The 115,343-nt window shown below is 40.4% G+C and carries 106 protein-coding genes, 1 tRNA gene and 5 pseudogenes (2 of these 112 only partly in view); 72 read left to right on the top strand and 40 right to left on the bottom strand.

The window, feature by feature from the left end; translation table 11 throughout:
• The 7 genes from KSMBR1_RS09490 to arfB form a co-directional block, all read left to right on the top strand.
• Window positions 1-98, top strand: partial view of a response regulator gene (locus KSMBR1_RS09490; RefSeq protein WP_099325112.1) — the 3' portion only. The gene continues 274 nt to the left of window position 1, outside the view; only the last 98 of its 372 coding nucleotides appear in the window; its start codon lies beyond the left edge, outside the window; it ends in the stop codon at window positions 96-98.
• 96 nt (window positions 99-194) lie between these two features.
• Complete coding sequence (locus KSMBR1_RS09495; protein ID WP_099325113.1) at window positions 195-911, top strand: response regulator; 717 nt, start codon at window positions 195-197, stop codon at window positions 909-911.
• A gap of 20 nt (window positions 912-931) precedes the next feature.
• On the top strand, window positions 932-2,416 hold the full coding sequence (locus KSMBR1_RS09500) for a PAS domain S-box protein (RefSeq protein ID WP_099325114.1): 1,485 nt from the start codon (window positions 932-934) through the stop codon (window positions 2,414-2,416).
• Window positions 2,417-2,770: 354 nt separating this feature from the next.
• A complete protein-coding gene (locus KSMBR1_RS09505; protein ID WP_099325115.1) occupies window positions 2,771-3,217 on the top strand; it encodes a response regulator in 447 nt (148 codons plus the stop codon).
• Window positions 3,218-3,233: 16 nt separating this feature from the next.
• Window positions 3,234-5,807: an EAL domain-containing protein gene (locus tag KSMBR1_RS09510; protein WP_099325116.1), complete on the top strand. Its 2,574-nt coding sequence runs from the start codon at window positions 3,234-3,236 to the stop codon at window positions 5,805-5,807.
• Between the two features lie 697 nt (window positions 5,808-6,504).
• On the top strand, window positions 6,505-7,545 hold the full coding sequence (locus tag KSMBR1_RS09515; RefSeq protein ID WP_099325117.1) for a zinc-dependent alcohol dehydrogenase family protein: 1,041 nt from the start codon (window positions 6,505-6,507) through the stop codon (window positions 7,543-7,545).
• 18 nt (window positions 7,546-7,563) lie between these two features.
• Complete coding sequence (gene arfB, locus KSMBR1_RS09520) at window positions 7,564-7,977, top strand: alternative ribosome rescue aminoacyl-tRNA hydrolase ArfB (RefSeq protein ID WP_099325118.1); 414 nt, start codon at window positions 7,564-7,566, stop codon at window positions 7,975-7,977.
• Between the two features lie 45 nt (window positions 7,978-8,022).
• Here arfB and KSMBR1_RS09525 read toward each other — a convergent pair whose 3' ends face one another.
• Entirely contained in the window at window positions 8,023-8,721 is a 699-nt protein-coding gene (locus KSMBR1_RS09525; protein WP_099325119.1) for a hypothetical protein, read from the bottom strand.
• Between the two features lie 303 nt (window positions 8,722-9,024).
• Here KSMBR1_RS09525 and KSMBR1_RS09530 point away from each other — a divergent pair, with 303 nt between their 5' ends.
• Entirely contained in the window at window positions 9,025-10,251 is a 1,227-nt protein-coding gene (locus tag KSMBR1_RS09530) for a tetratricopeptide repeat protein (protein WP_099325120.1), read from the top strand.
• A gap of 80 nt (window positions 10,252-10,331) precedes the next feature.
• Complete coding sequence (locus KSMBR1_RS09535; protein ID WP_157820505.1) at window positions 10,332-10,811, top strand: response regulator; 480 nt, start codon at window positions 10,332-10,334, stop codon at window positions 10,809-10,811.
• Window positions 10,812-11,067: 256 nt separating this feature from the next.
• Here KSMBR1_RS09535 and KSMBR1_RS09545 read toward each other — a convergent pair whose 3' ends face one another.
• The 7 genes from KSMBR1_RS09545 to lon all read right to left on the bottom strand — a co-directional run bounded on the left by KSMBR1_RS09545 (window position 11,068) and on the right by lon (window position 18,798).
• Complete coding sequence (locus KSMBR1_RS09545; RefSeq protein WP_099325123.1) at window positions 11,068-11,550, bottom strand: gluconokinase; 483 nt, start codon at window positions 11,548-11,550, stop codon at window positions 11,068-11,070.
• A 103-nt stretch (window positions 11,551-11,653) separates the two neighbouring features.
• Window positions 11,654-13,048, bottom strand: a complete 1,395-nt coding sequence (locus tag KSMBR1_RS09550) for an aspartate ammonia-lyase (protein WP_099325124.1) — start codon at window positions 13,046-13,048, stop codon at window positions 11,654-11,656.
• Window positions 13,049-13,137: 89 nt separating this feature from the next.
• Window positions 13,138-13,842: a dTMP kinase gene (gene tmk / locus KSMBR1_RS09555; RefSeq protein ID WP_099325125.1), complete on the bottom strand. Its 705-nt coding sequence runs from the start codon at window positions 13,840-13,842 to the stop codon at window positions 13,138-13,140.
• Between the two features lie 54 nt (window positions 13,843-13,896).
• Window positions 13,897-15,348 carry an RtcB family protein gene (locus KSMBR1_RS09560; RefSeq protein WP_099325126.1) on the bottom strand — a complete coding sequence of 484 codons (1,452 nt, stop codon included), beginning with the start codon at window positions 15,346-15,348 and terminating at the stop codon, window positions 13,897-13,899.
• A 70-nt stretch (window positions 15,349-15,418) separates the two neighbouring features.
• Window positions 15,419-15,835 (bottom strand): archease, encoded by a 417-nt coding sequence (locus tag KSMBR1_RS09565; protein ID WP_099325127.1) that lies wholly within the window; start codon window positions 15,833-15,835, stop codon window positions 15,419-15,421.
• A gap of 83 nt (window positions 15,836-15,918) precedes the next feature.
• Window positions 15,919-16,392, bottom strand: a complete 474-nt coding sequence (locus KSMBR1_RS09570; RefSeq protein WP_099325128.1) for a universal stress protein — start codon at window positions 16,390-16,392, stop codon at window positions 15,919-15,921.
• A 15-nt stretch (window positions 16,393-16,407) separates the two neighbouring features.
• Complete coding sequence (lon, locus tag KSMBR1_RS09575; protein WP_230408062.1) at window positions 16,408-18,798, bottom strand: endopeptidase La; 2,391 nt, start codon at window positions 18,796-18,798, stop codon at window positions 16,408-16,410.
• 264 nt (window positions 18,799-19,062) lie between these two features.
• Here lon and nadC point away from each other — a divergent pair, with 264 nt between their 5' ends.
• The gene (gene nadC / locus KSMBR1_RS09585; protein ID WP_099325130.1) at window positions 19,063-19,965 is read left to right on the top strand and encodes a carboxylating nicotinate-nucleotide diphosphorylase; all 903 of its coding nucleotides are present in this window, start codon (window positions 19,063-19,065) and stop codon (window positions 19,963-19,965) included.
• Window positions 19,966-19,986: 21 nt separating this feature from the next.
• Here the strand turns inward: nadC and purD are convergent, their stop codons facing one another.
• A complete protein-coding gene (purD, locus tag KSMBR1_RS09590) occupies window positions 19,987-21,252 on the bottom strand; it encodes a phosphoribosylamine--glycine ligase (protein ID WP_099325131.1) in 1,266 nt (421 codons plus the stop codon).
• Between the two features lie 216 nt (window positions 21,253-21,468).
• On the opposite strand from purD, the gene KSMBR1_RS09595 reads away from it, so the two are divergent.
• The 4 genes from KSMBR1_RS09595 (at window position 21,469) to trpC (ending at window position 23,299) form a co-directional block, all read left to right on the top strand.
• Window positions 21,469-21,545: transfer RNA gene (locus KSMBR1_RS09595), tRNA-Met, on the top strand.
• A 268-nt stretch (window positions 21,546-21,813) separates the two neighbouring features.
• Window positions 21,814-22,086 carry a TMEM165/GDT1 family protein gene (locus KSMBR1_RS09600; RefSeq protein ID WP_099325132.1) on the top strand — a complete coding sequence of 91 codons (273 nt, stop codon included), beginning with the start codon at window positions 21,814-21,816 and terminating at the stop codon, window positions 22,084-22,086.
• The gene (locus KSMBR1_RS09605; RefSeq protein ID WP_099325133.1) at window positions 22,087-22,536 is read left to right on the top strand and encodes a hypothetical protein; all 450 of its coding nucleotides are present in this window, start codon (window positions 22,087-22,089) and stop codon (window positions 22,534-22,536) included. It begins immediately after the preceding gene.
• A complete protein-coding gene (trpC, locus tag KSMBR1_RS09610) occupies window positions 22,520-23,299 on the top strand; it encodes an indole-3-glycerol phosphate synthase TrpC (RefSeq protein WP_099325134.1) in 780 nt (259 codons plus the stop codon). The genes KSMBR1_RS09605 and trpC overlap by 17 nt, the downstream gene beginning before the upstream one ends.
• A 5-nt stretch (window positions 23,300-23,304) precedes the next feature.
• Here trpC and trxA read toward each other — a convergent pair whose 3' ends face one another.
• The 7 genes from trxA to KSMBR1_RS09645 all read right to left on the bottom strand — a co-directional run bounded on the left by trxA (window position 23,305) and on the right by KSMBR1_RS09645 (window position 29,837).
• Window positions 23,305-23,631: a thioredoxin gene (trxA, locus tag KSMBR1_RS09615; protein WP_099325135.1), complete on the bottom strand. Its 327-nt coding sequence runs from the start codon at window positions 23,629-23,631 to the stop codon at window positions 23,305-23,307.
• 38 nt (window positions 23,632-23,669) lie between these two features.
• Window positions 23,670-23,960 (bottom strand): ferredoxin-thioredoxin reductase catalytic domain-containing protein, encoded by a 291-nt coding sequence (locus KSMBR1_RS09620; RefSeq protein ID WP_197705391.1) that lies wholly within the window; start codon window positions 23,958-23,960, stop codon window positions 23,670-23,672.
• Window positions 23,961-24,045: 85 nt separating this feature from the next.
• Window positions 24,046-24,339 (bottom strand): TIGR04076 family protein, encoded by a 294-nt coding sequence (locus tag KSMBR1_RS09625; RefSeq protein ID WP_157820506.1) that lies wholly within the window; start codon window positions 24,337-24,339, stop codon window positions 24,046-24,048.
• A gap of 163 nt (window positions 24,340-24,502) precedes the next feature.
• Entirely contained in the window at window positions 24,503-25,273 is a 771-nt protein-coding gene (locus KSMBR1_RS09630) for a transglutaminase-like domain-containing protein (protein ID WP_099325137.1), read from the bottom strand.
• A gap of 120 nt (window positions 25,274-25,393) precedes the next feature.
• Window positions 25,394-25,759, bottom strand: coding sequence for a response regulator (locus tag KSMBR1_RS09635; RefSeq protein ID WP_099325138.1), 366 nt, complete (start codon window positions 25,757-25,759; stop codon window positions 25,394-25,396).
• 33 nt (window positions 25,760-25,792) lie between these two features.
• A complete protein-coding gene (locus tag KSMBR1_RS09640) occupies window positions 25,793-27,868 on the bottom strand; it encodes an ATP-binding protein (protein WP_099325139.1) in 2,076 nt (691 codons plus the stop codon).
• 79 nt (window positions 27,869-27,947) lie between these two features.
• Window positions 27,948-29,837, bottom strand: coding sequence for a radical SAM/SPASM domain-containing protein (locus KSMBR1_RS09645; protein WP_099325140.1), 1,890 nt, complete (start codon window positions 29,835-29,837; stop codon window positions 27,948-27,950).
• 410 nt (window positions 29,838-30,247) lie between these two features.
• Here KSMBR1_RS09645 and KSMBR1_RS09650 point away from each other — a divergent pair, with 410 nt between their 5' ends.
• Complete coding sequence (locus tag KSMBR1_RS09650; RefSeq protein ID WP_099325141.1) at window positions 30,248-30,982, top strand: tetratricopeptide repeat protein; 735 nt, start codon at window positions 30,248-30,250, stop codon at window positions 30,980-30,982.
• Between the two features lie 178 nt (window positions 30,983-31,160).
• On the opposite strand, the gene KSMBR1_RS09655 is transcribed toward KSMBR1_RS09650, so the two are convergent.
• From KSMBR1_RS09655 to KSMBR1_RS09665, 3 genes are all read right to left on the bottom strand, one after another.
• The gene (locus tag KSMBR1_RS09655; protein WP_099325142.1) at window positions 31,161-31,364 is read right to left on the bottom strand and encodes a hypothetical protein; all 204 of its coding nucleotides are present in this window, start codon (window positions 31,362-31,364) and stop codon (window positions 31,161-31,163) included.
• Window positions 31,365-31,430: 66 nt separating this feature from the next.
• Window positions 31,431-32,117, bottom strand: coding sequence for a tetratricopeptide repeat protein (locus tag KSMBR1_RS09660; RefSeq protein ID WP_099325143.1), 687 nt, complete (start codon window positions 32,115-32,117; stop codon window positions 31,431-31,433).
• A 203-nt stretch (window positions 32,118-32,320) separates the two neighbouring features.
• Window positions 32,321-33,535, bottom strand: a complete 1,215-nt coding sequence (locus KSMBR1_RS09665) for an ISAzo13 family transposase (protein WP_099325144.1) — start codon at window positions 33,533-33,535, stop codon at window positions 32,321-32,323.
• A 504-nt stretch (window positions 33,536-34,039) separates the two neighbouring features.
• Here KSMBR1_RS09665 and KSMBR1_RS09670 point away from each other — a divergent pair.
• The gene (locus KSMBR1_RS09670; protein WP_099325145.1) at window positions 34,040-34,813 is read left to right on the top strand and encodes a ParA family protein; all 774 of its coding nucleotides are present in this window, start codon (window positions 34,040-34,042) and stop codon (window positions 34,811-34,813) included.
• 183 nt (window positions 34,814-34,996) lie between these two features.
• Window positions 34,997-35,602, top strand: a complete 606-nt coding sequence (locus KSMBR1_RS09675; protein ID WP_099325146.1) for a hypothetical protein — start codon at window positions 34,997-34,999, stop codon at window positions 35,600-35,602.
• Between the two features lie 94 nt (window positions 35,603-35,696).
• Here the strand turns inward: KSMBR1_RS09675 and KSMBR1_RS09680 are convergent, their stop codons facing one another.
• Entirely contained in the window at window positions 35,697-36,503 is an 807-nt protein-coding gene (locus KSMBR1_RS09680) for a biotin--[acetyl-CoA-carboxylase] ligase (protein ID WP_099325147.1), read from the bottom strand.
• Window positions 36,504-36,972: 469 nt separating this feature from the next.
• Here KSMBR1_RS09680 and groL (KSMBR1_RS09685) point away from each other — a divergent pair, with 469 nt between their 5' ends.
• From groL (KSMBR1_RS09685) to KSMBR1_RS09745, 13 genes are all read left to right on the top strand, one after another.
• Window positions 36,973-38,643 carry a chaperonin GroEL gene (gene groL, locus KSMBR1_RS09685; protein WP_099325148.1) on the top strand — a complete coding sequence of 557 codons (1,671 nt, stop codon included), beginning with the start codon at window positions 36,973-36,975 and terminating at the stop codon, window positions 38,641-38,643.
• Between the two features lie 89 nt (window positions 38,644-38,732).
• Window positions 38,733-39,023, top strand: coding sequence for a co-chaperone GroES (groES, locus tag KSMBR1_RS09690; protein ID WP_099325149.1), 291 nt, complete (start codon window positions 38,733-38,735; stop codon window positions 39,021-39,023).
• A 49-nt stretch (window positions 39,024-39,072) separates the two neighbouring features.
• Window positions 39,073-40,692 carry a chaperonin GroEL gene (gene groL, locus KSMBR1_RS09695; RefSeq protein WP_099325150.1) on the top strand — a complete coding sequence of 540 codons (1,620 nt, stop codon included), beginning with the start codon at window positions 39,073-39,075 and terminating at the stop codon, window positions 40,690-40,692.
• Window positions 40,693-41,210: 518 nt separating this feature from the next.
• Window positions 41,211-42,329: a molecular chaperone DnaJ gene (dnaJ, locus tag KSMBR1_RS09700; protein ID WP_099325151.1), complete on the top strand. Its 1,119-nt coding sequence runs from the start codon at window positions 41,211-41,213 to the stop codon at window positions 42,327-42,329.
• 76 nt (window positions 42,330-42,405) lie between these two features.
• A complete protein-coding gene (locus KSMBR1_RS09705; protein ID WP_099325152.1) occupies window positions 42,406-42,693 on the top strand; it encodes an FmdB family zinc ribbon protein in 288 nt (95 codons plus the stop codon).
• Entirely contained in the window at window positions 42,680-42,883 is a 204-nt protein-coding gene (locus tag KSMBR1_RS09710; RefSeq protein ID WP_099325153.1) for a DNA gyrase inhibitor YacG, read from the top strand. The genes KSMBR1_RS09705 and KSMBR1_RS09710 overlap by 14 nt, the downstream gene beginning before the upstream one ends.
• Complete coding sequence (locus KSMBR1_RS09715) at window positions 42,876-44,081, top strand: hypothetical protein (protein ID WP_099325154.1); 1,206 nt, start codon at window positions 42,876-42,878, stop codon at window positions 44,079-44,081. Before KSMBR1_RS09710 ends, KSMBR1_RS09715 begins: the two co-directional genes overlap by 8 nt.
• A gap of 144 nt (window positions 44,082-44,225) precedes the next feature.
• Window positions 44,226-45,566 (top strand): ribosome biogenesis GTPase Der, encoded by a 1,341-nt coding sequence (der, locus tag KSMBR1_RS09720; RefSeq protein WP_099325155.1) that lies wholly within the window; start codon window positions 44,226-44,228, stop codon window positions 45,564-45,566.
• A 223-nt stretch (window positions 45,567-45,789) separates the two neighbouring features.
• Complete coding sequence (locus KSMBR1_RS09725) at window positions 45,790-46,344, top strand: class I SAM-dependent methyltransferase (protein WP_230408063.1); 555 nt, start codon at window positions 45,790-45,792, stop codon at window positions 46,342-46,344.
• Window positions 46,341-48,530: an ATP-dependent helicase gene (locus tag KSMBR1_RS09730; protein WP_099325156.1), complete on the top strand. Its 2,190-nt coding sequence runs from the start codon at window positions 46,341-46,343 to the stop codon at window positions 48,528-48,530. The genes KSMBR1_RS09725 and KSMBR1_RS09730 overlap by 4 nt, the downstream gene beginning before the upstream one ends.
• A 21-nt stretch (window positions 48,531-48,551) precedes the next feature.
• Window positions 48,552-49,715 carry a cysteine desulfurase family protein gene (locus KSMBR1_RS09735; protein ID WP_099325157.1) on the top strand — a complete coding sequence of 388 codons (1,164 nt, stop codon included), beginning with the start codon at window positions 48,552-48,554 and terminating at the stop codon, window positions 49,713-49,715.
• Between the two features lie 28 nt (window positions 49,716-49,743).
• The gene (gene nifU / locus KSMBR1_RS09740; RefSeq protein WP_099325158.1) at window positions 49,744-50,190 is read left to right on the top strand and encodes a Fe-S cluster assembly scaffold protein NifU; all 447 of its coding nucleotides are present in this window, start codon (window positions 49,744-49,746) and stop codon (window positions 50,188-50,190) included.
• 42 nt (window positions 50,191-50,232) lie between these two features.
• Complete coding sequence (locus KSMBR1_RS09745; protein ID WP_099325159.1) at window positions 50,233-50,463, top strand: sulfurtransferase TusA family protein; 231 nt, start codon at window positions 50,233-50,235, stop codon at window positions 50,461-50,463.
• Window positions 50,464-50,797: 334 nt separating this feature from the next.
• On the opposite strand, the gene KSMBR1_RS09750 is transcribed toward KSMBR1_RS09745, so the two are convergent.
• Window positions 50,798-52,453 carry an IS1634 family transposase gene (locus tag KSMBR1_RS09750; RefSeq protein WP_420886563.1) on the bottom strand — a complete coding sequence of 552 codons (1,656 nt, stop codon included), beginning with the start codon at window positions 52,451-52,453 and terminating at the stop codon, window positions 50,798-50,800.
• A gap of 1,972 nt (window positions 52,454-54,425) precedes the next feature.
• Between KSMBR1_RS09750 and KSMBR1_RS09760 the strand changes: the two are divergent.
• Window positions 54,426-54,587: pseudogene (locus KSMBR1_RS09760) on the top strand (DegT/DnrJ/EryC1/StrS family aminotransferase); the annotation flags it as partial.
• A gap of 141 nt (window positions 54,588-54,728) precedes the next feature.
• Window positions 54,729-55,718 (top strand): Rpn family recombination-promoting nuclease/putative transposase, encoded by a 990-nt coding sequence (locus KSMBR1_RS09765; protein ID WP_099325163.1) that lies wholly within the window; start codon window positions 54,729-54,731, stop codon window positions 55,716-55,718.
• Between the two features lies 1 nt (window position 55,719).
• Here KSMBR1_RS09765 and KSMBR1_RS09770 read toward each other — a convergent pair whose 3' ends face one another.
• Window positions 55,720-56,658, bottom strand: coding sequence for an ISAzo13 family transposase (locus tag KSMBR1_RS09770; protein ID WP_099325164.1), 939 nt, complete (start codon window positions 56,656-56,658; stop codon window positions 55,720-55,722).
• Window positions 56,652-57,413: a hypothetical protein gene (locus KSMBR1_RS09775; RefSeq protein WP_099325165.1), complete on the bottom strand. Its 762-nt coding sequence runs from the start codon at window positions 57,411-57,413 to the stop codon at window positions 56,652-56,654. Before KSMBR1_RS09775 ends, KSMBR1_RS09770 begins: the two co-directional genes overlap by 7 nt.
• Before the next feature lie 205 nt (window positions 57,414-57,618).
• Here KSMBR1_RS09775 and KSMBR1_RS20955 point away from each other — a divergent pair, with 205 nt between their 5' ends.
• The 7 genes and pseudogenes from KSMBR1_RS20955 to KSMBR1_RS09810 form a co-directional block, all read left to right on the top strand.
• Window positions 57,619-57,756, top strand: a complete 138-nt coding sequence (locus KSMBR1_RS20955) for a hypothetical protein (RefSeq protein ID WP_157820507.1) — start codon at window positions 57,619-57,621, stop codon at window positions 57,754-57,756.
• A 1,061-nt stretch (window positions 57,757-58,817) separates the two neighbouring features.
• A complete protein-coding gene (locus tag KSMBR1_RS09780) occupies window positions 58,818-59,423 on the top strand; it encodes a hypothetical protein (protein ID WP_099325166.1) in 606 nt (201 codons plus the stop codon).
• A 66-nt stretch (window positions 59,424-59,489) separates the two neighbouring features.
• Window positions 59,490-60,104, top strand: coding sequence for a hypothetical protein (locus tag KSMBR1_RS09785; protein ID WP_099325167.1), 615 nt, complete (start codon window positions 59,490-59,492; stop codon window positions 60,102-60,104).
• 157 nt (window positions 60,105-60,261) lie between these two features.
• Complete coding sequence (locus KSMBR1_RS09790; RefSeq protein ID WP_099325168.1) at window positions 60,262-61,605, top strand: hypothetical protein; 1,344 nt, start codon at window positions 60,262-60,264, stop codon at window positions 61,603-61,605.
• A gap of 190 nt (window positions 61,606-61,795) precedes the next feature.
• Entirely contained in the window at window positions 61,796-62,014 is a 219-nt protein-coding gene (locus KSMBR1_RS09800; protein ID WP_099325170.1) for a hypothetical protein, read from the top strand.
• Window positions 62,007-62,507 (top strand): restriction endonuclease, encoded by a 501-nt coding sequence (locus KSMBR1_RS09805; RefSeq protein WP_099325171.1) that lies wholly within the window; start codon window positions 62,007-62,009, stop codon window positions 62,505-62,507. The genes KSMBR1_RS09800 and KSMBR1_RS09805 overlap by 8 nt, the downstream gene beginning before the upstream one ends.
• A gap of 245 nt (window positions 62,508-62,752) precedes the next feature.
• Window positions 62,753-63,088 (top strand): annotated as a pseudogene (locus KSMBR1_RS09810) (SDR family NAD(P)-dependent oxidoreductase); the annotation flags it as partial.
• A gap of 70 nt (window positions 63,089-63,158) precedes the next feature.
• Here the strand turns inward: KSMBR1_RS09810 and KSMBR1_RS09815 are convergent.
• Window positions 63,159-64,895 carry an IS1634 family transposase gene (locus KSMBR1_RS09815; protein WP_099323573.1) on the bottom strand — a complete coding sequence of 579 codons (1,737 nt, stop codon included), beginning with the start codon at window positions 64,893-64,895 and terminating at the stop codon, window positions 63,159-63,161.
• A gap of 198 nt (window positions 64,896-65,093) precedes the next feature.
• Between KSMBR1_RS09815 and KSMBR1_RS09820 the strand changes: the two are divergent.
• The 26 genes and pseudogenes from KSMBR1_RS09820 to KSMBR1_RS09940 form a co-directional block, all read left to right on the top strand.
• Window positions 65,094-65,747 (top strand): annotated as a pseudogene (locus KSMBR1_RS09820) (GDP-mannose 4,6-dehydratase); the annotation flags it as partial.
• Window positions 65,740-66,462: a sugar phosphate nucleotidyltransferase gene (locus KSMBR1_RS09825; RefSeq protein WP_099325174.1), complete on the top strand. Its 723-nt coding sequence runs from the start codon at window positions 65,740-65,742 to the stop codon at window positions 66,460-66,462. The pseudogene KSMBR1_RS09820 and the gene KSMBR1_RS09825, both read left to right, overlap by 8 nt.
• Entirely contained in the window at window positions 66,462-67,607 is a 1,146-nt protein-coding gene (locus KSMBR1_RS09830) for a DegT/DnrJ/EryC1/StrS family aminotransferase (RefSeq protein WP_197705392.1), read from the top strand. Before KSMBR1_RS09825 ends, KSMBR1_RS09830 begins: the two co-directional genes overlap by 1 nt.
• A complete protein-coding gene (locus KSMBR1_RS09835; protein WP_099325176.1) occupies window positions 67,607-68,233 on the top strand; it encodes a PIG-L deacetylase family protein in 627 nt (208 codons plus the stop codon). The genes KSMBR1_RS09830 and KSMBR1_RS09835 overlap by 1 nt, the downstream gene beginning before the upstream one ends.
• A 5-nt stretch (window positions 68,234-68,238) precedes the next feature.
• On the top strand, window positions 68,239-68,907 hold the full coding sequence (locus tag KSMBR1_RS09840; protein ID WP_099325177.1) for a WbqC family protein: 669 nt from the start codon (window positions 68,239-68,241) through the stop codon (window positions 68,905-68,907).
• Window positions 68,900-69,568 carry a formyltransferase family protein gene (locus KSMBR1_RS09845; RefSeq protein ID WP_099325178.1) on the top strand — a complete coding sequence of 223 codons (669 nt, stop codon included), beginning with the start codon at window positions 68,900-68,902 and terminating at the stop codon, window positions 69,566-69,568. The genes KSMBR1_RS09840 and KSMBR1_RS09845 overlap by 8 nt, the downstream gene beginning before the upstream one ends.
• An 18-nt stretch (window positions 69,569-69,586) precedes the next feature.
• Window positions 69,587-70,618 (top strand): N-acetylneuraminate synthase family protein, encoded by a 1,032-nt coding sequence (locus tag KSMBR1_RS09850; protein ID WP_099325179.1) that lies wholly within the window; start codon window positions 69,587-69,589, stop codon window positions 70,616-70,618.
• A complete protein-coding gene (locus KSMBR1_RS09855; RefSeq protein WP_230408076.1) occupies window positions 70,608-71,333 on the top strand; it encodes a glycosyltransferase family protein in 726 nt (241 codons plus the stop codon). Before KSMBR1_RS09850 ends, KSMBR1_RS09855 begins: the two co-directional genes overlap by 11 nt.
• Complete coding sequence (locus tag KSMBR1_RS09860; protein ID WP_099325181.1) at window positions 71,309-72,352, top strand: PseG/SpsG family protein; 1,044 nt, start codon at window positions 71,309-71,311, stop codon at window positions 72,350-72,352. The genes KSMBR1_RS09855 and KSMBR1_RS09860 overlap by 25 nt, the downstream gene beginning before the upstream one ends.
• Before the next feature lie 133 nt (window positions 72,353-72,485).
• Window positions 72,486-73,412 (top strand): radical SAM/SPASM domain-containing protein, encoded by a 927-nt coding sequence (locus KSMBR1_RS09865; RefSeq protein ID WP_169703040.1) that lies wholly within the window; start codon window positions 72,486-72,488, stop codon window positions 73,410-73,412.
• A gap of 2 nt (window positions 73,413-73,414) precedes the next feature.
• Window positions 73,415-74,299, top strand: a complete 885-nt coding sequence (locus KSMBR1_RS09870) for a hypothetical protein (RefSeq protein ID WP_099325183.1) — start codon at window positions 73,415-73,417, stop codon at window positions 74,297-74,299.
• 1 nt (window position 74,300) lies between these two features.
• Window positions 74,301-75,359 carry a sulfotransferase domain-containing protein gene (locus KSMBR1_RS09875; RefSeq protein ID WP_099325184.1) on the top strand — a complete coding sequence of 353 codons (1,059 nt, stop codon included), beginning with the start codon at window positions 74,301-74,303 and terminating at the stop codon, window positions 75,357-75,359.
• 549 nt (window positions 75,360-75,908) lie between these two features.
• The gene (locus KSMBR1_RS09885) at window positions 75,909-76,406 is read left to right on the top strand and encodes a DUF4365 domain-containing protein (protein WP_261341097.1); all 498 of its coding nucleotides are present in this window, start codon (window positions 75,909-75,911) and stop codon (window positions 76,404-76,406) included.
• Between the two features lie 244 nt (window positions 76,407-76,650).
• Entirely contained in the window at window positions 76,651-78,516 is a 1,866-nt protein-coding gene (locus KSMBR1_RS09890; protein WP_099325187.1) for a class I SAM-dependent methyltransferase, read from the top strand.
• Window positions 78,513-78,854 (top strand): sulfotransferase domain-containing protein, encoded by a 342-nt coding sequence (locus KSMBR1_RS09895; protein WP_099325188.1) that lies wholly within the window; start codon window positions 78,513-78,515, stop codon window positions 78,852-78,854. Before KSMBR1_RS09890 ends, KSMBR1_RS09895 begins: the two co-directional genes overlap by 4 nt.
• 27 nt (window positions 78,855-78,881) lie before the next feature.
• Complete coding sequence (locus KSMBR1_RS09900; protein WP_099325189.1) at window positions 78,882-79,130, top strand: glycosyltransferase family 2 protein; 249 nt, start codon at window positions 78,882-78,884, stop codon at window positions 79,128-79,130.
• A 405-nt stretch (window positions 79,131-79,535) separates the two neighbouring features.
• Window positions 79,536-79,769, top strand: a complete 234-nt coding sequence (locus KSMBR1_RS09905; protein WP_099327027.1) for a hypothetical protein — start codon at window positions 79,536-79,538, stop codon at window positions 79,767-79,769.
• A complete protein-coding gene (locus tag KSMBR1_RS20960; RefSeq protein WP_157820509.1) occupies window positions 79,760-79,906 on the top strand; it encodes a hypothetical protein in 147 nt (48 codons plus the stop codon). The genes KSMBR1_RS09905 and KSMBR1_RS20960 overlap by 10 nt, the downstream gene beginning before the upstream one ends.
• 69 nt (window positions 79,907-79,975) lie before the next feature.
• Window positions 79,976-81,004, top strand: a complete 1,029-nt coding sequence (locus KSMBR1_RS09910) for an Rpn family recombination-promoting nuclease/putative transposase (protein ID WP_099325190.1) — start codon at window positions 79,976-79,978, stop codon at window positions 81,002-81,004.
• A 558-nt stretch (window positions 81,005-81,562) separates the two neighbouring features.
• Window positions 81,563-81,880 (top strand): hypothetical protein, encoded by a 318-nt coding sequence (locus tag KSMBR1_RS09915; protein WP_099325191.1) that lies wholly within the window; start codon window positions 81,563-81,565, stop codon window positions 81,878-81,880.
• Window positions 81,877-82,221 (top strand): toxin-antitoxin system TumE family protein, encoded by a 345-nt coding sequence (locus KSMBR1_RS09920; protein ID WP_197705393.1) that lies wholly within the window; start codon window positions 81,877-81,879, stop codon window positions 82,219-82,221. Before KSMBR1_RS09915 ends, KSMBR1_RS09920 begins: the two co-directional genes overlap by 4 nt.
• Window positions 82,208-82,372, top strand: a complete 165-nt coding sequence (locus KSMBR1_RS20965; protein ID WP_157820510.1) for a hypothetical protein — start codon at window positions 82,208-82,210, stop codon at window positions 82,370-82,372. The genes KSMBR1_RS09920 and KSMBR1_RS20965 overlap by 14 nt, the downstream gene beginning before the upstream one ends.
• A 125-nt stretch (window positions 82,373-82,497) precedes the next feature.
• A complete protein-coding gene (locus KSMBR1_RS09925; protein ID WP_099325192.1) occupies window positions 82,498-83,892 on the top strand; it encodes a glycosyltransferase family 2 protein in 1,395 nt (464 codons plus the stop codon).
• Between the two features lie 100 nt (window positions 83,893-83,992).
• Window positions 83,993-84,349 carry a hypothetical protein gene (locus KSMBR1_RS09930; RefSeq protein WP_099325193.1) on the top strand — a complete coding sequence of 119 codons (357 nt, stop codon included), beginning with the start codon at window positions 83,993-83,995 and terminating at the stop codon, window positions 84,347-84,349.
• Window positions 84,336-84,605, top strand: coding sequence for a hypothetical protein (locus tag KSMBR1_RS09935; protein WP_099325194.1), 270 nt, complete (start codon window positions 84,336-84,338; stop codon window positions 84,603-84,605). Before KSMBR1_RS09930 ends, KSMBR1_RS09935 begins: the two co-directional genes overlap by 14 nt.
• A gap of 447 nt (window positions 84,606-85,052) precedes the next feature.
• Entirely contained in the window at window positions 85,053-85,937 is an 885-nt protein-coding gene (locus tag KSMBR1_RS09940) for a hypothetical protein (protein ID WP_099325195.1), read from the top strand.
• 182 nt (window positions 85,938-86,119) lie between these two features.
• Here KSMBR1_RS09940 and KSMBR1_RS09945 read toward each other — a convergent pair whose 3' ends face one another.
• Window positions 86,120-87,223: an IS4-like element ISCku3 family transposase gene (locus tag KSMBR1_RS09945; protein ID WP_099323638.1), complete on the bottom strand. Its 1,104-nt coding sequence runs from the start codon at window positions 87,221-87,223 to the stop codon at window positions 86,120-86,122.
• Window positions 87,224-87,386: 163 nt separating this feature from the next.
• On the opposite strand from KSMBR1_RS09945, the gene KSMBR1_RS09950 reads away from it, so the two are divergent.
• The 6 genes and pseudogenes from KSMBR1_RS09950 to KSMBR1_RS09980 all read left to right on the top strand — a co-directional run bounded on the left by KSMBR1_RS09950 (window position 87,387) and on the right by KSMBR1_RS09980 (window position 96,145).
• Window positions 87,387-88,004 carry a hypothetical protein gene (locus tag KSMBR1_RS09950; RefSeq protein ID WP_157820511.1) on the top strand — a complete coding sequence of 206 codons (618 nt, stop codon included), beginning with the start codon at window positions 87,387-87,389 and terminating at the stop codon, window positions 88,002-88,004.
• Window positions 88,005-88,227: 223 nt separating this feature from the next.
• The gene (locus KSMBR1_RS09955) at window positions 88,228-88,629 is read left to right on the top strand and encodes a cupin domain-containing protein (protein ID WP_099325197.1); all 402 of its coding nucleotides are present in this window, start codon (window positions 88,228-88,230) and stop codon (window positions 88,627-88,629) included.
• Between the two features lie 277 nt (window positions 88,630-88,906).
• Window positions 88,907-89,203: pseudogene (locus KSMBR1_RS23385) on the top strand (four helix bundle protein); the annotation flags it as partial.
• The gene (locus KSMBR1_RS09970; protein ID WP_099325199.1) at window positions 89,200-90,333 is read left to right on the top strand and encodes a DegT/DnrJ/EryC1/StrS family aminotransferase; all 1,134 of its coding nucleotides are present in this window, start codon (window positions 89,200-89,202) and stop codon (window positions 90,331-90,333) included. The pseudogene KSMBR1_RS23385 and the gene KSMBR1_RS09970, both read left to right, overlap by 4 nt.
• A complete protein-coding gene (locus KSMBR1_RS09975; RefSeq protein WP_099325200.1) occupies window positions 90,330-91,112 on the top strand; it encodes a class I SAM-dependent DNA methyltransferase in 783 nt (260 codons plus the stop codon). The genes KSMBR1_RS09970 and KSMBR1_RS09975 overlap by 4 nt, the downstream gene beginning before the upstream one ends.
• The gene (locus tag KSMBR1_RS09980; protein WP_099325201.1) at window positions 91,109-96,145 is read left to right on the top strand and encodes a glycosyltransferase; all 5,037 of its coding nucleotides are present in this window, start codon (window positions 91,109-91,111) and stop codon (window positions 96,143-96,145) included. The genes KSMBR1_RS09975 and KSMBR1_RS09980 overlap by 4 nt, the downstream gene beginning before the upstream one ends.
• A 1,027-nt stretch (window positions 96,146-97,172) precedes the next feature.
• Here the strand turns inward: KSMBR1_RS09980 and rho are convergent.
• The 15 genes and pseudogenes from rho to ribH form a co-directional block, all read right to left on the bottom strand.
• Window positions 97,173-98,534: a transcription termination factor Rho gene (gene rho, locus KSMBR1_RS09985; RefSeq protein WP_320409739.1), complete on the bottom strand. Its 1,362-nt coding sequence runs from the start codon at window positions 98,532-98,534 to the stop codon at window positions 97,173-97,175.
• 2 nt (window positions 98,535-98,536) lie between these two features.
• Complete coding sequence (gene coaE / locus KSMBR1_RS09990) at window positions 98,537-99,148, bottom strand: dephospho-CoA kinase (RefSeq protein WP_157820512.1); 612 nt, start codon at window positions 99,146-99,148, stop codon at window positions 98,537-98,539.
• On the bottom strand, window positions 99,148-101,811 hold the full coding sequence (polA, locus tag KSMBR1_RS09995) for a DNA polymerase I (protein ID WP_099325203.1): 2,664 nt from the start codon (window positions 101,809-101,811) through the stop codon (window positions 99,148-99,150). Before polA ends, coaE begins: the two co-directional genes overlap by 1 nt.
• A gap of 799 nt (window positions 101,812-102,610) precedes the next feature.
• Complete coding sequence (locus tag KSMBR1_RS10010; protein WP_157820513.1) at window positions 102,611-103,129, bottom strand: lipocalin-like domain-containing protein; 519 nt, start codon at window positions 103,127-103,129, stop codon at window positions 102,611-102,613.
• Between the two features lie 1,034 nt (window positions 103,130-104,163).
• Window positions 104,164-104,583: a CBS domain-containing protein gene (locus KSMBR1_RS10015; protein ID WP_099325207.1), complete on the bottom strand. Its 420-nt coding sequence runs from the start codon at window positions 104,581-104,583 to the stop codon at window positions 104,164-104,166.
• Between the two features lie 303 nt (window positions 104,584-104,886).
• A complete protein-coding gene (locus KSMBR1_RS10020) occupies window positions 104,887-105,171 on the bottom strand; it encodes a GTP-binding protein (RefSeq protein WP_099325208.1) in 285 nt (94 codons plus the stop codon).
• A 149-nt stretch (window positions 105,172-105,320) separates the two neighbouring features.
• Window positions 105,321-106,697, bottom strand: coding sequence for a [FeFe] hydrogenase H-cluster radical SAM maturase HydG (hydG, locus tag KSMBR1_RS10025; protein WP_099325209.1), 1,377 nt, complete (start codon window positions 106,695-106,697; stop codon window positions 105,321-105,323).
• Between the two features lie 285 nt (window positions 106,698-106,982).
• The gene (locus KSMBR1_RS10030; RefSeq protein ID WP_099325210.1) at window positions 106,983-107,402 is read right to left on the bottom strand and encodes a restriction endonuclease subunit S domain-containing protein; all 420 of its coding nucleotides are present in this window, start codon (window positions 107,400-107,402) and stop codon (window positions 106,983-106,985) included.
• Between the two features lie 75 nt (window positions 107,403-107,477).
• Window positions 107,478-107,579, bottom strand: a pseudogene (locus KSMBR1_RS23885) (type I restriction-modification system subunit M N-terminal domain-containing protein); the annotation flags it as partial.
• A gap of 180 nt (window positions 107,580-107,759) precedes the next feature.
• On the bottom strand, window positions 107,760-109,043 hold the full coding sequence (hydE, locus tag KSMBR1_RS10035) for a [FeFe] hydrogenase H-cluster radical SAM maturase HydE (RefSeq protein WP_164994332.1): 1,284 nt from the start codon (window positions 109,041-109,043) through the stop codon (window positions 107,760-107,762).
• A 190-nt stretch (window positions 109,044-109,233) separates the two neighbouring features.
• Window positions 109,234-109,857, bottom strand: coding sequence for an LOG family protein (locus tag KSMBR1_RS10040; RefSeq protein WP_230405716.1), 624 nt, complete (start codon window positions 109,855-109,857; stop codon window positions 109,234-109,236).
• Window positions 109,858-109,938: 81 nt separating this feature from the next.
• Window positions 109,939-110,661, bottom strand: a complete 723-nt coding sequence (locus KSMBR1_RS10045) for a succinate dehydrogenase/fumarate reductase iron-sulfur subunit (protein ID WP_099325213.1) — start codon at window positions 110,659-110,661, stop codon at window positions 109,939-109,941.
• Entirely contained in the window at window positions 110,658-111,929 is a 1,272-nt protein-coding gene (ftsY, locus tag KSMBR1_RS10050) for a signal recognition particle-docking protein FtsY (protein ID WP_157820514.1), read from the bottom strand. Before ftsY ends, KSMBR1_RS10045 begins: the two co-directional genes overlap by 4 nt.
• A gap of 51 nt (window positions 111,930-111,980) precedes the next feature.
• On the bottom strand, window positions 111,981-113,249 hold the full coding sequence (gene nusB, locus KSMBR1_RS10055) for a transcription antitermination factor NusB (RefSeq protein ID WP_099325214.1): 1,269 nt from the start codon (window positions 113,247-113,249) through the stop codon (window positions 111,981-111,983).
• A 338-nt stretch (window positions 113,250-113,587) separates the two neighbouring features.
• Window positions 113,588-114,052 (bottom strand): 6,7-dimethyl-8-ribityllumazine synthase, encoded by a 465-nt coding sequence (ribH, locus tag KSMBR1_RS10060; protein ID WP_099325215.1) that lies wholly within the window; start codon window positions 114,050-114,052, stop codon window positions 113,588-113,590.
• Window positions 114,053-114,307: 255 nt separating this feature from the next.
• Here ribH and tatC point away from each other — a divergent pair, with 255 nt between their 5' ends.
• Window positions 114,308-115,343, top strand: partial view of a twin-arginine translocase subunit TatC gene (gene tatC, locus KSMBR1_RS10065; protein WP_099325216.1) — the 5' portion only. Its footprint extends 305 nt past the window's final position; the window shows 1,036 of its 1,341 coding nt (coding positions 1-1,036); the start codon lies at window positions 114,308-114,310; its stop codon lies off the right edge, out of view.

A 115,343-nucleotide genomic window follows, 5' to 3' on the forward strand; every position in this document is an offset into this window, starting at 1 on the left:
AACAAAAGATACTGGATACGGGTTGTGACGCATATATGAGCAAACCTATTGATACAAGAGAATTGCCTCTTACTATAGAAAAATATTTAAAAAAATAAATAGTCTGTTCAGAACACAGAAAAAAGGACTTTGTAGTTGCTATTCCTGTATTTTGACAGGCATTACTTTTATCAGAAAGAGAACACGGGTATTCTATGGCAAAAATACTGGTAGCCGATGATATAACACAAAATGTCAAACTGCTGAGGGTTATTTTAACAGCATTCAAATATGAAGTAATCGAAGCATATGACGGAGAAGAGGCTTTAAACAAGGCAAGAACGGAAAACCCCGATTTAATTTTGCTTGACATAATGATGCCTAAGATTACCGGATACGAAGTTTGTAAAAAATTACGCGCGGATGAGGCCACAAAAAACATCCCGATAATAATGATTACCGCTTTGCATGAAATGGACGACCGCATTAAGGGGATTGAGGCAGGTGCGGATGATTTTATCAGCAAGCCCTTCAACAAAACAGAACTCCTTGCAAGGGTAAAATCATTGCTTCGTCCGAGAACTGTGGCAGGCAGGGAGGATGAATCTGAAGTACTCAACATAATACTGGCAAATATAGATGAAGGCGTTGTTGTGGTCAACGGTCAGTGGGAAATTAAAAATATTAATCAAACCGCACAGCAACTATTGCAAATCCCAGGAACGGAGCAAAAGGACATGCTTGCCTGCCTCTCTCAAATGGAGCTGACAACGCCCGTTGATACGCTTGCCAACGCACAGGAAAAAGACACAAATTTTCAGATATCCATTTCCAAAGGACAAACGCCGGTAAAAATAAACGCCCGATTAATAAAGATTTTCGATGCAGATAAAAAGTTGTCAACCGGTGTACTGATTATGAAGAATCCATAGAGAAAAAGAAGATAACTAAAATGACTACATTATTTGAAGATGGCTTGCACGGTCTTAACAAGCAACATCTTTCCATGCTCATACATAGCATAGAACATGGCTCAAGATCCGTTATCGTTACCGACGTAAAGGGCTGTATCCAATATGTCAATCCTGCCTTTGTTAAAATAACCGGATATGCCAAAGAAGAGGCCATTGGAAAAAATCCACGCATATTAAAATCCGGAGAAACCCCTCAGGGACAGTACAAACAGCTCTGGGAAACCATTGTCTCCGGAAACGAATGGGAGGGGGAATTCCACAACCGGAAAAAGACCGGAGAATATTATTGGGTCTTTGCAACCATTTCCCCAATGAAGAACGAAGAAGGGGCCATTACCCATTTCGTTGCAATTCAAAGAGAAATCACTGAACGCAAGCGTAAAGAAGTACGCTTCAATGCGTTTGTCAAAAACACGGCGGACGCCCTTATTGCCATCGATGAACAGGGCGTTGTTGAACTATTTAATCCTGCCGCAGAAAAGATGTTTGGTTATAAAAAAGAAGAGGTTGTTGGCGAAAACGTTATTATGCTAATGCCGGAATCATACCGCAAAAAACATGAAGATGGGTTAAAAAGATATTTGAACACGGGAAAGGCCAGAATACTTGGCACAGGGCCTATCGAACTGGAAGCACTGCGAAAAGACGGAACGGCTTTCCCTATAGAATTAACGATAGGAGATGCCCGCCTGGATGAATATTTTACCTTTATTGGCATTATCCGCGATATTACCGAGCGCAAATGGGCGGAACAGAAATTGATACACTCTATGGAAGAATTGTCCCGTTCCAACGCAGAACTTCAGCAATTTGCCTATGTCGCATCGCATGACCTGCAGGAACCGCTGCGTATGATTACCAGTTATACCAAACTACTGGAGCGCCGTTATAAAGACAAACTTGATTCCAATGCCAACGAATACATTGCCTTTGCAGTGGACGGCGCAATGAGGATGCAACAGCTCATTAATGACCTGCTGGCATATTCGCGTGTGACTTCCCGATGCAGGAATTTTGAACCTGTTAATTGCACGGAGGTGTTTAACCGTGTTGCCAAAAACCTTAAAATAGCCATTGAGGAAAGTGGGGCTGCAATAACCCAGGATCACTTGCCGGTTGTAATGGCCGATCCATCTCAGCTCACACAATTATTTCAGAATCTTATTGGCAACGCCCTTAAATTCCGCGGCGAAGCGCCTCCGCGTGTACATATTTCTGCAGAGAAAAAAGAGAGTGAATGGATATTCTCTGTCAGCGACAATGGTATCGGAATAGACCCGCAGTATTACGATCGCATATTCATTGTTTTCCAGAGATTGCATGGCAAAGAAGACTATCCAGGATCCGGGATAGGGCTTTCCATTTGCAAAAAGATCGTTGAACGCCATTCCGGACGGATATGGTTAAAATCAGAGCCGGGGAAAGGCGCTACATTTTATTTCTCACTGCCCGTAAGAAATTAATTCAAAGGATAGTACCTTACTGGTAATTTCTTTGCACACTTCCATTCGCCAGTGCGTGCTTTTTGGCAAAATATTTAATGGTAAAATCCGAAATTCTAAATTTCAATTTTCAAATATTTAAAAACCCGGTTTTTTAAAAAACTAAAGTGTTACGGTTTTGTTCATTGGGATTTTGTATTTTGGAATTTGTTTCGTGCTTCGTATTTTTTATCTCGTGATTGTTTGGTTCTGGCGATGACAGCGTAGGAATTTCAATGTTAATGTAGAGACGCATTGCATGCATCTCTACATTGACATCAATAACAGAATAAAGTCGCTGCTAAAGGCAGCCTAATTTATGGAGATGATTCATATATGCATACTTTATCAAATATCAGGCCTGTTGAAATTCTGCTGGTGGAAGATAATCCGGGCGATGTTCGCCTTACGCAGGAAGCCCTCGAAGAAAGCAAGTTGTACAATAATCTCACGGTAGTTACCGACGGTGTTGAGGCGATGAGATGCCTCCGCAAGGAAGGTAAATACGCTGATGCAACAAGGCCCGATATCATCCTGCTGGATTTGAATTTGCCAAAAAAGGATGGCCGCGAGGTGCTTGCAGAAATTAAAACTGATGAAAAACTGAAATTAATTCCTATTGTAATCCTGACCACATCAAGCAACGAGGAAGATATACTTAAGTCGTATGGCCTCCATGCGAACTGTTACGTAACCAAACCTGTTGATTTTGATGAATTCATAAAGATTGTGCAGGCTGTCCATAATTTTTGGTTTAGTATTGTGAAACTCCCCGCAGAATAAAAGAGATGCTATTGTTATGAAAAATGAAATAAAGGTGCTTTTGGTAGAAGACAACCCTGGCGACGTATACCTGGTTAGGGAAATGCTGGATGATATACAAAGCGTATCCTTCAGCCTTGAGTGCGCCTACCGCCTTTCTTCCGCATTGCAGAAACTGGAAAATGATTTTATAGACGTTATTCTCCTGGACCTTTCACTGCCTGACAGCCAGGGATTAAAAACATTCTGTTCAATACAAGCACATGCTTCAAGAACGCCAATTGTTGTGTTAAGCGGACTTGGCGATGAAGAGGTCGCAGTTGAAGCATTGAAGAAGGGTGCGCAGGACTACCTGATTAAAGGGAAAATAGACGGAGATTCACTTGCCCGCACCATGCGCTATTCCATGGAACGTAAGCAGATCGAACTGGAACTGCAGGACGGAAAACAGCGCTATAAACGACTTGTGGAAATACTGCCCGATATTATCTATAGAATTGACGCAAACGGCTATTTTACCTTCATAAATGAAGCCGTGCAGGTCTTTGGCTATGAGCCTGACGAACTCATCGGCAAACATTTTAGTGAACTGATACACCCTGATGACTTGAAAAAAGTAAGTCGCTCCGAAGTGCTGTCAGAATATTCAGGAAAGACAAGCGACTACAAAACCACGCCTAAATTGTTTGACGAACGAAGAACCGGACAAAGAAAAACCACAGGTTTGCAGATACGGGTAAAATCAAAGAAATCCCCGGAGTACATGGAATACACCATTCAGATTATAAAATGGCCCAAAAAGCATGAAAAGATCATTGAGGTTGCCGCTACAGGACATTACGACTCCGATATTATGAAGAACGATAAGCGATTCGTCGGAACCGTCGGCGTAATAAGAGATATTACCGGGAGTAAACACGCGGAGGAAATGATCTGTACGTTGTCCCTTGCCGTTGAACAAAGCCCGGCAATGATTGCCGTCACCGATACGGATGGCCGCATTGACTATATTAACCCGAAGTTCTGCAAAGTGACCGGCTTTGAACCGGAAGAAGTTCTGGGAAAAAATCTGATAGACATCATACAGCCCGGCGGTGAATCTTTATCCATGGCGGATAAAACGTTGTGGAAAGCAATCACCTCGAAAGGAGAATGGAAGGAAGCATTTTCCAGCAGGAAAAAACACGGAGAACTCTTTTGGACATCACTGTCTCTTTCCGCTATCAAAAGCAATGAAGGATTTATTTCCCATTATCTCGCAATTATGGAAGATATCACAGAGCATAAACAGGCGGAAGAAAGAATCCATTATCTGGCGTACTACGATTCACTGACTGCTTTGCCAAACAGGGAATTATTTCACGACCGTCTTAATATGGCAATAATACACGCTCATCGCAAACAACAAATGCTGGCAGTGGCATTCATTGATATCGACAGATTCAAAAAAGTCAACGATACACTGGGGCATAGCACAGGAGACCGCCTCCTGAAGATAATCGCAGACAGATTAAAAAGCTGCATACGCGAAGAAGATACGGTCAGCCGTCAGGGAGGAGACGAATTTGTGCTATTATTGACGGAAATTTCCAGGATGGAAGATGCAAATGACGTCACACAGAGAATTTTAAAGAAATTAAAAGAGCCGGTAATCATAGACGACCATGATCTCTGCATTAGCGCCAGTATTGGAATCGCCCTGTATCCGGGTGACGGCACAACAGCGGAAGCATTGCTGAAAAATGCCGATTCCGCCATGTACATTTCAAAGGAAAGCGGCAGGGACAACTATCATTTTTACTCCTCAACTGTGCAGGAAAAAGCCTACGAGCAGCTCCTCGAAGAAATGTACCTGCGCCGTGCCCTGGAGAACAGGGAGCTGGTTTTATACTATCAGCCGCAGGTGAATATTGCTACAGGGCGATTGGTTGGCATGGAAGCCCTTTTGCGTTGGAAACATCCTAAAAAAGGATTGATTTCCCCCGCAGAATTTATACCATTGGCGGAAGACACCGGGCAAATCGTGCCTATCGATTTCTGGGTGTTGCACACGGCCTGCAAACAGAACATGGCATGGCAAAGAGCCGGCCTCCCTTCCGTACCCATAGCGGTAAACATTTCAGGACATACTTTTGGACGCGAAAACCTGATAGATTTTGTGAATAACGTCTTACATGATACCCGTATGTCTCCCGATGCCCTTGATCTTGAGATCACGGAAGGTATTGCCATCCAAAACCTGCAAACCACCATTTACAAACTGAATAAATTGAAAAGCCTCGGGATTCAGATCACTATTGATGATTTTGGTACGGGCTTTTCCTCTTTAAGCTATCTCAGTAAATTCCCTATACAAAAACTCAAAATTGGCATGACATTTATTCATAACCTACATAAAGACCCGACTAATTCAGCGATTGTAAAAGCAGTTATCGCCATGGCAAAAAGTCTTCAACTTACGGTAATTGCTGAGGGCGTAGAGACAGATGAACAATTTGAATTTCTCCAGGGGCTGCAATGCGATGAATTCCAGGGCTATCTTTGCAGTAAAGCAGTGACGTCAGAAGAAATGGGAAGGTTTCTGGCAAAAAATGCCGGGAAGTTACTTTAAATTTATGTTTAGGAATTTCAATATTTTTATAGAGACGCATTGCAAGCGTCTCCCCGTTTACTATACCGGCCGCATTCCCGATTTTTTGTGCAACTATTAAGCGTAAACATTACACGACTCCAGGCGGGTTCAGGTTACAAATCTGAACCCGCGAATGTAGTTTCCATTGCCATTACGTTCCCAAACAGATACTTCACTATGTTCAGGACAAGATTTGAGAACGAGTTGTGCTTCGGTAGTTTAATAGATTACGCTGAATAGTTCTTTTTTGTAACCGTTCAGAGGGGTCAGGACGACACAACCCTGACAGGGTTCAGAACCATGTCAGGGTTAACACTACGGCAACGTTTCATTAAAACATGGCAAAAGTTACAAAAAATCAGGAATACCCCCCATTTTTCTTGGTATTGTGTTTGCCATGTTCTACTTTGGAACCCTGTAAGGGTTGTTTCGTACGGAGCCGATTTTGCGCCAGAGTTTCTATATCAACAGTTATGCCTTAACTACGCGCTTAAGCCGACGCCAAAAACTTAAAGCGGCTCTGGTAAGCGGAAAAACAATAGCGTAAAATGTAACTTCTCAATAAGTTGAGGTTTTTATAATAATTTCTACAGTCTACAGTAGGCAATCCACAATTTGCCGACTGTACGTATTCCCAAAAAATTGATACCGTGTTATTATAAAATAAGGGCATCTTATGAGAGTGGCAGTATATGAAAAATTTGCTCAACCATTGACTATTCAAGAGGTGCCTGATCCAGCGCCTGAGAAAACCGGCGTGGTGATTCGCGTGGGAGCTACCGGAATGTGCCGGAGTGACTGGCATGGATGGATGGGACACGATCCCTGCATTCGTTTGCCACATGTTCCCGGACACGAAATTGCAGGTGTTGTTGAAGAAACCGGGAAGGAAGTGTCACTGTGGAAGAAGGGAGACAGGGTGACCCTTCCGTTTGTGTGCGGATGCGGTGCATGCCCGCAATGCGCTTCTGGGAATCATCAGGTTTGTGACCGTCAGTCTCAGCCGGGATTCACCCATTGGGGTTCTTTTGCGCAGTACGTGGCAATCGATTATGCAGATGTTAATTTAGTACAGTTACCGGAAGATATTGATTTCGTAACCGCGGCGAGCCTCGGATGCCGCTTCAGCACTTCGTTTCGCGCAATTGTTGCACAGGGGAAGGTTTCAGCCGGGCAGTGGGTTGCTGTGCATGGATGCGGAGGCGTTGGTTTGTCGGCAATTATGATTGCAAGCGCCCTGGGGGCGAATGTTGTGGCGGTTGATATACAAAAAGAGAAACTTGATTTTGCCGGATCGGTTGGAGCTGTTGCGTTGGTGAATGCCGGGGAGGTGGAGGATGTGGCAGGAGCTATATTGGACATAACAAAAGGCGGGGTGCATGTTTCTGTCGATGCGCTTGGAAGTTCAAATACATGCTTTAATTCAATAGCTACTTTAAGAAAACGGGGGAAACATCTCCAGGTCGGACTGATGCTGGCGGAACACCGGCATCCCCCTATACCCATGGACAAGGTGATCGCAAATGAACTCGAAATACTGGGATGTCATGGAATGCAGGCGCATGAATACGGCGCTATGTTGGAGATGGTTTGCGAAGGGAAATTACGTCCGGAAAAATTGATTGGAAAAACAATCGGCCTTGAGGATGCGGCGCGTGAACTTCCAGACATGAACCGCTTCGGGTCTGTTGGTGTGATAGTAATAAATGAGTTTTAAAGGTAAGTGTAATACTATATGGTAAAAATATCCAATAAGGTAACCATTCCGATAGACGAAATATCGATGCACCCAATTCGTGCGCAGGGTGCGGGAGGGCAGCATGTCAACAAGGTTGCCACTGCTGTTCAGTTGCGCTTCGATATCAATGCGTCGTCGTTGCCTGATTTTTATAAAGAAAGGCTTTTATCGCTGAGTGACCGCCGTATTTCAGGAGAAGGGGTGATCGTTATCAAGGCGCAGAAATATCGCAGCCAGGACAAAAATAAAGAGGATGCGCTCAACCGGCTGCGGGATTTTATAAAAAGTGCGGTTATTGTGCAAAAAAAACGGAAGCCCACGAAACCTAAAAAAGCTGCAAAGGAAAAGCGTTTGGAAAGTAAGACGAATCGTGGACGATTGAAGATATCGAGAAAACCAGTGGAGTATTAAAATGCATTTGCCTGTGGGGCTGATTTTTTGCAGTTTGCGTTTTTATCAGTACTGAACGAAGTAGGCATCTTTAAAGGTACTCCCTTTATAGTTGATGCCTCTGATCTTTTCCCTAAGTTTTTTTGCCTCATCCGTAGAAACATCGGCAAAATCACCAACGTCCACCGACAATAGCTTGCCGTATTGATATATCCTTGCTTTATGGATGCCATTGCTTTGCAGATATGCTATCAGTTCTTCCGCGCCTTTTTTATTCTTTTCTATGTTCTGCAGGGTAACTATCCGGAGACTCCACATGTTATTTTGGGGTGCGGCGTCTGTTAGAATGGAAGTCTCTTCTGTTTGGGGTGACTGGCTATCCTGCGCTTGTTGTAGTTGCGCTGAAGACATGTTTGCTTCTTCAGATACCGGCTTCATTTTGCGGAATTCTTCCGATAAGGTGTTGATAGTTTGCAATATGCCTTGATTTATACTGCCCATTTTGCCGACTGATTTGGCGAGTTCCGCAATGTCTTTGTTGTGTTTTTGGGTTGCATGGTCAACCATGTCTTCCATCACGCTTATTTTGGCGTCATAACCGGCAAAGCGACGGCTATTGTCTCTGCTGGTTTTGCCCGTGAAAAAAAGCATAAATAAAAAAGCAACTATTGCCTGAGATGCGAGTATGGCCGCCACTTTTATTGCAATTCGTTTAAGGCGGTTTCCCTCTTCGTTGATTCCTCGTATTTTGTTAATAAAATGCATATCGGATACCGGGGTTATTTTATGGTTTCTGTTGATAAACGGTAATAGTTTTGTATTTTGAAAATTCTAAGTAAAGTGAAACGTAACCCGGCAGGCCATGTTGTTTTCCCCTGACGGACACCTGATAACCGGACGATACACGTCACTATCCAATTCATTATTGGGAAGTATGGTACTACATGAGAATACGCAAGTCAATGCGTTTTATGTATTTGGACAGTGCAACGCAAAAAACTTCTAAAAATCGTATCTGATTGCTAAGGAAACACACAATATTTTGCCAAAACAGGAAGGGGTAAGTGTATGAATAGATGCTTTCAAAACGTTATACTTGGTGCAATTTTCGTATCTGTGGCGGGAGGTTCTGTCTGTGTAATGGCGCGGGATGCGGCTACTTACCTGACGAATAAAATCAAACCCGCGGTTGTTTCTCTCACGTCTTTCGATAAAGACGGGAATGAGTTTAATCAGGGGGGTGGGTTCATTATAAATGAGCGAGGCGATATTATTACCCATAGTAAAGTATTCATGGATGCGCATAGTATTCGGGTTAAAAACTTTCAGGGCAATAGCTATTCCGTAACAAAAATTCTTGCGGAGGATAAAGAAGGCGGCCTTGTGCAATTGGCAATCGACAATTTTGAAAGCAGGGCGTCTCCTTTGCCGTTGACCATGATCCTGCCCGGTGTAAATGAACAAATCATGGTGATAAATAATTCATTCGATTCAGGACATTTTGCGGTGACTGGAGTTGTCTCCGGGGTTTCTGAAATTCCGTTGTTCGGAACTATAATAAGGATAAAGGCGTCGTTTCCGCTTAGTTGCATTGGAAGTCCTGTGGTAAATATGAATGGTGAAGCCGTGGGTATTATGGCCTTCATTTCTACCGGTGGGGAAGGTTACGCTCTTGCCTGCGAAAGGCTTAAAAGCCTTGTTCCGGTAAAGGAGCAATCATTTTCTGAAAGGAGAGGTTTGGGGGAGATTTCCGAAGAGGCATTTTATGGGGAAGGAATTTTCCTTATCGGAAATGAAGAATATGAAAAGGCAATTTCCTTATTGGAAAAGGCAATAACTAAAGACAGGAACTATGCCCATGCATACTTTCAGATTGGTTACTGTAAAAATAAGCTTGGCAATTATCCCGATGCAATAAAAAACCTGAAACAGGCGGTTCGTTTGAAACCGGAATTTCCGGAAGGGCACTTCCAGCTTGGCATGGCATATTTTATGCAAAAACAATATAAGGGGGCGGTTGAATCTCTCCTTGATGCGGTGCGCAGCAATGCGCAATTTTTTGAGGCATATTTCATGCTTGGTTTAGCCTACACGGCTCTTGAGCGGCATCGTGACGCCATTGAGGCATACTGGCAAGCCATTGGTATTAACAAGGATGTTCCGGAAGTACATTTTCATCTGGGTATGGCATATTTGCAAACAAAAAATAAGCTAATGGCATATGAGGAATATAAAGTACTTAAAAATATGAACAAGCATCTTGCATCAAAGCTTTTTAAGATGATTTATCAATGAGGCCGGGCTTCACTTCATACCTTCATACCTGAGGATGCGTTATTTACCCGGATTTAAATGAAAGAAAGCCTGCCATGCGAATGCGTAAAATACTCATTGTTCACGAAACCAGGATATTGCGAACATTACTCAAAACATACCTTATCTCCGCGCTTAATGATGTTGTTATCATCGAGGCGCCTTCCGCAGCAGAAGCTTTGGAAAAATTTAAAGAACAAAAATTCGAGGTAATTATTTGCGGTATGCAATTTAAACAAGCAAACGGCATTGCTCTTTTCAAAGAGTTAAAAAATGAGGAAATAAACAAAGATACGCCCTTTATTATTGTGACTTCCACAGGTTCGAAAGAAAATGATATTCAGCATTATTTTTTATCTCCCTTTACACCTATAGAATTAAGGGAAAAAATCAATACGGTTTGCGACCCACGTCAATGGTGTGCGCACGACAGTATAAGTATGCCGGATGCCAAGGCCATAATCCACGTTAATAATGACCCCATTGATGCAGGCATAATCAATGCGATAACACCTGCACAAAATCTTACAACGACTTGCTGAACAGCACCCATCTCACCGTTATATTCCCTCCCCGGTTTGATAACATACAAATAAAAATCTTATGGTGTAAGCTCCTCCGGGTAAATGTCTTTCGCTGGGATGAAGTATACTTTCCGAAGTGTACTCCGGAGCATATGAGGGTTGTTTGGCAGATAATAAAAATATCTGATGAAGATAAAGAAAAATTTGAAGAAATCTGCAGAAAAATCCAAAAAGAGCATAAGAGTATAGATGAGATCAAAAAACACTAAAAGAATTACAAAAACTCTTTTTTTATGCTGGTAACAATTGCTTCCGGGGATTGAATAATGTCGACAACGAAGGCGTCTTCCGGTTCTTCCAACGTTTCAAACTGGCTTAAAAGAAGGTTTTCGTTCAAAAAATGCCCCTTCCGCCTATTTAACCTTTGACATATGAGTTCCCGTTCCCCTTTTAAATATACAAACCGGACAGATTCATGCTTATCTGCCAAAAACCTGCGATATGATTGCTTGAGGGCAGAACAGGCAATAACGGCATGCTCTTTCTTTGCTATTGTTTTTTCAATGATTTTTTGCAAGACCTCTAACCATGGCATTCTTTCTGCATCTGTTAAGGCAATTCCCTTTTTAAGATTTTCAATATTTGAAGGAGGATGATAATCATCGCCGTCGTAAAATGTCCATCCAAGATCATCGGCAAGAATACGCCCGATTGTTGTCTTGCCGGAACCCGATACACCCATTAAAATAATAATCATGTACCTGTTTCGTCTGTAGTAAAAAACAATAGTGACCGGATATCAAAGGGTGTTTTTTTCGTCATAATATTACTCCTCATTTTTTAATACTTCCGCCGCAAGGTTAGGTCATAGACTTGGGAGATAATAATGTATCCACCTGCGCTTTCGTAAGTATCTTTTTCTCGAGGATAATTTCCTTTACAGACCGCCCGGTTTTCATAGACTCCTTCACTACTTCCGCAGCATTTGCATAACCAATAATTGGGTTTAATATCGTAACAATCCCCAAACTTTTCACTGCATAATCCTCACACTTCTCCTTATTTACGGTAATCCCCCGCACACATTTTTCATCAAACACTTTCACGGCGTTTGTAAGGATTAAAATAGAATCCAGTATTTTATGCTGAATCAACGGCATCATGACGTTTAATTCAAATTGACCCGCCTGTGCTGCAAGCATGATTGATGTGTCGTTGCCAATAACTGAAAAACACACCATCGTTAACATTTCCGGAATAACGGGATTGACCTTGCCTGGCATAATAGAAGATCCGGGTTGTACCGCAGGCAGGTTAATTTCCGCCAGTCCCGTATTTGGCCCGGAATTCATCAGCCGCAAATCATTAGCGATGCGTATCAGCTCCACGGACAAAGCGCGAAGCGCCCCGGAAAATTCCACAAACGGCCTGTTGCTTTGCATGGCTTCAAAACGGTTTTTTGATGCGACAATATCAAGTCCGGTAATCTCTCTCAGATATTCAATCATCTTCGGTATATACCCTGGAGGTGTATTGATGCCGGTACCCGCAGCGCTTCCCCCTATGCCTGATTCCTTCAATGATTCACCTGCCTTTTCAATACCCATGTTTGCTTTCCGCAAAGATTCTTTATACCCGGAAAATTCCTGCCCCAGACGAATGGGAACAGCGTCCTGCAGGTGTGTGCGGCCTGATTTCACAATAGTGTCAAATGCCTTTGCTTTAAGGTCAAATGAATCCGTTAAATCAGATACATTTGCAATCAGTTTTCTTGATGAAAGCAACGCGGCTATGCGCATGGCGGTGGGATATACATCATTTGTGGATTGTCCGCAGTTTACGTGGTCATTTGGATGAACAAGAGAGTAGTCGCCTTTTTCCCCGCCCAGCATTTCAATCGCAATATTGGCAATTACTTCATTCACATTCATATGGTGTGATGTCCCTGCCCCTGCCTGATAAACATCAACACAAAACTGTTCCTGAAACTCGCCTTTCAATATGCGGTCGCATGCTTCAGTAATCGCCTCGCCAATTTTTCTGTCAAGGCGCCCTGTTTCGCTATTTACCATGGCAGCGGCCTTTTTGACGTAAACAATTGCAGTGGTAAAAATTGGCTGGGACGTACTGTCACTAATTGGAAAGTTTTCGATAGCCCTTGCTGTTTGTACGCCATAATAGGCATTCGCAGGTATTTTCATCTCGCCCAGATAATCTTTTTCTTTTCGAAACGATATTGTTTGTTTATCGCTCATTTTGAAATTATAAGGATTTCTCAAAAAACTAAAGTGTTACCAACTATTACCCATACGGTGAAATGCAATGATTTCCCTCTTGCCGTCATTTAAGGAAGAATCTTCGCAACTGCCTGCCAAATCGTATCTGCAATGACATGCTCCGGCAATAAGGTGTTGTTTTTTGTGCAATCAACGGTTTTCCAATTAGGTTTCCCCTTTGCAATTTCTATAAAAGTTTCCTGTGCGGATTTCATATGATGCATATCTTCTTCGTGGATGTCTTTTTTTGCACCGGCAAGATATTCGCGTTGCCCTTTCTTTTCTACAAGGAAATAGGCAATTTCTGCAGGTACATAAAGCAGTATACTGAGATGCGGACGTGGGATTCCAAAAACTGTATGTTCCAGTTGGTCCAACCATTGGAAGAATTGTGCCCTTTCTTCCGAATTCTTTATTTTTCCACCCTGATGAGCCATATTATCACACACATACCGGTTCGATATAATTATTTTCCCTGCATCAATCCATGTCTGTATCTGATCTTTTTTTTCAAAGCGATCCCCTGCGTAAAGGATAGAGGCAAGGTACGGGCTTACAGCATCCGCTGCGCCGAAGCTACCCCTTAAATATTTTGCAACCATTTCGGCAAAGAAGGTCTTGCCGTATTGGGGGAAATCGATAGTCGCCACGGGATATCCCTCTTTAAGCAATCTTTCGTAAAGAAGTTTTGTTTGAACCGTTTTGCCGCTTCCGTCAATACCGGTAATAACGATAAGTTTTCCCTGCATAATACATTCTCCGTATTGTGCCATTTTTATAATGGTCTTCTATCGTTTTGTGGAAAATATTTTGCTACTCCGGAATAATCATCCTTTGATAACACACAACGGTTTCAACTGCGCAACTTTCTTGCTGATGCCTGCGTGTTGCACGACATCCACTACCTTCGTCACATCCTTGTATGCATCAGATAGTTCCTCCTCCAGAGTAGCGCGGCTGTCTGCGCGGACGAGTATCCCTTTTTCTTTCAGTTCCTGTGCGATACTCCGGCCCTTGGCCACCTTTGTAGCCTGATTTCTGCTCATGACCCGCCCCGCCCCGTGACACGTACTGCCGAAGGTATCGGAATATGCCTTCTCCGTGCCGACAAGCACATAGGAACAACGTCCCATGTCGCCCGGTATGAATACCGGCTGGCCTACTGCTTTGTATGCGGCAGGAGTGTCGGGGTGGTTTGGAGGAAATGCGCGGGTAGCGCCTTTCCGGTGAACACACAGCCGCTTTTTCTGCCCATTCACGAGATGGTCTTCAAATTTGGCGATATTGTGACAGGCATCATACACCAGCGATATCCTGGATTCCTTAGGACTTACGTGCAATGCCCTCTCAAAGGATTCCCTAACCCAGTGGGTAATCATCTGCCGGTTGGCAAAGGCATAATTGGCTGCACAGGCCATTGCTGCAAAGTAATCCCGCCCTTCCGGAGAATTAATCGGAGCGCAGCATAGCTGCCGGTCAGGCAGTTCAATATTATATTTTCCGGATGCTCTAATCATTACTTTAATAAAGTCATCACACACCTGATAACCCAATCCCCTGGACCCCGTGTGTATCATAATAGTAATACCGTCCTTTTCGAGCCCTAACGTGCGGGCAATTTTTTCGTCGAAAATCTCCGATACGTAGCCAACTTCGACAAAGTGGTTGCCGGAACCGAGGGTGCCTAACTGTGCCAGCCCCCGCTCAATTGCCCTGGTGGAAACCAGTTCCGGATCTGCTCCAAAGATGCATCCCTTTTCTTCGATATGTTCTAAATCTTCTTTTGATCCATAGCCGTGAGAAACCGCCCATTGTGCGCCGTTTTTGAGTACATTTTTTACTTCATGTTGTGATAGTTTCAAATCCTTGCGATGCGACCCCACGCCGGAGGGAATGTTGACAAACAGGCTATCAACAATGGACTCCAGTTTGCCGGAAATCTCCACTCGACACAATCCCGTTTTGAGCAATCTTACCCCGCAGTTAATGTCGTAGCCTACTCCTCCAGGGGATACCACGCCATCCTCCATATCAAACGCAGCCACACCACCGATGGGGAAGCCGTATCCCCAATGAATATCGGGCATTCCAAGTGAATGACCAACTATTCCAGGTAGACATGCGACATTTATTACCTGTTGCAGACTTTCGTCTTTTTGTATTTCCTTCATCATCGATTCGTCGGCATATACGATGCCATCCACGTGCATCTTTCCTTCTCTGAGAATACGCCAACGGTAATCATCTATCTTTTGTATTTTGTAGTTGCGTTCATTCATAATATCTCCGGTTTTTCTTTTAATGATAATAATTGAAGCTTACTCTGGTTTTAAGAGCAGATTTATCTGGCTATAAATCGAAAATAACACGTGCTCTCCAGCGGCTGTTTTCTTGTTTTATTACCAGATTATGATGGGTTACTGCCTTTATCGCTGTTTTAATAACGTGCCTCTTTTCATCCAATAGTTCGCCATGTATTGTTGCCTTTAACTGAAGGTCATTCATATCGTTAATGTAAAATTCTTTAAACAGCATATTTTTTATTTCATGCAAATATAATAATTCGCTCAGCCAGTTTACGAGCAATTGTTCTTTGTCAATTCCATCCACAGCAATGATACGTGTATCTTTTTTTTCGACAGTGGAGAGATCGGCGATTATATCAAACATGGCGAATGCGGCATTTGAGAATAATTGCGGCATTGTATCTCCGAAGATATCAATACCGATGTCTGCAGTATGATCTATTAATTTGTATTTAAGCATGATAGTAAGATTGATTTTACATTGTTGTTGTGTAAAAATTTTTGGTTGCAGCGCAGCCGTGTTGTGCCAGATAAAAAGAATTTTTACGGCGATACAAAATCGTGTTCCGGATGCCGTATGGTAAGTACCGGGCAGGACGCTTTCCGCACCACTTTTTCCGCAACACTGCCCATAAAGACATGCGCCAAACCTGTTCTGCCATGAGTGCCGAGCACAATGAGATCCGTATTGTACTCCTTTGCCGTCCTGATAATTTCTGCAAACGGAACACCCTGGACAACGACCGCTTCTACGGATATCTTGCCTTGTGTTTCTTCGTTTACCGATTTAAGCAGCCTGGATTTCAGCATATCAATCGTTTCTTCGTTTATAATATTTGTAGTAACAGGGATGTAGGGCAATTCAGGGTTATTTACGTCAAGAAATCGTGTATCCAATACATGCAGCAGGTAAAGTTTTGCCTGAAATTTTGTTGCAAGTTCTATTGCATAGGCCAGCGCTTTTTCCGAATAGATGGAATAATCCACCGGGCAAAGGATGTTGTTTATAGTAATCATGATTTAGGCCTTTCATTAAGGTTTTTGGGAAAGGACTACATCTATTGCCTCGTCTATTTTTTCAATATAGACGCATTGAATCTTTTCCCGGATTTCCTTGTCGATTTCTTCGAAATCGTCTTTGTTTTTCAATGGCAATACAATTGTTTTTACTCCCGCCCTTATAGCGGCGAGGATCTTTTCCTTTACCCCTCCTATAGGCAGCACGTTACCCGTTAAAGTAATCTCACCTGTGAGTGCAACCTCCCTTTTTGCAGGCCTGCAGGTAAGCAGCGAGATAAGTGCGATGCACATGGTAATGCCTGCTGACGGGCCATCCTTTGGTATTGCCCCAGAAGGTACATGGATATGTATTTCCGATGTGTCATAGAAGGTTTCGTCGATGCCCAGTCGTTTCGCATTACTACGAATATAGCTGAGCGAGGCGATGGCGGACTCCTGCATGATATCACCCAGTAAACCGGTGAGGGTGAGTTGTTTTTCGCCCCGCATCCTGGATACCTCTATGAAAATAATGTCGCCGCCTGTTTCAGTCCACGCAAGGCCTGTGACCACTCCAATTTTATCTTCTTCCTCGGTTACCTGGTAAAAGAATTTTCGTGGGCCAAGAAATTTTTCAACCGTTTCCGGGAGTATAATTTTTGTGACCTGAGCTTCTCCCACGATTTCTTTTGCGATTTTTCTGCAGATCGAAGCAATTTCCCTTTCTAAATTTCTTAAACCAGCCTCCCGTGTATATTCCAGAACAATTTTGGTTATTGCAGCATCCTGAAAGTCTACAGGATATTTTTCCAGGCCGTTTTCTTTTATTTGCTTCGGAATGAGAAACTGGTGTGCAATTTTCAGTTTTTCATCCTCGCTGTATCCTGAAAGATATATCACCTCCATACGGTCTCTTAATGCGACATGGACGGTATCAAGGATGTTTGCCGTAGTAATAAATAATACATCGGAAAGGTCAAAAGCCACGTCAAGATAATGATCAACGAAGCTGAAATTTTGCTCCGGGTCCAGCACTTCCAACAAGGCAGACGCCGGATCTCCTCTGAAATCTTCGCCAATTTTATCTATTTCATCGAGCATGAATATCGGATTGCATGCTCCCGCACGGCAGATTTCCTGCATGATACGACCAGGAAGGGCGCCGACGTAGGTGCGCCTGTGTCCCCTGATTTCTGCTTCATCTCTTATTCCTCCCAGAGAGATGCGGATAAACTTTCTGCCAAGCGCACGTGCGATGGATTTGCCCAGCGAAGTTTTGCCTGTTCCAGTAGGGCCGCAAAAGCAAAGGATCGGTCCCTTTAATTTTTCTTTCAATTTGTGCACAGCGAGAAATTCGAGTATGCGTTCTTTCACTTTTTTCAGGTCATAGTGGTCTTCATCTAGAATTTTTGACGCCTGGTTAATATCGAGATTATCTACCGTTTTCTTATTCCAGGGGATATTGATAAGGTAGTCGAGGTATGTGCGTGAGACGGTATACTCCGGTGATGCGGGATTTATATCCCTTAACCGCTCCAATTCTTTGGTGGCAACAAGTTCTACCTCCTTTGGCATTTCCGCCTTTTTGATATTTTCTTCCAGTTTGATGAATTCCGCCATATGGGGTTCGTCTTTACCCAGCTCTTTTTGAATTGCCTTCATCTGCTCTTTTAAAAAAAATTCACGTTGCGCCTTTAACATTTCCTTGGCGACTTCGTCGTTTATTTTACCTTTTAGTTCCCGTACCTGAATGTCTTTGTTGAGATAATGAAATACTATCCGCAACCGCTTCTGAGGATCAACCATTTCCAGAAGTTTTTGTTTTTCGTCAATGTGCAAGTCCAGATATACGGTGACAAGGTCGGCCATGATGGATGGATTGTTTATGGTATCAATCATCGGGATAATGTCCTTGGGAAGTGCTTTTCCCAGCATTGCGCTCAATTTGAAAAGCGTTTTGACGCTTTGTATTAATACGTCTATCGTTTCAGATTTTTCCGAGAACTCCCGGAGTTCTTCGATTTTTGCCGTGCAATACGGTTCAGTTTGCGTATATTCCGTTACTTTTATTCTCATAAGGCCTTCAACAAGGCATTTTATAGTATCGGAAGTGGATTCGAATATCCTGACAACCTTTGACGCCGTGCCAATATCATAAAAGTCTTCATGTCTCGGAGAGGCGACATGGTATTTTAATACGACGATACCGATACATTCATTTTTTGCATGGGCTTCATTTATAGCCGTTATGAGTCCTTTTCCATATAATTCTATTACACGGACAAGCCGGGGAAATACTATGTCCTCTTTTACCGGAATAATGCTAATTATTTCGGGCAAAGGGATGCTATCGCCATTCTTGTGTAAAGTAAAAGTCGTTTTTTCCATAGAGGGGTTAAGTGAGTTGTTAAATGTAACCTGCATTTTGCAAACCCTGTTGCATAATCAGGTTAGAAAAGGTAGAATTCCCATGGTATTAGAGAAGAAAAAAACATTTTAAAAAAATATGAGCCTGTTCGTTGTTGAATATAACACAAAAATACGGTCAAAAACAGCCAAAAAACAATACAGAAATGAGCGGAAAGGGATTTCCAATCTCGTTCCCAGGCCGGAACTCCGGAACGAGCATTTTTATTTTTTCGAAAACGAAAAGGATACTTTTGTCGTAATTCAGGATAAATCATACGAATGAATTTTGTACCGGAAAAGATAGATATACTTATTCAACTTGCGATTCGGGAAGATATTGGATCGGGTGATATCACAACGGAAAGTATTTTCCCCCCGGATTTAACGGGTGAAGGGGAATTCCTCGCAAAGGAAGATGGGGTCATCGCAGGGTTACCTGTCGTTGAGCGCTTGTTTTCAAAAATTGACAAAAATATTCTTTTAAAAAAGGGTATTTCGGAGGGGATGTTTGTCAAAAAAGGCGATGTTATAGCTTCCGTCAATGGCAATGTTCGTCCGATACTTTCCGGAGAAAGGATTGCTTTAAACTTCCTTCAGCGGCTTTCAGGTATTGCGACCCTTACTGCGCAATTTGTTGAAGAGGTGAAACCCCTGAAGGTGGCGGTTATGGATACAAGAAAAACAGCTCCCGGCTGGCGTTATTTGGAAAAATATGCCGTTGCTATCGGAGGGGGAGTTAATCATAGAATGGGTCTTTATGATCAGGTGCTGGTAAAAGATAACCACCTTGATTTTATGAAAAAAGAGTTGTTGGCGGAGGAAATTGCCGGTATCAGTGTCATCGAAAAAACGGTCTCAATGCTAAGGAGGAAAATAGGGAATCACGTTTTAATTGAAATGGAGACGCGAACGTTATCTGAGGTGGAAGATGCGATCAAAGCGGATGTTGACGTCATATTGCTTGACAACATGGACGCCGAAAAGATAAGGTCGGCTGTTTCGCTGGTCAAAAACGGGAAGTATTGTAAGGGAGCGCATCGTCCCCTTACGGAGGCCTCCGGGAATATTACATTAGACAATGTGAAATCAATAGCACAGACAGGCGTTGACCGGATTTCTATCGGGGCACTTACCCACTCGGCAAAGGCGCTGGATATTTCGTTAAAAATCTCCCTGCAGTGAGTGGTATTCTGTTATGGATGGTTAAATAGCGTCAACGCCAATATCTTTTCTGTAATAAACCCCCTCAAAAGACAAACGATCAATTGCGTCGTAAACAAACGTCCTTGCCTCCTTCAAATCCTTTCCCGTGGCGGTTATCCCCAATACACGCCCCCCGTTCGTTACAATATTGCCGTGAACGTTAGCGGTGCCGGCGTGAAATACCTGTATGTTTTTTAATGCTTTCACCGCTTGTAAGCCTGAAATAGGCAGCCCTTTCCTGTATTTGCCAGGATATCCTTTTGACGCCAATACCACGCAGACGGAATGGCTGTCGTACCATTCCAGTTCCGCTTTGTCCAATGTGTTGTTGCTTGCCGCCAGGAGAAGCGATGCCAGATCGCTCTTCATTCGTACCAGAAGCGCCTGTGTTTCCGGGTCTCCAAACCTTGCGTTAAACTCAAGCACTTTTGGCCCCGCATTGGTTAGCATTAGCCCCGCATAAATGATGCCACTGTAAGGGCGGTTTTCTCTCTTCATGGCATGGATGATTGGCACCAATATGTTTTCCTCGACATAACGCTGCATCTCATTTGTAATGAGATGCGAGGGGGAATAGGCGCCCATACCCCCTGTGTTTGGGCCTTTATTTCCCTCGTAAATTGCTTTATGATCTCTTGCGGAAGAAAGCGGGATAATTGTTTGTCCGTCGGTAATAGCAAGGATTGACACTTCTTCTCCATGTAAACATTCCTCAATCACCACCCTATCTCCTGCGTTGCCAAATATCCTTTCCACCATTATCTCTTGTAAGTGTTCCTTCGCTTCTTCAAGCGTTTTGCATACAAAAACACCCTTTCCTTTGGCCAGGCCATCCGCCTTGATAACAATGGGAGCGAAACATTTCTCCAGATATTTTTCAGCCATTTTTATGTCTTCGAATACGCGAAAGTCGGCGGTGGGAATACTGTGTTTTTTCATAATGGTTTTTGCAAAGACCTTGCTTCCTTCGATAAGAGATGCCCTTTTGCTCGGTCCGAAAATATCCAGATTGCCATCCTTGAATGTATCGACAATGCCGGAAAGCAGCGGGTCTTCGGGGCCTACAACGGTCAGATCGATTTTTTGCCTGATAGCGAAATTGAACAGGCCTTCGATATTATTGACGTCAATATCAACGCATTCGGCAACTTCCGCAATCCCGGGATTTCCCGGGGCGCAAAATATTTTCTTTACTTTCGGCGATTGCGCTATCTTCCAGGCAATAGCATGTTCTCTTCCGCCGCTTCCAATAATCAATATTTTCATGTGTGTTGTTTCCTTCATTGTAGTTGGATGGTATTCATACATTTAGTGATATTTAAGGTGCAAGGTTAACGCAGGTCGAAACATTCTATCAGAATAAAAGGAAGAATGGGAAAGTTTTTTTGCCCTTGACAGTTTTGCATTGACTGATATACTGAGTAACATGATTGCACACGAAAGATGTGCGGTTTGTTTTAAATAGGTCATTTATTTTGGCAACGCGGGGTAGAGCAGTCTGGTAGCTCGTCGGGCTCATAACCCGGAGGTCGCAGGTTCGAATCCTGTCCCCGCTACCAATAAACGAAAGGGATTGCGGTTTTTGCCGTAATCCCTTTTTTATTTATTGCGCTATTTTTTCTCCTGAGTGCTTGCAAATAGTGGTTGGTATATCCAAAACCAAAATTGTGAAATCCTAAATACGAAGCAAATACTAAATTTTAATTTTCAAATGTTCAAAACCCGGTTTTTTTCATTGGGATTCTGTATTTTGGAATTTGTTTCGTATTTTTTGTTTCGTGCTTGTTTGGTTCTGGCTGTGCAAGTTTAGGAGGGAGGGATAATTATATGCACTGGAAGATTATTATTACCACATTTATTACTATTTTTTTGGCGGAGCTTGGAGATAAAACACAAATTGCTTCTATACTTATGTCAAGCAAAACGGACAAGCCGTTGCTGGTATTTATCGGTACAATGCTTGCATTTGCATTAGTGACAATACTTGGTGTTACCGTAGGAACGGTAATGGCCAGGATGTTGCCTCTGAATTACATCAAAACGGGGGCGGCCATTACCTTTATTATGGTAGGGATTCTTATTTTATTTGGGAAAATATGAATGGGAGAAAAATACGGCTTTTCTCAGGCGCAGCAAGTAGGTAAGACGGCGAATCTTGTTATTTTCCTTGGAATCTTAGGCGTAGTTTTGAGTGTTGCGGCCTTAACCATGAGTGATAGCCTTGCCAGGAGAGGGTACGGAACTTTCTATGCTTTCACCGGACTGCTTATGGTCGGGCTTGGTTATGGGGTCCGATACCGTTATAAATATTGCTTAAATGCGGCGCTGATATTATTTGTAGCACTTTCCTGTCACTTTCTTTACAGGTTTGTTGTTTATCACACTGCATATATTTTATTACGATTATTGTTAAGTATGTGGGTTTCTTACCGCCTTTTTCAGGCACTTTCGCCAATGAAAATACTTATTGAAACGAATACATTTCCTGACAAAACCAATCGATTTATTGGATTTTTATCGAGACAAAAAAAGCATGACCATTCTGGATGAGATTTATCAATATAAATTATCGGAAGTAGCGGAGAACAAGAAGCTTGTTTCTGTGGAACAATTAAAAAAAAACATTCTGCAAAGAGCCCCTGCCCAATCTTTTGGTCGTGCATTAAAAACAAGCGGAAAAATAAACATTATTGCTGAGGTGAAAAAGGCCTCGCCCTCCCTGGGGATCATCAGGGAAGATTTTCAGCCGGTAGCAATTGCCAAAATCTATGAATCAAACGGAGCGGCCGCGATATCGGTATTGACTGACGTTAAATATTTCCAGGGGTCTCTGAAATATTTAACGGACATTAAAAATACCGTGCGTTTGCCCATTCTGAGAAAGGATTTTATTATTGATTCGTATCAAATATATGAAGCACGTTCCGCAGGAGCTGACGCAATACTTCTGATTGCGGCGCTCCTTTCGGAAGATGAAATACAATCCTTTTTAAATACGGCGGAAAAACTGGGAATGGATTGTCTTGTTGAAGTCCATTCTGCGGATGAATTAGAGAAGGTTTTACGGACAAAAGCAACTATTATAGGCATTAATAATCGCGACCTTAAAACCTTTCGCACCGACCTGGAAATTACCTTTCAACTAAAAGCCATGATTCCCGAAGACAAAATTGTCGTGAGTGAGAGTGGTATTAAATCACGGCCAGACATACTAAAATTGCAGGAACACGGCATCCATGCAGTTCTTATCGGAGAAACGCTGATGAAAAGCGACAATATCCAGTCAAAATTATGCGAATTATCAGGTACGTAGCAAGATTATAACTGAGCGTCCAGCGCTGTTTTTAAATCATTTTTAGACTTTACACCCACTATTCTATTTACCGCCTTTCCATTCTTGAAGAGTATAATTGTGGGGATTGACGTAATGCCAAATTTTGCAGGGGTACTGTTGTTTTCCTCTGTATTAAGTTTTCCAATCTTCGCCTTTCCGCTATATTCTTTTGCCAGTTCCTCAATAACTGGAGCGAGTTGTCTGCAAGGGCCGCACCAGGATGCCCAAAAATCAACCAGCACCGGAATCTTTGCATTTGTTACTTCCGCATCAAAATTTGCGTCTGTTATTTCAACCAAACCTTCTGCCATAATCCATTTTCCTTTCAATTGATATATATTAAGTTATTTTAATTACCACGCACAAAAAGATTACAGTGGCATTCACCGTCACGTTCAATTTCTTCTTTGTGGTAAACGCAAGGGCATATGGCCTTTTTGTCTTTTTCAATATCACCGCTAACGATGCGGCAAGGACAATAGGCATGCCCGTATTTTGATTTACGCATAACGAGCCCTTTGACGACTCTATCGACAATTTTTTTATCCGGATTTAACTTGTAAGGGCTATTGGTGACATAGGTATTGAGCATTTTGCGAATGTCCGCTTCTTCGTCTACCATTGAATCTTTGTTATCCATAGTTTAACCGTTTAAAAAAAGAAAAAACTGAATATACCGCTTTCAAAAACACTGTGAATCCTCACGCGAAAGAAAAATATATGTTTTAGTGAGCAGGTTCTGTATCATTTTTTTCACGCGGGGTTCGTTTCAGTTCCCATACGGCTCCCGTTGGGTCAGGGCAGTGGGCCAATAATGTATCTTCGCTTGTCTGCCATGGCAACCTTGCTCCATATCGCAGTGATTGGGCATCCCTTGAAAGAACAGCATATGCGCAATCACAAAGCCCTTTTGGGGTAAATCCCGTTAAGGGAAATGAATCACCTTTCTTATAATAATTACAACTTCCTTTTTCTGCTACCGTTGCTACCACTTTGAAACTGGAACTTTTACACTTCACAATAGGGACTCCAATAAATGTTAATGTGCCTCTTTTATTTTATAATAGTTCATTATATTTTATGAAATAAACGTATTGCAAGAACAAAAAACAAACTTGACACAGAGCAACACTTTGGTTTTTTTAAAAACCTCAGCAAGATCAAACATTAGGCGAATCCGGGTTAATAGACTATTTGCTGAGTGTTTTTTTTATCGCATAAACTTTTTAAAAGGAGGTGTGTTTTATTGAAAAATTTTCTTTCGGCAGGATATTGCTCAAGATATTTGTCCAGATGGAGAAAGGCAAGTTCATACTCCTTTTTTGCAACGTAGTTATCGATAAGCAGGATCATCGGACGATTATCATCTGGAATACACATCATTGCCTGTTCGCAAAATCTGATTGATGCGTCAAAATCCCCGTTAATATTGTGATTCCGGGCATTGTACAAGAAAATCTCTCCCACAAGTCCGATATCCTTCATGATCTTCTTTTTGGGATGATACCTGTCCTTCTTTTTAACAATCCCATCGCTGTGCGTGTGTTCAAATAAATATTCATGAGTATTATCAGAAACCATATTATAAATATGGCCGGGAACAAAAATATTTTTTACGTCAATGTCAAAATGCCGGCATAGAATGGTAAATCGTATTGCATAGGAAAGACAATTCCCGACCTTTATATTGAGAGTATCCTTGAAATCGTAGCAATCCCTGTATATTCCTTCGCACGCATACTCTTTTAGCCAGGCAAAGATTATTTTGGCTTTTTCAATAGGATTATCAATGTTATTGACGTCAGTTTCTTTTGTAATTCGCGAAATAAGAAGGTCGATTTTTTTCTGATACGCCTGAATCTTTTTATCACTATGTACGCCCGAAGCGATAAGGCATGCGCGGTCAAACGGCATATCAAGACAGTTGTCTTTAATATCCCTGAGAAGAGACATTTCGCTCTCATTGTATGCATATTGACTTGTCGGATACGTTTGCCGGGCTGGTTGGCAACCAGGGAAAAAGAAGAAGTGTATGAGACAAAAAAGGAGCGGCAAGAAAGTTTTTTTCATGTGTTATTCTATTTTTCTTTTAATAACCTCCATTAATCGTTCCTGAGTGAAGGGTTTTTCCAGATATGATACATCAGGGTCGATCTCAAATATTGTTTTATTCGAGTGGGGAGAAAAACTGCTGGCAACAATAACAGGGATATCTTTGTATGGTGGACTGGATTTTAGTTGTTTGAGGAATTCATCGCCGGGCAATTTATCAAGCAATAAGTCGAGAATGATGAGATCCGGTTTCTCTGTTTCTATCATTTCCAATGCCTGTTTCCCGTCAAGGGCGTGAACGATGGTGTAATCAGTATCTTCAAGCATCATTTCGTAAAAAAAGAAAAACTCCTGCTCGTCTTCAACAATAAGTATTTTTTTACTCAAGTATCGCTCCTTTTTAATGAAATAGTGCCTTGTTTAGGAATTTTCGGACGGCGCCACCGGTAGTGTAAATTTGAAAGAAGCTCCTTTTCCAATGCCTTCGCAATCAACCCAAATCCTTCCTTTGTGTGCCTCGACAATATTTTTGCATAGTGCAAGCCCCACCCCGGAACCATACATAGTGGGATGTTCCTGGAAAAATCTTTCAAACAGTTTAGAATATTCTTCTTTGGGAAGCCCAATACCCATCCCGGTGTCTTCAACGGATATTTCCAGATAAGAACCTTTGCATTTCCCATAAATATTAATACTGCCACTCTCCGTATATTTTATTGCATTATCGATCAGATTAATAAGTACACGTGAAATCTCGTTTTTGTCGCCAATGGTCACAGGTAAATTTCCTGAAGAATGATATGTTAATGTCAACCCCTTTTTTTTCGCCAGAAGCTTCATGCCCATAACAGTTTGATGAATAATTTCTTCCATTTGTATGGGTTCTTTTTTAAAGACGAAGCGGCCTGATTCAAGGACGGATAAATCGAGTATACTTTCAATCGTTTTCCTTAACCGTTGCAAACTGCTGTGGATAATTTGTTCGAATCTTTCTTCTTTTGAACGGTCGAGACTATCTTTTTTAATCTCATTCGTCCATAAATCTATGGCCATTTGTACTTGTGCAACAGGAGACTTTAATTCATGAGACACGTCCCGAATCATTTTGTCTTTCATTTGATCGAGGGTGAGTAATTCTTTGTATGCTTTTTCCAGATCATGGCTTTGTTTTTCAAGTTCTTTGTTTATTTGTGTCAGGTCCTTTGTGCGCTCTTCTATAATTTTCTCCAGATTGGAAGTGTATTCTTCCAGTGCGTGTGTTTTTTCTTCGACAAAGTCCGCCATTTTGTTGAAGAATTTTGATAATTCACCTATCTCGTCTTTTGCGGAGATGTTAACGCGTTTGCTGAAGTCGCCTTCAGAGATGCTTTTTGTCACATCGGTAAGATATACAATAGGCTCTGAGATTTTTTTCCCGAAGACGAATGCAAAAGATACAACGGCCAACGTGAGTAAAAACAAAATCGAGAAGGTTATTCTATGTAATTTTTTGACAGACACATACCATTCATCTTTGTCGATTTCTGCAATAATTCCCCATTCCAGTTCTGGCAACCATTGCCAGAACCCCAGAACGGTTTTTCCCCGGTAATCAATATAGCCATTTGCATCATATCCGGAACCGCCTTTTAAACATTCCGCAACGCCTTTTGTAAAATTGCCGGTAAAGGGGGCGATTAATTTTAATTCAAGGGTTGTTCTTTGTTTTACCAGTCCGAAATCTTTGAGAGAACTTAAAAACTTTGATTCAGAGATCATATACCCTTCTTTGTTAATGAGATATGTCTCTCCTGTTTTTCCAAGACGAACACTTCTCATGAGTTTATTGATTTCCATGACATCGATTCGCAGACACACGACGCCGATAATCTTACGTTCATATATTACCGGGGTAGTAATAAACAGCGTTGGCATGCCTTGCTCCAAACTACTATATTCGTTTATGATGGGAATTACAGAGGGAACTATTGGTGATACATATGTCGTACCTATTATTGCCTGTTTAAAGAATTCAAAGCCGGACACATTGGTAATAACTTTCCCGGTTGAAGTGGTAATCTTTAAATCTCCGTTTCTGTCACAAATAAAGATTTCTTTATAACGGTAAGTGTCTCTCGTGTATTTTAGATGGTGTAGCAGCCTGTAAAAATTTTCGCTGCCTTCAGATTTATAGATTACGCCGGGGACGTTAGGATTTTCGGCAATCAACCAGATGTCCGCCTTTCGTTCTTCAATCCATTTTTCGATAAGTTCCGCCTGTTTATGGCCGATACTGTCGAGGTTTTGGATTAAAGCATCACGCAAAGCATGTTCTTCCTTTGGATAAATATATACTATCGTAATAAAGATGGGAAAGGTGGAAAGAAGGATTGAAGAGAAAATAATTTTTTGCTTTATGGAAGTAAAAGAAAAAAAATGAAAATTATGAGCTATTGCGGAGCAGTAGTTTTTCAGGTGCGAATAATGTTTCAATAACTGTTGCAGTAAGTTCTCCATACGCCACGCGCTAAAATAATGCTAAAATGTCATGTTTGTAAAACGTAATTTGAGGCCGAAATTATTTAGAAGTTGTTTTCTATTGGGATTTTTTTCTTATAAAAGAAGGAATGTTTTTCAAGTGTTGGTCAATTATTTCATTGGTAATTTCTTTTACCCCTATTTTTAGAGCAAAATCTTCAATTGATTTCTTTGCCTTGCTGCGAATGAACACCGGAATTCTTTTCAGGCGGATTTCGGCGTCTTCTGTCCATACAGGTGCTGTTTGCAATGTCTTTTTATTAATGGCAGAGTTGTTTAAATATGCCTGAAATTTTTTAATAATGCCGTCATTTTTGATAGTGCGTTCATTAAGAAATGCCTTGATTTTATCAACAACTTCTTTTTTATGGGAACCGGTAAATTTTTGCTTTGCTTTGTCCCACGCTTCCATACGAAGTTCATCAAAACCGATGTTTTTAATGCGTTGCGATGCAAGCATCATTGATTCGTCCCGTATCGCAGAAAGGAATTGAGAGCTGATTTCGTGGTAACCGTGCTGCATCGCTTTTTTTTGCATAAGTTTGTAAATTCCCGGACGTACAAAATCCGGCGCGTTTAAAACGCGTTTCTTTGCTTCTTCAGACCATGGTATTTCATTATTTTCAGGATTTTCCGGTACAATATCTTCGGGATGTTCAGATACGGGTTTTGTTGTGGCAGCGTCCGGGAATGCTGTTTTATTGTTCGACATCATTTCTTCCCGCGCTGCCCTCATAACCCAGAGCGTTATTTCCTGATAATTATTTTGCGCTGCAAAACGTTCCACATTTTTTATAATCATTCCTCTTCCGAAAGAAGGTATTTGTTTCAGGATGGCGTGTGCTTCATGGCTCCAGTCCATGGTAAAACATTCTTCCGTGCCAAAGGTTTCAGAAGGTTTCAGTTTTATTACTTTGCTGCCCGACTTTCCAGGAATATAATTACACCAGGGATCTTCATCCATTTGGTTGTCTGTTGCGGTAAGGGCGCGGGCCCGGCATCCTTTGCAAATTTCTTTAAATTCACATATTCCGCATCTCCCGTTTAAATCAGCATGCCGTAAAGTTTGAAATCCGGCATTGTTGTTCCATATATCAACAAAACTTTTTTCTCTGACGTTTCCGCTAATGTCGGGTATGTATGGGCAAGGGGTGACGTTTCCTTCAGGGGTTATTCTGCAGTAATGTGTTCCCGCAGGACATCCACCGGCATATGTTCTTATCAGCGGCGAATTATTGTCATGTTCATATACAATTCTTCGGTAGTGCGGGGCGCATTTTGCACCAACCATCATCTTTCCCTTATATTTTTCATGAAGGGTGTACAGTTGCCGCAATGTTTGATCGTACTGTTCCGGTGTGATATCGGTTAAATCCTGCCCTTTGCCGGTGCATACCAAAAAAAACAAGTTGAACACCTTAGCGCCGAGTTTATAGGAAAAGTCGATAATATCGGAAATCTCCGTAATGTTATCCCGTGTAACAGTAGTTTGTATTTGAAATCCTATTCCCTGACGGCGGCACGCTTCTATTCCATTGAGAGTATCATCCCATGCGCCGGTTATTCCCCGAAAGGTATCGTGTTTTTCCGGGTGAATAGAATCGAGGCTGATGCCTACCCCTGAGACCCCGCATAGCTTTAACCTTTTTGCTTTATCATCGTCGATTACGTTTCCATTTGTTCCCAATACTACCATCATGCCTTTTTTAGATGCGTAATGCGATAAATCATAAATGTCATTTCTTAAAAGCGGTTCCCCTCCTGTCAAAATGAGTAAAAGATTGGGGTTGAGCTCCGCCATTTGATCGATAAGTTTGAATCCCTCTTTTGTATCAAGTTCATAGGGAGATTTTTTGGTTAATGCATTGGCGTCGAGATAACAATGGTCGCATTGTAAATTACAACGATAGGTTGTGTTCCATGAAATGGCGTATGGTTTGTATTGCATCAATAATTTCTATGGAATAAATTGAATTTCAGTGTATTCATTTTAAAATAAAAGACCGGTTTGTTTTGAGTATTGTACAAACGGGTTTCTTTATCTGCATCCCTTGCACATCATATACATACAGTAAAGTTTCTAGTCAAAATATATAAAATAAAAGAAAAAAAAACAATCATATAATCAAAAGAAGAAGGGACGGGGGCTTCGGTTTTAAGCATTTTTTGGCAAAATATTTAATGGTGAGATACGAAATACGCAACAAATTCTAAATTCATTCAGTTGTATAAAATTCAATTGTAAAAAAAATGCGTATGAAGTAAATTGCCTTGAATCCATTGGGATTGCTGATAGAATGAAAAAAGACACCTTTTTACAGTCAGTTCGTTCATTTTAATGTGGAGATAATAAAATTAATGAAAGTGATTATAAATAATTTGAATAAAGTAGTTCCCTGTGTCCTGATGCTCTTTGTTTTCTACGGATGCGGCAAGCCTCAATCCCCGGATAATATTGAGGCAAAGGATGCGGGTAATGTTGTTGAAGGTTATGCTGCATCGCAGGAAGAAAAAAAGATAGTCAAAATTCCTGAAAATATGACCGCGGAACAATATTATAATTATGGATTGGACAATATTAAAAAAGGGCAATTTGACGTATCAATTGCGGCATGGGAAAAAGCGATAGAGTTAGACCCGGCAATGGTGGCGGCATACGAAAAACTGGGAAAGGCGTATTATACGCAGGGTGAGTTTGATAAAGCCGGCCGCATTTATAGAAAAGCTATTGAGTTTGATCCCTACAATACAATGTTATATTTTAGTTTGGGGGTTGTGTACCGGATGAATTTGCAATATGAGGATGCAATTGATGCGCAACTGAAGGCATTATCACTGGACCCGAATCTCGCTATAGTCTATAATGAAATGGGCTTGATTTATTGTAAACAAAAGAGATTGGATGAAGCCGTTGCCGCTCATAAAAAGGCTCTTGAGCTCAATCCAAACCTGGGGAATGCGCACAATTATCTTGGTGTTGTTTATTTGTTGAAGGGTATGAGTAAAGAAGCAGAAATGGAATTTGCTGAATACAAAAAATATGAAGCTGGCGGCAATATGCCTTCAGGTCATGGTGCACCTTCTGCTCACTAAGGGAATTGGAAAGGCGTGTCAATTTTGCGGAAAAATTCTTTAATTGAGATTTGGTATTGCAATGTGTGGATGCTACGTTGTTATATGAATTTACACTCAGGTGTTGGTCGCTTAATGTCCGGCGCCATGATGAACAATGGTCGTGCCTTGCAATTGTTTCCCTTATGAATAAGCGCAACTAGTCGGAATGATCCTGCTTTTCCATGTATTTTAAGAGTGCCATTTGTGTGATGGCAAATTCTTCTATTTTTCTGGACTTATGTAAAACGTGAAGCCAGTCTTCCGTTGTGCCGTAAGGGCCTCCTTCATTTTTTAATGTTTTCTCTAAATTCTTTAAATCTAATTCCAATAACTCGAGTCTGTTCTTTATTTCTTTCATCATTAGTAGCTCCTGCTGTATTGACTAATTTGCCGGTTTCGCACAGACTCACGGGAAATAGTAAATTCATCACTTTCCTTTTTTGTCCAGCCCTTTAGCACGGTATGCGAGAACTAGTTTTTTTTGGAGCGCCTTATCTTCCGGTTTAAACCCTAATGCTTTTTTGTATTCATCAATGGCTTCATCAATTGCACCTGATGAAAAATAAACATCGCCAAGATTATAATGAATATTTGCCCTTTGCAGGGTTTTATTTGCCGGAATAAGGTGCAACGATTGTTTATATTCATTTGTCGCATCACTGTACAGTCCTTTGCTTTGATAAGCATACCCCAGGTTGTAATGTGTTTCCGGCGAGCCTGGATTCTGGGCAAGGTCTGTTTGAAAGGCGCATATTGCCTCGTCCTGCAACCCCATGTCACGATATAACAAGCCAAGGTAATAATAAATCCTGGGATAGCGGGTATCGTTTTCCAGTATTTCGTTATATGCGGCAAGCGCTTCTGAGTAGTTTCCCTGATTTCCACATGCAAGGGCGAATTGAAAAATCTCGTCTTTGCTCATTTGTTTTAATTTTGCACCGATGTTTTGCCGGGTGGGATTTGCTTTGTTTGTGTCGGTCTGAGCATTTTTAACGGCGTAATTTGCCGGAGCATAAAGCGTCCCTATGTTTGCGTATTTGGGATCTTCTTTGCCGCATCCAAGAACCGAACAAAAACAAAATAAACTACATAATATAGGGTAAGCAACTTTCATATTTCATTTGGCAGTAAAAAAAATTTTGGAGATCTAATCTCAATAGGGTAAATGAAACATGCGTGATTTTCAAGGAAAATAAGTGGCATTATCAATGTAAATTAACTGTTTGAAAAAGGATATGGAATTTATTAGCAGTGAGAGCAACAAAGGTTTGCGGGCGTTTTATAAACGTATTTAGGCTCTGTAAATAAATAAAGGTATCAACTTTTCACTATTGCTTTTGGTCTTATGACGTAGTTCCAGTCGCCGTGAAATTTATTGCGCTCCACATTGATGTTTTCCATTTCTTCATCACTAACCTTTCGTCCTGTCGGATATTTCCGGCGATCCAGCCTACAGGTTACTTTCAGTCCCTTTGCAGTGGTCGTTTTGGCGATAAGATTGACGATCGTTTCGTAATCCCGCAACGGTTCACCCCGCCAATTTGACGTAATAAAGGAAAAGAGTCGGTGCTCGATCTTGTTCCATTTGCTGGTTCCAAGAGGAAAATGACAAACTGAAATACACAGACCGGTTTGATCAGCAAACTTCTGCAATTCCAACTTCCATAGTCTCAAGCGCGACCCATTACTCCCCCCGCCATCGGCTGTGATCAGAATCATGTTCGCATCCGGATAAAGCCGCCGTCCTTCAAAACGCCACCATCCGCGAATCGACGCTACCGCAAATGCGCCGGTATCATGGTCGGTTCCAACATTGACAAAACCGGAATTGCGCCCGAGGTCGTAGATACCGTAAGGATAGGCGCGTGGGACTTCTGGGTTGGGAAAGTCGTGGCCTTGAACCTTCCTCGGTTGTTTTGTAGGAAGCCACTGTTGACCGGCATTGTCGTAGTTGCCGATGAGTTCTTTCTTCTTTGTGTCCACTGAAATCACAGGAACGCCTTGCTTCAGACACTTCTTTACCGCGGCATTGATATGCCGGAATTGCTCATCGCGATCCGGATGGTCTGCTCCCTCTTCCGTCTTCCGGTTGCTCTGCAGACTATAGTTCAGATCGTTGAGTATCTGCGCCACCTTCGCGTGACTGACCGGATACTTCTTCCTGGCGAGTTGCGCGGCAATCGTCCGCGTACTCTTGCAAATCCATCGCAGGGGAGATTCCGGATCGCCGCGTGTTTGGCTATCGATCATTGCTTCCAGCGCCTCCAACAAACGCGGGTTCGATTCTGTGAGGGATTTGCGACCAGCGCCAGGGCGACGAATGCGACCAGCCGGAGGCACTATCCCTTTTTGAATCTCGTCAATTCCCTTGGCAATGGCTTTGCGCGACAAACCACATGCGCGGTGGACCTCAGAGATTCCACCAAAACCCAAACTTAAGGCTTCATTTGCTGCCATGACACGGCGCGTACGCTCATCCAATAACGGCCATACCGCATGCAACTTCTGTTTCAATCCAAGTGGAGTATACATGGACTGAAAGTATAGCATTACCCTGCGCCAATTGCTACCTTTATTTATTTACAGAGCCTTAATACGTGCAAAATATGACATGAAGATTCATTATTTTGAAATAGTTCGATACTGTTGTCAGTAAATAATTGAAAAAGCGGAAGACCTGGATGGAAAAGTTTAGTTGCAAATATAAAACGATTTTTGTATAGTTAACTTATTCTCAAATCAGGGGTTGCTGTTATATGTACGAGAAACAAAGGTATTGTCATGATCTAAGTCACTGGTATCGGCATTTTGATATAACTATTTGTTGTATTACAGGTTATATTAGCTGCTTACTAAAATACAAATTTATCGGTACATTACTCATAAACAATCAGAAACCTTTACGAAAAATAAGGAGAGTTTTGTTTTTTAAGTGAAATACAAATAATACACCTTTTTTGTTCCACGGAAAAATATTTAAACAGTAGTAGTAATTAATAAATTACACAACCAACCTGTAAAAGGAGGGTATACAAAATGAGAAGTATTGCATTGCTCAATCAGAAGGGGGGGGTAGGGAAAACTACTACAACTGCGAACCTGAGCGCATGTCTTGCGGCATTAGGGAGGAAGGTGCTGGCTATCGACATGGATCCTCAGGCTAATTTAAGCGTGCATCTTGGGGTGGACATTCATAATTTACAAAATTCGGTGTATAGTTTAATCATGGGGAATTGCAGTCCTTCGGAGGTGATTTTGCACACGGCAAATATTGGCCTTGATATTATACCCTCTACGATAGACCTCTCTGGGGCGGAGATTGAATTGGTAGGTATTGTTGGAAGAGAAACCGTTCTGAAAGAATATTTGGGGGACTCAATAAATGCGTATGATTATGTGCTTATTGATTGCCCCCCCTCGCTTGGGTTATTGACAATCAATGTTATGACGTTTGTGAATGAATTGTTCATTCCCGTACAAACTGAATTTTTTGCGTTGCAGGGAGTAAGAAAATTACTTGATACGTATGAGATTGTGAAAAAACGATTAAATCACAATCTGGAGATTACCGGCGTCATTCTTTGTATGTATTCAAGTCGCGCACGGCTTTGTAACGAGGTGGTGGAAAAAATTAGAGAATATTTTGACGAGAAAGTTTTTGACACGATTGTAAGAAAAAATATTAAACTTTCGGAATCTCCCAGCCATGGAAAGCCGGTTATTACCTATGCACCCGATTCACATGGATCCGAAGATTATATGTCTCTTGCAAAAGAGGTGATAAAAAGGGAAAACAATCATAGACGCTAAGAAATAGTATTATCCGTGTGTTTAAACCTCTCGATAGTTTGTTTTAGAGCTGATTTTCAATAGTGCAGATTTATTTTTGCAGAAGAAGATTTGTTCATTTTCCGGTAAAAGCGATCCTTCCTTTATAGCATTATATTGTGCATGAGGGTTGCGGTTATTACACCGAAAATTTCGAGGTAAAAGATGAAAAAGAAAAATGTACTCGGACATGATCCCCTGGCATGGATGAATTTGGAACGGGAAAGGAAGTCGCCGTTGCCTGAAGGTGTCAAAGAGGGAGATAAAAACGTGGTAGAAAACAAACAACAAAAAGTGCAGAATGCTGCAAAACAACAATCTTTCCCATTGCTGAAGGGGGATGAAGATAATAGTATTTCAAAGGGTAATCAGGCAGAAAGGGTTTTTAATGTTATCACCGGCAGTAATGAGCCTCCCCCGAAGCCAAAGGTCGTAATCGACCGTTTGTATGAAGAAATATCTAAAAAAGCTGCAACTACCATTTCACCGAGTAACGAGGCGATTGCAACGCCTGGCGCAGCAAATAGGTTTCAAAAAACAGAACCACCTTCCTCAGGCTATGGTGCAGCAAAGACAGGCATGGGCATGCCGTCAAGGGTAAATAAATTACCGGCTACTGGTTCTGGAGTACAGTTTTCTACGTATCTTATCGTTGCATACACGGTGTTGTTGCTTATTCTGGGATATTTTGTGTATACGGACTTCTCGAAGCGCACAAATAGACTGGAGGCAAAAATATATGCAATAGAGAGGGCATTGCGTTTAAGATAATAGTGGGAAAATGCGGACAGTTTTTTTGTAAAGGGCAAAAGGATATGATATTTTGTTTCTGAAAAATATATGCTTAATACCTTGCATGCTGTTTTCAGCTTTTTATTGTAGCGTGCTCACCCCGGAATATTTTCGTACCTCCATTCTGTAATTTTAACATTAACCCGCCGTTGTAGGATATTCCGATTACTTTGCCGGAATATTCCTTTCCATTGTCAGTGATTATCAGATCTTTCCCCACAGTTACACAATATTCTTTCCACTTTTCAGTAATATATTTAAAGTGTTCATCCCGAAGAATTAAATACCACTTATCGATATATTGGAGCAGTGTTCTGGCGAAAGATATACGGTTAACGTATTCTTTTTTTTCTATTGCAATTGATGTTGGAAGTATACTCGTTTTTTTCGGCAATTCGGTTTCTGTTGTGTTGATATTTATGCCGATCCCTATTAAAAATATGGGTTGTTTTTTGTGATTCTTTTCCATAGTTACCAGTACCCCCCCCCATTTCTTTCCTCCGATTAACAGGTCGTTTGGCCATTTGATTTCCGCTTGTAATAGGAAGGATTCACGAACCATTTCCGTTATTGCCACCGCTATAGTGCCTATTAACAGGCATAAATTGTCAGGTTTCATAGTATATTTGAGCAGAATGGTAAGGAGCAAGCCCTTGTATTTTGGGCAAAACCAAATATGGTTTGAACGGCCCCTGCCGTTCGTCTGTTCTTCGGCAAAAATGGTAGTGCCGTTTTTAAAATCTGTTTGTATAAGTTCCCTTGCTGCATCCATTGTGGAAGTGATTTTTTCATGATAAATAATTTCACTTCCGACAATTTTTGTCTTTAAGCCATCCATGATTTCTTCTGGTCTTAAAAGGTATGAGGCTTTTGTTTTCATTTAAGAGGGTGCTTTACAGTGTTTTTATACAAAATTATTATAGAAGAGTATTAATGAAACGCGGTCAATATCTGATATGCTTTCACTATATGTCAAAATTTATTTTGAAAGTCAATAGTATAAATAGAAAAAACAATTGTATCTTGTTTTTAGAGCAAATTTCCTTAATTTTATTTGGTTAAGCCTCTCGTCTTTGTCATAAGGATTTTTTGAGGAAATGAAAACTCTGCCATACTGACAGTTGCGATAGATGGCGGTTTTTTAATTCTGTCACTATGGCATATTCAATGGCTATAACTATATTGTTCCGCAAGGTGTAAAACTTAATATTTGTGCTGGTTAAGGCATATTATTAACAACAATTTGGCTGAGGCATGTGTTTTGCTCGTTACTGTTGGGTTAGTAAGTTTTATGATACTATCATGAGCGTAGTATAATCTCTATCCGGAATTTTGAAAGGAGGTACTTGATGGCGAAGCAATTGGCCTTTAGTGATGAGGCAAGAGCCGCGATTGCCAGAGGGGTGACAAAACTCGCAAGGGCAGTTAAGGTGACTTTGGGGCCAAGGGGCAGAAATGCTGTGTTGGATAAGGGGTACGGGAGCCCAACCGTAACTAAAGATGGAGTAACGGTAGCAGATGAGACGGAGCTGATAGACCCTTATGAAAATACAGGCGCCCGGTTGGTGAGGGAGGCTGCTTCAAAGACAAGTGATGTGGCCGGGGATGGCACCACAACTGCCACGGTTCTGGCTGAGGCAATATTTTTGGAAGGACTAAAGTGCGTGACGTCCGGCGCAGACCCAATGGCGCTCAACAGGGGGATGCGCAAGGCCCAGGAAAAGGTGGTAAGCAAATTAAAAGAAATGAGCAAAAAGGTTCAGAACCAAAATGATATTGCTAATATCGGCTCCATTGCGGCAAATAACGATAAAGAAGTTGGTAAAATGATTGCCGATGCAATGGATAAGGTTGGGAAAGATGGTGTGATCACCGTCGAAGAAGGAAAAGGTCTTGATACACGCGTGGAAGTAGTGGAAGGCATGCAGTTTGACCGTGGCTACCTTTCCCCGCATTTTGTAACAAATCAGGATACTATGGAGGTGGAATTAAAGGATCCCTATATTCTGGTATTCGAGGATAAGGTATCGACGATTAAGGGGCTTGTGCCACTGCTGGAAAAATTGGCGAAAACGGGAGTTCCTCTTTTAATTATAGCGGAAGATGTGGAAGGGGAGGCATTGGCAACCCTTGTTGTTAATAAACTTCGTGGCACTATAAGTTGTGCAGCAGTAAAAGCGCCGGGTTACGGAGACCGCAGGAAGGCTATGTTGGATGATATTGCAACCCTTACCGGCGGGAAGGCCATATTTAAAGATCTTGGAATTCAGTTGGAAAATATTGATATTCGCGATTTGGGGCGCGCTAAAAAAGTCACTATCGACAGTGATAACACTACGATTGTGCAGGGCGCCGGCAGCTCTGACGCCATATCCGGCAGGATCAATCAGATAAGAAACGAGATAGAAACAACAACCTCGGATTATGACAGGGAAAAGCTGCAGGAACGTTTGGCGAAGCTTGCGGGCGGCATTGCTCAGATTTTGGTGGGAGCCGCCACGGAAAGTGAGATGAAAGAAAAGAAGGCACGGGTTGAAGACGCGTTGCATGCTACGCGGGCTGCTGTTGAAGAAGGTATTTTGCCAGGCGGCGGTGTTGCTCTCCTCAATACCATTGAAGTTTTAGAAAAGCTTAAACTGGATGGTGATGAGGCAATGGGCGTTGATATTGTAAAAAAGGCTCTTTCCTCTCCGGCAAAACAAATATTTAAAAATGCCGGGCTTGAAGGGTCTGTAATTGTAAAGAAAATACTAGACGCCCGTGATTCTATGTATGGCTATGATGCAGACAAGGGAGATTACTGCAATATGATAGAGGCCGGCGTAATCGACCCTACGAAGGTGACGAGAAGCGCTCTCCAGAATGCCATAAGCATTGCCGGAATATTATTGACCACCGAATGCATTATTACCGATATCCCTAAGAAAGAAGGCGAAGGCATGCCATCTGGTATGGGTGGCATGGGCGGTATGGGTGGTATGGGTGGTATGGGTGGTATGGGCGGCATGGGAATGATGTAGCCGTCAGGTTCGTTAAAAAGAGTATATAAAAGTTTTAGGGAAAAAGATTTTTTCAATCAATTTATTGCTAAGGAGGTAAATAAAAGAGTATGGCAAACATTAAACCGTTAGATGACAGGGTAGTTGTTCAGCCTATGGAAGCTGAGGAAAAAACAAAGGGTGGTATCGTTTTACCTGAGACAGCAAAAGAAAAACCAATAAAAGGAAAAATAATAGCAGTTGGCGAAGGAAAATTATTGGAAAATGGTAAAAGAGCAGATTTATTGGTAAAGGTGGGCGATGTGGTTTTATACGGAAAATACGCAGGAACAGAGGTTACGGTTGACGGCAAAGAATATTTGATTATGAGAGAAAGCGACATTTTGGCGAAAGTTAACTAAGCTTGAGCAATGGCAAATAATTAAATTGTAATTTCTTGGAGGTTATAACATGGCAGCAAAGCAGTTGATTTATGATGAAATTGCCAGGGGGTCGCTTCGAAAGGGGATAAGACAATTAGCAGACGTCGTTCGGGTAACTATGGGGCCTACCGGAAGGAATGTGATACTGGAAAAGGGTTTTGGCGCCCCCTCTGTTACAAAGGATGGTGTAACTGTCGCAAAAGAGGTTGAATTAAAAAATCCCTTTGAAAATATGGGCGCTAAAATGGTATGTGAAGTGGCGTCAAAAACCAGTGATATTGCAGGCGATGGTACGACTACTGCGACCATTCTGGCAGAGGCAATTTTCAATGAGGGGATGAAGTATGTCACCGCAGGCGCTAACCCTATGGCGCTCAAAAGGGGTATTGACAAGGCGGTGGACGTTGTGGTCGCAGAACTGAAACAGTTAAGCATCCCCATAAAAGGACGCGCAGAGATTGCGCAAGTGGGTACAATTTCTGCAAACAATGATGCTTCTATTGGAAATCTTCTTGCAGACGCGATGGATAAGGTAGGGAAAGACGGCGTGATTACGGTTGAAGAGGCGAAGGGGATAGAGACTACTTTAGAAATTGTTGAAGGTATGCAGTTTGATAAGGGGTATCTCTCTCCTTACTTCATAACAGATGCTCAAAATATGGAAGTGGTGCTGGAAAATGCATATATATTAATTCACGAGAAGAAGATATCCAGCATGAGAGATCTCCTGCCCTTGTTGGAAAAGATTGCAGGTAGCGGAAAACCATTTTTGATAATTTCCGAGGATGTTGAAGGTGAAGCGCTGGCAACTCTCGTTGTGAATAAGCTGCGCGGTGTATTAAGCTGTGCGGCGGTTAAGGCTCCAGGGTTTGGCGACCGCAGAAAGGCTATGCTGGAAGATATCGCAATATTGACGAACGGAAAGGCAATTACCGAAGATTTGGGATTAAAGCTGGAGAATATCGGGATAGAAGATCTTGGAGTGGCAAAGAGGATTACCATAAATAAAGATAACACGACAATAATCGAAGGTGCGGCTACGAAAGAAAACATTCAGGCCAGGATCCGGCAAATCAAAAATCAGATTGAACAGACAACGTCAAACTATGATAAAGAAAAACTCAGCGAGAGGCTTGCGAAGCTGGCTGGCGGGGTTGCGGTAATACACGTTGGGGCGGCAACCGAAGTCGAGATGAATGAGAAAAAGGCACGCGTGGAAGATGCTTTACATGCAACCAGGGCTGCTGTTGAGGAAGGTATTGTGCCAGGGGGAGGCATCGCTTACATACGTACGATACCTGCACTGAAAGAGGCAAGTAAAAATGCTAACGGCGATGAGAAGATCGGTATGGATTTAATTGCAAAAGTGCTGGAAGCTCCCTTACGGCAAATTGCGAATAATACCGGGGCAGACGGTTCGGTGGTTTTTGAGGAAGTGAAGGGGCTTTCCGCAAATATGGGCTATAATGCCAATACTGGCGAGTATGTTGATATGTTCGTGGCGGGTATTGTTGATCCTGCGAAAGTATCGAGAGTGGCATTGCAAAATTCGGCAAGTGTCGCCGGTTTATTGCTGACAACTGAGACTATGGTGACGGAATATAAAGAGGATGAGGATGAAAAAATTATAAATGGCAGCATTCATTAAAATAATTTCAGAACTACTACTCATTATTAAAGTGAAAAGGCTGCTACATGTAGCCTTTTTGCTTTTGTACACACCACCACACTGTCATAAAAATCAGATACCCCTTCGCAGGTGATTTAAAATGACCATGTCAAAGCAGGAAAAACTATTAGGAACACGAGGAAATAGTGGTGACGTTCTGTAGCGGCAATTAATGAATTGCCGCTACAGGGCTTAATACCCGTAACTATTCAGCGTAAACGATACACGGCTCGTTCCCAAACCTTATACTGAACATAGTGAAGTATCTGTTTGGGAACGAGTTGTGCTCTGATCTCCGGTAGTTTAATAAATACGCTGAATAGTTACTAATACCCTGTGATTGCAAAGACCTTTCAAAAGGTGGACAATGTTTTAAGGCCGTACTGACGGCAGAATGGGTGTTTTAAAACTTCCTTGATTTTATTCTGTTCTATGCACTATAATTTTTTTGGTACTTTTTAAATAATTAGAGATAAAATTCGAAAAATAAAATACTTATGGGACGAGATTACTATCAAATATTGGGAGTAAGCAGGAACGCGGGCAGCGATGAAATAAAAAAAGCGTATCGACAACTGGCGATGAAATATCACCCCGATAGAAATCCCGGTAATAAAGAATCTGAACAAATGTTTAAAGAAGCGGCGGAAGCATATGGAGTATTGAGTGACGCCGAAAAGAAGAAATTATATGATCAATACGGAGAAGAAGGCCTGAAGGCCACAGGCACTCGTGGTTACAGCTCCTATGAGGATATCTTTGATGCGTTTGGAGATATATTTGGTGGCGGAAGTATTTTCGATGAATTTTTTGGCAAGGGAAGAGGCGGTGGAGAAGCCGGTAAAAGAGGGGCAAGTTTAAAATGTGATATCGAGATGGGGTTTAAAGAAGTTGCTACCGGCGTAGAGAAAAAGATCGAACTTATGCGAAGGGAAATATGCGATGCTTGCCGTGGTACTGGCGCTAAGGAAGGTACTTCTCCGGTTACGTGTCCTTACTGCGGAGGGAAGGGACAGGTGCAACAATCGCAAGGGTTCTTCACATTGCGCACTACATGTCCTAAATGCCGTGGCACTGGCAAAATTATCGAATCGCCATGCAGAAAATGCGGCGGAACAAAACGATATCCAAGAAGGGCGACAATATCGGTAAAGATCCCGGCAGGGGTAGAAGATGGCACAAGACTGAGACTGGTGGGACAGGGCGAACCAGGAGAGAATGGAGCACCTTCCGGTGATTTGTATTGTGATGTCCACGTCACGCCCCATCCAATCTTTCAGAGGCATGGAAACGATGTATTGTGTGAAGTCCCCATTAGTTTTGCACAGGCGGCATTAGGCTGCAAACTTGATGTCCCGACATTGTCTGGCAATATCATTCAGGTGAAAGTGCCTAAGGGCATACAAAATAACGAGATTATCCCTATTAAAGGTGAAGGGTTTCCTAATATACACAGGCATGGCAAAGGTAATTTGCTGGTTCAGGTGGTAGTTGAAACACCAACGAAGATTTCTTCGCGTCAGGAAGAATTGTTAAAAGAATTCGCCGAGCTGGAAAAAAATAATATTTCTTCCAGACAAAAGAAGTTTATTGAAAAAATGAAACAGGTATCATAATATTTTTTATTGAAAGGAGGTACAACTTAATTGTATTGCGGCTCTTTTGTGCTGCTGTAAAAATTAAGTATGATATATGCCAACATACGAATACAGATGTAATGAATGTAGTCATAAATTTGAAATGTTTCAATCTATAAAATCAGATCCGGTGAAGGAATGTCCTTCCTGTGGTCGTTTTTCTGTGGAAAGAATTATTGGGACGGGTGGGGCAATAATTTTTAAAGGTTCAGGATTTTACCAGACGGATTACCGGAGCGAAGAATATAAATCCAGTGCAAAAAAAGAATCAGAAATAGCAAAGCCGGAAACAAAGGATAAAAAACAAGAGAAAAAGACAGAAAAAACGCATGCAGAAAATTAATTGTCCGAATTGCAGAAAAATACTCTTTTACCAGGTGATTAAGGATTTGCCCTATTTCCCTTTTTGCAGCAACAGGTGCAAATTGGTTGATTTTGGTGCCTGGTTGGATGAGAGTTACTGTATAGGGGAGCCGATGGGGAGTGACGGGTCAACATGTATATATGAAAAGGGAGAGGAAATGGATGGTTAAAACAAAGACACACGTACATAGCTGGCGCGATATTTTTGTTGCTTTTAAAATGGCATTTGATCCTAAGATGATGTTTCTCGGGTATGCAGGCCTTCTTATCAGTTTAGCCTGGTGTATGACGGCGGCATCTTTTTTTTCTGCACTAAAAATAATAAATTTATCACCGTTCTTTTTTACGAAAATTATTTTATCCCCGATGCGGGATAATTGCCCCATACATGGAGCAAATTTTTCATCTGCCGCAGCGATGTTCAGTGTGGGCGGATTTATATTCTTTATAACAATTGCTCTGGGACTCCTGGCAATATGGTCATTTTTTGGCGGTGCAATTACCAGAATAGCTGCACTGGATTATGCGAGGGATGAAAATGTTAGGTTAATAGATGCTGTTATATTTGCCAGAAAAAAATTCTGGTCATTTTTTTGGTCGCCAATGATTCCTTTTATAGGGGTGTTTTTTTTCGGAATATGCAATGTAATTGGCGGTTTAATAGGAAGGATACCGGTATTGGGGGAATGTGTGGTTGCTTTAGGGTTTCCCTTTGCCTTTGTTGCCGGCTTATTGATGGTGTTAGTCGGGATAATAGGTGTATTGGGTATGTGTTTTATGTACCCTACCATTAGCGCTGAAGGGTCGGATGCATTTGACGCGGTAAGCCGTGCATACAGTTATGTAATTTCAAGACCAAAACGGTTTTTGGGGTATTGTGGAATATATATAGTATATGGCATTATTTGCGTTTCAATAGTTGCTTTTTTTGCATGGCTGGTGATTCATCTGTCTTTCTGTACGGTAGGATTTGGGATGGGAGAAAAATTTTATACCGTTAAAGCATATATACTGCAACGATATAATATTGCATGTTTAGGCTTTTGCATGAAGCCTGCTGACGAATCAAAGGCAGTGGCATCTGTTCTTGCCGGGTGGTCTCTGAAATTCCTTGCGGGCATGTTGATTGTTTATATCTTTTGTATTAAATTGGCCGTATGGAATTTTTTTATTAACTATGTATTTTCCGCGAAAACAGTTATTTATTTTTTATTGAGAAAAGAAATAGATAGTACCAATGTTACCGATGTGTATTTGGAAAATAACAGCCGGAATGAACTGACGACTGATATTAAAAATGATGATATAAAGAAACTTTCCGAAAATACACACAATGATGATGTCCGGAGTGACCAATTTAAGGAATAATCGTATTGCCTTGCCAATTCAATTCATGCAGAGCATCAAATGCATTTCCTTCCACACTGTTTGATGGAGCCGTGACACAATAAATAATTGTGACAGGTCTTTTAAAACCAAACCTAATTTAATAGCAATCAATTTGGGGTAAAAATGCAAATACCGGTAGCAGTAATTGTCGGAAGGCCAAACGTGGGAAAATCTGCGTTGTTTAATTGTTTTTCCCGACGGAGAATATCTATTGTTGAACCTACCTCCGGTGTAACCAGAGACCGGGTATCAACCGAAATACGCCATAAGGATTGTGTGTTTGAGTTGGTTGATACTGGCGGCATGGGGATAACAGATTCAGACGGCCTTACAGAAGATATTGAGATGCAGATAGAAGTAGCGCTTGCGGCGGCGGATGTTGTTCTTTTTGTTGTTGATGTACGCGAAGGCGTCACGCCTTTAGATAGAATTGTCGCAGAAAGATTACGGCATGTAAAAAAGGAAGTAATCCTTATCGCAAATAAGGTCGATACACCGAAATTTGAGCATTCAATGGGCGAATTTAACGAACTGGGTTTTGGAGAACCACACCCGGTTTCTGCAATAGAAGGATATGGCAGGTCGGACTTGCTTGACAAAATCATTTCTCTTTTTCCTCTCCAGGAACCTTACGACAATACAGATTCCGTACCTATTATGAAAATGGCAATAGTAGGGAAGCGAAATGCGGGAAAATCCACTTTAATTAATACCCTTGCCAGAAAGCAACGTGTCATTGTAAGCGAGGTGCCTGGAACGACAAGGGATTCAATTGACGTGAAATTTGAAATGGATAATAAACAGTTTTTAGCAATAGATACCGCCGGTGTACGCAAAAAAAGCCAGGTAAAAGATTCTATCGAATTTTACAGCATGGCTCGTGCGGAAAGGTCTATCCGGCGGGCAGATGTGGTATTGTTCCTGATTGATGCAACCCTCAAAATCTCAGATGTAGATAAGAAGTTAGGGGCGTACATCGACCTGGAAAGAAAACCATGTGTGATCGTTATTAACAAATGGGATTTGGTTAAGGGCATTGAAACAGAAGAATATCATGAGTATATAAATAAAAGCCTGCCGGGTCTTTCATTTGTCCCTATTTCATTTATTAGCGCCAAAAACAACGATCACGTTGCCGAGATGATTCACCTTGCGATGGATCTTTATGAGCAGGCCAATACAAGGGTTTCAACGTCGGAGTTAAATAAGGTGGTAGAAGATGCCCTGAAGTTGCAACGTCCCGGGCAAAGAAAGTCAAAAACACCGAGGATATATTACTGTACTCAAATAAGTGTCGCCCCCCCTACATTTGTAATATTTGTAAATGACCCCACACTTTTTGATAATAATTATGAACGATACCTTGGTAATCAGCTTCGCCGCAAACTGGCATTCCCGGAAATTCCTCTTAAATTTTATTTCCGTCAAAGATCACAGACAAAACAGAAAACGGAACATTCATAGTTCATATTTAAATCAGTTGTGGATTCAAAAGACAAAAACCCAACAAATTTTCCCTGTAAGTATTTTCTACAGATAAACCGCAAATAAATTTCTTAAAACCCATCCCCGAATGCATCCAAAAATGCTGAAGATCATAAAATATAATAGTTTTTATCTTGGTTTTTTGTTTATAATGTTTTTTTTAATATGTGTAACTGTATTATTTGCAGGTGACCAGGATAAATTGTTTTGGGATAGCAGATATAAGACGGAGGAATATATTTTTGGCAGGGAGCCTACCGCATTTTTAAAGGAACATATTAGTCTTTTACCCAAAGGAAAAGCATTGGATGTTGCAACGGGCGAAGGCCGCAATGCCGTTTTTTTGGCAAAAAACGGGTTCGAGGTGGACTGCTGCGATGTTTCTGCCGTCGCCATTGAAAAGGCAAAAAATCTGGCAAAAGAAAACAATGTCCGCATTAATGCATTTGTAGCGGATTTGAAAGACTATAAATTGCCCAAAAATTCCTATGATGCAATAACCTGTTTTTACTACTTACAAAGGGATCTCATTCCTCAAATAAAGGACTCTCTCAAGGTCGGGGGAATGATCATGTACGAGACCTTTACTGTTGAGAATGCTGAACGCGGTTTTGACGGGCCTAAGAACAAAGAATATTTATTAAAACCGAATGAGCTGCTGTATTTTTTCATGGATTTTAAGATTATTTATTACCGGGAACTCGTTTTAGACGATAAAAAGGCGATAGCAAGTTTAATTGCGGAAAAATACAAATGAAATTTTTAGAAGATGTTACGGACAAACAGCGTGAAGCGATTACCCATATTGACGGTCCTCTTTTGATTGTTGCGGGCGCGGGTAGCGGAAAAACACGGGTAATCACACGGCGTATCGGCTATTTAATGTCGGAAGGTATTTCCCCATACAATATATTGGCCATAACATTTACCAATAAGGCGGCAAATGAAATGGCTGAAAGGGTGAAAAAATTTTCCTCTCATAAAGGAATGTGGGTCTCCACATTCCACAAGATGTGCTCAAGAATTTTAAGAAAAGATATAGAATTGCTTGGTTATTCAAAAGATTTTACCATTTACGATACGGTGGATCAATTGAACAGGATTAAATCCATCATGGCCGATTTAGAGATTGATACCGCCCACTGGAAGCCGAGGAGTATTATAAGTTCCATCAGCAATGCCAAGAACAAACTTATCGACCATGAACGATTCGCTGCAACAGCGTCAGATATTTATCACCAAATGGTTGCAAAAATTTATAAAAAATATGATACCATGCTAAAATCCGGCAATGCTCTGGACTTTGATGACCTTCTCATAAAGACGGTTGAACTTTTAAAAATACGCCCGGATGTATTGTCTTCATATCAGGAACGGTTTAAATATATCCTCATCGATGAATATCAGGATACTAATTTTGTTCAATATGCTATTTCACGGCTGCTAGCACAGAAATACAAAAATATTTGTGTGACGGGAGACCCTGACCAGTCGATTTACGGCTGGCGCGGTGCGGATTTAAGAAACATAATGGATTTTGAAAAAGACTATCCCGACGCCAGGGTCGTGCTACTGGAGCAAAATTATCGTTCGACAAAGAACATCCTGCTGGCGGCATCGAGTGTTATTCAAAAAAATAAATACAGGAAGCAGAAAGAAATCTGGACGGAAAATGAACATGGGGAAAAGATAAAGACAATACATTGCGAGAATGAACATAGCGAGGCGGAAGAAATCGCAAAAACAATCAGGGCGCTGCGCGGAAATGGAATAAAATATACGGAGATAGCCCTGTTTTATCGTACCAATGCCCAATCCAGGACGCTGGAAATAGCACTCAGAAATGCCGGGATTCCCTATGTAATAGTTGGCGGCGTCGAATTTTACCGGCGAAAGGAGATAAAAGATATACTGGCGTATATTAGATTATGCGTAAATCCATGCGATGACTCGGCGTTAGAACGTGCGATTAATACGCCGGCCCGCGGTATTGGAACTACTACAGTTAAGAAAATAAAAGAATGGGCTGAGAGCCGGGAGTCAACACTATTCAACGCCATTGGGATTGTGGATGCAATTCATGAAGTCACCGGCAAATCTGCCGCGGCAATAAAAAGGTTTTATGAACTAATTATGGTCTTGCGCCATATGCCGGAGACGTCAGTGGAAAAAACACTTAAAAGCATAATTGACAAAACAGGGTATATCCATTTTCTCAGAAAATCTGAAGAAAAAGAGTCTGAGGACCGCATAGCGAATGTGGAAGAATTGGTGAATGCTGCCCATGAATATGATGCAAACCATACTGACGGTTCTTTGCAGGGTTTTTTAGAGGAAGTGGCGCTTATTTCCGATTTGGATACGGTTGAAGACATGGCGGAAGCGGTGACGCTTATGACATTGCATACGGCGAAGGGGCTGGAATTTCCTGTCGTGTTTATTTCCGGTATGGAAGAGGGTTTATTGCCTCATTCAGAATCGCGGATTTCAGAGGAAGAAATTGAAGAAGAACGGCGGTTGTGCTATGTGGGCATAACCCGGGCGATGAAAAGGCTTTTTCTTACGTACACAAAAAGGAGGATGAGATACGGTCAATTGATACCATGTGTAGCATCCCGGTTTTTAGATGAAATACATGCTGACTGCATGGATAGGCTGGATAAGACGGAAAACCATTTTTCTTACGAATATCAGGGGAAGAGTAATTCATGGGAAAACGACGCAGTGGAAGCCTGCGATGTGTTATCAGAAAGTGACGTATTTCCCTCCGGAAATGTCCGGACTTTTTTAAACGGCGAGGTGGTACGGCATCCTGTGTTTGGCATCGGAAGGGTCCTGGAAATGCAGGGAAGCAATGAGAAGGCAAGTGTTAAAGTGAGTTTTAATGTCGGCGGAACAAAGAATCTCATGCTGGCATATGCGAAATTGGAAAAAGTAACTTAGGATGAAAAGAAGGAAGGTATAATGGAAAAACTTTACATGGATAATGCCGCGGGAACGCCAATGCATCCACAGGTGATAGATGCAATTATCCCATTTTTAAAAGAAGGGTATGGCAACCCTTCCAATATACATCAGTTTGGAAGATTTACAAGCGATGCAATACGAAGTGCGCGTGAGAGTGTGGCAAATCTTATTAACGCAAAAGCAAACGAAATTATTTTTACCTCAAGCGGAACGGAGGCAAATAATTTTGCAATAAAAGGCATCTCTGCCGCAAACAAAAAGAAAGGTAATCATATTATTACCTCTGCAATAGAACATTTTTCCGTACTTAATCCCCTGAAATCCCTGGAGAAATCAGGATATGAAATTACCTGTTTGCCGGTTGATAAGTATGGATTGGTAAATCCTGACGATGTAAAAAATGCGATTAAACCGACAACGATATTGGTCTCGATACTGTTTGCCAATGGCGAAATCGGGACAATCGAACCGATCAGAGAAATTTCGGCGGTTGTTAAGGCAAAGGACATTATTTTCCATACAGATGCCGTTGCCGCAGCAGGAAATATTCCTATAGATGTTGCAGATGTGGCGGTTGACGTGTTAAGCATGTCTGCAAACCAATTTTATGGCCCGTCAGGAACTGGTGCGCTTTATGTGAGAGAAGGGGTAAGGCTTCTTCCCTTGATAGAAGGCGGGGTGCAGGAAGGTGGCAGAAGGGCTGGAACGGAAAATGTTATCGGCATTGTTGGTATGGGAAAAGCGGCTGAATTGGCAAAGAGCGAAATGCCGCAACGAACAAAACAGATACAGAAATTAAGAGACATGCTGCACGACGGGTTGTTGGGAAAAATCAGCCATATCCATATAAACGGGCATTTGACAAACAAGCTTCCGGGAAATCTGAGCGTGTGCATAGAATTTATTGAAGGTGAATCGGTGCTGTTGTTTCTGGATATGCAGGGCATTGCAATTTCAAGCGGTTCCGCATGCACTTCACGCTCTTTGAAGGCGTCACATGTAATAATGGCGACAGGCGTAGACCCTGCGCTGGCTCAGGGTACGGTACTTTTTAGTATCGGGAGGGAGAATACGGAAGAAGACGTTGAATGTGTCCTTGAAAAAATGCCTCCCATTGTGGAACGTCTTCGACAGATGTCCCCATTGTACCAGCAGAAATAACAGAAAATAATAATAAGGAGGTATATATATGCAATATAGCGCAAAGGTAATGGATCATTTTGCAAATCCGCGTAATGTAGGAGAAGTTGCTGAGGCAGATGGCGTTGGCGAGGTGGGAAACCCTGCATGCGGCGATATCATGAAGATGTCCATTAAGGTGAAGGATAATGTAATAGTTGACGCAAAGTTTAAAACATTCGGCTGCGGGGCGGCTATTGCAACTAGCAGTATTTCTACAGAAATGATTATAGGAAAAACGCTTGACGAAGCGTTGCGGCTTACCAATAAAGCAGTTGCAGAAGCATTGGATGGCTTGCCGCCGGCAAAAATGCATTGTTCTGTATTGGCAGAAGAAGCAATTGAAGCCGCTATCGATGACTACCTTAAGAAAACAACTGGAAAAGGCCTGGAGAAAAAGAAGGGGCATTCACACGAAGAGCATCACCACCATGAACCCGATTTCCGGCCAAATTAACGCATTGCGTTTTATGCAATAATAAAGAGAGGATTCATAGCAATGAAAGCGGATGAAACACTCGATTGTTACGGACTTATGTGTCCGATGCCCATTTTTAAAACCGCAGGCAAGATGAACGAAATAGCGCCGGGCAAAATACTTGAGATAATCGCTACAGATGAAGGAATTAAAAAAGACATTGTTTCGTGGTGCAATAGCACGGGAAATGAGCTTTTAGAGATAAACGAAGAAGAAGGAGAGATTCACCTGTTTGTGAGAAAATCGAGTTAAGATTTAGTAGTAGGTTTGACCCCAAACACTCTGGCTTTGCTCGTTGAGTCTGTCCAAATTCCCCTAATTCTATACTTGATCTCAACGATTCCAATAGGGTGCATTCCCGATTTTTTGTAAATTTCAGCAGCAATTTTTCATAGCCATAAACTAACTCATTACCCATTCCTTACCCCTTCCAAGAGGAGAATACTTGGAGTCCCCTCTTGGGAAGGGTAAGGGGTGGGTTCAAGTTATAATGAATAATTTTGAATGCTCGCTCCATGAATTTACACACATTCAAGCGGATGTTCACCCCAAGTCAAAAAACAAAAGTGCCGTAAAAGCCTTATATTTATTGGCTTTTACGCCGAACAGCAAGCTTTTTTCTAGTGACTACCCGTATGTTCCGGCTTGGCAATACTTCTGGCAACTTTATCTGTAATGCCTCTAATAATTCATGTGATTGTTGCCGCGGACGCGGGATCTTCTGGCAACTAGCTTTTTGGCCTTTGATTGTTACTTCCATCGAACAAATGGTCGTCAATTGTGCGAGACCTTCCTCTACCGTCAAGTCAAAATTCTTCCACGCTCTGCGCAGCCTTCGAATTATCATGTACGCAAGCATTACCACAAACACATGTCCCCGTGTACTATCCTCCTTTCTTACATACACCGGACGAACCTCCAAATTCACCGTCTTACAGTCCCGAAACGCCTTCTCCACTTCCGTTAAATCCTTGTATCGTTCATGTACCAGATTGGTATCCGCCTCGTTCTCCTCAAGATCAGTCTTGATTGCGTAACAACCATCAAGGTATGATGCCTCCTTTAATGCTTCCTCAGCTCTCTCTATCTTTAGCGTCCTATCCTCTTCTTTTATCTGCACCCACCCATCAAGTTTCAATCTCGTTAGCCTTTCCCTTGTTGTTTCCAGGGCCTTCGATACTGACGACTTAGGATGTTCCTTCAGATAACTGTTCTTCTTCACGATGTATTTCTCTATACTCTGTAATTTTGATACACGGGTCTTTGACATCTCTTCCGCCCTTACCGGATTGCGCCTCAGAATATATCTAACCTCATCATCCTTTATCTCGCAGAGCTTTTCTTCGAACAATCCTAATTGCAGTATCCCTTTATTTATCAACGACTCTATCTGCGGCTTGGTTATCGCCGTTATGTAATGAAACCCTTCCGGTAAACTTTCGATTTGCACCGTCTTGATCATCCCACGATCTCCTACAATCGTTACATCTTTGCATCCAAACCGCTCTAATACCTTCTTTACCTGAGATTCAAAGGTCTTCGGATCCTGGGTGTTGCCCCTAAATACTTCTGTTGATACCGGCTCCCCGAATTCATCACAAAGCATACCGATCACTATCTGTTTTTTCCTCTTTTTGCCGTCACGATTATACCCGTACTCACCAAAATGATTCGACTTCCCCTCTAAATAACTGCTCGTCACGTCATACAAAAACAACTTCGGCTTATTGCCTCCTCGTCTTAACTCAAACAGCTTTCGCTCTATCTTTGCCTGATTCTCTGACAACCATGACAAATTATCGTACAGATTGTTCTCGTCAAACCCACGCTTCATATCCAGGACGTCACCCGCAGCATGTATCTGCGCCAGCCTTACTGCAGACAGTCTTGACCCCCGGCCTATTACCCTTGCCATTACTTGCCAAAGCGCCAGCTTTCCTTCAAAGTCCTTTCCCAATGCCTCTTCTATCCCTAATTCCTTTGCCACTTGGTACACGCTCCACGCTGCTCCCACAGACAAACCCTCATGGAGTTTCACCGATTCTGACAATGCGCCCAATGCACAGAGATCGTCTTTATGTGCGAGTGCAAGTCTTATCGCTTCAATCTCCAGGGGAGTGCAATTCGACAGATTCGCAATGGTGCGTTTCTTGACCTTCCCATCCTCACGGTACGATTCCCGCAGAAGGGTAGATCGATAGATTTTTTTACCGGATTTTGACTTGTTCTCTACAATATGCATGTCCACCATTGTACAGATAACAACCATTATCAGTCAAGTATATTGTCGGATAATAACAATATATTAGTGACTACATATTTATTAAAAATACAGCCTTAACAAACTATATATTAAGCACTTATGCGTTTTGGCAGGGGTGAACATCCGTTCAAGTAAAATATCAGTCAACGGCTTTCTTTTTTACAAAAAATCTGGAATATACCCAATTCCATATAGAGCACCTGCTTGTAGAGGAAAACAAGGGCATTTAACGCCTGATTCCTGGTGTTTGCTGCAACATTTTGCGGTGGCCAGAAATGAAATATATTGTGCAACTTCCTTTTCTCCCAGTCACATATCAAACAAATCAAATTCGTGAAGGCTTAATTTTCGTAACACTTTAGTTTTTTGAAAAATGTATTACCTATAAGCTCCGTAGGAGTGGCCTGTTTGTAGCAAAATAGAATATTATAACAGATATTAGCTCCGTTAGGAGCGACCTGTCTCTTGTAAATCCATATTAAACAGGTCTGCCTGAATACGGACAGGCCGCTCCTACGGAGCTATTTACCTTATTGAATTTTATTGCGCTACAAACAGACCGCCCCTGACGGGGCTACATGGTATTTTTTCTATCACGGGAATTTTTCAAAAAACTAAAGTGTTACTAATTTTCTCATATCACAAAACGCATGTTTGAATCCGTAAGATTCTGCAAACATCGGAAACAAATTTTTTCCCAGATACCGTGGGACGCAAAAGTATATCCCGCATGCAGTCACAAAAAAAATATTGCTGCAATAATAACCTTGTATTTCAGTGATTCTTTTACCCGGATAAGATAATTTATTTCATAATTACAGAAAAGAATATAGTATTGGGGAAAAAGTGGAAAAGTTGTCATAACAAAGTTGCCCGGGTTTAAGGATTTTTGGTATGTATCATATCCTCGGTTGAGGGTTATTTCTGTCATGAAACGAATGAACAAATCAGCTTCATATATTTATGAAACAAAATAGTTAACCGCACGGAGTATCTCTGTTCACATATTTCCAATATAGGTAAAATTTGAATATGTGCCTTGCAATTCTTTATTTTTATAAGTGCTTTTTGTTCTGATGTAAAATATTTAACGTGCCTTCAAATAGAGAAAAGCCATCAAGGATCAGCTTTCAGGCGTTCATAATTTTTATATACGTATTCTTGCTGGCAATTTGTTGTACAAACAAGCAGTCATCATGTTTCATTTGCAACACCCAGAAACGATGAAAATGGTTTTATAACCATATCATATTGCGGTACCTGTGCTTGAGCTATTTTTTGTAGTTTTACTTTCGAGTCGAAAACATCTGGCATTTCTGTTTCTGTACCGGTTCAAATGTATAGGGCCATCCAAAAGGTATCAGCTTGTAATTTACAAGGTCTCTGCTTGTCATTGCAGGGGGGGGGCTCCGCTTGTCATTGCGAGGGTCTTTTCCGAAGCAATCAATATACTACGAGATATTTTGTGACATAAGAGACGCCATATCGCGGGAGAAAGAAGCAAATTAAGGGTGGCTCAAGGGCTAAAAAATAGAATTAATTAATGGAATGAATGCAGGATGGAAGGATCTCTATTACGGTTTATGAGGTTGCTTCGGAAAAGACCCTCGCAATGACAAAGCGGATACCCGCGTAATGACAAAATGAGTCATCAGTCATCATGTTTCATTTGCAACACCCAGAAACGATGAAAAATGGTTTTATAACCATATCGTGTTGTAGTATCTGTACTTAAACTATTTTTTGTAGTCTTATTTTCGAGCCAGATCGGTCATGTTAGTCTTTTTTCAAGCGTAATTTTTTAATCTGAAAGAGTCAAAGCAGGTTGAAATGCAAGAATTTACTGGAATATCGTTTAAGAGTAAGATATTTTCACCAGGCAGATATAAGTATGATTGACCACAAGCTAAACAAATTATATGAATCTACTAATCGCCTAATCAAAACAATACTAGTTCGTGCAGGTGCAATACCAGTTTTGGTAGATTCTGGCCCCATTACCTGGAATATGGATGTGGGGAAACTCAAGATTAAGCTTGAGGATGAGATTGATAGAAAAGGGAATAAGAAAATAAAGGTGATTATGGTAGTTCATATCTACGGTCTTCCGGTTATATTGGCCGGATTTAGATGTTGATCTGGAAATTGACAACCTTGAAAATCCGTAAAAATATCCTTTAAAATCAAAAGTAGATAAAGGATAAACCTTCTTTGAGGTAAAGATTTTTATAGAAAAAACGGAGGACTTGCATTTATGGAGGTGTTCAATCCACACGACAAATTTTTCAAAGAGACATTTTCCATACGGGAGAATGCAATCGATTTTCTTCGCGGGACGTTTCCCCCGGAAATTTTAAAAAAGCTGGATTTATCCACTTTAACACAGGATAATAACTCATATATCGACGAGGAACTCAAAGAACATTTTTCAGACATTGTATACACCTGTTTCTGTAAAGACAAAGAACTCCGGATAACCCTTTTATTCGAGCATAAGAGTTATGCCGTAGCATGTCCATATCTACAGTTGATGAAATACCTTTTAAAGATATGGGAATCGAACAGCAAACAGGCGCAAAGGCTCATACCGGTAATTCCGGTGATATTGTATCATGGCAAAGAGACGTGGAACGTCAGGCGATTCAGAGACTATTTTGAAGGGATAGACGAGGTATTCTTTAGATTTATACCGGAGTTTGAATATCTGCTGACTGATCTGAGTTTCTACAGTAACGAGGAAATAAAGGACAAGGTATTTAGAAGGGCATCCCTTCAAATAACCATGTTATTAATGAGGAACATATATAATGACAAAATTCTGGGAGATAAGCTAAAGGTATTCTTTGAAATAGGGAAGCAGTATTTTGAAGAGGGTGAAGGATTAAAGTTTCTGGAAAGTGTAATCAGGTATTTGTACTATGCGTCGGATATATCGGAAGAACGGGTAATAGATACCCTGAAAGAGGTATCAGAGGAAGGAGGTAAATTGAGTATGACAATAGCGGCTCGATTAATAGAGAAAGGCAAGTTGGCTGGTATAGAGGAAGGCAGAAAGGAAGGCAAAGAGGAAGGCAGGATAGAAGGCAGAGCGGAAGGTGCGATAGAGGGCGAGAGGAAGGGAAGGTTAAAAGGTAGGATAGAGGGCATAATGGAGGGCTGGAAAGATGGCGAGTGGAAGGGTGAAAGGAAAGGTCGGATAAAAGGTCTAAGGCACTGTCCAAAAATAATTTGGTATTTTTATTAATTTAGTTAAGTGAAATTGTATAATTCCAATCTGGCAAGACACTGTGTTTGTTTATGTTTATTTCTTTCATTTGGTCATCAGTGATTTTGATTCCTTTTTGGTATTCTTTCTCGTTAAGAATGGCTTGTACGAGAAGACCCGCTCTTGTTGTAGTGCCAGCAATTAAACTTAGCATAACATCATAAGACCTCAAAGGATTCCCTTCCCAATTTTTACTGATAAAACTAAACAGACGATGTTCTACCGGATTCCATTTTGATGCTCCTGAGGGATAGTGGCAAATCCTGATGGAGAGTCCGTAAACTTTACAAATATTTTGATAAAGCGCATATTTCCACAACCGGGGACGAAATCCGTTGCTCCCTCCTGCGTCACAAAGAATAAGGAGTTCTTTTGCGCATGGATACCTCTTCCAACCAAATTCATCCAGCCAAATCTTAATTGACTCGACTGCAAATTCCGGTGTGTCATAGGACGTACCAACAATAACTGTCCCTAGATTAGTCAGCAATTCATAGATACCAAACGGACATCCAACACCAATTGCCTGTGAACGAAAATCATGGGCCAAAACTTCATTTACTATTTTTGTCCACGCCTTGCCCTCATTTCTGAAATTACCTATCAATTCCTTTTTCTTACTGTCAACACTGATTATTGGCTGACCAGAATCTTCAAAATACTTTTTTGTCTCATTAATAATTTCAAACTGTCTATTACGGTTCGGATGGCGTGTCTCTGCTATCGTTTTGCGATTTACTCTCAGAGAATAATCCATGTCCTTAAGAAGCTTACTAACTGTTGTTGCACATACGCTTACACCTCTATCACCGCATTCTTTTTTTAGAGTACGTGTGCTTCTTCTCGTCCATATTTTTCCTTTACCCATTGGGTCTCCTGCAGTATCGCCCTCCATCAATTCTTCAAGAAGTTTTACCACATCAGTTTTTTTTTAATCGAAGAACGACCTGCACCAACCTTACGTATCCGTCCCGGTGTAATGTTCTTACTCGAAAGTTCCCGACGCCCCTTGGCAATTGTTTTTACATTTATGCCGGTTAGCAGTGAAAGTCTTAAATCGCCGCCATATCCCAGTTTCATTGATTCTAAACCAAGATAAAGCCGTTTCTGCCTTTCATCAAGTATAGAAAGAAATGTCTGCAGGCAATCCGTAACCGCCTCACTCCCAAAGCCGGGAATTAATACATTTTCTTCCTTACAAGCACACAACATGATTGATTGTTTACGTCTGGCGAGTTGATCCGCGCCTAACACCTTGGAGATATACAAATATTCTCCGGCAATCTGCTCACGCAAGACTCTTCCAGATACCACTAATTGAGTCAGTGCATTAAAGACTCGCACATGTACCAGCGTTTGAAGCTCCGAGGCAAAACAACCTTCCAGAGATTTATTAATGATGGCCTCGAGAGTATATACAAGACTTCCTTGTTGAGAAAAATATATTTGATTGAAACTCCAAATGCCATATTTATTATAGCTTGCAAGTTTATCCAGTGTATGGTATTTGCCTGCATGGGAATAACTCGCACGATGTCCGAGCGATTTTAGCTTCCTGAAAACCGTTGCTTTTGAAGTCGTTCCCAAAGCTTCTTTGATACTGTCCAGAGTTAAAACGACATCTCTGTGGAATAGTCCCAAAAGCTTGTGATGAGAATACTTAGCTAAACGCATAATGACACTATTAGGATTAATGCGCCGGATAAAATACCGCTTAATCCTAATGCTATCACAATGGCCGGAGGGTGTCAATGCCTATATTTACCAGTTGTAACGGCTATTACCGTGACATACACAAAGACACTACAACGATACTATTGGCACTATACAATACCATGTTATTTGTGGTCGCTCCCTAAAGGAAGCAATAGAGATTGGTTTGGAGCTAAAGTATGGCGTTGAAGGTTTAAAGCTTCTGGAACGTATCGGAAAAATAGTGGTGATAGAGAAGCTGGTGGCAATAAAAGAAGCGGTGAAAATAGCAAAGAATGTGGAAGAAATTGAAAAACTGCTCTAACAAGAAAAACCCATATTTTATCCAGGAAATAGGGAAAGGACTAAATTCATCGAGAACTATACTCACAAAAGTCCTGAGGAATTTAATTGTCCGGGCTTCTATTTTTTTAACATCATGTATATTTTTTATACACTTTTTTCCTAACACTTTCTGCTTATGAAAAAATTTTCCTCTTTATCGTAGAAAAATTTTAATTAATTTACAGTATTACCCTATAAAAACCTCTTTTTTTGTAACACTTTAGTCATTTGAAACTGGAAATTGTCCTCTGTAGTGCGACGAGGTTCGTCGCACTACATGAATTTAGTGGGCTTAGATATTTCAAGTGAGGAACGAACAGCAACCGTGGGAGCATTCCCGTTTTTTTGTAACCGTTAATGATGGGGTCAGGACGAAACAACCCTGACAGGGTTTCAAACCCTGTCAGGGTTAACACTACTGCAACGTTTCATTAAAACATAGCGGAAGTTACAAAAAATCAGGAATGCACCCACAACCGTTTATAGCAAATGCTCCGCTCCTACACTTTACGGCAAGTAGCGCTATTATTGGAATTTTTCAAAAGACTAAAGTGTTACAAAAGTTTTTGTAGAGACGCATTGCATGCGTCTCCCCTTTTTGTTTATTCAGTTAAAAGTCGCCGAAGGTCTAATTTATTATCTTTTTATCACTTATCACTTAACGCCTTCTGCCACCCCTATCCATCACCTCTTCCCTCCCCTCACGGATTCAACATTCTTTGCTTCATATCGCCGCAACCATTTTGCCAAAGATATTGGTATTAAAGTTGCTAACCTAATCTTACGTTAAAAATTTCAACGTTTTAGTTGTAGAGCGAAGAGACTCTTCGCTCTACATTGGAAGATTGTCCATGGTTTATGTTTAAAAAATTCAATCATGGTTTACCCTTAGAAAAATGAGGTGCTGGGTGTGGGTAAAAATAAAAGTAGTTGGGTTTTTGTCTTTTAAAACCCTCCCTATTTTACTGGAGATCAATCTTATTATTGCCACTGGCACACATTGCCTGTTATTTTGAAATTGCACTACCAAGAGTGATAAATATGATTAAACTAATTGGATCTATACTTGCTTCAGGGATTCAGAACCTATTCAAGCAACAGCCTGATGTCTTAAAAAAAACTACTCGCACGGGAATGACTGAATGGAACTTCGGACGTCATCTTGCCAGCGAAATAGCAAAATATATCTTCTGGCTTAACCACGATATGGATATTACGAAACGCCACCACAAGAATCGCCGCCCTGACATCATTTTTCATAAACGAGGTAGCAATGCTTTGAACTATCTGGTAATAGAAATAAAATGCACTGACAACGTTTGTAACGATATTAAAAAAATTAAGATGGATTGGATGGGCGATGATCTGCATTATCGTTTTGGGTCCAGTATTATTGCTAATTCCAATGGGGATTTCAAGGTAACTGTTTTTTATAAAAATTCATACGAGGTGTTTTCACAATCGGCACAGACCATAGAATTACCAAAAATCTCTGAATCAGAAAAACAACACTTCATTTCCCTTGTTAATCAAATATCTTACGCAGGTCAAAACGACCATAATGCCAACATGTCGGCGGTAGAAAGGCAGATTGATCAGAAGGTTTGCAAACTTTACGGATTAACTGAAAGGGAAGTTTTTATTTGATGGGTGCGCAGTTGTTTCATCCATCCTTATTTCGTAATAATAATGTTAAAATAACGGAGACACACGATGGTTTCAGAGGTATTTAGCATAGCGGGAGCGATGATAGGGTCTGTTGGTGGGGCTGCATTTATAATAGTTGCTCTCAGCACGTGGCTTGGCAAAGTATGGGCCAACCGCATACTTGAGCAGGACAGGCTTAAGTATGCATCTGGACTGGAGCAAATAAAGAATAAACTTAACTCCGAGAGGGAAAGAAGCCAGTTCGTATTTTCTTTGTATTTTGAGGGGCAGTTCAAAATCTATAACGATCTTTGGGCAGCGCTAGTGGAGCTTCAGTATGGGGTAGAACGGCTATGGAAGGAAGCCTCTCGACAGAACCTGCAAAAGTTTATCAAAGCTCTGCAGGAAGCGACGCCTCAGATCAAGAAGAGTGCGCTCCTCATAGAACCAGAGCATTACAATGAGATTATGAATGCCCTTAGAACCTTCGAGGGATACCGGGTTGGGAAAGAGCGCCTGGTGTTTGTCAGGCGCTCCGAGAATCTGGATCGAGGGCAGATACAAGAGGTTATTGATAATAACCGAGGCAACCGGGATATAATCAACAGTTTTACGGACTCCATGTTGCAAAAGATGAGGGAGCGGTTGTGCAAAGCGGGAGTAGTGTTGCCTGGAAACTAACAACAGCTTGAATCAGACAGGCTTTTTACGCTGATGCTCCAAAACAGGAAGGTTAAGCTGCACGTTATACCTAAACGGGAAATTTGGTTTTTTAAAAATCAAAAGATAATTGTGATAGATAGAATGTCGTCCGTATATTTATTAGCTTGAAAACATAATGACTAAGCAAAAATTCTATATAAGATACAAAAAGCTTCGCAAGGTCAAAAATACCAAGATTGCAAAAATTGGCAGAGGGCAGGATTTTGAGATGCTTATTAATGATGTATTTGAAGAAGAAGATATTCTATTAAAAAGAAGCTACCATACTAGTGATAATAAATCAGAGCAGATTGATGGTGCTATAGAAATTCTAAATCGTGTCATATTATTTGAAGTCAAATGGGTTGCGGAAAATTTAGCAGCATCAGAATTATATTCATTTCTTGGGAAAATTGACAATAAACTGTATGGAACATTGGGATTGTTTATTTCAGAAAAAGAGCTATCAGATAATTTTTTGTCTGCAATCGCAAGAGGTCGCAGAAGAAACGTTTTTATCATCCATGGAAGTGACATTAATTTAATTTTCAAGAAGGATGTATCTCTAAAGGACTACCTAACCCATTGTATAAAATTATATTCTTATGACAATTTAACCTATTATTCAGTTGCAAGATGGCTCAAAGAAAATGAAAATTTGTCAAACGCTGAAAAAACAGCCCGCGAAATAGAGAAAATAGATAAGCAGGTAGTAAAAGATACACTCAAAAAAATTCTTGACGTCAATTTAATGCCAAAACATGATATTTATTTAGTTATTGCTGATCTTGGTGAAGCAGAGAAGATCAAAGTTGTTAATTATTTATTGAGAGAATATCCAACATATTACAATGCTTACGCAAAATCAGTTTTCGCAAAAAGAGGTAAGTTTGAAAATATAGAAAACTCATTGGAAATTTTGCTAGATTCAGGAGAAATTACAAAAAAAATATATTTAAAATACTACCGTCTTTATATAGGAAATCCTGTTAGTTCATATCTCAGAGATTTCATGTGGGAAAAATTCAAAGATTACTATAAAAAGTTAAAGAGTGTTAATAAATTAGAATTTGAAAAGGCATTATTAAAGAATTTCGAATCTATATATGGATCTTGGTTAGATGAAAATAAATTAACAAATGTAATTGAATATATTTGGTCATCGATGAGTGAAAATACAAAAGCTGAGTTTATCAATTATTACATTGAAATATATTTTAGTAATCGCAAAGACCATTACGAACAAAAGCAATTTGCTTCCAAAATTGTAACAAACTCTCAAAATAGGAAATATGTAAAAAATTGGATTGAAAAGAAAATTAATGAAGAAATAAAATCCAGTAAACTTACTCAAGACGATGTTGAATCTGAAGTCAAATATTTTAATAGATATTATTCTAAGGCACAGACAATCCTTTCATTCAATGACAGTGATTGGAGGGCTTATTTAACTAAAAAATATAAGGAAAATATAAAATAAGCTAACAATTGCATGCTCCAGATGGCAAGAACATCTACGGCTCTGACGGGCAATTTGCTGGCGGCTTCTGTGAGTATCACATTATTCCCCACATGAATAATACGAAAATAACTGTTACCACCATAGGCCATATGCCAGCAGAGTTTGATAAGCGAAAAATTACAAACTGGAAGCAGATATATTTTTTGTAGTGGGTGGAATGGAGAGTTACTCTCTTGCAAAAGACTCAGACGAACATGGCTGGGCATGTAGCGAAGCCAGTTTAGATGAACTTTTACCAGAAGAATTCAGAGGAATTTTTTTTATTGCTTTCGAAAGTAGCATATTGTTGTATGAAACTGAATATCTATTATCAGATTTAATTGGGAAAAAAACATATATATACTTTGCAATACACAAATATGACTAAAGATTTTGCCAAACCGTCAAAAACTATAAAAAAGTGGGAATCGTACGAAGAGGTAGCTACCTACTTCCTCAATGAGCTAGCAAGCAAATTTGGCCTGAGTCATGTAGAAGGAAAACAGAAGATTCAAGGTCAGCGATCCGGAACCGAATGGGAAATAGACGCCAAAGGCATTCGGCAAGGAAATAAAGGTTTTGTAATAATTGAATGCCGTCATTGGAATTCGAAGCAGCCACAAGAGAAACTCGGCAGTTTGGCATACAGTATATTTGATACAGGTGCGGAGGGTGGAATCCTGGTAAGCCTTATGGGAATGCAAGAAGGTGCTAAAAAGATTGCGTGTGCAGAAAATATTATACCTGTCCAGATGGCTTGTGATAACACGCCTTTCAACTTCATTTTGCAATTTCTAAACAGCGTCATGGTTGGAGCACGTGAAACTATATCGGTGGCAGAAAGCATCGTTGTCGTTAAAAAGAGCAGTGATAATACATGAATCCGTTCACTTTAGGAGTTTTTGACCTGGCAAAAAATGAGTTAGCGGATAAGCCTAAGTGATTTTTGCTAAATGGGGAAAGCAAATTGCTAATTTTCAGGTACGAGTTATTCAAACTCTGCATCAAACAATATTTGGTCAAACCTTTTATTATTCAATATCCCTATACAAAAAGACTACTGTTATAATTGAATTATGAAGATTTTATCCCCCTTGATTAATACTCAAAAATAGAAATATAGTAGATGAAAAACAATACCGTACTAATAACAGGTGCTGATGGTTTTATAGGTTCGCATCTAACGGAGGCTTTGGTAAAAGAAGGTGCAAACATAAAGGCATTGAGTTATTATAATTCGTTTAACAATTGGGGATGGCTTGAAAGTATAGATTGCCAAAAGGATATAGAGATTCTTACGGGAGATGTAAGAGACCATAATTTCTGTAATCGTATTACGAAAAATGTCAATATAGTATTCCATTTAGCAGCATTAGTAGCAATACCCTATTCATACATCGCTCCAGATAGCTATGTTGACACAAACATTAAAGGAACGCTTAATATTTGCAAGGCAGCGCTAGCGTGAGTTTATCACAAAATAAGGCATGAAGCAACGTAACATAAATACAGTCAATGCGTTAAGCACAACATCAATTGTATACACTGAGTCCTTGAAGTTTCAGCCGATGTTTGTGGAAATCCATAATGCCTAACGCATTCATCAACAGAGATTCCTTGTCGGACATTTCTTCCAATTTGTAGGTAGCCTTAACTCTCCCTCTGGCCTTTGTTTCTTCAAGCATAGCAGAAAGCCTTATATTATTAAGGGTGTCTAACAGGGTATCTAACGTTCCACTAAATTGTGCGTGCGCTTTTGCCTGATACCACACAATCGCCGCCATTAGGTATCCGAGGACGCAAATAAAAAAATGCACCCTGATTTTCTGATCCGTCCAGTGAAATTGCGGTTTTAAAGCAAGGTGATAGGGGTTCTTGAGATTTCTAAAGGCATGTTCAATTTTTGATTGCCCATAGTAGGCTTTTATAATGTCCGCGGTATCCCAATCGTGATGGTCTGTCATAAGAATCCTGAACCCCAGTTCCCCTTCTATTTCTTCGAGCTTTTTCTGGTCGATTGAAAAATTCAATTGAAACTTGCCTTCAGATACCTCTTTTAACGACCAATCGATAACATCCTTCGCAAATTGACATTTCACTACACTTCTTATCGTATCCTCCAGACCCTCTTTGTCCCGCATCTTTCCCTTTGGATTACACAGATGCTGCTGTAAGAGCTTTAACTGATGTTCTGCCTTTTCCAGAGACTGAGACATTCCCCTTAATTGCCCAACCTTTAATTTCTCGGAAATAAATACGACAACGGTTCTTTCCTGCCCCCAAATAACCCGTTTGTCATGGTACACCTGTATCTTACTGCCGTCAACGTCATATTCCCTGAAATTACACATGGCATCCCCTACCAACTGCTTGTGATGATACGGTGTAAGCGCTCCAACGTAATGCAATGCCAATCTCTCTACAATAGCCATATTGTCCATGGAATTGTTTCCACGATCAAAAACAATAGTGTGCTTTTTGCTGTCGAAACCTAATCCGGTCATCCTGTCTTTTATCGTCTCAAGAACCGCGCTGAACACCTTTGCATCCGCCATGTTCCCCTGATAGGTATGGTGAAACAACGGTATCATGTCGTTACGTGTAACGACCATCGCCAACCCGACCTGCCTGAGATCGTATCGCTTTTGTTTGTTTTTCCCCCGCCGGGCAATAGTGCATCGCAGATTAGTTGTGTCGATATACGTGAAAAAATTGGTTGTATCAAAAAACAGTGTGTCGCTTTGAAGGTTGTATGTTTTAAATGTCTTTTCAATTAATTCGCGCTCGATTTCTGCAATGGATTCTTCAGGAAGTGCATCCATCAAATCCCAGAAATGCTGACTGTCTATTTTACTCAAGCTGTGTCTGAGTAAGTATTCGGCAGTAGTCGTCTTTGCCCAATCCCACCATCCTCTTTTGCTGGTAGGCACACACACTCTCCCCACGGCACCCAACAAGAGGGTACTTCCGGCGGTCAGATTATTTCGAACAGGTTTTTTAGCACAATACTGCCGTGGCGACTTTATATATTTATTAATCACGGAAGGGACGTCCAGGGCATTGGCCACACTTAGCAATGCGGCTACCGCGCCATGTGAATAAGATTTGAGCCGTAATTTTTCGGTAAGACCTTGCAGTTGTTTTAATAAATCGTCTGCCTTGCCAAGATAGGCCAGGACGATGGGCCTGGGCTTGCCGTTAACGCGCCGCGATTCGACAATATACCAATATTTATAACCTCTGGAGTTTTTAGATTGAATGGTAGCCATGGCTATTAGTTGTTAGTGTATACGTAATAGATTAATACTCCGTGTATAATAGTATATACAGGCATATAATGCAATATAAATATAGTATTATTCAGTGTATACATAATTTTTTAGACAAAAAAAGTCGCAACCCGATACAAATCATTGGATTGCAACTTGATGTCTTTGTCTTACACCTTATTTCGTGATAAACTCACGCTAGATAATGGTTGTAAGAGATTGATTCATACTTCAACAAGTGAGGTTTATGGTACGGCACAATACATTCCTATAGATGAAAAACATCCCTTACAACCGCAGTCACCTTATAGTGCAAGTAAAATTGGGGCGGATGCTATTGCCATGAGTTTTTACCATTCTTTTAAATTACCAACAGTCATTGCAAGGCCTTTTAATACTTATGGGCCTCGACAATCGGCCAGAGCAGTAATACCAACAATCATCTCTCAGATTGCCAGTGGTAAAAAAGAGATTAAGCTTGGGGATGTATCTCCAACAAGAGATATGAATTACGTAGAAGACACCTGTCACGGGTTAATTACTCTCTCTAAATGTGATATGGCAGTTGGAGAAATATTTAACATTGGCTCTAATAATGAAACTTCTATATATGAGATTTTTAACCTGATAAAAGAGATTATGGCAAGCGACGCACATTTAGTAACTGATAAGGAAAGGTTGAGACCGGAAACATCTGAAGTATTGAGGTTGTGTTGTGATAATTCCAAACTAAAGAAGCATACCGGATTTTCACCTCAGTATGCTCTTAAGGAAGGGCTTGAAAAGACTATTAACTGGTTTATCAATCCAAAAAACCTATCAAAATATAAAACGGATATCTACAATGTCTAAACGAGCAATAATACTCGCAGGTGGCAAGGGGAAAAGATTATTGCCTTATACAATTGTTCTTCCAAAGCCATTAATGCCAATAGGAGAATACCCTATTCTTGAGGTTGTTGTACGACAGCTTGCATTTTACGGTTTCAGGCACATTACTATGGCCGTAAATCATCAAGCGGAAATTATTCAGGCATTTTTCGGAAAAGGGAAAAAATGGAAAGTTAAAATCGATTATTCTTTTGAAGACAAACCTCTCAGCACAATTGCACCGTTAAAGTTAATAAGCAATTTGCCAGAGGACTTTCTGGTCATGAATGGAGACATACTAACGGACTTAAATTATTCAGATTTTTATCAGTTTCACATCAACAAAAAAAGTATCTTTTTAATTTCTTCTTATAAGCGAGAATTGAAAAGTGAGTTTGGAGTATTAGAATTTGATAAAAATGCAAAATTGAAGGAGTTTAAGGAAAAACCGGTTGTCCGTTACAACGTCAGCATGGGTATATATATGGCAAACAGAACCATACTTGAATACATTCCTAATAACAAACCTTACGGTTTTGATAATCTCATGCTCGATTTAATAAAGGCAGGAAAGCCTGCTACTGTAAAACCGTTCCATGGCTGCTGGCTTGACATTGGAAGGCCAGATGATTATATACAGGCTATTGATGAATTTGAAAAAAATGGATTTTTGTTTCTTAAGGAATTAAAAAAATAATGTGGAAAATACCTTTATCTGACATTAATTTCGACCAAAAAGAGGTAGAAGCAGTCCAAAATGTGATTTATTCGGGTTGGCTTACAATGGGAGAGGTTACAAAAGATTTCGAAGCCCGCTTTGCCAGGTATATAGGTGTAGAACATGCATTTGCTGTTTCATCCTGTACCTCCGCGCTGCACCTTGCTGCTCTTGCTCTTGATATTGGAGAAGGCGATGAGGTAGTATGTCCTTCTCTAACATTCGTAGCTGCGCCGAACTCTATTATATACACCCGGGGAAAACCTGTTTTTGCAGATATAACTAGCGTAACAAACCTAAATATCTCACCTGAAGATATTGAAAAAAAAATTACAGCAAAAACAAAAGCCATTCAGATTATGCATTATGCCGGAATACCCTGCAATATGGAAAGTATCACCGACCTTGCCAGAAAGCGTGGTCTTCCGGTTATTGAAGATTGTGCTCACTCTCCTGGATCGGAGTATAAAGGGAAAAGATGTGGCTCTATAGGAGACATAGGATGTTTTAGCTTCTTCTCCAACAAAAATATGACAACCGGAGAAGGGGGAATGATTACCACAAATGATGAAAATATTGCTAAAAAAATCAGAACATTACGCTCTCATGGTATGACTACCCTCACCCTTGATAGGCATAAAGGGCATGCCTTTAGTTATGACGTTACTGCCCTTGGATTTAACTATCGCCTCGATGAGATCCATTCTGCCCTTGGCATTGTGCAGCTTGAAAAACTACAAAAAAGTAATGAAAGACGCCTGACATTAGCGACAAAATACCAACAAGCTTTATCTGAAATCCAAGGACTTTCAGTAATTTCCGGGAATGGGATTTCTGTATCATCTAATCATATTCTCCCTGTTCTGTTGCCAGAAGAAATAGACCGTGCTAAATTTATGGAATATATGAAACAAAATGGCATTCAGACCAGCATCCACTACCCACCGGCACACCTCTTTGATTTCTACCGTCGTATGTATGGATACAAAGAAGGAATGCTGCCACTCACGGAAGAAGTTTCTAAAAGAGAAGTTACATTGCCTCTATATCCGTCTATGAATGAAGATAGTGTCAGCATTGTTTGTGATGCTGTTCGTGAATATTTTAAAAAGGAATTAATATAATGAATGTGTTGGCTGTCGGCGCTCATTTTGATGACATTGAACTTGGATGCAGCGGGACGTTGATAAAACATGTTAAAAATGGTGATAAGGTTATCATGCTAGTAGTTACAGATTCATCTTATAGCAATCCCAATGGTGAATTAATACGGAATTCTGAAACCGCTTATCAGGAAGGTCAGAAAGCAGCGAACATCATTGGCGCCGAACTGATTTGTTTAAATTATAAGACCTTCCTGGTTCCTTTCAGTGAAAAGTTAACAAAGGAAATTACTCGTATTATTGAGGATAAGAATATAGATATCATGTATTCCCCATGGATACACGACCTCCACAGAGATCACCAGTATGTAGGCAAAAATGCACTTATGGCGGGACGACATGTAAAAAGATTTCTTATGTATCGGCCCAATTATTATGACACAGACCAGATGTTCAGGGGAAATGTATATTCTGATATTTCTAATTTCATGGAAAACAAAAGTGAAGTTATTAAAGCACACAAGTCAGAACTTGAAAGGGTAAGGAACAGCTGGCTAGACTTTTTCGAAAACCAGAACCAAAATGACGGACAAAAGATTGGGGTAGAGTGCGCGGAGTGCTTTGAAGTTGTTCGATATCTTTTGTAGGGAATATGGGTAAGATTGTTACAATTCATCAGCCTGATTTTTTACCATGGCGAGGCTTTTTTGATCGCTGGGGAAAAAGTGATTTGTATATTGTTCTTGATGACGTGCAATTTCTCCGAAGAGGTTGGCACCACAGAGATAAAATCAAAACAAAAGATGGCGTAAAATGGTTGACTGTACCTGTTAAAAAAAAGGGCAAATATGATCAACTTATACTGGAGGTAGAGATAGATTACAGCACAGATTGGCAAGCCAAGCACTTGAAAACTATTGAAGTTAACTATAAGAAAGCTCCGAACTTTGAATATTATTTTGATAAATTGAAATCAATATACGTAAAAAAACACGATCTTCTAATAGATTTAAATATGGATTTATTGATATTTGTTGCGGAAGAACTTGGGATAGATACTCCCGCTGTTTTTGCTTCTAGCTATAATGTGAATTCAAATTCAACTGAAAGGCTAATTGAATTGGTTAAGGCAGTAGGAGGTAATGAATATTTAACAGGGACTGGTTCCAAGGGGTATCTCAATGAAAAACTTTTTCAAAGAAAAGGTATAAGGGTCGTCTGGCAAAATTACGAGGAGACTTTTTATAAACAGTTGCATGAAGATTTTGTTCCACACCTTTCAGGGTTAGACTATCTAATGATGAAATGCAAAAATGACTGACATGAAATGCTATAGTTCAAATAGATTTAAAGTTTCCATTTTGGTGGATGACCCCAGTTCATGGATAGTCCCATACGTAGAGAGTTTAAGTGTAAGAATTGGTGAGCAAAACGACGTATCTCTTTATTTTAATGCATATGATATAGTGGAAGGTGATTTTTTATTTCTGCTTGGATGCACTTCTATTATACCCAAACAAGTTTTAAATAAGAATAAACATAATTTGGTTGTGCATGAAAGCGATCTTCCAGAAGGAAGAGGATGGTCTCCGGTAAGCTGGCAAGTATTGGAAGGGAAAAACAGGATACCTATCGTATTATTTGAAGCTGAAGAAAAACTAGATTCAGGCAGAATTTATTTAAAAGACTATATAGAACTTGATGGCACAGAACTTCTACCAGAAATCAAAAAAAAGCAGGGAGATAAAACTATTGATTTAGTGCTGACCTTCCTAAATCAATGGCCTGACCTGCAGCCTTCGGGACAGATAGGAATGCCCTCTTATTACGAAAAGAGAACCACAAAGCATGATGAACTCGATATAAGTAAAAGCATCATCCAAAACTTTAATCATCTTCGTATTATTGATAATGAAAAACATCCTGCATGGTTTCAACTAAATGGACACAAATATATATTAAAAATATATAAAACAGACTAATATTCAAGGAGTTTATTGGTGAAAACAATTTCTATCGGAAAATTCATAATAGGCTTAAATGAGCCTTGTCTCATACTCGCTGAACTCGGTGCTATGCAGGAAGACCTTAATGGGATGAAGAAACTAATTAAGGTTTCAAAAGAAGCCGGTGCCGATGCTGTAAAGATTCAAACTTACAGGGCAGAAACTATTGCCCATCCATCGGCAGAATTCGAATTTGAAGATGGCTCCAAGATGTTTCAAATGGAGTTCTTTAAAAAACTTGAAATTTCTCAAGACGACCATAAAGAGCTATTTGATTATGCAAGAGAGCTTGGGATTGCTATTTTTTCGACACCCAGTTACTATGATGATGTTGACTTTCTTGAAGAGTTGGGTGTGCCAGCTTACAAGACGGGTTCTGATGACTTAACTAATCGCCCTTTCCTTGAATATATCGCACGAAAGGGTAAGCCTATGATTGTATCTACAGGTATGTCAACTCTGGCAGAGGTCGAAGAAGCGGTAGAAACAATTTTAAAGACTGGAAATGATCAGTTGGTTCTTCTTCACTGTACGACATCTTATCCGCCTGCTCCTGAATTTGCCAATCTTAATGTTATGAACACCCTCCGCTCTGCCTTTGACGTTCCCATTGGATATTCAGACCATGTTGCGGGTATTTTTTCTTCAATACTTGCTGCCAGTATGGGTGCCTCTGTTATTGAAAAGCATATAACCCTGGATCGAAAATCGAAAAGACCTGACTGTGAGGTATCGATAGAACCATCAGAGCTAAAGGAGATGGTTGAACAAATTCGTTTAATACCTATTCTTCAGGGAAGCTCGATAAAGAAAATATATCCTTCTGAGAAGAAGTGGCGCAGGAATGGAAGAAAAAGCCTTGTAGCAAATCGTAATTTAAAATGTGGCGATGTTATTGGAAAAGAAGACCTGAAAATAATCAGGCCTGGAACGGGAATACCTCCCAGATACATGGATTTCATCGTTGGCAAGACCTTAAAAAAGGACATTAGTGAAAATGAAATAATTCCTCATGATGCCTTTTAAGCCAGATTTCAATACAGAAGTTGTAGTAATACTCCAAGCCCGCACAGGTTCTACGAGGCTACCAAATAAGGTTTTGAGATGTTTGGCGGGTAGACCAATGTTGTCGCATTGTATTCAAAGGCTTAAGAGAATTGGTGATGGATATCACGTAATCGTAGCAACCTCTACCCTGAATAGAGATTATACTTTGGAGAAATTGGCAATTAAAGAAGGAGTATTATGTTACAGGGGGGGTGAGAAAGATGTTCTTGATCGTTACTACCATGCAGCGAAATCTGCAGGGGCTAAATTTGTGATCAGGGCAACTGGTGACAATCCGTTGGTATGCCCTGAAGAGGCAAAAAGAGTTGTTGAATGCATAACAAGTCAAAAAGTGGATTATGTAACCGGGATAGAAGAAGTAGAAGGTTTAAAACTACCGACAGGTGTCGGCGTAGAGGCGTTCACTTTTAAAGCGCTTGAACGATCATGGTTAGAAGGTAACAAAGAGCATCACCGTGAACATGTTAACGAATATATTCTTGAGAATCCTGGAATTTTTAGCATAGTCAGGCTCTCCTGTATGCCCCAAAATAGTTGCCCCGAACTCAGTCTGACAATTGATACTAATGATGATTTTGAATTTATTGAGGAGATGTTAAGCGGTTTTATTAAGCCTGCAACCGAGATAACTACATCCGAGATTATTAAATGGTGGAGAAAAAGAATAAACTGATAGTTTTTCGCCTTGATGCTGGTCATGAAAGGGGAATGGGGCATCTGTACCGTATGATGACCCTGGCAGATGAATTTAGAAGAAAAGGGCATGACTGTCTGTTTGTATTAAAAAGAAATGATGTGGCGTCAAGAATTCTTGACAGCGTAAAGTTTAGATGTCTATCTTATCCAGTACATCTTACAGAAGAAGATATAGTAGAAAAATACTTCAAAGACGAGTTGGAACCTGATCTTTGGATATTTGATATTCTCTCCACTGACGAGACGTTGGTTGTACGGACTAAATCCATGGGGGTACCTGTTGTATCATTTGATGATTTAAAGGGTGGTTTGCTCCATGCGGATCTTGTTGTGAATGCCATTGCAGGTTGCTGGGATGAGGAAAGTAAGGTCTCAGGGCGTATTCCACATGTATTAAGCGGGCCTCGATACGCAATTATTACGTCTGATATAATTAATCTGAAATACAAGAAAAAAATGCCTCAAGAAGACATTAGGATTGGGGTAACAATGGGAGGAAGTGATACACATGGCGCTACAGTAAAGATTGGACAAGTATTATCCCGTTTTGATGAAAAAGATATGTATGTGAATTTTTTTCTCGGACCACATTTCATGCATGACATTGAGATGGATGAGATGCTAGCAGCATTTTCACATCCATTTACCGTGAAAAAAGGGGTTTCGGATTTGTATGTAGAGTTGATTAATAATAATTTGGTCATATGCGGAGGCGGGCAAACTATGTTTGAGTTGTGCTCAATGGGAATGCCTGTTATGGCTCTGGCAAATGAGGTTCATGAAGAAAAGACCATTAGATATTTTGAGCGCAATGGAGCATGCATCGATATAGGTTCCGTTCATAAGGAACTTGATGATGAGAAGATGTGTAAGTTTATTGATGAGATCAAGTACGATTTGGATAAACTGAACCGGTTGGCAGTGAATGCTGTCCAATTAGTTGACGGTAAGGGAACCAAGAGATGTTACAGTGCGTGTGCAGTCTTAATCAACTAAGATATTTATGATGCTTCAGAAAATAAAAGTAAATTCATTCCAGAAAAGGTTCGATAGCCGGTGGAGAAACTTTATTTTTAACTGGAATCAAGGGAATATTATAAAATATTACTTGAACAGATACCAGTGGAACATGTATCCAAAGATGGGCAAGGTATCAGCCTTTCCTCTCCATGTCGACATTGAGACGACGGCCAAATGCAATTTGCGTTGCGGCATGTGCCCCAGCCGGGAGCTTTCGAAAGAAAAGTATGGTGAATACGGTAATATGAAGATGGAACTTTTCAGGAAACTGGTCGATGAATGCACAGAGAATAAGGTTTTTTCCATCCGCCTAAGCTGGAGAGGAGAGGTTTTAATCAATCACGATCTTGTCAAATTTGTTCACTATGCAAAGGTTGTCAAGAAGATTCCAAATGTTTCTTTTTTGACCAATGGCAGTCTTTTAAAGGGAGAACTTGCCGAGAAGTTAATAGATTATGGTGTCGATTATATTTCGGTATCTATTGACGGTATGGATGGTATGTACGAGAAGATACGGTATCCGTTAAAGTTCCGATCAATTTGTGAAAACCTGAAAAATTTCAAGGAATTGAAGAGGAAAAAAGGGAAGAAGAAACCTGTTATCCGTGTAACAACCCTGTGGCCTGCTATTGCTCAAGATCCTGAAGCCTTCTATACGCGAATGAGCTCTATATGTGACAAGATTGTTTATAACCCGCTGAAAGACTACAGCATCACTGAACCTCAGAAAAAGGATTTTATTTGCCAGTTTCCGTGGGAGAGGCTGTTTGTAGGTTTTGATGGAAAAGTACAGCCGTGTAGCATAACGACAGACAGTTTTGTCATTGGTGATACAAATAAAAACAGTTTGAAGGATATTTGGCAAAGTACCGAAATGAACGATTTAAGGAATGTCCATTCAAAAATTAAGCGTATGGATGTAATCCCCTGCAATAAATGTAGCTATGGCATTGATTATTCTAAATTATGGGAAGGTAGGGACTGGACCAAATGGAATCCTGAAGAACTAAATCAATTGAGTAAGGGAAACCAATAGCCATGGATATTGAAAAAATGAAGGCTGAAGTCAAGGCTTCCAAAATAGAAATCAATGAACTTCCCAGATATTCGCCATGGCCATCAAGATTATTTGGTCTTTCTGATTGGGATATAAAACATCGAAACAATGTTATAGTTTCGCATGAATATGGTGAAAAATGGGGTCGCTTGTTGTCTAAATATCAAGAAAGAAAATTCACTAACATAAACGAAGTACTTCACTACCTCTTTGATACACACTTTTCTGACAATATACTGTTTCATATATATGAGAATATCTATTATTCTGCAAATACGCCAGTTTTTTGGGATTTTTTCTACAATCAGATTATTCAGGCTATTACAAGGTATTTAACACCAAACGATACATTAGTTGAAATGGGTTGTGGTTGGGGAAGAAACCTTTTTACCTTATATCAACGTAAATTATTTAAAAATGCCATTGGTGGAGAATTTACACAGGAGGGGATAACACTTGGAAATCTCATTGCTAAAGAATTTAATGTGCCATTAGAGTTCTTTCACTTTGATTACTATAACCCCAAACAGGAATTTATGGAGAAGATCAACGGTACAGTAGTTTTTTCCCACAATAGCATAGAACAGATTACTCAAATGCCACAAAAAACTATTTTATCATTGATTGAAAACAGACCTAAGATTGTCTTTCATTTTGAACCTATATACGAATATCGAAACAAGGATACCCTTCTTCATTATATGTGGAAACGGTATACTCAAGTAAACGAATATAATATTAATCTTTTGACTTTATTAAAGGATTTTGAAAAGAAAGGCCAAATAAGGATTGATCTAGAAGTTCCTCATGTCCTGGGACTCAATGCCTTTAATCCTGGAAGTTTTATAGTGTGGCAGCCTATTTAATATGAAAAATCTTTTTATTATAGGCATATTCAGATCTGGAACATCTTTGCTCTCAACAGCATTGAATACGCACAAAAATATAATTGTCGGCTGGCAACCTTACATGTTGTTTTTTAAGGCTTGCCGAAACAAGTATTTTAAAGAGATGTTGAGGGTTCCCTTTGATGAAAAAAACCCTATGGGTATTAATTACTTTAAGACAGTAAAAGATAGAGAACTTTTTCGTGAAGTTTTTCATTTAATCAGGTTCAATGCTACGGAACTCAGCACTATATTGTCTGAAATTAGGGACTACCTCCTCAGCGATAATGAGAAGATGAATAAAGATATGAAGCCACATGATCTGGCAAAAAATCTTGACGGTATAGAACCGGGATTCGCCGGGTATATATTAATGCAGTTAATGGAAAGATTATATCTCTCACAAATAATTACACGTAATTGGGATATTAAATTTATAGGAATCAAAGAGGTTTTTTGTGAAGAATTTATTGAACCATTATTTAATTATTGCAACTTGAATTCAAAAGTTGTTCACATAATAAGAGATCCCAGAGCAGTGGTTGCATCCAGAAATTTTGGGAAATATATGGAAGCAACAGGCGCAAAGTACCCCATCTTTTTCATCATCAGGAGTTGGAAAAGAACAGTGGCAAACTATCTACTAAATAAATGTAATAGCAACTATTTAATGATAAGGTATGAAGACTTAGTTAGAAAGCCTGAAACAACAATGAAAAAAGTTTGCGAGCTACTGGAGGTTCAATATTCAAATGACCTATTAAATTTAAGCAACTTTAAGGACAATAAAGGAAGAAGATGGGAATCGAACACTTCATTTGATGGTTCTAAAACCATAACCACTTCGTCTGTGAACAAATGGGAAGATATTTTATCTGCCGAAGAAATTGAAGTTGTTGAGTATTATTGTCAATCTGAGTTAAATACTTTAGGATACGAAAGAACAACAAAAAGCTTTGATCAAAAAAAAATTTTAAATTTCCAAGAGGATACATCAAACATTTGTGAATGGTTAAGGGAATATGATTTTAGTTTTTGAAACATATCTTAACAAGTTATTGTAAAATTGGTGAAGTAATTGTTTTTATAAACTGCATGAAGGTGAATCCTGCTGGATTATTGGTAATAGTCCCTCTATAAATCAGACAAACCTTCTAATGTTAAAAGGTAGTGTTGCTTTTGCTGTTAACGAGGGGAACAGGGTTACATCTGGACATTTGATTTTGAGGAAAAACTTGCTTTCATAAGTTGCATTCAACTTTCAAAAGAAGTTTCAACAGAGTATTGGACAGCACTCAAAGAAATTTTCAAAAAATCAAAAAACGAAAGTTTTATACTTGCATTAGACAAAGTGACTAAAGAAATATGAAACGAAATACTTTGGAACATAAAAGAAGCCCAGCAGATAACAGCACCTACCCCAAAATGGCTGTTCAGTGGTTAATTAAAGCTTTGTACATCTATCAAAGTTCTGTGCAGTTTGATAGTTTAGTGCTTCGAAATCGCCACCTTCGGGTAGCTGTAAACTGTTACCTGCCATTTTAGAGAGACAACAAAACAACTAAGAGAGAATTAAAAAATGATATCAATGCAATATCCTGAACGACATAGCAATCATACTTTAGAGCAGAAATCGGAGACCTTTTTTATGCAACATTTACCGCAGGATTGGATTGCAACGACACCCAAAAAGGACTACGGACAAGATTTGAATTTGGAAATATGTGAAGAAGGACAATATCGTAGCTTGGATTTGATAGTTCAATTAAAATCATCTGCGACAAGCAATATTCTAAATAATAGAGAAAGACATCAACTAAAGGTTTCAACTTACAATTATTTATGGGACAATCTTAGGGTTGTTCTCATTGTAAAATATATTGAAGATGAAAATGAAGCATATTGGACACTTTTAAAAGATGTTGAACCGCCAGCAAATCCTGAACAAGAAAATTTCATGATTTATTTCCCACGGCAAAATAAACTCTCTGAAATTAACTGGAGCGACATAATTAACTATGTAAGACAAGTTACAGACAAAAAATTAGCATCAACGAGAGCAAAGAATAAACAAAATCACAGCTAAACATTGAGGTAATGAGACTAGCAAACAAAATACTTGCTTAGCTGCCGAAGAAATTGAAGTTGTTGAGTATTATTGTCAATCTGAGCTAAATACTTTAGGATACGAAAGGACAACAAAAAGCTTTGATCAAAAAACAATTTCAAATTTCCAGGAGGATAAATCAAAAATTTCTGAATGGTTAAGGAAATATGATTTTGGTTTTTGAACCATATCTTAACGAGTTATTGTAAAATTGGTGAATTAATTGCTGAATAAAAAAGAAATAGAAAGATTAAGAGATTTTTATAAACTGCATGAAGGTGAATCTTGCTGGATTATTGGTAACGGTCCTTCCATCAATCAGACAAACCTTTTAACGTTAAAAGGTAGCGTTACTTTTGCGGTTAATGCTTTTATTACCCATAAAAACTTTGAGAGGCTTCTACCAACCTATTATGTAGCTACTAATCCACGATTGATGCGGTCTGATTTCCTCAAAGATGACCTAATTCCCAGGTTGCAGAAAAATGATATTACTTGTTTTTTAAACTGTGAAGCAAAACCAATAATCGGCCATCCTTATGAGAGTCTATACTATATTGAAACTACTGAGTCGCCGTTAATTGTTGATGCTGGCTATAATCTGGATATTACAAAACGTTTACATGGAACTCGGGTATCTGTTGTTATTCAGGCTGTGATTCCAATAGCCGTTTATATGGGATTTAAGCAAATTTTTTTAGTGGGTTGCGACAATGACTATAAAGATTTGAGTATGGAAAAAGCACATTTTTACGGAACTGCTGAACACTGCCCCAACCTTTTGAAATTAAACAACACAGCCAGAGAGTTATATCCAAGTTATTTTATAAAAAAGGAAACTACGGCCATACAGAATTCGCTCGATGGTAACGAAGAATTTTCCATTGTATATCGTGAAGTAAAAAAATTAGGCGTAAAAATATATAACTGTACAAAAGGTGGAAAACTTGAGGTATTTCCCAGACTCCGGTTTGAGGACGTCGTCAAAAAAACCACATTAAATCGCATAATTCTGCACTCATCCCCTCTGCGCAAGATTGATAAATGTTGTGCGGAACAACTGCTGCCGGCATACCATTCTATTGTAATATCAAATATTGACAAAAACTTCGATTACGGTGAAATGCCTGTGTATGAGCAGGAAATACTGTGCAAGTTAATAAAAAATCAAAATCCAAAAACAATTTTTGAAATCGGCACCTTTCAGGGAGCAACCACAACCCACCTTGCAGCAAATAGCGATGCAATTGTATATACGCTCGACCTGCCACCAAAGGGCCACATAGATTATCACCCTCCAGATATGAATGATCCTGAACTGGACGTTTATCCTGATCAACCAGGCATTAAACATTTCTCAAGCGCGTATGCAGACAGAATCACACAACTATATGGAGATACCCGCAGTTTCGATTATTCATCATATTACGGGCAGATGGATATTGTATTTGTTGATGGCTGTCATCATTACGACTTCGTACTAAGAGACAGTCTGAATGCTTTCAAAATGATTAAACCTGATGGGATGATTATCTGGCACGATTATGCTGATTACGCACCGGGTGTAATGAAGGCACTGAACGTTATCAGCGAGAGATACTCACTAACGCATATTGAAGGAACCAGTTTGGTTGTATATTCCGGAAAATGGGGAGAAATAGACAACAAATCTGAAATAAATACCTCAATATCAGCATACAGTGAAACAGAATTATTCAATATGGTTCAAAAAATGATCGATGAAAAAAACTTTGCGTTGGCTAGAACAACTGTCTCAAAGTCGCTTGAAATGTTTCCTGCTTCAGTTAACCTGCTTTATGCAAAAGCCAAAATAAACATTGAAACAGGCCACATTGATGAGGCGCAGATAACTCTATTAAAAATAATAGAAATTTCACCAGAAAATCTTAATGCCTTAAACGGTTTGGCTTCTATAGAAATAAACAAAGGAAATATAGAAGCTGCAATAGAATTCTTAAGAGACATATTGATTCTTGAACCGAATAATCAAGCAGCACTGGCGCTTATTTCCGATATTAAAACGAAGTTACTTAGTCTTTCACATGCTAAGAAGGAGAATTTATATTGACAAGACTTGAAGCCTGGTTTCATACAGTTAATGCCTATAAAGTCCGATATGAAGAACTCTATTCTAATCCTGTGGAAACTCTCAAAGGTATTGAAGAAGATAGAATTTCAGAAATTGTGGCAAAAAATTCTTTTAGCAAGAAAGCAGGCCAAATACCTGGAGAGGAAGCAAAAGATTCCCCTGCGAGAAAAGGAATTGTTGGAGATTGGAAAAACTATTTTGATGCTGAGTGTGTTTCTACCTTTAAAGCGGCATATAATGGGCGTTGGAATAAATTGCTTATAGAACTTGGATATGAGAATTCTAAAAACTTGCAAAATAATAAAATTACAGAATAGAGATAAAGGTTTTTTAAAAAGACAAAGATGATGCTTAATGTTTCCATAATAATCCCAACACGGAATCGGGCAAAAGACCTCAAAGTTGCTTTACCCCCGCTTCTCAATCAGGATTACCCCATATTAGAATACGAAATCATTGTAGTGGATGACGGCTCAACGGGCAACACAAGAGAGATAACAGAACGGGCTGCATTATTAAATAAAAATAATATCAGATATATAGTCAAACAAATAAGGTTTTCGAAAAATTTACACCTCCCGTCCCTTCTATAAAGAGGGAATTAAGGGGCGTGCTTGTATAGTATGCTTAGTCAAATAAATCTGTTTTTTAGAAAGCCATTTTATTGCCAAATTCCTAAAATCATATTTGTTTGGCTATATATATTAGCCAGAACCCGGGCTCCTATCCGGCAGACATTGAGGGGCATCGGAAGCAAAGGGAGAAATTCTTGTCTTTGTCGATGATGGTATTGAGGCGGTCAACGGGTGGTTATCGTCAATAATGGCGGAATTCGAAAATGAGCCAGTTCACATGTGGTTGGAGGTACCAGTCTTCCCAGGTATGAAGTTGACCCTCCCAAATGGATCGATAAATATTGTTCCTGGAAAGATGATCAATTAACATGCGGCTCACTGAGTCTCCTAAATAAGGGAAAAGAAAGGAAAAGGAAATATACAATGACTACTAAAAAGGAATCACTTACTTATAATGACTATGTAAGGGGAATTCAAGATCTAAGACCAGAGGATCAATTAAGTTTAGTTGAAATCATCTCTGCCGGGCTGAAAAAAACTCTTATGAAAAAAAGGGCTAAACATAGAATTACTGAAATTGAAGGATTGGGGGCAGACATTTGGAAAGGCATCGATGCGCAGGAATATGTTCGTAAGGAGAGAGAATCTTGGGATTAATTGATGAACGAAACATTTGCCGGTTTGAGGAATATCCCGCCAGCATCCTTGCCGGCGGGAGGTCAGGCGCAGGGATGCTCCTGATACTATGCACACAACTATGCCGTGTTATGGCAATGTTTTGCCCCTTACATTAATGCGGCATATCGTTATTGTCGGAATTTTTCAAAAAGTTAAAGTGTTGCAATATTACAGAAAGATCATCAATGGAAATAATCAATCCACACGACAAATTCTTCAAAGAGACATTTTCCATCCGGGAAAATGTAATCGATTTCCTTAGTGGTACATTTCCCTCAAAAATCCTGAAAAAACTGGATTTGTCCACTTTAACACAGGATAATAACTCATATATCGACGAAGAACACAAAGAACATTTCTCAGACATTGTATACACCTGTTTCTGTAAAGACAAAGAACTCCGGATAACCCTTTTATTCGAGCACAAGAGTTATGCCGTAGCATGTCCGTATCTGCAGTTGATGAAATACCTTTTAAAGATATGGGAATCAAACAACAAGCAGGCGCAAAGACTCATGCCGGTAATTCCGGTGATATTATATCACGGCAAAGATACGTGGAAAGCAAGAAGGTTCAGAGACTATTTTGAAGGGATAGACGAGGAATTTTTAAGATTTATACCGGAATTTGAATATCTGCTGACAGACCTGAGTAGTTACAGCAATGAGGAAATAAAGGACAGGGTATTTAGAAGGGCATCCCTCCAAATAACCATGTTATTGATGAGGAACATATATAATGACAAAATTCTGGGAGACAAGCTAAAGGTATTCTTTGAAATAGGGAGGCAGTATTTTGAAGAGGAAGGAGGGGTAAAATTTCTGGAAAGTGTAATCAGGTATTTGTACTATGCATCGGATATAGAGGAAGAACGGGTAATAGACACCTTAAAAGAGATATCAGAGGAAGGAGGTAAATTAAGTATGACAATAGCGGCGAGATTAATAGAAAAGGGTAAAATAACCGGTAGGATGGAAGGTCGGATGGAAGGCAGGGAGGAAGGCAGAGCGGAAGGTGCGATAGAGGGCGAGAGGAAGGGAAGGATAGAGGGTCTAATAGAGGCGATAGAGATAGGTTTGGAGCTAAAGTATGGAGTTAACGGTTTAAGGCTTCTGGAGCGTATCAGGAAAATAGCCGTGATAGAGAAGCTGGAGTCAATAAAAGAGGCGGTAAAGATATCAAAGAATATGGAGGAAATTGAAAAATTGCTCTAAATTTTTGAGAGACCATATTTGTAACTATTCAGCGTAAACGATACGCGGCTCGTTCCCAAACCTTGTACTGAACATAGTGAAGTATCTGGCTCGAAAATAAGACTACAAAAAATAGCTCAAGTACAGGTACCGCAATATGATATGGCTATAAAACCATTTTCATCGTTTCTGGGTGTTGCAAATGCAACAGGATGACTGTTTGGGAATGAAATTGCACTGGAAAACTCTGTTTCCAGTGAGGGTTTGACTTGACAAATTATAAACTGTCTGAATCATGTGATTTTATTCCCTATCTATCAACAGACAGGCGAGAAACCGGAGTTTGGGAACGAGTTGCGCTTTGCACTCCGGTAGTTTGTAACAGTTCACTCTTTCCGGATTGTCTTGGTATTTGAAAAGTACCCACCCCTAGCCCCTCCCAAGAGGGGAATACAAAAAGTCCCCTCTTGGGGATTTAGGAGTGGGTGAACTGTTACGGTGGTTTGATAAATTATGCTGAATAGTTAACGTCAGTTAAGAATATGCAAATAGAAAGAAATAATTCAGGAGGACATAAAAATGAGTACTGATATTAAAGAAAAACTTGAAATACCTGATACGCTAAGAAATATTTATACGGAGATGGAAGTTTCTCCAATAGGGCTTTTAAAGAACTATGCTTTAAACCTTATTTTAAATAAAATTAATAAATATGAAGCAGAAAACGCATTCTTTGAGAAAAAGTATGATTGCAAATACGAAGAATTCAAACATAAAGTCGAATCTATGGAAAAAGAAGAGAATTTTGAATGGGAAGACGATTTGATGGATTGGGAATTTGCGTTTGAAAATTTTAGATATTGGCAAAAAAAAGCCCATGAGATAAAAGGCGAATGAAGGAAATACTCGACAAATATAAAGATATTATTAAAAAATATGAAATCCTTGTTTGGGACAGCGAACCACTGGCGTATCGTTTTAAGGCAATAATTACGTTTATGGATGATTCAAGACTTCTGATAAAGGATTATACCTTTCCCCACGGACGCAAATACTCTTTTCACTGGCAAGACAGAAATAGTCATTTAATAATTCGCTGGGACAATGCAATGCACTGGAAAGACATAGATACTTTTCCACATCACAAACATGAAAAGGCCTCCATATCTTCCTCAAAAGAAGTAACGCTGGAAGATATTTTGAACCATATTTATGAGATTTTGAATGATGGACACTGATCAAAAATTATCAATTACTCATATAGATACCCATGATAAAGCCGGTGGTACTGCAAAACAGGAAATACGTATTAAATTAAATATTAAAAGAGTGGTATACGAAAATATTTGCATTATTACGGATTGCAGAACCGAGGCTTTTCCAAAATGAGAACAGGGTCGATTTAAATTCCCCTCTGGTAGTCAAAGATAAAAAAACGGAAATAGTTACAATGTCGAATTACAAAAAATCGGGAATGCTTCCCACTTCAATAGCCAATAAGACTGGAAAATGTAATGAATGCATCAATAATAATACCAACACGCAATCGTTCAAAGTGGCTAACTTCCGCAATTCAATCTTTCGCAGAACAAGACTTTCCATCCTCTCAATATGAAATCATTGTAGTGGATAACGGCTCAACAGACAACACAGGGGAGATAACAGAACGAGCTGCATTATTAAATAAAAACAATATCAGATATATATATGAGCCAGAACCAGGGCTCCTATCCGGCAGGCATCGAGGAATGTCGGAAGCAAAGGGAGAAATACTTGTCTTTGTCGATGATGATATTGAGGCGGTCAACGGGTGGTTATCGGCAATAATGGCGGAACTCAAAGATGAGTCAGTTCACATGGTTGGAGGTCCCAGTCTTCCCATGTATGAAGTTGACCCTCCCCAATGGGTCGAGAAATATTATTCATGGAAAGATGATCAATTAACATGCGGCTCACTGAGTCTACTAAATAAGGGAAAAGAAAGATTGGAAATAGATCCCGTATTTGTCTGGGGATTGAATTTTGCAATAAGAAAGAAAACGCTTTTTGATTTAGGGGGTTTTCATCCGGATAATATACCAAAATCCCTACAACACTTTCAGGGCGATGGAGAAACCGGGCTGGCCCTGAAAATGAAAGGAAAAGGACTCAAGGCGGTCTACGCCCCTGGCGCAAAAGTATATCACCACATTCCACGGGAAAGACTCACCGTAGCCTATTTTGAAAAACGATTCTTTTATCAGGGTGTTTGTGATTCATATACACAAATAAGAAAAAATAAAGGGCTGTCAAATATAAAAATCCCTAACTACCAGATATTCGATCAATTCTTACCAAACGTCCCTGCTTATGATCAATATAAACAAATTATCTATAAGCGGATTCATAATGCTTACGTTGATGGGTTTCTTTTCCATCAGGAGGCAGTACAAAAAAGTAAGACGCTTTTGAAATGGGTCTTGAAGGAAGACTATTTTGATTACCGACTCCCTGAGTTAAACCTACAAGAGCAACAACAAATTCAAGAGGTGAGTGATCGTATCCAAAAACGCTCCACACACCTACAATGGCCACGGACTACGGCTCAGGATATGTTCAAGGATGCCTTTAACCTTATTAATTCTGACGACATGGTTACCGCTCTATCTAAATTAGATACCATGGTACATCAATATCCAAACATGCCGAAAGTGCATCTAACCCGTGCTTTGTGTCTGTCTGCACTTGACCGCCCACGGGAAGCAGTACGTGCTGCCATTGCTGAATTAACTATTCAGCACGATAATAAACAGGCAGTAGATATATTATTGAAAAATCAACAGGTGTTATTAGAAGAACTGAAGACTGCACCCCAAGCGGCAGTTCGGCTTGTTGAACGTATACTAAAGTCCAGACTTAACCGGGTTTGATTAAACGTATTAAATAATCGGTCAATAACGTGTAATAAATACGTTGTATATTTTGTGTTTAATTTCATAATATTCTTTAAAAATACCCGGAGAGGATAAAATGCAAACAAATATATTGACAGATGAACAGTATAAAATGCTTTCCCGAAAATTGATTAATAGTATAGAAAGGCATTTTAAGATAACTCCGTTAAATACTTTAAAACACTATAAATATATATTGAGAAAACCTATTTATATTACGATTGAAATGGAAAAGGACATTTTTATAGCATCCTTAGATGATATAGAGGCATTTGCTTATGCTGATACAGAATTTGAAGCAATTAATCGGTTGTGTGAAGAAATAATCAATATCTATGAAGATTTACAGGCGGACAGAGACAATTTAGGTAAATTCCCTAAAAAATGGTTAACCTTCTTAGAGGAGGTTATTGTAAAAAGTGAAGAAAAATGAAGTAGAAAGGTTATTCAAAAAACTGGAATTGAAGACGCGGTCTACGGGACATAATTATGGGTGGTTGACTGTAAATGAGAAGAAGATATTAAGAGTTCATTACTCTCATGGGAAAGGGGACATTCCCGATAAAATTGTATCTAAGATTAGAGGGCAGTTAAAACTATCTTTAAAGGATTTCAAAGACTTAATTGATTGTTCATTGAATTACAACAATTACATCAACATTTTAAAACAAAAGGGAATCATTGATTGATAAAATGGGTGAATGAGTATCTAAATTATATTACAACCGAGTTTAAAATAGAAAGACAGTTGCGACAAGGAGCATTCCCGATTTTTTGTAACCGTTTGTGTGATTGGGGCAAAACAACGCTTCAAGGGATATGGTTTGAACAGGAGCATTTCAGATTTTTGGCTAACTAACTGTACATTGTACCACAAACATCCTGCTTGTGGTATTTTACCCTCAAGCTGGAAACTTGAGTTACTATTCTTCCCCTCCCCCGCTAATGGCATTTTTACAAAAAATCGGGAATGCTCCCGTTGCAACATAGCGCAGCAAAGCCGTAACCAAAAAGAGTTTAACCACAAAGGACCTAGCGCGGCCTTTGGCCGCAACCAAAAAGGTGATTTTTAGTTTATTATAAAGTATAGTAGTATCCTCGTAAATAGTAATCAGACAATTTGGAGGACACTACTTATGAATAAGTTGATGGAATTATATCGAGACAGGATCGTGGGTGCAATAAGCGGTCTGGACAGGATTCGTTTTCGCGGGACATTGCGGTGGTTGGCCAGTGAGCGTGGGATGGGAACATTCATGAACCAAGCGAGAATTCTGCTTAAGGATTTTTCCGGTTGGGTCAATGGGCTTACGGCACAGGTGCGAGACAGTTGTGAATCGCGGGCGAAAGATTTGGGTATCGAGGTGCGGTATTTGATGAGCAGCGGTGTTGATAAGGAGAAGTTGGCTCGCCAGATCGCGGCGGATAAGAGGATTACGGAAGGTTCCATCTGCCTGTTGAGTGTGGTAGAGCCTTGTATTGCGCCGATGGTCAAGGGCAACAAGGCCAGCAAGAAGCTCGAGTTGGTAATGGCGCCCCGCAAGTGTGTCTTTGTGTATCATTATTTTAATGATCCAGTGTTTGGTTTTGGTCATGTTCGTATCCAGAGTTGGGCGCCGTTTAATATTTTCATTTGTCTCAATGGTCGTCATTGGCTGGAGCGGCAACTTCAGAAGCAAGGTATTGATTATGTTAAGGACGGCAACTGTTTTGTGCGTATAGAGGATATTGCGGCTGCGCAGGTTCTGCTCCATGAGCAGCTTAAGACTGACTGGGCGAAGCTGCTGAACGGGCTTGCGTTAGGCAGTTGCCCGGCATTGTCGCAGATTCTTCGTCCGTTGGAACCGGAGTATTACTGGTCTGCGGATGAGACGGAGTGGGCGACGGACATCATGTTTAAATCGGTTGAGGCATTGGAGGAGTTGTTTCCATCGTTTGTTCATCATGCGATGCGGGTTTGCGACAGTTCTTCGGTGATGAAGTATTTGGGTAGGCGTAACCTTGCAGGCGCTGCCCCATAAGCGCTAACTTGTTTTAGGTGCGCTCGAAGTATTTTGATATCTGTGTTTTTCGGATTCTTGTATTTTCTGCTAAAGAACAAGCAATGTCATTCCAGCACTTAAGAACTTCCTGTAATGATAACGCTGGTTCTATAGCCCGTTTTACTTGATTAAGCATAAAAGCAAATTCACGCCATTTGCTTTTAGTCTTCTTGCTTGACAATGAAGTATCCCCAGGGGGAAAAAGACGTAGCAAAATCTATTAGTTTTTCTGTCAAAAGAGCAACGAATAGTTTGCCATAAAGCCAAGCTTTTGAGCTATCATCATCGTATTTAGGTAAGTGTCCAAATTGTGCTATTTGTTTAAATCTTTTAAAGACCAGTTCAATTTGCCATCGAACTCGATACCATTCTAAGATATCAAAAGCGGTAAATTGATTTTCAGGAAACGTTGTGAATACTATTACGTACTTGGCATAAATAAGGGTCTCCGGTTTTAGTTCAATGCCCTTTTTGCTTGCATGTCTTTTAAGTTTTTTATGAGCTATTTTAATGGCTTCTTCTGTTTTGTGTATTATACAAAGACGACCTTTGACATATTCAGTATTATCAACGTTTGGAATAAAAACGTTCCATGATTTTATAGCAAGGGGTCTTTTTAAATATTGGATTTCTTTCAATAAAGGAAAGGGTTTCTTTTCTTCGCCGAATATCCGTAGAGATTGCGAATTAACTCTAACGCTAAGATAAGCGCCTTTCCTTGTTGCATGATGAATTCCTTGGCCAGTACAGTAACCTCTGTCAGCTATAATATAATCATCTTTTTTCATCGGAAACTGCCGAAAAGATTCTCCTGTGCCTTCTCCTTCAGTTCCCGTAAGTTTAAAGAAATCGCAAGATAATGAAGGAACCTCAATACTATAATGAATGCGCCAAAGACTTCCTGTTTTCCCAGGTTCCTTTACTGTTGTTGCATCAAATAAGCGAAGATGAAAATTATTCCGTTTATTAATTTGGAGGCCACGCTCACGGAATAAAGATAAACATAATTTATATAGCCATTCTTTGCTCTTTTTTAATCGCTTTAATAAGGCAACATCGGATAAATCTGCTAAGTTAGCACGCTTGGCTCGAACTACTGTTTCACGCAATGAATAGCCACATCCTAAATGAATTAATAATGTTCGAAGAAGCTTTTCTTCAGATTTATCCTTGCGCAAGCCTTTTAAAGCATTTGTATCAACGGCTAAACTTTTCCAATCGTTTGGGAAGAAAGTTCTTAGAAGATCCCAATCTTCTCTCATCATGGCTTTATCCTCCTATAGAGTGATTAGCGGGATAATTAACATAAAAATACCATGATGAATAAAATTTGTCAATAAAACAAGTTAGCGCTTATGAGGCGCTGCCCCTGATGAGGTTATCAGCGACTATCGAAGACGCTATGAAGGTATACGGGTCAAGCACAGTGTGAATTATAATTCAGTGAAGATGTATAACAAGAGCGGTAGTCTCTTGCGTATTGAGACAACGATCAATAATACGCGGGACTTTAAGGTCTTTCGGAGTCCCAATGATGATGAAGGCAAACCGGCGTCATGGCAGAAGATGCGTAAGGGCGTAAGCGATCTTCATCGACGGTGTGAGGTGAGCCAACAATGCAATGATCGTTATGGGGATGCTTTGGCGGCGGCTCAGGTAGAGGAGAAACTGAAAGAAGTGGTGAGCAGCGCTTGTAACAAGGTTGTCAAAGAGGGCAAGAGGTATCGAGGTTTGAATCCCTGGCAGCAGGATGATTACCAGATGCTGATGTTCCTGTCCAAAGGCGAAAACGCGATAAATGGATTCCGCAACCATGATTTGCGTAAGTGGCTTTACCGGGAATCCGAACAATCCGGCAAGGATCAGCAAAAGAAATATTCCGGACGAACGACCCGACGGATAAAGATGCTGCGGGCACACGGTCTAATCCGCAAAGTTCCGAGGGCCAACCGCTATGTTTTGACGGAGAAAGGCCAGAAGTTCTCTTGTTCACTGATGACCGCTTCAGCCCTTGATATTAAAGCACTTACGGAAATGGCGGCATGAAAAACACGCATAAAAAACAAGAAATTGATGGATAGTAGTACAAAGAAAAACCTACAAAAAATGTCATTGCGAGGAGTGGAGCGACGAAGCAATCTCTTGTTCCCAAAAGACTTAAGATTGCTTCGCTGTAGCTCGCAATGACGGTATCAATGTAGATATTTTAATGAAACGTTATACTAGTAATAATATATCCCCTGATATGCTGGTTTGATATGTTAAAAACATGAATAAAATAGAACAAATATTCGATGACTATCGCATGATAGCAATTATCATCTATGCTGAATATGAAAAAGAGGGCATTGAATTCTTAACGCCTGATAATTTCTCACAGCAGCTTGCATATATGAAACGTCCTGCCGGATATACAATTCAGGCGCATATCCATAAACCCGTTCCAAGAAATGTTAAATATACGCAGGAAACCTTGTTTATAAAAAAGGGCAAGGTTAAGATAAATTTCTACAATGAAGAAAAACAATATCTGGATTGCAGGACATTAAAAGCAGGCGATGTAATCCTGCTTGTCTCAGGCGGCCATGATTTTTTGATGCTTGAAGATACAGAAATGATTGAGGTTAAACAGGGACCCTACGCTGGTGAAGAGGATAAGGAGAGGTTTTAAGAGATAAAGATTGAGATTGAGGTTGAGGAATGTATAAAAGTTTCAGGGAAATGCCTATATGGAGTGAGGCAATGGAGATGGCAGAATCAGTTCTCCGGCTAACGGAATCTCTTCCAAAGAAAGAGGATTATGGTCTAACTGGGTGCATTCCCGATTTTTTGTGACTTCCGCCATGTTTTAATAAAACGTACAGTAGTGTTAACCCTGACAGGGTTTCAAACCCTGTCAGGGTTGTTTTGCCCCAACTCCATGAACACTTACAAAAAATCGGGAATGCTCCCGTCTAACTTCTCAAATACGACGGGCAGCTTTAAGTATCCCCGCAAACATTGCAGAGGCATTTGGTCGGTATCATATAAACGACAAAATTAATTTCTATTATTTTTCCAGAGGTTCAGTAGCAGAGACGCAAAACCACCTGGGATATGGTTTGATAGTAAGATATTTTCACCAGGCAGATATAAGTATGATTGACCACAAGCTAAACAAATTATATGAATCTATTAATCGCCTCATCAAATCCCTAAAATCTCAACCTCAACCTCAACCTCAACCTGGATATACCAAACTATGATCCCCGTCAACGAACCACTGCTAACCGGCAATGAAAAGAAATACCTGGCAGAATGCATCGATACCGGCTGGATATCTTCGGAAGGGCCTTTTGTCCGCCAGTTTGAACAGGGTATTGCTGCGCGTGTATCCAGAAGGCATGGAATCGCCGTAAGCAACGGCTCTGTTGCGCTGGAGGCGGCGGTTGCAGCCCTCGGCATCGGAGAGGGAGATGAGGTTATTATACCCACCTTTACCATAATATCCTGTGCTGCTGCTGTCGTTCGTGCCGGTGCAATGCCAGTTTTGATAGACTCTGACCCCATTACCTGGAATATTGATGCGGAGAAACTCAAGATTAAGCTTAAGGATGAGATTGATAGGAAAGGGAACAAGAAAATAAAGGCGATTATGGTGGTTCATATCTACGGCCTTCCCGTGGATATGGAACCAATATTAGAACTGGCAGAAAAATACCGTCTCTTGATTATTGAAGATGCGGCAGAGATGCTAGGGCAAACATATAAGGGGCAGCCATGTGGCAGTTATGGCGATATAAGCACAATGAGTTTTTACCCTAACAAGCATGTAACCACCGGCGAAGGGGGAATGATTTTGACCGATAGTGACGCGTTAGCAGAGAAATGCCGCTCTTTGAGAAACCTCTGTTTTCTGGCTAAGAAAAGATTTGTTCATGAGGAACTTGGCTGGAATTTTCGAATGACCAATCTTCAGGCAGCCGTTGGAATAGCACAGATGGAACAACTGGATGTGTTTGTTATAAAAAAACGCAAAATGGGACAAAAATACACCGAACTTCTATCCGACATTAAATCAATTGACCTGCCGGTACAAAAAACGGATTATGCAGAAAACATCTATTGGGTTTATGGCATTGTGCTAAAAGACGAAATCCCTTTTGACGCAGAAGAAGCCATGAAACGATTGGGTGAGAAAGGCATCGGTACCCGTCCGTTTTTCTGGCCGATGCATGAACAGCCGGTATTCAAAAAGATGGGGTTCTTTAAAGGAGAATCTCATCCAGTTGCTGAAAGGATTTCCCGCCGTGGATTTTATATCCCCAGCGGTCTTGCCTTAACGGATAACCAAATAAATGAAGTTTCCCGGGCGCTACACGAGGTGCTGGCATGAAGGTTTTTGATAAATACTCCGAGTATTATGATATTCTCTATAACGACAAAGATTATGCTTCCGAGGCGGGTTTTATTGATACTATCATTAAAAAATACCGGCCAAATGCAAAATCAATCCTGAATCTCGGGTGCGGCACGGGAACCCATGATTTTCTCTTAGCACAAAAAGGATACGATATTACCGGCATAGACTGTTCCGGATCTAACATCAAAAAAGCGAACTCAAAACTTACAGATATCGATAAATTTAAAAATTGCCTGGAGTTCCATGAAGGTGATGTTCGCATCTACAGAGCAAATAAAACCTATGACATTGTTATTTCGCTGTTTCATGTAATCAGTTACCAAATTACTAATGCGGACTTGAAATCTGTTTTTGAAACTGTAAAGATACATCTGAATAATAATGGGCTTTTTATTTTTGATTGTTGGTACGGACCTGCAGTATTGCATGTGCGACCTGAAACGAGAATTAAGCGAGTAGAGAGTAAAGATACCAGAATAATCAGGATTGCAGAACCGGAAATATTTCCAAACGAGAATAAGGTGCATGTAAAGTATCACGTATTCGTCATTGACAAAGTTACCAATAATGTTACTGAAATCAGGGAAACCCACCCTATGCGGTATTTATTTAAGCCGGAGATAGATGAATTAGTATCTGTTTCAGGATTAAACACTTTAGAATGTGCCGAATGGATGACGGACAATCCTTTAGGTTTAAATACATGGAAGGCTTATTTTGTCGCTACAAAGCAAATGGCGGTTGCTAAATGAAACCGCGTCAGGAAAAAAATAACAAATCCTTGCCACCCATCCTTGTCTATCAAATGGGCAAAGTAGGCTCCACAGCAATTTTGAAGTCATTGCAGAGACTGAATCTTTATAACAGAGTTTACCACGCACATTTTTTGTCAAAAAGCGGGATAAAGAGTGTGGAAGATTACTACCGAAGCCTTCCATATATAGAAGTTCCTAACCATATTTACGAATCGAAACAGATATGTATCGAGATTGAAAATTCCACACGAGAGCAGAAATGGAAAGTTATTACCCTTGTTAGAGATCCCATAGCCAGGGATATATCTGATCTATTTCAAAACATAGAGCGCGATTTCCCACAAATTAGAACACTTGATAGTAAAAATGCCCTGATAGAAATTAAAACATATTTATACAACATGATCATTAAATTTGACGAATCAACTGATTATGCCTGCAGTTGGTTTGACAAAGAGATCAAGGAAGTATTCGGATTTGACGTCTATTCACATGACTTTAGCAAGACGAATGGTTATCAAATATTTCAAACGGAAAAGGCAGATATTCTTGTCATTAAGTTGGAGAAATTATCTGAAATTCACAAGGAAGCTTTTCGGCAGTTTTTAGACATACATGATTTTACTATCGTAAAAGAAAATATAGGGTCAGATAAGTGGTATAACGAATACTACAAAGAAGTAGTAAATTCATTGCGTATCCCTGGACAGATAGTTGATAAAATATACGATTCCAGGTATTCAAAACATTTTTATACGGAGGGGGAGTTGTCTTCCTTTAAAGAAAAATGGTCCGGCAAGTCTTTTTACAATAAAAAAGACAAAAAAATATTGATTGTCCACCCGGAAGGAAACTTGCACAACAACCCTAATCTGAGCGGAATTGTGGAAATTCTATGTGAAAACGGTTGCAGTGCAGATGTTTTTTCTCTGAAGCATGAAACGATTGCTCAGAAGGCTCTGTGCTATGGATCACAGATGTTCCTTTTCGATGGGACACGAGATAGTACCGCTGGAGTATGCTTATTGGCTTCAAAAGTGTTTTTTTCCCCGCAAGAATTAGCACTACATGTACGAAGTGTTTACAAGGACTATGATCTCGTGGTTGGGGTTGACCGTGGTATTATTGAAGCTTCAATTATCGCTAGTGCACTGGAAGTTCCTTGTGGGTTGATCTCTTATGAAATATTTTTTGCTGATGAAGCCGGTGTGCAATTCAAACAGACTGAAATACACGCGTGTCAGAATATTTCTTTTGCTATCTGTCAGGATGAGATTCGCTCCGCTCAATTATCGAAGGAAAACAGGATTCCACTGGAAAAAATAATTAACATTCCGGTTGCCGGACGTGCCGTAAAACGCGGTGAAAGGTGTTGGTATTTTCACGATAAATTCGGAATAGACCACAGAAAGAAAATAGCCCTTTTGGCGGGTAGTATTGATAAATGGACAATGGCGGAAGAACTTATAGAAAGCGTTTCACGCTGGGATCCTGAGTGGGTGCTGGTTTTGCACAATCGTTACGGACTTGATGGTGGAGTGCATACCATATACGAACGCTACAAAAACAAACCAAATATTTACTTTTCGTTTGACCCTGTTAAATTAGTGCAAGATATGCATATATTATTACATTCCTGCGATTTAGGCATAGCGCTCTACAGAGCAACCAAACAAGGTATTTTTACCGGTAATAATCTAACTTACCTCGGAATGGCATCCGGTAAGATAGCTACATATCTTCAGCATGGCTTGCCGTTGCTTATCAATGAGATTGGCGAAATGAGCAGATACGTAGAGTCGTATGGTCTTGGTATATCGCTTAAAAGTGGCGATGGTATAAACCCAGGAGCCTTGTGCGAAGCCCCTTTTGCATACAAAGAACGATGCTATGGCTTTTTTGAAAACAAATTAGATTTGAATAAAACGATTCATCCATTCCTTGATAAGATGAATTCTTTGTTGAGAAAATGGCAAAGTGATAGTTCCTACGGGAAAGCAGGACAGGTGTCATCGGCTGACGTGTTGAGTATCAGCACGGAAAAATCTTTGGAATTTCTTAATTTACTAGTCAAACAAGAATTGCAAGACGGTAATATACAGAAAGCTAAGGAACTATTGTCGAAAATTCTTAATCAGTTACCGGACAATATAAAAGCGCTTAATAATCTTGCAGTTATTGAAATCCTTGAAAAGAATTGGGATGCGGCAACAGAAGCCTTAAGAAAGGTTTTATATCTTGACCCTTCCAACAAGGTTGCGCTGGAAAATACTAAACAATTGGAAAGACACCTTGTTTTATACAAGGCAGTTTTAGAAGCAGAAAAATTAGTAGGACAAAAGCAATATGCTGAAGCATATAAGATATTGGAAAAGGTTTTAGAAATTGACAAGAATTCCGTGGATGCCTTGAATGCTATTGCTAAAATCAGAATTGCAAGAAACGATTTTGAAGTCGCCGGAAAGGTGTTAACCAAGGTATTACAATTACATCCGGCAAATAAAACTGCTATTGAAAGCCTCGAATACATAAAGAAACAAGTGAACGTTAAAGATCACGCACCGTTGCCAGCGGGGGCGACTGCACTTGGAACTACTGCCGTTACGACTGAAGCTTGTTCTGGAATATCCGGAAGAACAGAGGCAGATTTTCAACATCTATTAGAAATGCTTAATCTTCAAGCCAAACAAGCATTGCAAGAGGGTAATGCTAAAAAGGCAAAAGAACTATTAGCAAAAGTTCTTAACCAGTCACCAAATAATGTAAAAGCACTTAACAATTTTGCAGTAACGGAAATTCTTGAAAAAAATTGGGAATCAGCACGAGAAGTTTTACAAAAAATTCTTGAACTTGATCCTTCTAATAATGTTGCACTTGAGAATGTTAAATATTTAGAAAATCAGGTATCTTTACATAAATTATTTTTAGAAGCTGAGAAACTAATTGAACAGAAGGAATATTCGAATGCACGTGAGATATTGAAAAATATCTTAGAGATCGATGATAGGCACATTGATGCACTTAATGATCTTGCGGTTATAGAAATCTCAGAAAATAACCTATTTAACGCAAGAGAAATTTTAAACAAAGTTTTAAGGAATGATTCTAACAATCAAATTGCAAAGGAGAACTTGGAATATCTTGAGCAACTAATCCATGTATCAGAAGAGAAAAGTTCAGATATTAAAGTTTCTGCAATAGTATCGACATACAATTCCGAACGATTTATCCGTGGTTGTTTAGAGGATTTGACAAATCAAACATCATACAAGAAGGGTGCACTGGAAATTATTGTGATAGACAGTTGTTCACCGCAAAATGAACAAGCTATTGTTGATGAGTTTCAAAAATCATACAGGGACATTGTTTATATACGGACTGAAAAACGGGAAACCATTTATGCCGCCTGGAACCGGGCAATCAAAATTGCCAAAGGAGAATATATCACTAATGCCAATACGGATGACCGCCACCGCAAGGATGGTTTGGAAATTTTAGCAAATGAATTGGATGAAAACCCTGATGTTGTATTGGTATACGGGAATCAAATTATTACCGAAACAGAAAATGAGACCTTTGAACACCACAAACCAGTTGGTGTCTTCCAATGGCCAGATTTCAACAGAAATTATTTGTTAAAAGTATGCAGCATTGGACCACAACCGATGTGGAGAAAGTTAGTTCATAGTGAGTTTGGCTATTTTGATGATATATTCCAGGTCGCCGGAGACTATGAATTTTGGTTAAGAATTTCCCAAAAATATCATTTTAAACATATTCCTGAATATCTGGGATTATATCTAAGATCTCCACAAAGTGCAGAATATAGAAACCAGGAACTAACCCAACAAGAAACACTTGTTATTCAAGAAAAATATAAAAAGTTAAAGGATATCCAAGAGAAACCCATCGCGAAGTTACCATTAGTCAGCATCATTATTCCCACTTACAACAGACCAGGCACCCTGAAGATTGCACTGGAGAGTATTGTCGCACAAACGTACAAGTTTATTGAAACCATTGTAGTTAACGACGCCGGAATAGATGTGCTAAATGTCATTGATACATTCAGGGATCGATTATCTATCAAATATTTCGTTCACAATATAAATAAAGATCGCTCTGCTGCAAGAAATACTGCAATAAAACATGCTTCTGGTAAATATATTGCGTATCTTGATGATGATGATATTTTTTATCCCGACCATATTGAAACACTGGTCAGCTTTCTGGAAACAAACAATACTTATAAAGTTGCTTATACAGATGCTTACAGGGCATTTCAAGAGAAGGAACACGGAAAATATATAACAAAAAACAAAGAGATACCTTATTCTTTTGACTTTGACTATGATCGTATCCTTACGGGTAATTTTATACCGACGCCCTGTATTATGCATTATAAATCGTGCATTGACGTTGTAGGAATATTTGATGAAACGCTTGGTGCTCACGAGGACTGGGATTTATGGATAAGGATGTCAACAAAATTCCAATTTGCGCATATCAGGAAAATTACCTGTGAATATTCCTGGAGGGAAGATGGCTCGTCAACCACATTCGGTAGAAAAGAGGTAATGGATTATACAAGAAATGTTGTTTTACAACGGGGAATAAAAATTTACCGGGAAAAACAAATTAGAGGACTATTTAATAGAGCGGAAGCTTCATTTCAAAGTGGTGCTTACAACGAAGCGATTGATGCATATAAAAAAGCCATCGAAACAAGCCCTTCTCCCAAGCAACAATTACCGCCGGAAGAAACTTCCCGCCTTTATGACGCATACTACAATCTTGCCCTTTCATACATAAATACCCAAAAGGTAGACGATGCCATTGCTGCTTTCCGAAAGGCAGTTGAATTACACAATGCTGACGCCACTATTTATAACAATTTGGGCGTTTTGTATTTCAGGAAAAGAATGCATGATGATGCAAGGCACTGCTTTGAAAAGGCATTGGCAATAGACGTTGATTACGCAGAGGCGCAACAAAATCTTGAAAAAATATCCAGCCTGAAAATTTCATAACACTGGTATACCGCAGAGAAGACGGAGAACGCAAAAGACATGGACAGACTTATGGCTGACAATGTGAAATATTATGACATACACAGAGCTGACGGGCCGCGCCGTATATTTCACCATGCACCCGATGTCTTTAAGGAAAATAAACAATCAAATATCTGACGCGTCTCAGGAGCCGATAGTATCAGATAGACAAATTTGTGAAGGGGTGCATTCCTGATTTTTTATAACCGTTTGTGTGATTGGGGCAAAACTACGCTGCAAGGGATGTGACAAGCCTGTCCCCCGCTGGCGGGGGAATAAGGGGGTGGAATTGTCTGCGGAGGAAATCTGGAAGGTTTATAACATGAATAGCCATAAGTTTTTCTTCTAATTCCTAAGCTTTGCGTGGAAATGCATGTCACGAAACAGGATAAAATTGTCCATTTGACCCGTGTGCGGAGCGTAGGAAAGAGGGGCAAGTTTGTTTTCATAATAAAGGGGTAGTTGAATCGATGGAGAAATCCAGTCCACCCCCTGAACCCCCGCCAGCGGGGGACATTGTTTGAACAACAGGAGCATTCCCGATTTTTTGGTTAACTAATTGTACATTGTAACACAAGCATCCTGCTTGTGGCATTTTGCCCTCAAGCTGGAAGCTTGAGTTACTATTCTCTCCCCCTGCTAAATGACATTTTTACAAAAAATCGGGAATGCTCCCCCCTTGATTAGGAGACAGAGTGCATGGGCTCCATCCGTTACCATTAAAAAAATATATGACCGTGTTGTTGCATCTTTTCTCTTCGCTATTTAAAGTGTTAGGCATACTGCCTTGTTCTTTATGAAAGGCAATATCACGGAAGGTGGCTAAATTAACAGAACACTCGCATAATGCCCCTATTCGTGCCAATTTTCAGTGCTGCATACTTTCTTCATTGAGATATGCCCGTTATTTTTCAATAAGGGTCAATTGGTAAAAGGAAGGTACAGAAAAAAGCGTTTTTATTTTTTGAAGGCGTGTATTAATAAACTGTTGTAAAGATTCACCCCGTTAGAGTCCGCTAATATTCATCGTCATCAGAAATTCGGCATTTGTTTTTGTTTTTGAAAGCCTGTTCTTTAATAATTCCATAGCTTCTATAGGATTCATTTCGTTAAGCACCTTTCTGAGTATCCAGATGCGTTTAATTTCGTCTGCATTAACAATTAACTCTTCTTTGCGGGTACCTGAACGGGTAATATCAATTGCGGGAAACAGTCTGCGGTCTGCCAGCTTCCTGTCAAGATGAAGCTCCATATTGCCAGTGCCCTTGAACTCTTCAAAAATAACCTCATCCATCCTGCTTCCCGTATCAACAAGTGCGGTTGCAATGATGGTAAGGCTGCCGCCTTCTTCAATGTTTCTTGCAGCCCCGAAAAACCTTTTAGGTTTCTGAAGGGCACTTGCATCCACACCGCCGGACAGTATTTTGCCACTGTGGGGAATCTCTGTGTTGTATGCCCTTGCCAGTCTTGTGATGGAATCGAGCAGCACAACAACGTCTTTGCCATATTCCACCATGCGTTTTGCCTTTTCTATTACCATTTCCGCAACCTGAATATGCCTGCTTGCCGGCTCATCGAAGGTAGATCCTATAACCTCCGCATCAACCGACCTGTCCATATCCGTAACTTCTTCCGGCCTTTCATCGATGAGCAGGATAATCAAATACGCTTCGGGATGGTTTTTTGTAATACTATTTGCTACTTTTTGAAGCAACACTGTTTTCCCCGTGCGTGGAGGCGCTACGATTAAACCCCTCTGGCCTTTGCCGATAGGCGTAACAAAATCCATAATTCTTGTCTCAAGTTCAGCAGGATCTTTTTCTAAAAAAAGCCTTTCAGTTGGGTGAAGGGGAGTCAGGTCATCAAAAACAATCTTATCTCCCATCATTTCCGGATTTTCAAAATTTATTGCCTCAACACGCAACAATGCAAAATACCGTTCTGAATCCTTTGGTGGCCTTATTTGCCCTGATACAACAGCGCCGGTACGAATGCCAAAACGGCGTATTTGCGAAGGCGAAATGTAGATGTCGTCCGGGCAAGGCAGGTAATTATAGTCAGGTGAACGGAGAAAACCAAAACCCTCCGGAAGCACCTCCACTACGCCTTCTCCGTACATCAGACCATTTTGATTGACTCTTTCCTTCAGGATTTTAAAGATCAGTTCCTGCTTCTTTAATCCCGTGTATTCTTTAAGCCCTTCCTTCTTGGCGATATCCTGTAATTCCTTGATTGTTTTCTTTTGCAGTTCTGTTATGTGCATTTTGCCGCGTTTGATTTCCTCATATTTTTCATTTGTTTCTTTATCTATTACTTCTATTTCTTTTTTACTGTCCAAGACCATATTCATTGTCTCCTTACCTTTCATAACTATTTATCCTCTATATAAAGTTGCCAGAATTTTTTGACTTGCAGAAATGTATTATCGACCGAGAAATTATTATCAATAATATAATCCGCCTTGTTTTTCTTCTCTTGCAGATCCATCTGGAAAGATTCTCTTTTTTCCAATTCTCCTTTGCTCCAGTGCCTGCTGATTTGACTTCGCTTTATCCGTTGGTCTTTGCCGGTATTTACAAATACCACATAATCACATACCATTGAAAGCCCCGATTCTTCTAATAAAGCAGCATCGATAACGATAGCATGCTTTTTGCCGCGATGTATTATGTCGTCAATTTTTGCATAGATTTGTTTTATAATAATGGGATGCAATATCGAGCATAAAGTATCCAAACCGGCCTTATCCCTGAATACGATCTCTGCCAGTTGTCTGCGGTCTATTCCGCCATAGCCATTTTTCACCGTATTGCCATATGTTTCTATTATATTTTTTTTAATCTCATCTCTTAAAAGCAGTGTATGGCACATCTCATCGGCATCGATGTGTGCCGCTCCCAGCGAAGCCAGCATCCGGGCAATGGCACTTTTTCCGCTGGCGATGCCTCCTGTTATGCCAATAATTTTTGGTCTGTTGCGCACTATGTTTCCATCCAGTTTTTCCCCGTCTTGATATTCACCTTAACGGGAACCCTGAGCGTTACGGCATGCCCCATTTCTTCCTGCACCATTATACGAGTCTGCTCCAGCGCCTGTACCCCTACTTCAAAAAGCAGTTCATCATGTATTTGCAGCAGCATGCGTGCTTCATAATCCCCGCATTTCAATTTTGAATAAATATTGTTCATTGCAACCTTTATCAAATCAGCGGCGGAGCCTTGAATTATCGTGTTTATGGCAATACGCTCCGCGAGGTTTCTGAACCGTTTATTCTTTGCATTAATATCGGGAATGGCACGTTTTCTATTAAAAAGTGTTTTTACATATCCCATTTCTTTCGCCTCTTCGACTACCTTATCCCTGAATTCCCGCACCCCCTGATACAAAGTAAAATATGCATCGATAAAATCTTTTGCATCATTTAATGAAAGACCGGTATCCCGTGAAAGCCCATATTCATTAAGTCCGTAAATAATGCCAAAGTTTATCGCTTTCGCATTGCGCCGCATTTCTGTCGTTACGTTTTCCAGAGGAACATGATAAATGGAGGACGCCACCGCAGCGTGAATATCCAAATCTTCCCTGAACGCCTCCATCAGCGCCGTATCTTCAGAAAAATGTGCAAGTATCCTTAACTCGATTTGCGAATAATCCGCCGACAAGAACACTGCGTTTTTTCCGGATGGAATAAACGCCCTGCGAATTTGTTTGCCAATATCTGTTTTGACCGGAATATTCTGAAGATTTGGATTACTGCTGCTGAGGCGGCCAGTTGACGTCACTGTTTGATTAAAGGTCGTATGGATTTTCCCTGTATCCTGATTTAAGAGATTCGGCAAGGCGTCTGCATACGTGCTTTTAAGCTTCGCAAGCTGCCGGTATTCCAGCGCCAGTTTTGGCAATGGATGACGCCATGCAAGGGAAGCCAGCACGTTTGCATCTGTTGATACGCCTGTTTTTGTGCGCCTTAATTTTGGTAATTGGAATTTATCAAAAAGGATTGCCCCCAATTGTTTGTGAGAACTGATATTAAACTCCTGCTCTGCAACACGATAGATTTCTTTTTCCAGACACTGCAATTGTGCCGCTAAATCACCGGACATCTGCCGAAGAAAGTCTGCATTAATACAGATGCCATTCCCCTCCATTTCCGCCAACACATAAATCAGAGGAATCTCTATTTCCTGAAAAAGCTGCCATAATCCTTCTTTCTTTAATAACGGCGCCATTGTTTCCGCCAGGCGAAATGTTATGTCGGCGTCCTGGCAGGCATATTGGCATACCTTATCTACCGGCACTTTATCCATCGTTATCTGCTGTTTGCCGGAACCGATTAATTCAGCGATCATTATTGTTTTGTAAGATAAGTATTCAAAGGCAATGTCATCAAGATTGTGGTTTCTTTTCGCCGGATTGAGCAGATAAGAAGCAATCATTGAATCAAAATAAATGCCTTTTAACCCGATGTTGTGTTTTTTCAGCACAAGCAAATCATATTTGATATTTTGTCCTATTTTCTTTTTACTTTCGTCTTCCAGGACTTTTCTTATTTCAGGAAGAACAATATCCGCCGTTAAATGCCTTGTGTTTTCAGGCGCCATCAAAGGCACATAATATGCTTCCTTCTGTTCCCATGAAAAAGAAAGTCCGACAATGTGTGCTTTAAGGGGATCGGTACCGGTTGTTTCCAAATCTATTGCAAAGGCGTCTTTTTTGCTTATCTGCTCAAGAAACCCGTGAAATTGTTCAATAGTATTTATGAGATAATAATGTGTCGCCTCTGTATTTGCAGTAGCTACCATATCGGAGAGAAGGGTATTGAATCCAAAAGATCGAAATAATTTCCTGAGTTTTATATTCTCTCCGGTGGACAGTCTGCAGGATTCCATATCCACCGTGAGGGGGATATCGTTATAAAGATCCAGCAGTTCCCTGGAGAACCTGGCCTGGTCGGCAAATGTCCGCAGGTTTTCCTGTCTTTTTTTCCCGGAAATATGACCAACATTGGCAAGTACGGATTCCAGCGACCCCCATTTTTTGATAAGATCGAGGGCGGTTTTATTACCAATACCAGGAACACCGGGAATATTATCAGAAACATCTCCCGCAAGTGCCAGCACATCAACCACCTGATTCGGCATAATGCCCTTTTGCGTAAATAGCACGTCCGAATCAATAATCTCCCCTTTTTTTGCGTGCAGTATTTTTACCTTCGGCCCGATTAATTGCTCCAAATCCTTGTCCGAGGTGACAATTACCACTTCTATTTCTTTTTTTTCCAGTACGGTCACTAACGACCCAATCACATCGTCCGCTTCATACCCCTTTGCCGCGTAAACCGGAATGCCAAACGCTCTGACAACTTTATAAATTAAAGGGATCTGAACTTGCAAATCTTCCGGTGTTTCCTTGCGGGTTGCTTTGTAGTCACTATATTTTTGATGTCGGTTTGTAGTATATTTTGTGTCAAATACCAGCGCCAAATAGTCAGGACGTTGTTCCCGCAGCAATTTCAGCAACATCCTTGTAAAACCATATACTGCGTTTGCCGGTGTGCCGTCAGGCGTTGTCAGCTTTGCCGTAATAGCATAAAACGCCTGATAACAATGAGAATGGCCATCGATGATAAAAAACCGTTCCGGCATTTTGGGTTAGTATTGTAATTTGGTTCTACTATGCAAAACCGTGTGTGTCATGTTACATAAAGAATGCTATTGGCATTTTACAACTATATGACAGACAGGGTGATTGCGCTGGTAAGGTAAATAAAGAGGATATGTTGTATGTTATTTACAATCAGGTCTCTAAAAAGTGGAAAAGGAATAGCTTGTTCAATAAAACAACTGTGGTATTAAAAAACAGTTTTCGTATGGAAAAAAACGGAAAATGCACAGACTGGAAAAAAGGATTTGATTTACCGCTATGCAAAAATTGGATGGAATACTTTCTGAAACGTAATTACAAAAAATGTTACCATGTATAAATGTTTTGTCAAGTCAAATATGCAAAATCAACACCGCATTTACCAAGGTTTCTTGGATTTTTGCTATACACGTTAATTTTTAAAAAAACGGCCATTGATTTACCTATAGCGGTTTTTTTCATTTTCTCTGCAAGGTTTATTTTAAAAATAGATATGTTCATCCATGCGGGGCGTAAACAAGTAAATATTGTAACATTTTAGCTTTTTGAAAAATTCACGGTATAGAAAAAATACCATGTAGCCCCGTTAGGGGCGGTCTGTTTGTAGCACAATAAAATTCAATAGAGTAAATAGCTCCGTAGGAGCGGCCTGTCCGTATTCAGGCAGACCTGTTTAATATGGATTTACAAGAGACAGGTCGCTCCTACGGAGCTTATCGGTAGTACGTTTTTTTTTAAAACCAAAGTGTTACATACCTTTATATTGTATGTTTGAAAATTGGACAGCATTTTTGGAAAAAATCATTTGCATTGTTGTCTCGGCCATCCGGAAGGTGGCAATGTGCCAGTGTATTTTTTAAAATACTGTGTAATTTTTTCGTGAGATTCATAGCCAGGTTCTTTTATATCTTCTGTCCGTGTCATTACAAGATAGTTATTTTTAAATTCTATTGATGTTGACCATGTGGTAGTATTGCCGTCTTCCGCATCTGTTCCCTCCCAAAAAGAACCGATAAGTCTACTACCGGAGATTTTATAAGTAATGGTATCGTCCACTTCGTAGCACTTTTTCTCATGGGTGTACCATTTTGCGGTATTACCATTAAACTGGAAAATTTCTTCATCAATCACATTGGTTTCTTTCCAGTCTTCCCGTTCTCCATCATCGATGTCATACCCTTCGACAATTTCTTTTTCCAACAACCATGTCCCTGACAACCCTGCTGATTCAGAAGAAGATGATTTGTTTTTTTCTTCACATCCGAATCCAAATAACAGGGTAAAAACAAATAACACAACAATTCCCCTATACTTTTTCATATTAGCCCCTTTCCCTGAATAGTACTTGTTAAGATTTATAAAAAACATATTACCTTATTTCTAAATTCGAAATAAATTCAAAATTTCAATTCTGCCCACCCTACCCTCGCCAGCAAAGGACATTCTCTCCCTCCGGAGGGGAATTGGGGCGCTTTGGAATTTGTTTCGTGCTTCATGCTTGTTTGGTTCTGGCTTGTCCAGCGTAAGAAGTTCAATATTTTTGTAGAGACGCATCGCATGCGTCTCTACATTAACATCAACAACAGAATAAAGTCGCTGCCAAAGGAATCCTAATTTATTTGGCGAATAGCGCTCTATGTATTTAATAGCCAAGTCACCCTACCGGGCAGGCAGGAACAATATAAAACGTGGGGGTTCAGGTTGCAAACCAATGTCATTTAAGCAACCAGCCGCAAAAGTCCCCCTTAGAAAAGGGGAATAAAGGGGGTTGTTTTCAATCAAATAACCTTAACTTAATGACATTGGTTTGCAAACCTGAACCCGCCATGTGCATTTTTAATCTGTACTACTATCCATCAAATCCTTGTTTTTCTGCTAGTTTTTCAAAATGTACAACCGTAAGGCATTGATTAAATGAGTGTTACGTAAAATTTCTAGCATTGGGTTTTTTGGTAACACTTTAGTTTTTTGAAAAATGTATTACCTATAAGCTCCGTAGGAGCAGCCTGTTTGTAGCAAAATAGAATATTATAACAGATCGCAGAGGCAGGTTTGAAACCTGTCTCTGCAATTAGGAGCGACCTGTCTCTTGTAAATCCATATTAAACAGGTCTACCTGAATACGGACAGGCCGCTCCTACGGAGCTATTTACTCTATTGAATTTTATTGTGCTACAAACAGACCGCCCCTAACGGGGCTACATGGTATTTTTTCTATACCGTGAATTTTTCAAAAAGCTAAAATGTTACGTTTTTTGTCATTTTGAATTTGTTTGCAGCCAAAGGCTGCGCCAATTAATCTGTGGTTACTCCTTCATGCTTCGTTGTTCGTTATAATCTCTTACACAGAAAGGTTAATATGATTTCGCCAGGTATCTGATCAAATCTGTGCTGGTAATTATTCCGATAAGGTTGCGGTCGTCATCGATGACGGGGAGTGAGTGAAATAGCCCATTACTCAGAATATGTGCAGCTTTTCTCATCGAGTCCCTGATATTAATAGTAACTAAGTTTTTCTGCATAACCTGCTCTATGGTATATTGTTGGTCAATTAATTCATCAAGTAATTTAGTATTCGTTTTTGCGGATGCGATGTTGAGTTTTAACATATCGGTAGCGCTGATAAGACCCACAAGTTTTCGATCATTTACCACAGGGACATGATGAATTTGGTTTTCTGCCATCATTTTACGTACAGTACTCAGTTTTTGATCTATGGATACGGTGTGTACATTTGCCGTTATGACATGAGAAATTGGGTCAAGATTTTTCATCGTAATTATTTATAAAGATTCACAAATTAAGTAAGAGAAAAATGGTTTGTAGGTGAAAAAATGCTTTTTTCTGATAACTAACCAGCACAGGCCGGAACTAAACAAAGATTACAACAGAACACGTATATTAAAAAATCGTCATAAGTTTACTACTATCAATTAACCATTGTAAGAAGGCAATTACAATGTGTTTATCTTATATAAAAAATCCGGGTAAGGCAAACAAATCATTTCGTGTAAATGATTTGAGACCAGTATCATTGAGACTTTGGCTCCCAAAGGGAGACGGAAAGTGTTTCTTTTTTAGACAATTGAAGTCAAAATACTTTCTATCCATATCCCGACACCTGTTCCATCGATACAGGACGTTACGATTATATTTAATTCCGGATTAATTGCCAATGCGTTTCGCTTTGCCTTTTCCATATCGAAATTAGTATACGCAAGAAGGTCCACCTTGTTTATCAGAAGGTGCCGGGCTACTCTGAAGAGGGCGGGATATTTAAGCGGTTTATCGTCACCCTCCGTCACACTCATTACCACCACCTTGATATCCTCGCCAAGGTCATATTCAGCAGGGCACACCATGTTTTGCTATCCTTTGAGTATCCAGGTCGGTTTGAATATCGCCCTCTATAACGGCTATATTCACCCTGTCTTTGAGAAGTTCTGCGATTTTTTCAACAATAGAGGTCTTTTCCGGAACCGGGCGAACTCATCAGATGTTTTGATCCCGGTCAAAAAAACAGATCTCTCTCCCCGTTTCTTATCCTTGCAAGCTTATCCTCTGTCTGCTTTTTTATAGAAGCGTTCTCTATTGCTTCCAGTGTCTTATTTATTATCTCCAGCCCTAAATGTCTGCTTTCCGGAGACGCGTTATCTTCCATATATTCCATAAGTGTAAGTATGCTATTAGGCCCGCAGAATTCCTGGATATCTCCCGGCCTTGCAAGTTCCATAAACACCGTGCCTGTCCTGCTCCTGCGGTAACAGGCGGTGCAAAAACTGGGCATGAAGCCCTCCTTCATGGCGCTCACGGTTATTTCTTCCAGACTCCTCTTGTCCGACAGCTCAAACTGTCCAGCCCCTTTTGGCCTTCCCTTCCCCAATCCGCCTGGCGTAGTGCTTGAGGCGGCGCTGGCCTGCGTAATCCCGATGCGGAATGCCGCCTCTCTGATCTCAGGACTTTCCCTTGTGGTTATTATCATGCCTGTATAAGGAACGGCGATCCGAAGGATTGCTATGAGCCTCAGAAAATCGCTGTCACTTACAGGTGAAGGGGGTCTCAAATTAACCGAATGGGCGGGCCTGAGCCTTGGTATGGATATGGTGTGCGGGCCGGTTCCGAACGTATCAAAAAGGTAAGCGGCATGGGATATCAGCCCCAGCACCTCATACCGCCAGTCATAGAGTCCGAAGAGTACGCCCATCCCTACGTCATCTATCCCGCCCTCAAAGGCTTTGTCCAGGGCATACAACTGTCTCCGGTAATCACTTTTAGGACCATGGTGGATTTTTTCGTAGGTAGGCCTGTGATAACTCTCCTGGAATAGCTGGTATGTTCCAATGCCTTTGTCCTTTAGCCTTCTGTAGTTTTCAGCCGTTGTTGCGGCGATGTTTACATTGACCCTTCTTATTTCACCCTTTTCATTCCTCACAGAATAGATGGCATCTATTGCATCAAGGATATAATCGACCGGATTATTTCCGATATCCTCTCCTGCCTCAAGAAGGACTCTCTTATGTCCCATTTCTATGAGGCAGCCCGTCTGTTCTCTTACCTCATCCATGGTAAGTTTTTTTCTCATTGCAGGGTTACCTGCACGAAAGCCGCAGTATAGGCAATCATTTACACAGTAATTGCTGATATAGAGGGGGGCGAAGAACACTAGTCTGCTGCCGTATACGGCATTTTTTATGTAACGGGCGGCGTCAAATATCTCCTCGGTTAACTCCAGATCGATGACGTTTATCAACATCGCCGCTTCTTCAGGGGTAAGCCCTTTCAGCTCCCTGCCCTTTTTTAAAACATCCGCCAGCATAGCCGTCGACGGTGAGGGGGTATTCGTGAGCAAGGATTGAAATCTATCTTCGTCTATAAATGTTTTTTGCATGATTCATAATCTCAAAACAATAACCAGTTCTTTAAGGCTCTTTCTTCATTTATCAATTAATTCCTACTGGTTTTAACTTTTATTTTCCATCTAAATTATTGGTATTTATTCCTTAAGCAACAAGTTTTTCTATATATCCCTCTCTTTTACTCCATACCATTGGTTCGATTCCATAAGCCTTGAGGGCGTTTGCCAATCATCTGTAACAAATCAGCTCTGTCATTTTGCCTGTTTAGCTTTTTAGATGACACAGCTAATCGGCAATAATCTTTTCAGTTCGCCTTTTCATCCTCTTTCCATTTGAGACAGAACCGACTGATTTAGAAATAGCGTATTCCAAAGTTTTGTTGTGTTAAGAATTAAATTGAGAAAACCTTTAGTGAGTATTTTTTCGTTTTCCCGAATTACAGTTAACTCATCTGAACAAACCGCATCAAAAGTTAGAACAGAAGATCTTCTTTTGAATTGAAAAATTGAAACGTTTCTTCGCGCAAAAATTATGTCTCCTTCATAACATAATTTTCCCGAACCTATATCTTCAGGGCTTCTGAAATTTTTAATAAACAGTTGTCCTGCATCTAAATCCTCTGGTCTTATAAATCTTTCACAACCAGATTTTGCAGGTGACAAAACTTCTTCATTGATTTCATCTGCAATGAAACCTATGGCTATTTCATTCCAATTTGATTTATCAGGTTCAATCATTTCCTGTTTCTATTCCAATTGAATTCAGTTTGTCAAACAAAACTTTCACGGACGTTTGATAATTTTTAATTCCTGTTCTTCCATAGCATTTCTAAATTCTTCATCCCAAACATCAGAGATGCGTTTGAAAAACAGTAATGGAAAAATTTATTGCTTAAAATCAGCCGCAGCAATCATTCCTCTCAGAATGTTGGCTGCCCCTGCCCCCAGAGATTGTCTTCAAGTTGTTTTTTAGTCATGTTTTTAAAGCCGTGTAAATAGTCGACAGGCTTACTCTTCTTTGTATCCAGATCATTCATTTGTCAATCTTTCAATAATCTTCAATCTGTATATGTAGCGCCGTGGTTGCCGATATGGTTATTTAAACGCCTCCGCCATCTTTTTCTCAAGCATCTTGTAGCTAAGTGTTTCTTTATAAAGTCCGTATTTTTCCCAAATCTCTTCTTTCCCGTGATACTTATTTGGGTATATCCTGTAGTCGCCCCTGTACTTCTCAGGCGTCAGATTAAACATAAGCGAATTTGCGCCTGAAGAGAGTCCGAGCCGTCTTCCTTCTTCATTTTCAATGGTTTCAAGGGCGGTAGTGACCGGTATCTTTGCCTTTGGCATCAGCAATCTTGAAACGGCCGTTACCTTAAGCGTCATTGCCGCACTACCCGCCGGATGCACAGCCATAGGAGTGGTGTCTGTGGGTATAAACGGGCCTGCGGTCACCATGTTTGCGCCAATGGATTTAATAGTTATTATATCATCCGCTATATCCTCAACCGTCTGTCCGGGCAGCCCGATGAGAAACCCTGTGGCAATAAAATATCCCATCTTCTTCATTTCCATGAGTAGCGCAATCCTATCATCGAATGACTGGCCGGGGTGAAGGGAATGATAGAGCGCCTTGTTTGAAGTTTCAAAACGAAACAGAACGCCGTTTGCCCCGGCATCTTTCATTTTTCTGTAACCTTCTGACGTTCGTTCCCCAACGCTCATAAATATAAAAACCTTACACTTCTCCTTTATTTTTCTGATGATCCCGGACAGTATCTCGTTGGTATAGGATAAGTCGTCGCCCGACTGGAGAACTATAAGTTTATATCCGCGGTGGTTTACGGCGTCATACACGGAATTTACTATTTCATCCGGCGTCATTCTGTAACGCCGGACATTTTTTGAGTCCCTTCTGAGTCCGCAGTATAGGCAGTTCCTGACGCAATAGTTTGAAAACTCTACTATGCCGTGTATGCAGAAAAAATCCCTTAGCCTTGCCTGTCTTATGGTATTTGCCTCTGAAAACATGGCGGTCATCTCCGCATCCTCGCTGGTGCTGAGAAGCCTTATTATCTCTTCGCGTTTAAGCTCTCTGGTGTGGCAAGCCTTGAGTATCTCCAGAAATGCGGCATCGAGCTTCGAAATATCTACATAACTTTTAGGCTCAAGGAGATCCAGTATTTCCCTCGCATCGTCTTCGCTTATTTTTTCCACCGCCGTATCAGAGGCGTAAAGAATCCAGTCACCGGCATGGACGTCAGTAAGCAATGCGATTATCGATCTTTCGCCTTTTGAATCACGAATAGTAATTCTTCTTGCAGGCAAATTATCGGGTGAATCTTCAACGAATAGTACTTTTGCAGGAATGGTAAGGCACATAACAAAACCTCTTTGTTTGCAACAGGTTAGATTTTTGAAAAAGTAGGGGCGAAGCATTTGCCCGTTTGGGTATGAACGCATTCATGATAATTTATAGCAAATGCTTCGCCCCTACACTTTACACTATGCGGAAAACATCGCTATTATTGGAATTTTTCAAAAAACTAAAATGTTACAAGAGTTCTTTTTTTTAACTCTCTTTCCAATCTATCAATTTACCAGACGGCGGAAGGGTTTTTTTTTGAATAAGCATCTGTAAAAGTTCATCAGGGTTGTCCGACCTCAGAATTAGCTGGCCATGTTCCGGTCTTGCGAAGCGTTCTCTGATAATATGGTCTATAAATTGCAGCAACAGATCGAAATATCCTTCTACGTTAAGTATGCCGATCGGTTTTGCGTGCAATTCCAACTGCGACCATGTGACAATCTCAAAAAATTCGTCCATCGTGCCACATCCGCCCGGCATAGCGATAAAGGCGTCGGATAACTGTACCATCAGCGTCTTTCTCTCGTGCATGCTGGCAACTTCGTGAAATTCCGTTACTTCGCGGCGAACAATTTCTCTGGAAAAAAGCGCCTTCGGTATTACCCCGATAACCTCTCCCTTTTCGCGCATAACGGTTTCCGCAATAACTCCCATGAGCCCGACACTGCCTCCTCCGTATACAAGCCCAATGCCGCGGGCGGTTAGTGCCTTTCCCAGTTTTTTTGCCGCATCCTTATATGCGGGACGTTGTCCGCTGTTTGACCCGCAAAATACGCAAATACGTTTTACGGGAATATTGTTTTCCATGTCCATTGAATTTCTGTTCATTGCAAAAAAGAGTTTTTATAACAATTTAGTATTTTGAAAATTTCCAACAAGTGTAAGGGCGAAGCATTTGCTATAAGTTGTTCAACTTCTTATCTTGTCTTTTACAATTTCTTTTTTCAAGCTTGTGATAGAACCAGTAGGATTCAAGTCTTTCGGGCATACTTCCTGGCAATTGAACACAGAATGACAGCGCCATACGCCGTTTTCACTGTTTACAATAGCCAGCCGTTCCTGCCGTGCTCCGTCCCGGCTGTCGGAAACAAATCTGTCAATATTGAGAAAAGACATTGGCCCCAGATAATCTTCGTGCATCGCTGTTATTGGACAGGAAGAGTGGCAGCATGCGCACAATATGCAGTCTATTAACCCATTCAGTTTTGATCTTTCATCCGTACTCTGTATTTGTTCCCCCTCAGAGGGCAATGGCCTTCCGGGCATGAGGTATGGTTTTATCTGCTCGTACTTTTCCCAAAAGGGTTTCATATCGACAAAGAGGTCTTTTTGTATTGCCATGTGGGCGAGGGGGCGAATGGTAACCGTCTTCGTATTCAGTTTGGAAATAAGAGTATTACAGGCAAGCCGGTATTTCCCGTTGATATGCATGGCGCATGAACCACAAACGGCGGCACGGCAGGACGACCGAAAGGCGAGAGAATCATCCCTATGCTGCTGAATGTAAACAAGCCCTTCCAGCACAGTGAGATCTTTTCTCGTAAACGGTATTTCATATTTTTGGAAATATGCTTCCTTATCGCTGGCCGGATTAAACCGGAAGATATTAAAGGAAATGGTATCGTTTGTCATTGTTCTAATAAGGTTTCTACAAACAAGTCCGGGTTGAATCTTTCAATATCGTCCGCCTGTTCTCCAAGCCCGATAAATTTAACAGGGATTTCTGTTTCATTGCACATGCCAAGCACTATGCCGCCTTTTGCCGTACCGTCCAGTTTTGCCAGAAATATTCCGGTGACGTCCACGGCCTCCCTGAACATCCTGGCCTGTGAAATAGCATTTTGTCCGGTAGTTGCGTCGAGCACCAGTAATACCTCATGCGGCGCATCGGGTATTTTTTTTTTAATAACCCTCTTTATTTTTATAAGTTCTTTCATAAGATTATCGTGGGTATGGAGACGTCCTGCGGTGTCTACGATTAAAACATCAACACCACGGGCGATGCTTGCTTCCATGGCGTCGTATGCGACAGCGGCGGGGTCAGAACCCGTTTGATGCTTTACAATATCTGCCCCGATGCGTTTGCACCAGATATCCAGTTGGTCTACTGCCGCTGCCCGGAAAGTATCGCCTGCGGCAAGCATTACCTTTTTGCCTTCCTTCATCAAAAAACTCGCGAGCTTCGCGATGGAGGTAGTTTTGCCCACCCCGTTAACGCCAACTACCATAATGACGGTAGGCCGTTTATCTGCGTATTGAATATCCGTCTGCCACGAATGCAAACCGTCCTTCAGGCGGTCTTTGATAAAATCATTTATTTGTGATGTTTCGGTAATTGCTTTCTCTTTCCATGCCTCGCGTATTTCTTCGATAAGTTTTTGTACCGGACGCACCCCTATATCCGCTCCAATGAGAATATCTTCCAATTCTTCAAGAGCTGATTCATCAATGCCTTGTCTGAATGATAAAAAATCTTTTAAACGCAGCCAAAACCGGCCCCGTGTCTTTTCGAGCCCTTTTTTTAACTTGCCCGGCACAGCAACAGGTTCTTTTTTGATAACGGGTTTTTCTTTTATTTCCTCAACAACCGGTATCTCTTCCGGAACAACAAGCTCTTCCGGTGGTGCTTTCTCCAGGACAGACATTTCAGGCGGGGCGAAAACCGGTTTCACCGGAGGCGCTTTTTCCACTACGGCTGTTTCAGCAGGAACGTGCTTTTCCACCACCGCTTTTTCCGCAAGCACAGGCACCTGATCAAAAGGTACCAGCCGTATCGTGCCTTCTTCTTCAATAACAACCTTTTTTCTCGGTTCAACGGTGTAGTTTATGATGCGGTACCAAAGGCTCTTTTTGGTCTTTTGAATGCCGTTTTTTACTTCAGTCTTTTGTGTTTTTCCCATATATTCCTGTCCTGTTTTTGTATTTTTGTATTTTCAAATGTTAAAAAAAAATCAATTATTGCGGCATCGCTGTTTCAACAGTTTCACAAGGTTCCCCGGTATAGAGATCTTTGCTATCGGAGTGTCAACCTTTCTTTTTCCGTGAAAGTCGGAACCGCCGGTTGCCACAAGGTCATATTTTTTTGCGAGTTTGAGGTATTTCTCCACGGTAGCTTTAGTATATGCAGGGTAGTACACTTCTATTCCCTGCAAACCATACCTTACAAGGTCCTCAATTAAATTATCCCGTTGTGTAAGTCCCGGATGGGCAAGCACCGGAGCCCCTTTCGCTTCTCTTATCAGCTCTATTGCCTCTTGTGGAGTTAAGGTTTTTTTGGGAACATATGCGGGCGCTTTATCACCAATGTATTTATAAAAGGCATCCACTAATGTGCTGGTATATCCGTTGCGCCAGATTACTTCTGCTAAATGCATACGTCCAGGTGAACCTTCCCCTGCAAGATCAAACACTTCAACCGGATTGATCTCTACCTGAAGCCCGTGCAGTTTTTCTATCATTTTGTAAATACGTTCAATTCTGTCCTCACGTGCCTTTTTCATTAATCCAATTAATGCATCATTATGAATATCAATAAAATAACCTAAAATATGTATTTCTGAAGGGTCCAGAAATGCAGAAATTTCTATGGCGGGAATAATTTGCAAATTCCCCCCTTTATTGTATTTGTCTGCCCTCAAAAATCCCTGAATAGTATCATGATCGGTGATGGCAATTGCGGATAAACCCAGTCGTATGGCTTCATCAACAACCTCTTCCGGCGTTGCAGTGCCATCGGAGAAATTTGTGTGTATATGTAAGTCGGAAATGCCAAAATCAGGGGCTTTTTCCTCTTGTATCGTGTCTTTCTGTTTTCCGTTTTTCAGCCAATTGTATACTTTATCTAAAATACCATTAACAAACATCCCGGAATCTTTATCGCCGAATTTTTTGGCAAGTTCTATTGCTTCATTAATAGAAACCTTTGGTGGGATGTCATCTCTATAGAGCAACTCATACACGCCAAGTCTCAGGATGTTCTTGTCAATGACGGCCATCCGGTGCAAATCCCAGTTTTCCGCGGAAAGTGAAATTCTTTCATCGATCTCTTTTACATGAGATCTGCAGCCCGTGACAAGCAACAGGGCAAACTTATATATATCAGGTTTTTCCGCATTCTGCCGGCAGAATTCATCTATTTCCGTTTCCGCTTTGTCTCCGAGTAAATCGAGCTGATACAACGCTTTAATGGCAAGCTCGCGGGCAATTGTTCTGTTGCGCATATAATACTTTCAGACCAAAATAAAAAAAATTAACATAATTAATGAAGAATAATGATGTGTCTCTGAGTTTGATGAATAAAGGGAAAATAAATAGTTGCACAAATGGGAACATGCGGGATTATTATCAATAATCGTCATGCGGCAGCATGAAAATATACTGTAAGGGCTTACAAACAGGGATTTCTATGTTTACTCATAACTTTTGTTTTAATAACTGGTTATAGCATTTGGGAAATATCCTTTTGTGAACTCCTTGAGTATGCAGTACTTTTTTTACATCGAGGCGTCTGGTGGGAGAAGTGTTGAAAAAGGGATAACGTATAATGTTTGCTACCGGTTTATATTTGATCAAAGAGATTCACCATTTCTATTGCCGATAAAGCGGCCTCTGTGCCTTTATTTCCTGTTTTCGCACCAGCACGGTCAATTGCTTGCTCTAACGTTTCTGTTGTAATAACTCCATAGATGACCGGTATTCCGGAGGACAAACCAATCTGCGTAATGCCTTTCGCTGATTCGCTGGCTACAAAATCAAAGTGGGGCGTTTCGCCGCGAATAATCGCTCCAAGGCAAATAACGGCATCATACTTTCCTCTTTGTATAACCTTTTGAGCGGTAATGGGAATCTCGTAAGCGCCGGGTACCCAAAAAACGCCAATATCCTCTTCTTTTACCCCATGCCTTACAAGACCATCAATCGCGCCTTCCAGTAAACGTTTTGTGATGAAACCGTTATATCGGCTCACGATAATCCCAAAGGTCCTGCCCGTACCGATTAATTTCCCCTGATATTCAACGCCCATAAATGATTCCTTCGGAATTCACTAAAAATATGAATAAGGTTGAGATAAAAGTAAAGACCAAAAATCGCTATTTTAAAGGTAGGATGTTAACATATACAAAAAAATCTTTCAAGGCTTTTCCTTTTTAATAAAGCAACCTATTGCACTTATTGAGGTGTTAATTGTTCCTTGTAATTTCTGAAATATCGATGTATTATGAAACTCTTTATTTTATTAGAAAACGAGTAGCATCGCAGAGAAATAATAAGGTTTTGTGTGGATATAAAAGAGGAAGAGTACGGGAAAATCGAAGACGCCAGGATGCCTTTAGGCTCACATTTGGAAGAGTTGCGGCGTAGAGTCTTTTATTCTATCATCGCAATTATTTTCTGTTTTATATTATGCTGGGTCTTTAAGCTGCACATTTTGGATATAGTAAAGCGGCCTCATGGCATTGCTATGCATAAGCTGGGACTTTCCACCGAATTGCAAGTGCTGAGTTATCAGGAAGGTTTTTACGCATACATGAAGCTGTGCTTCATCAGCGCCATTTTTTTAATGTATCCCCTTATCATTTATCAGGCATGGAGATTTGTCAGCGCGGGGCTGTATGCGAAGGAAAAAAGGTACATTCTCGTTTTCTTCCCGGTTTCATACATTGCTTTCGTTATGGGCGGGCTTTTCGGATATTATTTATTAATCCCCTTTGGCTTGCAATTTTTAATAAGCATCCTTGGCCCCGGCATTCAACCCATCATTACGATGCAACAATATGTGTCGTTTGTTTTCCTGCTGACGGTCGCGCTTGGGCTGGTATTTCAACTACCTCTTGTAATGCTGCTTTTGTCAAAGATAGGATTCGTATCTGCAGATAACTTTATTAAGTGGAGAAAATATTCAATACTTGTTATTTTCATTATTGCTGCCATAGTAACACCGCCAGACCCTTTTACCCAGACAATGACAGCCGCCCCAATGATCCTGTTGTATGAATTAGGGATACTCGTGGCAAAACCAACAAAAAAGGGGTTTATTTTACTTGGTATGGTTGTTGGGCTTGGTATTGTCGCCCTCGCGGCAGCATATTTTTATTTTACACATACACGAGGAATGATAGACCTTTCCCGCGTCTATGGGAATATGCAATTACAAAAGGCCGAAGATCATAAGTGGAAAAAGGTATCCTCTGTTGACCGCTTCCATAGCGGCGTTGTTCTCAAAACCGGCGACGGAGAGAAGTCTTCATTTTCGACTAAAAATGGGATTGGCGTAAACATGGATTCGAATACCGAAATGTACTTTATTGATCCAT

Source organism: Candidatus Kuenenia stuttgartiensis, from assembly GCF_900232105.1.
Lineage (GTDB): Bacteria > Planctomycetota > Brocadiia > Brocadiales > Brocadiaceae > Kuenenia > Kuenenia stuttgartiensis_A.

Excerpts from the sequence above, each read along its gene's own strand:
- KSMBR1_RS09830 (WP_197705392.1), top strand. The coding sequence starts at position 66,462 with ATGTGGAAAATACCTTTATCTGACATTAATTTCGACCAAAAAGAGGTA.
- groES (WP_099325149.1), top strand. The coding sequence starts at position 38,733 with ATGGCAAACATTAAACCGTTAGATGACAGGGTAGTTGTTCAGCCTATG.
- KSMBR1_RS10020 (WP_099325208.1), bottom strand. The coding sequence starts at position 105,171 with ATGGTGTGCCCTGCTGAATATGACCTTGGCGAGGATATCAAGGTGGTG.
- KSMBR1_RS09545 (WP_099325123.1), bottom strand. The coding sequence starts at position 11,550 with ATGATTATTATTTTAATGGGTGTATCGGGTTCCGGCAAGACAACAATC.
- hydG (WP_099325209.1), bottom strand. The coding sequence starts at position 106,697 with ATGCAAAAAACATTTATAGACGAAGATAGATTTCAATCCTTGCTCACG.
- KSMBR1_RS09885 (WP_261341097.1), top strand. The coding sequence starts at position 75,909 with ATGCAATATCCTGAACGACATAGCAATCATACTTTAGAGCAGAAATCG.
- KSMBR1_RS09925 (WP_099325192.1), top strand. The coding sequence starts at position 82,498 with ATGAATGCATCAATAATAATACCAACACGCAATCGTTCAAAGTGGCTA.
- KSMBR1_RS09945 (WP_099323638.1), bottom strand. The coding sequence starts at position 87,223 with ATGATGAGAGAAGATTGGGATCTTCTAAGAACTTTCTTCCCAAACGAT.
- ribH (WP_099325215.1), bottom strand. The coding sequence starts at position 114,052 with ATGGGCGTTGAATATCAGGGGAAATTAATCGGTACGGGCAGGACCTTT.
- KSMBR1_RS09640 (WP_099325139.1), bottom strand. The coding sequence starts at position 27,868 with ATGGAGAACTTACTGCAACAGTTATTGAAACATTATTCGCACCTGAAA.
- KSMBR1_RS09665 (WP_099325144.1), bottom strand. The coding sequence starts at position 33,535 with ATGTATACTCCACTTGGATTGAAACAGAAGTTGCATGCGGTATGGCCG.
- KSMBR1_RS09815 (WP_099323573.1), bottom strand. The coding sequence starts at position 64,895 with ATGGCTACCATTCAATCTAAAAACTCCAGAGGTTATAAATATTGGTAT.
- KSMBR1_RS09845 (WP_099325178.1), top strand. The coding sequence starts at position 68,900 with ATGACTGACATGAAATGCTATAGTTCAAATAGATTTAAAGTTTCCATT.
- KSMBR1_RS10010 (WP_157820513.1), bottom strand. The coding sequence starts at position 103,129 with ATGAAAAAGTATAGGGGAATTGTTGTGTTATTTGTTTTTACCCTGTTA.
- KSMBR1_RS09905 (WP_099327027.1), top strand. The coding sequence starts at position 79,536 with ATGACTACTAAAAAGGAATCACTTACTTATAATGACTATGTAAGGGGA.
- KSMBR1_RS09920 (WP_197705393.1), top strand. The coding sequence starts at position 81,877 with ATGAAGGAAATACTCGACAAATATAAAGATATTATTAAAAAATATGAA.
- lon (WP_230408062.1), bottom strand. The coding sequence starts at position 18,798 with ATGCAGGTTACATTTAACAACTCACTTAACCCCTCTATGGAAAAAACG.
- KSMBR1_RS09605 (WP_099325133.1), top strand. The coding sequence starts at position 22,087 with ATGGGAGAAAAATACGGCTTTTCTCAGGCGCAGCAAGTAGGTAAGACG.
- KSMBR1_RS09870 (WP_099325183.1), top strand. The coding sequence starts at position 73,415 with ATGGATATTGAAAAAATGAAGGCTGAAGTCAAGGCTTCCAAAATAGAA.
- KSMBR1_RS09705 (WP_099325152.1), top strand. The coding sequence starts at position 42,406 with ATGCCAACATACGAATACAGATGTAATGAATGTAGTCATAAATTTGAA.
- nifU (WP_099325158.1), top strand. The coding sequence starts at position 49,744 with ATGCAATATAGCGCAAAGGTAATGGATCATTTTGCAAATCCGCGTAAT.
- KSMBR1_RS09600 (WP_099325132.1), top strand. The coding sequence starts at position 21,814 with ATGCACTGGAAGATTATTATTACCACATTTATTACTATTTTTTTGGCG.
- KSMBR1_RS09655 (WP_099325142.1), bottom strand. The coding sequence starts at position 31,364 with ATGATGAAAGAAATAAAGAACAGACTCGAGTTATTGGAATTAGATTTA.
- KSMBR1_RS09785 (WP_099325167.1), top strand. The coding sequence starts at position 59,490 with ATGGTTTCAGAGGTATTTAGCATAGCGGGAGCGATGATAGGGTCTGTT.
- KSMBR1_RS09750 (WP_420886563.1), bottom strand. The coding sequence starts at position 52,453 with ATGCATATTGTAGAGAACAAGTCAAAATCCGGTAAAAAAATCTATCGA.
- KSMBR1_RS09515 (WP_099325117.1), top strand. The coding sequence starts at position 6,505 with ATGAGAGTGGCAGTATATGAAAAATTTGCTCAACCATTGACTATTCAA.
- KSMBR1_RS09915 (WP_099325191.1), top strand. The coding sequence starts at position 81,563 with ATGAGTACTGATATTAAAGAAAAACTTGAAATACCTGATACGCTAAGA.
- KSMBR1_RS09570 (WP_099325128.1), bottom strand. The coding sequence starts at position 16,392 with ATGATTACTATAAACAACATCCTTTGCCCGGTGGATTATTCCATCTAT.
- KSMBR1_RS10045 (WP_099325213.1), bottom strand. The coding sequence starts at position 110,661 with ATGACAAACGATACCATTTCCTTTAATATCTTCCGGTTTAATCCGGCC.
- KSMBR1_RS09865 (WP_169703040.1), top strand. The coding sequence starts at position 72,486 with ATGTATCCAAAGATGGGCAAGGTATCAGCCTTTCCTCTCCATGTCGAC.
- KSMBR1_RS09840 (WP_099325177.1), top strand. The coding sequence starts at position 68,239 with ATGGGTAAGATTGTTACAATTCATCAGCCTGATTTTTTACCATGGCGA.
- KSMBR1_RS09505 (WP_099325115.1), top strand. The coding sequence starts at position 2,771 with ATGCATACTTTATCAAATATCAGGCCTGTTGAAATTCTGCTGGTGGAA.
- rho (WP_320409739.1), bottom strand. The coding sequence starts at position 98,534 with ATGAAAGGTAAGGAGACAATGAATATGGTCTTGGACAGTAAAAAAGAA.
- KSMBR1_RS09875 (WP_099325184.1), top strand. The coding sequence starts at position 74,301 with ATGAAAAATCTTTTTATTATAGGCATATTCAGATCTGGAACATCTTTG.
- KSMBR1_RS09650 (WP_099325141.1), top strand. The coding sequence starts at position 30,248 with ATGAAAGTGATTATAAATAATTTGAATAAAGTAGTTCCCTGTGTCCTG.
- KSMBR1_RS09975 (WP_099325200.1), top strand. The coding sequence starts at position 90,330 with ATGAAGGTTTTTGATAAATACTCCGAGTATTATGATATTCTCTATAAC.
- KSMBR1_RS09775 (WP_099325165.1), bottom strand. The coding sequence starts at position 57,413 with ATGCGTTTAGCTAAGTATTCTCATCACAAGCTTTTGGGACTATTCCAC.
- KSMBR1_RS09715 (WP_099325154.1), top strand. The coding sequence starts at position 42,876 with ATGGTTAAAACAAAGACACACGTACATAGCTGGCGCGATATTTTTGTT.
- KSMBR1_RS09530 (WP_099325120.1), top strand. The coding sequence starts at position 9,025 with ATGAATAGATGCTTTCAAAACGTTATACTTGGTGCAATTTTCGTATCT.
- trpC (WP_099325134.1), top strand. The coding sequence starts at position 22,520 with ATGACCATTCTGGATGAGATTTATCAATATAAATTATCGGAAGTAGCG.
- arfB (WP_099325118.1), top strand. The coding sequence starts at position 7,564 with ATGGTAAAAATATCCAATAAGGTAACCATTCCGATAGACGAAATATCG.
- KSMBR1_RS09560 (WP_099325126.1), bottom strand. The coding sequence starts at position 15,348 with ATGAATGAACGCAACTACAAAATACAAAAGATAGATGATTACCGTTGG.
- KSMBR1_RS09500 (WP_099325114.1), top strand. The coding sequence starts at position 932 with ATGACTACATTATTTGAAGATGGCTTGCACGGTCTTAACAAGCAACAT.
- KSMBR1_RS09535 (WP_157820505.1), top strand. The coding sequence starts at position 10,332 with ATGCGTAAAATACTCATTGTTCACGAAACCAGGATATTGCGAACATTA.
- KSMBR1_RS09855 (WP_230408076.1), top strand. The coding sequence starts at position 70,608 with ATGCCTTTTAAGCCAGATTTCAATACAGAAGTTGTAGTAATACTCCAA.
- KSMBR1_RS09860 (WP_099325181.1), top strand. The coding sequence starts at position 71,309 with ATGGTGGAGAAAAAGAATAAACTGATAGTTTTTCGCCTTGATGCTGGT.
- KSMBR1_RS09745 (WP_099325159.1), top strand. The coding sequence starts at position 50,233 with ATGAAAGCGGATGAAACACTCGATTGTTACGGACTTATGTGTCCGATG.
- KSMBR1_RS09765 (WP_099325163.1), top strand. The coding sequence starts at position 54,729 with ATGGAGGTGTTCAATCCACACGACAAATTTTTCAAAGAGACATTTTCC.
- KSMBR1_RS09735 (WP_099325157.1), top strand. The coding sequence starts at position 48,552 with ATGGAAAAACTTTACATGGATAATGCCGCGGGAACGCCAATGCATCCA.
- KSMBR1_RS09525 (WP_099325119.1), bottom strand. The coding sequence starts at position 8,721 with ATGCATTTTATTAACAAAATACGAGGAATCAACGAAGAGGGAAACCGC.
- ftsY (WP_157820514.1), bottom strand. The coding sequence starts at position 111,929 with ATGGGAAAAACACAAAAGACTGAAGTAAAAAACGGCATTCAAAAGACC.
- KSMBR1_RS09910 (WP_099325190.1), top strand. The coding sequence starts at position 79,976 with ATGGAAATAATCAATCCACACGACAAATTCTTCAAAGAGACATTTTCC.
- KSMBR1_RS09780 (WP_099325166.1), top strand. The coding sequence starts at position 58,818 with ATGATTAAACTAATTGGATCTATACTTGCTTCAGGGATTCAGAACCTA.
- KSMBR1_RS09835 (WP_099325176.1), top strand. The coding sequence starts at position 67,607 with ATGAATGTGTTGGCTGTCGGCGCTCATTTTGATGACATTGAACTTGGA.
- KSMBR1_RS10040 (WP_230405716.1), bottom strand. The coding sequence starts at position 109,857 with ATGAACAGAAATTCAATGGACATGGAAAACAATATTCCCGTAAAACGT.
- purD (WP_099325131.1), bottom strand. The coding sequence starts at position 21,252 with ATGAAAATATTGATTATTGGAAGCGGCGGAAGAGAACATGCTATTGCC.
- KSMBR1_RS20965 (WP_157820510.1), top strand. The coding sequence starts at position 82,208 with ATGATGGACACTGATCAAAAATTATCAATTACTCATATAGATACCCAT.
- polA (WP_099325203.1), bottom strand. The coding sequence starts at position 101,811 with ATGCCGGAACGGTTTTTTATCATCGATGGCCATTCTCATTGTTATCAG.
- KSMBR1_RS09675 (WP_099325146.1), top strand. The coding sequence starts at position 34,997 with ATGAAAAAGAAAAATGTACTCGGACATGATCCCCTGGCATGGATGAAT.
- KSMBR1_RS09900 (WP_099325189.1), top strand. The coding sequence starts at position 78,882 with ATGATGCTTAATGTTTCCATAATAATCCCAACACGGAATCGGGCAAAA.
- KSMBR1_RS09825 (WP_099325174.1), top strand. The coding sequence starts at position 65,740 with ATGTCTAAACGAGCAATAATACTCGCAGGTGGCAAGGGGAAAAGATTA.
- tmk (WP_099325125.1), bottom strand. The coding sequence starts at position 13,842 with ATGGCACAATACGGAGAATGTATTATGCAGGGAAAACTTATCGTTATT.
- KSMBR1_RS09510 (WP_099325116.1), top strand. The coding sequence starts at position 3,234 with ATGAAAAATGAAATAAAGGTGCTTTTGGTAGAAGACAACCCTGGCGAC.
- KSMBR1_RS09660 (WP_099325143.1), bottom strand. The coding sequence starts at position 32,117 with ATGAAAGTTGCTTACCCTATATTATGTAGTTTATTTTGTTTTTGTTCG.
- KSMBR1_RS09550 (WP_099325124.1), bottom strand. The coding sequence starts at position 13,048 with ATGAGCGATAAACAAACAATATCGTTTCGAAAAGAAAAAGATTATCTG.
- KSMBR1_RS09645 (WP_099325140.1), bottom strand. The coding sequence starts at position 29,837 with ATGCAATACAAACCATACGCCATTTCATGGAACACAACCTATCGTTGT.
- KSMBR1_RS09670 (WP_099325145.1), top strand. The coding sequence starts at position 34,040 with ATGAGAAGTATTGCATTGCTCAATCAGAAGGGGGGGGTAGGGAAAACT.
- KSMBR1_RS09955 (WP_099325197.1), top strand. The coding sequence starts at position 88,228 with ATGAATAAAATAGAACAAATATTCGATGACTATCGCATGATAGCAATT.
- KSMBR1_RS10030 (WP_099325210.1), bottom strand. The coding sequence starts at position 107,402 with ATGATTGAACCTGATAAATCAAATTGGAATGAAATAGCCATAGGTTTC.
- KSMBR1_RS09980 (WP_099325201.1), top strand. The coding sequence starts at position 91,109 with ATGAAACCGCGTCAGGAAAAAAATAACAAATCCTTGCCACCCATCCTT.
- groL (WP_099325150.1), top strand. The coding sequence starts at position 39,073 with ATGGCAGCAAAGCAGTTGATTTATGATGAAATTGCCAGGGGGTCGCTT.
- KSMBR1_RS09730 (WP_099325156.1), top strand. The coding sequence starts at position 46,341 with ATGAAATTTTTAGAAGATGTTACGGACAAACAGCGTGAAGCGATTACC.
- KSMBR1_RS09620 (WP_197705391.1), bottom strand. The coding sequence starts at position 23,960 with ATGGATAACAAAGATTCAATGGTAGACGAAGAAGCGGACATTCGCAAA.
- groL (WP_099325148.1), top strand. The coding sequence starts at position 36,973 with ATGGCGAAGCAATTGGCCTTTAGTGATGAGGCAAGAGCCGCGATTGCC.
- KSMBR1_RS09630 (WP_099325137.1), bottom strand. The coding sequence starts at position 25,273 with ATGTCTCTTCTCAGGGATATTAAAGACAACTGTCTTGATATGCCGTTT.
- nusB (WP_099325214.1), bottom strand. The coding sequence starts at position 113,249 with ATGCGCAACAGAACAATTGCCCGCGAGCTTGCCATTAAAGCGTTGTAT.
- KSMBR1_RS09970 (WP_099325199.1), top strand. The coding sequence starts at position 89,200 with ATGATCCCCGTCAACGAACCACTGCTAACCGGCAATGAAAAGAAATAC.
- dnaJ (WP_099325151.1), top strand. The coding sequence starts at position 41,211 with ATGGGACGAGATTACTATCAAATATTGGGAGTAAGCAGGAACGCGGGC.
- KSMBR1_RS09940 (WP_099325195.1), top strand. The coding sequence starts at position 85,053 with ATGAATAAGTTGATGGAATTATATCGAGACAGGATCGTGGGTGCAATA.
- KSMBR1_RS09805 (WP_099325171.1), top strand. The coding sequence starts at position 62,007 with ATGACTAAAGATTTTGCCAAACCGTCAAAAACTATAAAAAAGTGGGAA.
- KSMBR1_RS09565 (WP_099325127.1), bottom strand. The coding sequence starts at position 15,835 with ATGCTTAAATACAAATTAATAGATCATACTGCAGACATCGGTATTGAT.
- der (WP_099325155.1), top strand. The coding sequence starts at position 44,226 with ATGCAAATACCGGTAGCAGTAATTGTCGGAAGGCCAAACGTGGGAAAA.
- KSMBR1_RS09790 (WP_099325168.1), top strand. The coding sequence starts at position 60,262 with ATGACTAAGCAAAAATTCTATATAAGATACAAAAAGCTTCGCAAGGTC.
- KSMBR1_RS09680 (WP_099325147.1), bottom strand. The coding sequence starts at position 36,503 with ATGAAAACAAAAGCCTCATACCTTTTAAGACCAGAAGAAATCATGGAT.
- hydE (WP_164994332.1), bottom strand. The coding sequence starts at position 109,043 with ATGTGCCTTACCATTCCTGCAAAAGTACTATTCGTTGAAGATTCACCC.
- KSMBR1_RS09495 (WP_099325113.1), top strand. The coding sequence starts at position 195 with ATGGCAAAAATACTGGTAGCCGATGATATAACACAAAATGTCAAACTG.
- KSMBR1_RS10015 (WP_099325207.1), bottom strand. The coding sequence starts at position 104,583 with ATGAAAAATCTTGACCCAATTTCTCATGTCATAACGGCAAATGTACAC.
- nadC (WP_099325130.1), top strand. The coding sequence starts at position 19,063 with ATGAATTTTGTACCGGAAAAGATAGATATACTTATTCAACTTGCGATT.
- KSMBR1_RS09930 (WP_099325193.1), top strand. The coding sequence starts at position 83,993 with ATGCAAACAAATATATTGACAGATGAACAGTATAAAATGCTTTCCCGA.
- KSMBR1_RS09710 (WP_099325153.1), top strand. The coding sequence starts at position 42,680 with ATGCAGAAAATTAATTGTCCGAATTGCAGAAAAATACTCTTTTACCAG.
- trxA (WP_099325135.1), bottom strand. The coding sequence starts at position 23,631 with ATGGCAGAAGGTTTGGTTGAAATAACAGACGCAAATTTTGATGCGGAA.